The 113,239-nt window shown below is 64.4% G+C and carries 110 protein-coding genes and 1 tRNA gene (1 of these 111 only partly in view); 77 read left to right on the top strand and 34 right to left on the bottom strand.

Annotated features, from left to right (window positions below):
• The 3 genes in view from AC07M7_RS14025 to AC07M7_RS14015 are tightly spaced (at most 28 nt apart) and all read right to left on the bottom strand, a layout consistent with a single transcriptional unit that may run on beyond the window.
• Positions 1–69 carry the beginning of an SDR family NAD(P)-dependent oxidoreductase gene (locus AC07M7_RS14025; RefSeq protein WP_495207682.1) on the bottom strand. The gene continues 648 nt to the left of window position 1, outside the view, so only the first 69 of its 717 coding nucleotides appear in the window; the start codon lies at positions 67–69; its stop codon lies beyond the left edge, outside the window.
• Between the two features lie 28 nt (positions 70–97).
• On the bottom strand, positions 98–826 hold the full coding sequence (locus tag AC07M7_RS14020; protein ID WP_495207681.1) for a GNAT family N-acetyltransferase: 729 nt from the start codon (positions 824–826) through the stop codon (positions 98–100).
• 14 nt (positions 827–840) lie between these two features.
• Positions 841–1,506 (bottom strand): ArsR/SmtB family transcription factor, encoded by a 666-nt coding sequence (locus AC07M7_RS14015; RefSeq protein WP_046982852.1) that lies wholly within the window; start codon positions 1,504–1,506, stop codon positions 841–843.
• A 55-nt stretch (positions 1,507–1,561) separates the two neighbouring features.
• On the opposite strand from AC07M7_RS14015, the gene AC07M7_RS14010 reads away from it, so the two are divergent.
• The 5 genes from AC07M7_RS14010 to AC07M7_RS13990 all read left to right on the top strand — a co-directional run bounded on the left by AC07M7_RS14010 (position 1,562) and on the right by AC07M7_RS13990 (position 5,735).
• Positions 1,562–2,065, top strand: coding sequence for a DUF2938 domain-containing protein (locus AC07M7_RS14010; RefSeq protein WP_495207680.1), 504 nt, complete (start codon positions 1,562–1,564; stop codon positions 2,063–2,065).
• A 71-nt stretch (positions 2,066–2,136) separates the two neighbouring features.
• Complete coding sequence (locus AC07M7_RS14005) at positions 2,137–2,910, top strand: APH(3')-II family aminoglycoside O-phosphotransferase (RefSeq protein WP_495207679.1); 774 nt, start codon at positions 2,137–2,139, stop codon at positions 2,908–2,910.
• A gap of 97 nt (positions 2,911–3,007) precedes the next feature.
• On the top strand, positions 3,008–3,598 hold the full coding sequence (locus AC07M7_RS14000; RefSeq protein ID WP_495207678.1) for a TetR/AcrR family transcriptional regulator: 591 nt from the start codon (positions 3,008–3,010) through the stop codon (positions 3,596–3,598).
• Positions 3,595–4,629 carry a DUF418 domain-containing protein gene (locus tag AC07M7_RS13995; RefSeq protein WP_495207677.1) on the top strand — a complete coding sequence of 345 codons (1,035 nt, stop codon included), beginning with the start codon at positions 3,595–3,597 and terminating at the stop codon, positions 4,627–4,629. The genes AC07M7_RS14000 and AC07M7_RS13995 overlap by 4 nt, the downstream gene beginning before the upstream one ends.
• A gap of 98 nt (positions 4,630–4,727) precedes the next feature.
• Complete coding sequence (locus AC07M7_RS13990; RefSeq protein WP_136638715.1) at positions 4,728–5,735, top strand: aminoglycoside phosphotransferase family protein; 1,008 nt, start codon at positions 4,728–4,730, stop codon at positions 5,733–5,735.
• A 130-nt stretch (positions 5,736–5,865) separates the two neighbouring features.
• Here AC07M7_RS13990 and AC07M7_RS13985 read toward each other — a convergent pair whose 3' ends face one another.
• The 8 genes from AC07M7_RS13985 to galE form a co-directional block, all read right to left on the bottom strand.
• The gene (locus tag AC07M7_RS13985; RefSeq protein WP_337303044.1) at positions 5,866–6,753 is read right to left on the bottom strand and encodes a DMT family transporter; all 888 of its coding nucleotides are present in this window, start codon (positions 6,751–6,753) and stop codon (positions 5,866–5,868) included.
• A 32-nt stretch (positions 6,754–6,785) separates the two neighbouring features.
• A complete protein-coding gene (murB, locus tag AC07M7_RS13980) occupies positions 6,786–7,847 on the bottom strand; it encodes a UDP-N-acetylmuramate dehydrogenase (protein ID WP_482998651.1) in 1,062 nt (353 codons plus the stop codon).
• A gap of 8 nt (positions 7,848–7,855) precedes the next feature.
• Positions 7,856–8,911, bottom strand: a complete 1,056-nt coding sequence (locus AC07M7_RS13975; RefSeq protein WP_495207676.1) for a quinone-dependent dihydroorotate dehydrogenase — start codon at positions 8,909–8,911, stop codon at positions 7,856–7,858.
• 8 nt (positions 8,912–8,919) lie between these two features.
• On the bottom strand, positions 8,920–9,690 hold the full coding sequence (locus AC07M7_RS13970; protein WP_495207675.1) for a class I SAM-dependent methyltransferase: 771 nt from the start codon (positions 9,688–9,690) through the stop codon (positions 8,920–8,922).
• A 5-nt stretch (positions 9,691–9,695) separates the two neighbouring features.
• Complete coding sequence (locus AC07M7_RS13965) at positions 9,696–9,980, bottom strand: DUF4190 domain-containing protein (RefSeq protein WP_136638719.1); 285 nt, start codon at positions 9,978–9,980, stop codon at positions 9,696–9,698.
• 178 nt (positions 9,981–10,158) lie between these two features.
• Complete coding sequence (locus tag AC07M7_RS13960) at positions 10,159–10,998, bottom strand: SDR family NAD(P)-dependent oxidoreductase (RefSeq protein ID WP_495207674.1); 840 nt, start codon at positions 10,996–10,998, stop codon at positions 10,159–10,161.
• The gene (gene amaB, locus AC07M7_RS13955; RefSeq protein WP_495207673.1) at positions 10,998–12,530 is read right to left on the bottom strand and encodes an L-piperidine-6-carboxylate dehydrogenase; all 1,533 of its coding nucleotides are present in this window, start codon (positions 12,528–12,530) and stop codon (positions 10,998–11,000) included. The genes AC07M7_RS13960 and amaB overlap by 1 nt, the downstream gene beginning before the upstream one ends.
• Before the next feature lie 158 nt (positions 12,531–12,688).
• The gene (galE, locus tag AC07M7_RS13950; RefSeq protein WP_495207672.1) at positions 12,689–13,726 is read right to left on the bottom strand and encodes a UDP-glucose 4-epimerase GalE; all 1,038 of its coding nucleotides are present in this window, start codon (positions 13,724–13,726) and stop codon (positions 12,689–12,691) included.
• A 431-nt stretch (positions 13,727–14,157) separates the two neighbouring features.
• On the opposite strand from galE, the gene AC07M7_RS13945 reads away from it, so the two are divergent.
• The 8 genes from AC07M7_RS13945 (at position 14,158) to AC07M7_RS13910 (ending at position 24,033) form a co-directional block, all read left to right on the top strand.
• Positions 14,158–15,525: an undecaprenyl-phosphate glucose phosphotransferase gene (locus tag AC07M7_RS13945; protein ID WP_495207671.1), complete on the top strand. Its 1,368-nt coding sequence runs from the start codon at positions 14,158–14,160 to the stop codon at positions 15,523–15,525.
• 153 nt (positions 15,526–15,678) lie between these two features.
• A complete protein-coding gene (locus tag AC07M7_RS13940) occupies positions 15,679–16,113 on the top strand; it encodes a low molecular weight protein-tyrosine-phosphatase (RefSeq protein ID WP_495207670.1) in 435 nt (144 codons plus the stop codon).
• Between the two features lie 57 nt (positions 16,114–16,170).
• Positions 16,171–18,384, top strand: a complete 2,214-nt coding sequence (locus AC07M7_RS13935) for a polysaccharide biosynthesis tyrosine autokinase (protein ID WP_495207669.1) — start codon at positions 16,171–16,173, stop codon at positions 18,382–18,384.
• A 97-nt stretch (positions 18,385–18,481) separates the two neighbouring features.
• Positions 18,482–19,231 (top strand): WecB/TagA/CpsF family glycosyltransferase, encoded by a 750-nt coding sequence (locus tag AC07M7_RS13930; protein WP_495207668.1) that lies wholly within the window; start codon positions 18,482–18,484, stop codon positions 19,229–19,231.
• 163 nt (positions 19,232–19,394) lie between these two features.
• Positions 19,395–20,477: a hypothetical protein gene (locus tag AC07M7_RS13925; RefSeq protein WP_495207667.1), complete on the top strand. Its 1,083-nt coding sequence runs from the start codon at positions 19,395–19,397 to the stop codon at positions 20,475–20,477.
• 100 nt (positions 20,478–20,577) lie between these two features.
• Positions 20,578–21,807 carry an oligosaccharide flippase family protein gene (locus AC07M7_RS13920; protein ID WP_495207666.1) on the top strand — a complete coding sequence of 410 codons (1,230 nt, stop codon included), beginning with the start codon at positions 20,578–20,580 and terminating at the stop codon, positions 21,805–21,807.
• A 13-nt stretch (positions 21,808–21,820) separates the two neighbouring features.
• Positions 21,821–23,215: an SDR family NAD(P)-dependent oxidoreductase gene (locus tag AC07M7_RS13915; protein ID WP_495207665.1), complete on the top strand. Its 1,395-nt coding sequence runs from the start codon at positions 21,821–21,823 to the stop codon at positions 23,213–23,215.
• Positions 23,212–24,033 (top strand): LicD family protein, encoded by an 822-nt coding sequence (locus tag AC07M7_RS13910; protein ID WP_442247151.1) that lies wholly within the window; start codon positions 23,212–23,214, stop codon positions 24,031–24,033. The genes AC07M7_RS13915 and AC07M7_RS13910 overlap by 4 nt, the downstream gene beginning before the upstream one ends.
• A 57-nt stretch (positions 24,034–24,090) precedes the next feature.
• Here the strand turns inward: AC07M7_RS13910 and AC07M7_RS13905 are convergent, their stop codons facing one another.
• From AC07M7_RS13905 to AC07M7_RS13880, 6 genes are all read right to left on the bottom strand, one after another.
• Positions 24,091–26,262 (bottom strand): YjbH domain-containing protein, encoded by a 2,172-nt coding sequence (locus AC07M7_RS13905; protein WP_442247152.1) that lies wholly within the window; start codon positions 26,260–26,262, stop codon positions 24,091–24,093.
• Entirely contained in the window at positions 26,259–27,032 is a 774-nt protein-coding gene (locus tag AC07M7_RS13900; protein WP_495207664.1) for a capsule biosynthesis GfcC family protein, read from the bottom strand. The genes AC07M7_RS13905 and AC07M7_RS13900 overlap by 4 nt, the downstream gene beginning before the upstream one ends.
• Before the next feature lie 2 nt (positions 27,033–27,034).
• A complete protein-coding gene (locus tag AC07M7_RS13895) occupies positions 27,035–27,715 on the bottom strand; it encodes a YjbF family lipoprotein (RefSeq protein WP_495207663.1) in 681 nt (226 codons plus the stop codon).
• A 1-nt stretch (position 27,716) separates the two neighbouring features.
• Complete coding sequence (locus tag AC07M7_RS13890; RefSeq protein WP_495207662.1) at positions 27,717–28,871, bottom strand: polysaccharide biosynthesis/export family protein; 1,155 nt, start codon at positions 28,869–28,871, stop codon at positions 27,717–27,719.
• 35 nt (positions 28,872–28,906) lie between these two features.
• Positions 28,907–29,239: a hypothetical protein gene (locus tag AC07M7_RS13885; protein ID WP_442247155.1), complete on the bottom strand. Its 333-nt coding sequence runs from the start codon at positions 29,237–29,239 to the stop codon at positions 28,907–28,909.
• Between the two features lie 108 nt (positions 29,240–29,347).
• Positions 29,348–29,938, bottom strand: a complete 591-nt coding sequence (locus tag AC07M7_RS13880; protein ID WP_495207661.1) for a phosphatase PAP2 family protein — start codon at positions 29,936–29,938, stop codon at positions 29,348–29,350.
• 109 nt (positions 29,939–30,047) lie between these two features.
• Here AC07M7_RS13880 and AC07M7_RS13875 point away from each other — a divergent pair.
• Positions 30,048–30,124 (top strand) — tRNA-Arg (locus AC07M7_RS13875).
• A gap of 93 nt (positions 30,125–30,217) precedes the next feature.
• Here the strand turns inward: AC07M7_RS13875 and AC07M7_RS13870 are convergent.
• Positions 30,218–31,114, bottom strand: coding sequence for a hypothetical protein (locus tag AC07M7_RS13870; RefSeq protein WP_495207660.1), 897 nt, complete (start codon positions 31,112–31,114; stop codon positions 30,218–30,220).
• Between the two features lie 46 nt (positions 31,115–31,160).
• Between AC07M7_RS13870 and AC07M7_RS13865 the strand changes: the two genes are divergently transcribed.
• The gene (locus AC07M7_RS13865) at positions 31,161–31,586 is read left to right on the top strand and encodes a hypothetical protein (RefSeq protein ID WP_495207659.1); all 426 of its coding nucleotides are present in this window, start codon (positions 31,161–31,163) and stop codon (positions 31,584–31,586) included.
• Positions 31,587–31,945: 359 nt separating this feature from the next.
• On the opposite strand, the gene AC07M7_RS13860 is transcribed toward AC07M7_RS13865, so the two are convergent.
• Together AC07M7_RS13860 and AC07M7_RS13855 are read right to left on the bottom strand one after the other, a co-directional pair.
• Complete coding sequence (locus AC07M7_RS13860; protein WP_495207658.1) at positions 31,946–32,701, bottom strand: hypothetical protein; 756 nt, start codon at positions 32,699–32,701, stop codon at positions 31,946–31,948.
• Positions 32,702–32,812: 111 nt separating this feature from the next.
• Positions 32,813–33,382: a S24 family peptidase gene (locus AC07M7_RS13855; RefSeq protein WP_495207657.1), complete on the bottom strand. Its 570-nt coding sequence runs from the start codon at positions 33,380–33,382 to the stop codon at positions 32,813–32,815.
• 204 nt (positions 33,383–33,586) lie between these two features.
• Here AC07M7_RS13855 and AC07M7_RS13850 point away from each other — a divergent pair, with 204 nt between their 5' ends.
• Entirely contained in the window at positions 33,587–33,829 is a 243-nt protein-coding gene (locus AC07M7_RS13850) for a transcriptional regulator (RefSeq protein WP_495207656.1), read from the top strand.
• A gap of 73 nt (positions 33,830–33,902) precedes the next feature.
• Here AC07M7_RS13850 and AC07M7_RS13845 read toward each other — a convergent pair whose 3' ends face one another.
• Positions 33,903–34,421, bottom strand: coding sequence for a hypothetical protein (locus AC07M7_RS13845; protein ID WP_495207655.1), 519 nt, complete (start codon positions 34,419–34,421; stop codon positions 33,903–33,905).
• Between the two features lie 322 nt (positions 34,422–34,743).
• Between AC07M7_RS13845 and AC07M7_RS13840 the strand changes: the two genes are divergently transcribed.
• From AC07M7_RS13840 to AC07M7_RS13735, 22 genes are all read left to right on the top strand, one after another.
• Positions 34,744–35,154, top strand: a complete 411-nt coding sequence (locus AC07M7_RS13840; protein ID WP_495207654.1) for a hypothetical protein — start codon at positions 34,744–34,746, stop codon at positions 35,152–35,154.
• A 94-nt stretch (positions 35,155–35,248) separates the two neighbouring features.
• Complete coding sequence (locus AC07M7_RS13835) at positions 35,249–36,034, top strand: endonuclease domain-containing protein (protein WP_495207653.1); 786 nt, start codon at positions 35,249–35,251, stop codon at positions 36,032–36,034.
• Positions 36,035–36,078: 44 nt separating this feature from the next.
• Positions 36,079–36,771, top strand: coding sequence for a hypothetical protein (locus tag AC07M7_RS13830; RefSeq protein ID WP_495207652.1), 693 nt, complete (start codon positions 36,079–36,081; stop codon positions 36,769–36,771).
• Positions 36,768–37,808, top strand: a complete 1,041-nt coding sequence (locus AC07M7_RS13825; protein WP_495207651.1) for a replicative DNA helicase — start codon at positions 36,768–36,770, stop codon at positions 37,806–37,808. Before AC07M7_RS13830 ends, AC07M7_RS13825 begins: the two co-directional genes overlap by 4 nt.
• Positions 37,721–38,074: a phage major capsid family protein gene (locus AC07M7_RS13820; RefSeq protein ID WP_495207698.1), complete on the top strand. Its 354-nt coding sequence runs from the start codon at positions 37,721–37,723 to the stop codon at positions 38,072–38,074. The genes AC07M7_RS13825 and AC07M7_RS13820 overlap by 88 nt, the downstream gene beginning before the upstream one ends.
• 53 nt (positions 38,075–38,127) lie before the next feature.
• Positions 38,128–38,631 carry a hypothetical protein gene (locus AC07M7_RS13815; protein WP_495207650.1) on the top strand — a complete coding sequence of 168 codons (504 nt, stop codon included), beginning with the start codon at positions 38,128–38,130 and terminating at the stop codon, positions 38,629–38,631.
• A 30-nt stretch (positions 38,632–38,661) separates the two neighbouring features.
• Positions 38,662–38,973, top strand: coding sequence for a hypothetical protein (locus AC07M7_RS13810; RefSeq protein ID WP_495207649.1), 312 nt, complete (start codon positions 38,662–38,664; stop codon positions 38,971–38,973).
• Positions 38,973–39,299, top strand: a complete 327-nt coding sequence (locus AC07M7_RS13805; RefSeq protein ID WP_495207648.1) for a head-tail joining protein — start codon at positions 38,973–38,975, stop codon at positions 39,297–39,299. The genes AC07M7_RS13810 and AC07M7_RS13805 overlap by 1 nt, the downstream gene beginning before the upstream one ends.
• Positions 39,300–39,307: 8 nt before the next feature.
• Entirely contained in the window at positions 39,308–39,853 is a 546-nt protein-coding gene (locus AC07M7_RS13800) for a hypothetical protein (RefSeq protein ID WP_495207647.1), read from the top strand.
• Positions 39,829–40,377, top strand: a complete 549-nt coding sequence (locus AC07M7_RS13795) for a hypothetical protein (RefSeq protein ID WP_495207646.1) — start codon at positions 39,829–39,831, stop codon at positions 40,375–40,377. The genes AC07M7_RS13800 and AC07M7_RS13795 overlap by 25 nt, the downstream gene beginning before the upstream one ends.
• Complete coding sequence (locus tag AC07M7_RS13790; protein WP_495207645.1) at positions 40,374–40,973, top strand: phage baseplate assembly protein V; 600 nt, start codon at positions 40,374–40,376, stop codon at positions 40,971–40,973. The genes AC07M7_RS13795 and AC07M7_RS13790 overlap by 4 nt, the downstream gene beginning before the upstream one ends.
• Before the next feature lie 18 nt (positions 40,974–40,991).
• Positions 40,992–41,366: a GPW/gp25 family protein gene (locus tag AC07M7_RS13785; RefSeq protein ID WP_495207644.1), complete on the top strand. Its 375-nt coding sequence runs from the start codon at positions 40,992–40,994 to the stop codon at positions 41,364–41,366.
• Positions 41,367–42,281 (top strand): baseplate assembly protein, encoded by a 915-nt coding sequence (locus AC07M7_RS13780; protein ID WP_495207643.1) that lies wholly within the window; start codon positions 41,367–41,369, stop codon positions 42,279–42,281. It begins immediately after the preceding gene.
• Complete coding sequence (locus tag AC07M7_RS13775; protein ID WP_495207642.1) at positions 42,274–42,807, top strand: phage tail protein I; 534 nt, start codon at positions 42,274–42,276, stop codon at positions 42,805–42,807. Before AC07M7_RS13780 ends, AC07M7_RS13775 begins: the two co-directional genes overlap by 8 nt.
• 11 nt (positions 42,808–42,818) lie before the next feature.
• Complete coding sequence (locus AC07M7_RS13770) at positions 42,819–44,504, top strand: phage tail-collar fiber domain-containing protein (protein ID WP_495207641.1); 1,686 nt, start codon at positions 42,819–42,821, stop codon at positions 44,502–44,504.
• A 429-nt stretch (positions 44,505–44,933) separates the two neighbouring features.
• The gene (locus tag AC07M7_RS13765; protein ID WP_495207640.1) at positions 44,934–46,379 is read left to right on the top strand and encodes a phage tail sheath C-terminal domain-containing protein; all 1,446 of its coding nucleotides are present in this window, start codon (positions 44,934–44,936) and stop codon (positions 46,377–46,379) included.
• 1 nt (position 46,380) lies between these two features.
• Positions 46,381–46,890 carry a phage major tail tube protein gene (locus tag AC07M7_RS13760; RefSeq protein ID WP_495207639.1) on the top strand — a complete coding sequence of 170 codons (510 nt, stop codon included), beginning with the start codon at positions 46,381–46,383 and terminating at the stop codon, positions 46,888–46,890.
• A gap of 79 nt (positions 46,891–46,969) precedes the next feature.
• Positions 46,970–47,245, top strand: a complete 276-nt coding sequence (locus AC07M7_RS13755) for a phage tail assembly protein (protein ID WP_495207638.1) — start codon at positions 46,970–46,972, stop codon at positions 47,243–47,245.
• A 130-nt stretch (positions 47,246–47,375) separates the two neighbouring features.
• Positions 47,376–49,799, top strand: coding sequence for a phage tail tape measure protein (locus AC07M7_RS13750; RefSeq protein ID WP_495207637.1), 2,424 nt, complete (start codon positions 47,376–47,378; stop codon positions 49,797–49,799).
• Complete coding sequence (locus tag AC07M7_RS13745) at positions 49,799–50,251, top strand: phage tail protein (RefSeq protein ID WP_495207636.1); 453 nt, start codon at positions 49,799–49,801, stop codon at positions 50,249–50,251. Before AC07M7_RS13750 ends, AC07M7_RS13745 begins: the two co-directional genes overlap by 1 nt.
• The gene (locus tag AC07M7_RS13740) at positions 50,251–50,460 is read left to right on the top strand and encodes a tail protein X (RefSeq protein WP_495207635.1); all 210 of its coding nucleotides are present in this window, start codon (positions 50,251–50,253) and stop codon (positions 50,458–50,460) included. The genes AC07M7_RS13745 and AC07M7_RS13740 overlap by 1 nt, the downstream gene beginning before the upstream one ends.
• Positions 50,457–51,536 (top strand): contractile injection system protein, VgrG/Pvc8 family, encoded by a 1,080-nt coding sequence (locus tag AC07M7_RS13735; protein WP_495207634.1) that lies wholly within the window; start codon positions 50,457–50,459, stop codon positions 51,534–51,536. Before AC07M7_RS13740 ends, AC07M7_RS13735 begins: the two co-directional genes overlap by 4 nt.
• Positions 51,537–51,721: 185 nt before the next feature.
• Here the strand turns inward: AC07M7_RS13735 and AC07M7_RS13730 are convergent, their stop codons facing one another.
• The gene (locus AC07M7_RS13730) at positions 51,722–52,123 is read right to left on the bottom strand and encodes a DMP19 family protein (protein ID WP_495207633.1); all 402 of its coding nucleotides are present in this window, start codon (positions 52,121–52,123) and stop codon (positions 51,722–51,724) included.
• A 230-nt stretch (positions 52,124–52,353) separates the two neighbouring features.
• Entirely contained in the window at positions 52,354–53,940 is a 1,587-nt protein-coding gene (locus AC07M7_RS13725) for an N-acetylmuramoyl-L-alanine amidase family protein (RefSeq protein ID WP_495207632.1), read from the bottom strand.
• Between the two features lie 416 nt (positions 53,941–54,356).
• Here AC07M7_RS13725 and AC07M7_RS13720 point away from each other — a divergent pair, with 416 nt between their 5' ends.
• Positions 54,357–54,740, top strand: a complete 384-nt coding sequence (locus AC07M7_RS13720) for a hypothetical protein (RefSeq protein WP_495207631.1) — start codon at positions 54,357–54,359, stop codon at positions 54,738–54,740.
• A gap of 148 nt (positions 54,741–54,888) precedes the next feature.
• On the top strand, positions 54,889–55,395 hold the full coding sequence (locus AC07M7_RS13715) for a hypothetical protein (protein ID WP_495207697.1): 507 nt from the start codon (positions 54,889–54,891) through the stop codon (positions 55,393–55,395).
• A 148-nt stretch (positions 55,396–55,543) separates the two neighbouring features.
• Here the strand turns inward: AC07M7_RS13715 and AC07M7_RS13710 are convergent, their stop codons facing one another.
• The gene (locus AC07M7_RS13710) at positions 55,544–56,434 is read right to left on the bottom strand and encodes a dihydrodipicolinate synthase family protein (RefSeq protein ID WP_495207630.1); all 891 of its coding nucleotides are present in this window, start codon (positions 56,432–56,434) and stop codon (positions 55,544–55,546) included.
• 117 nt (positions 56,435–56,551) lie between these two features.
• Between AC07M7_RS13710 and AC07M7_RS13705 the strand changes: the two genes are divergently transcribed.
• A complete protein-coding gene (locus AC07M7_RS13705; protein WP_495207629.1) occupies positions 56,552–57,016 on the top strand; it encodes a GNAT family N-acetyltransferase in 465 nt (154 codons plus the stop codon).
• Positions 57,017–57,023: 7 nt separating this feature from the next.
• Here the strand turns inward: AC07M7_RS13705 and AC07M7_RS13700 are convergent, their stop codons facing one another.
• A complete protein-coding gene (locus AC07M7_RS13700; protein WP_049421336.1) occupies positions 57,024–57,581 on the bottom strand; it encodes a GNAT family N-acetyltransferase in 558 nt (185 codons plus the stop codon).
• A 146-nt stretch (positions 57,582–57,727) separates the two neighbouring features.
• On the opposite strand from AC07M7_RS13700, the gene AC07M7_RS13695 reads away from it, so the two are divergent.
• Positions 57,728–58,621 (top strand): helix-turn-helix domain-containing protein, encoded by an 894-nt coding sequence (locus AC07M7_RS13695; protein ID WP_495207628.1) that lies wholly within the window; start codon positions 57,728–57,730, stop codon positions 58,619–58,621.
• On the opposite strand, the gene AC07M7_RS13690 is transcribed toward AC07M7_RS13695, so the two are convergent.
• Positions 58,569–59,399 (bottom strand): universal stress protein, encoded by an 831-nt coding sequence (locus tag AC07M7_RS13690; RefSeq protein WP_495207627.1) that lies wholly within the window; start codon positions 59,397–59,399, stop codon positions 58,569–58,571. The genes AC07M7_RS13695 and AC07M7_RS13690 overlap by 53 nt on opposite strands.
• 170 nt (positions 59,400–59,569) lie before the next feature.
• Between AC07M7_RS13690 and AC07M7_RS13685 the strand changes: the two genes are divergently transcribed.
• From AC07M7_RS13685 to AC07M7_RS13675, 3 genes are all read left to right on the top strand, one after another.
• Positions 59,570–60,136 carry a TetR/AcrR family transcriptional regulator gene (locus tag AC07M7_RS13685; protein WP_495207626.1) on the top strand — a complete coding sequence of 189 codons (567 nt, stop codon included), beginning with the start codon at positions 59,570–59,572 and terminating at the stop codon, positions 60,134–60,136.
• Positions 60,137–60,509: 373 nt separating this feature from the next.
• Positions 60,510–66,251 (top strand): CshA/CshB family fibrillar adhesin-related protein, encoded by a 5,742-nt coding sequence (locus tag AC07M7_RS13680; protein ID WP_495207625.1) that lies wholly within the window; start codon positions 60,510–60,512, stop codon positions 66,249–66,251.
• Entirely contained in the window at positions 66,136–69,060 is a 2,925-nt protein-coding gene (locus tag AC07M7_RS13675; RefSeq protein ID WP_495207624.1) for a TonB-dependent receptor, read from the top strand. The genes AC07M7_RS13680 and AC07M7_RS13675 overlap by 116 nt, the downstream gene beginning before the upstream one ends.
• 65 nt (positions 69,061–69,125) lie before the next feature.
• Here the strand turns inward: AC07M7_RS13675 and AC07M7_RS13670 are convergent, their stop codons facing one another.
• Together AC07M7_RS13670 and AC07M7_RS13665 are read right to left on the bottom strand one after the other, a co-directional pair.
• Positions 69,126–69,485 carry a response regulator gene (locus AC07M7_RS13670; protein ID WP_006362973.1) on the bottom strand — a complete coding sequence of 120 codons (360 nt, stop codon included), beginning with the start codon at positions 69,483–69,485 and terminating at the stop codon, positions 69,126–69,128.
• Complete coding sequence (locus tag AC07M7_RS13665) at positions 69,475–70,638, bottom strand: two-component system sensor histidine kinase NtrB (RefSeq protein WP_495207623.1); 1,164 nt, start codon at positions 70,636–70,638, stop codon at positions 69,475–69,477. The genes AC07M7_RS13670 and AC07M7_RS13665 overlap by 11 nt, the downstream gene beginning before the upstream one ends.
• A gap of 152 nt (positions 70,639–70,790) precedes the next feature.
• Between AC07M7_RS13665 and AC07M7_RS13660 the strand changes: the two genes are divergently transcribed.
• From AC07M7_RS13660 to AC07M7_RS13640, 5 genes are all read left to right on the top strand, one after another.
• Positions 70,791–73,916 (top strand): response regulator, encoded by a 3,126-nt coding sequence (locus AC07M7_RS13660; RefSeq protein ID WP_495207622.1) that lies wholly within the window; start codon positions 70,791–70,793, stop codon positions 73,914–73,916.
• Positions 73,913–74,737 carry a CheR family methyltransferase gene (locus tag AC07M7_RS13655; RefSeq protein WP_046984717.1) on the top strand — a complete coding sequence of 275 codons (825 nt, stop codon included), beginning with the start codon at positions 73,913–73,915 and terminating at the stop codon, positions 74,735–74,737. Before AC07M7_RS13660 ends, AC07M7_RS13655 begins: the two co-directional genes overlap by 4 nt.
• Positions 74,737–75,312: a chemotaxis protein CheB gene (locus tag AC07M7_RS13650; RefSeq protein WP_046984718.1), complete on the top strand. Its 576-nt coding sequence runs from the start codon at positions 74,737–74,739 to the stop codon at positions 75,310–75,312. Before AC07M7_RS13655 ends, AC07M7_RS13650 begins: the two co-directional genes overlap by 1 nt.
• Complete coding sequence (locus AC07M7_RS13645) at positions 75,309–76,442, top strand: hybrid sensor histidine kinase/response regulator (RefSeq protein ID WP_136638735.1); 1,134 nt, start codon at positions 75,309–75,311, stop codon at positions 76,440–76,442. Before AC07M7_RS13650 ends, AC07M7_RS13645 begins: the two co-directional genes overlap by 4 nt.
• Before the next feature lie 83 nt (positions 76,443–76,525).
• Positions 76,526–76,954, top strand: a complete 429-nt coding sequence (locus AC07M7_RS13640; protein ID WP_046984720.1) for a BLUF domain-containing protein — start codon at positions 76,526–76,528, stop codon at positions 76,952–76,954.
• A gap of 14 nt (positions 76,955–76,968) precedes the next feature.
• On the opposite strand, the gene AC07M7_RS13635 is transcribed toward AC07M7_RS13640, so the two are convergent.
• Positions 76,969–77,289, bottom strand: a complete 321-nt coding sequence (locus AC07M7_RS13635) for an ArsR/SmtB family transcription factor (RefSeq protein ID WP_495207621.1) — start codon at positions 77,287–77,289, stop codon at positions 76,969–76,971.
• Between the two features lie 86 nt (positions 77,290–77,375).
• On the opposite strand from AC07M7_RS13635, the gene AC07M7_RS13630 reads away from it, so the two are divergent.
• The 3 genes from AC07M7_RS13630 (at position 77,376) to AC07M7_RS13620 (ending at position 79,343) form a co-directional block, all read left to right on the top strand.
• Positions 77,376–77,813 (top strand): YeeE/YedE family protein, encoded by a 438-nt coding sequence (locus AC07M7_RS13630; RefSeq protein WP_253079291.1) that lies wholly within the window; start codon positions 77,376–77,378, stop codon positions 77,811–77,813.
• Positions 77,810–78,223, top strand: a complete 414-nt coding sequence (locus AC07M7_RS13625) for a DUF6691 family protein (RefSeq protein ID WP_426353622.1) — start codon at positions 77,810–77,812, stop codon at positions 78,221–78,223. The genes AC07M7_RS13630 and AC07M7_RS13625 overlap by 4 nt, the downstream gene beginning before the upstream one ends.
• Positions 78,224–78,290: 67 nt before the next feature.
• The gene (locus AC07M7_RS13620) at positions 78,291–79,343 is read left to right on the top strand and encodes a linear amide C-N hydrolase (protein ID WP_426353621.1); all 1,053 of its coding nucleotides are present in this window, start codon (positions 78,291–78,293) and stop codon (positions 79,341–79,343) included.
• On the opposite strand, the gene AC07M7_RS13615 is transcribed toward AC07M7_RS13620, so the two are convergent.
• On the bottom strand, positions 79,340–80,119 hold the full coding sequence (locus AC07M7_RS13615) for a DUF6491 family protein (protein WP_495207620.1): 780 nt from the start codon (positions 80,117–80,119) through the stop codon (positions 79,340–79,342). The genes AC07M7_RS13620 and AC07M7_RS13615 overlap by 4 nt on opposite strands.
• An 81-nt stretch (positions 80,120–80,200) precedes the next feature.
• On the opposite strand from AC07M7_RS13615, the gene AC07M7_RS13610 reads away from it, so the two are divergent.
• Both AC07M7_RS13610 and AC07M7_RS13605 read left to right on the top strand, forming a co-directional pair.
• Complete coding sequence (locus AC07M7_RS13610; RefSeq protein WP_253079309.1) at positions 80,201–80,896, top strand: helix-turn-helix transcriptional regulator; 696 nt, start codon at positions 80,201–80,203, stop codon at positions 80,894–80,896.
• 166 nt (positions 80,897–81,062) lie between these two features.
• Positions 81,063–82,013 (top strand): DMT family transporter, encoded by a 951-nt coding sequence (locus AC07M7_RS13605; protein ID WP_046984727.1) that lies wholly within the window; start codon positions 81,063–81,065, stop codon positions 82,011–82,013.
• Between the two features lie 33 nt (positions 82,014–82,046).
• Here AC07M7_RS13605 and AC07M7_RS13600 read toward each other — a convergent pair whose 3' ends face one another.
• Complete coding sequence (locus AC07M7_RS13600; RefSeq protein WP_495207619.1) at positions 82,047–82,340, bottom strand: hypothetical protein; 294 nt, start codon at positions 82,338–82,340, stop codon at positions 82,047–82,049.
• Between the two features lie 27 nt (positions 82,341–82,367).
• Between AC07M7_RS13600 and thrA the strand changes: the two genes are divergently transcribed.
• From thrA to thrC, 3 genes are read left to right on the top strand one after another with little or no spacing between them, the layout of a single operon-like run.
• Entirely contained in the window at positions 82,368–84,872 is a 2,505-nt protein-coding gene (gene thrA / locus AC07M7_RS13595; RefSeq protein WP_495207618.1) for a bifunctional aspartate kinase/homoserine dehydrogenase I, read from the top strand.
• Entirely contained in the window at positions 84,869–85,783 is a 915-nt protein-coding gene (locus tag AC07M7_RS13590; protein ID WP_253079286.1) for a homoserine kinase, read from the top strand. The genes thrA and AC07M7_RS13590 overlap by 4 nt, the downstream gene beginning before the upstream one ends.
• A gap of 29 nt (positions 85,784–85,812) precedes the next feature.
• Positions 85,813–87,099 carry a threonine synthase gene (thrC, locus tag AC07M7_RS13585; RefSeq protein WP_495207617.1) on the top strand — a complete coding sequence of 429 codons (1,287 nt, stop codon included), beginning with the start codon at positions 85,813–85,815 and terminating at the stop codon, positions 87,097–87,099.
• An 87-nt stretch (positions 87,100–87,186) separates the two neighbouring features.
• On the opposite strand, the gene AC07M7_RS13580 is transcribed toward thrC, so the two are convergent.
• Positions 87,187–87,939, bottom strand: coding sequence for a Crp/Fnr family transcriptional regulator (locus AC07M7_RS13580; protein WP_046984731.1), 753 nt, complete (start codon positions 87,937–87,939; stop codon positions 87,187–87,189).
• A gap of 126 nt (positions 87,940–88,065) precedes the next feature.
• Here AC07M7_RS13580 and hisS point away from each other — a divergent pair, with 126 nt between their 5' ends.
• The 19 genes from hisS to cueR all read left to right on the top strand — a co-directional run bounded on the left by hisS (position 88,066) and on the right by cueR (position 109,118).
• A complete protein-coding gene (gene hisS, locus AC07M7_RS13575; RefSeq protein WP_426353617.1) occupies positions 88,066–89,463 on the top strand; it encodes a histidine--tRNA ligase in 1,398 nt (465 codons plus the stop codon).
• 26 nt (positions 89,464–89,489) lie between these two features.
• On the top strand, positions 89,490–89,756 hold the full coding sequence (locus AC07M7_RS13570; protein WP_495207616.1) for a hypothetical protein: 267 nt from the start codon (positions 89,490–89,492) through the stop codon (positions 89,754–89,756).
• 491 nt (positions 89,757–90,247) lie between these two features.
• Complete coding sequence (locus AC07M7_RS13565) at positions 90,248–90,556, top strand: YerC/YecD family TrpR-related protein (RefSeq protein WP_025874839.1); 309 nt, start codon at positions 90,248–90,250, stop codon at positions 90,554–90,556.
• Between the two features lie 34 nt (positions 90,557–90,590).
• Positions 90,591–91,502, top strand: a complete 912-nt coding sequence (hisG, locus tag AC07M7_RS13560) for an ATP phosphoribosyltransferase (protein ID WP_136639901.1) — start codon at positions 90,591–90,593, stop codon at positions 91,500–91,502.
• Positions 91,499–92,794 (top strand): histidinol dehydrogenase, encoded by a 1,296-nt coding sequence (hisD, locus tag AC07M7_RS13555; protein WP_495207615.1) that lies wholly within the window; start codon positions 91,499–91,501, stop codon positions 92,792–92,794. Before hisG ends, hisD begins: the two co-directional genes overlap by 4 nt.
• On the top strand, positions 92,791–93,885 hold the full coding sequence (gene hisC / locus AC07M7_RS13550; RefSeq protein WP_495207614.1) for a histidinol-phosphate transaminase: 1,095 nt from the start codon (positions 92,791–92,793) through the stop codon (positions 93,883–93,885). The genes hisD and hisC overlap by 4 nt, the downstream gene beginning before the upstream one ends.
• Positions 93,882–94,955, top strand: a complete 1,074-nt coding sequence (gene hisB / locus AC07M7_RS13545) for a bifunctional histidinol-phosphatase/imidazoleglycerol-phosphate dehydratase HisB (RefSeq protein WP_495207613.1) — start codon at positions 93,882–93,884, stop codon at positions 94,953–94,955. Before hisC ends, hisB begins: the two co-directional genes overlap by 4 nt.
• Positions 94,952–95,554: an imidazole glycerol phosphate synthase subunit HisH gene (gene hisH, locus AC07M7_RS13540; protein ID WP_046985959.1), complete on the top strand. Its 603-nt coding sequence runs from the start codon at positions 94,952–94,954 to the stop codon at positions 95,552–95,554. Before hisB ends, hisH begins: the two co-directional genes overlap by 4 nt.
• The gene (hisA, locus tag AC07M7_RS13535; protein WP_046985960.1) at positions 95,551–96,285 is read left to right on the top strand and encodes a 1-(5-phosphoribosyl)-5-[(5-phosphoribosylamino)methylideneamino]imidazole-4-carboxamide isomerase; all 735 of its coding nucleotides are present in this window, start codon (positions 95,551–95,553) and stop codon (positions 96,283–96,285) included. The genes hisH and hisA overlap by 4 nt, the downstream gene beginning before the upstream one ends.
• Positions 96,279–97,055, top strand: a complete 777-nt coding sequence (hisF, locus tag AC07M7_RS13530; protein WP_046985961.1) for an imidazole glycerol phosphate synthase subunit HisF — start codon at positions 96,279–96,281, stop codon at positions 97,053–97,055. The genes hisA and hisF overlap by 7 nt, the downstream gene beginning before the upstream one ends.
• On the top strand, positions 97,045–97,665 hold the full coding sequence (hisIE, locus tag AC07M7_RS13525) for a bifunctional phosphoribosyl-AMP cyclohydrolase/phosphoribosyl-ATP diphosphatase HisIE (RefSeq protein WP_046985962.1): 621 nt from the start codon (positions 97,045–97,047) through the stop codon (positions 97,663–97,665). Before hisF ends, hisIE begins: the two co-directional genes overlap by 11 nt.
• Before the next feature lie 156 nt (positions 97,666–97,821).
• The gene (locus AC07M7_RS13520) at positions 97,822–99,411 is read left to right on the top strand and encodes a calcineurin-like phosphoesterase C-terminal domain-containing protein (RefSeq protein ID WP_136639907.1); all 1,590 of its coding nucleotides are present in this window, start codon (positions 97,822–97,824) and stop codon (positions 99,409–99,411) included.
• A 36-nt stretch (positions 99,412–99,447) separates the two neighbouring features.
• Positions 99,448–99,732 (top strand): hypothetical protein, encoded by a 285-nt coding sequence (locus AC07M7_RS13515; protein WP_005409434.1) that lies wholly within the window; start codon positions 99,448–99,450, stop codon positions 99,730–99,732.
• An 84-nt stretch (positions 99,733–99,816) separates the two neighbouring features.
• On the top strand, positions 99,817–100,839 hold the full coding sequence (locus AC07M7_RS13510; RefSeq protein ID WP_046985964.1) for a glucokinase: 1,023 nt from the start codon (positions 99,817–99,819) through the stop codon (positions 100,837–100,839).
• Positions 100,840–100,890: 51 nt separating this feature from the next.
• Positions 100,891–101,889 carry a glycosylasparaginase gene (locus AC07M7_RS13505; protein WP_136639909.1) on the top strand — a complete coding sequence of 333 codons (999 nt, stop codon included), beginning with the start codon at positions 100,891–100,893 and terminating at the stop codon, positions 101,887–101,889.
• Positions 101,886–102,623, top strand: coding sequence for a copper homeostasis protein CutC (locus AC07M7_RS13500; protein WP_136639910.1), 738 nt, complete (start codon positions 101,886–101,888; stop codon positions 102,621–102,623). Before AC07M7_RS13505 ends, AC07M7_RS13500 begins: the two co-directional genes overlap by 4 nt.
• A 395-nt stretch (positions 102,624–103,018) precedes the next feature.
• The gene (locus tag AC07M7_RS13495; RefSeq protein ID WP_046985967.1) at positions 103,019–105,976 is read left to right on the top strand and encodes a TonB-dependent receptor plug domain-containing protein; all 2,958 of its coding nucleotides are present in this window, start codon (positions 103,019–103,021) and stop codon (positions 105,974–105,976) included.
• A 173-nt stretch (positions 105,977–106,149) separates the two neighbouring features.
• Complete coding sequence (locus tag AC07M7_RS13490) at positions 106,150–108,651, top strand: heavy metal translocating P-type ATPase (RefSeq protein WP_495207612.1); 2,502 nt, start codon at positions 106,150–106,152, stop codon at positions 108,649–108,651.
• Positions 108,652–108,662: 11 nt separating this feature from the next.
• Positions 108,663–109,118: a Cu(I)-responsive transcriptional regulator gene (gene cueR / locus AC07M7_RS13485; protein WP_197619559.1), complete on the top strand. Its 456-nt coding sequence runs from the start codon at positions 108,663–108,665 to the stop codon at positions 109,116–109,118.
• Between the two features lie 80 nt (positions 109,119–109,198).
• On the opposite strand, the gene AC07M7_RS13480 is transcribed toward cueR, so the two are convergent.
• Together AC07M7_RS13480 and AC07M7_RS13475 are read right to left on the bottom strand one after the other, a co-directional pair.
• A complete protein-coding gene (locus tag AC07M7_RS13480; protein WP_012510895.1) occupies positions 109,199–109,393 on the bottom strand; it encodes a heavy-metal-associated domain-containing protein in 195 nt (64 codons plus the stop codon).
• 199 nt (positions 109,394–109,592) lie between these two features.
• Entirely contained in the window at positions 109,593–112,670 is a 3,078-nt protein-coding gene (locus AC07M7_RS13475; protein WP_495207611.1) for a TonB-dependent receptor, read from the bottom strand.
• Positions 112,671–113,239 lie beyond the last annotated feature (569 nt).

Here is a 113,239-nt window from a genome sequence, read left to right as displayed (position 1 = left end):
CGGGCCGCACAAGCCTTCCACGAACGCGCGCCCCAGGCCCCTGCTGGCGCCGATGACCATCAATTTCATGTTGCTTCCTTGTTGTACTGCGGCGGCCTCAGTCGGCCGCCAGAAGGGTGTCCCAATCGGCGAACGCACGCAGGCCGCTGCGCTCGGCGGTAATGATCGAGGCGGTGTTGTCGAGCTGGCAACGGTACTGAGGCTGCAGCCCGGCCGCCTGCGCGGACACGGCCATGGCGTGTACCAGCTGGCGCGCGTGCCCGCGGCCGCGGGCCTCGGGCAGGGTCAGCACGCCCATGTCGGCCAGGGCTGGATCCAGGCTCCAGGGGTACATGCTTCCCGCAGCAACCAGCCGCTCGCCAGCGAAGGCGCCGAATACCTGCCAGTGATCGAGTTCGACCCAGGACGCATCGAGATCCTCCTCGCTGGCGCTGGCCTGGAACACGTCGAACGCGGCTGCGTCGGCCGGGCCGAGACGGCGGATGTGGGGTGGAGCAGGGTGTTCGGCCAATGCCGCCAGGGATGCGGCAGGGAAATAGAAAATGCGGTCTGCGCCATGCGTGCCCTGGCCGATGTCGATCAGGCGCTGTTGCAGATGTTCCAGGGTCCAGTGTGCGCGTGCCTGCAGTTGCAGGCGTTCAGCCAGCGCAGGGCGCAGCAGTGCGCGCGCAGGGCCGGAAACTGGCTGCAGCAGCATGCCGTCCTCGCCCTCATCGAGCTCGTCGCTGCAGGCAATGTGCAGCGGTGGGTCATCCTGCAGGATGCGTTCGCCCGCGAACAGGCGCCGCCAGCAGCTGTCGATCAACGGGGAGAACACATCATCCATGACACGCAACTCACTCAGTGCTGGGGCAGATCGACCTGCAGGCCCGCGGCTTTCCATTCGGGGTAGCCGGCGGCGAGCCGCTGCGCGGTCAGTCCGGCCTCGCGCAGCATCGCCACCGCATCGTTGGAAAGCACGCAGTAGGGCCCGCGGCAATAGGCCACAATGTGGACGGCACGCGGCAGTTCATCCATCCGTGCACGCAATTCCGTAACGGGAATGTTCAGCGCGCCGGGCAGGTGCCCCAGCGAGAATTCTTCCTGTGGCCGCACATCCAGCAACACCACACTGTCTCGTTGCTGCAGCAGCTGTTCCACCGTCAGCCCATCCAATGCATCGCGGCGCAGCACGCTGTCGGCAATCACATCGTGCATTTCGCTGCGCTGGTGGTCGGCGTAGTCGCGCAGCGCGGCCATCAGGTTGCCCAGCGGGCCATCACCACTGCGGTAGAGGATGCGCTTGCCGTCGCGACGGGTCTGTACCAGGCCAGCGCGGCGCAGCTGCTGCAGATGCTGGGAGGTATTGGCTACCGACAGCCCCGTCAGTTCGGCCAGCCGTTCCACCGCGCGTTCACCCTGGGCGATGTGTTCCAGCAGGGCCAGGCGGTGAGCATGGCCGAGGGTGCGGGCGATCTCGGCCAGTGCTTCCAGCGGCGACGGTGGCGGATCGGTTGCGGCGTTCATGCGGCTCACGCTAGCATCGCTCTATCATTCAAGCAAATAATTGAAGGTGTGCGATATGAGCGGGCTGGCGACATGGGCAGTGGATGCGGTATTGATCGGTGTGGGAGCGACCGCAGTGATGGATCTGTGGGCGCTGCTGCAACGGCGCCTGCTTGACATTCCCTCGTTGGATTTCGCGATGGTGGGGCGCTGGCTGGGCCACCTGCCGCGCGGGCGCTTCCGTCACGATGGCATCGGCCGCTCGGCGGTGGTCGACGGTGAACGCGCGCTGGGCTGGACCGCGCATTACCTGATCGGGGTGATCTTCGCCGGGCTGCTGCTGGCGGTGGTCGGTGCCGATTGGCTGCGTGCCCCCACCGTGCTGCCAGCACTGCTGTTCGGCATTCTCAGTGTGGCCGCGCCCTTCTTCATCCTGCAGCCGTGCATGGGCGCGGGCATCGCGGCATCGAAGACGCCGGCGCCGGGCAAGGCCCGCCTGCGCAGCCTGGTCGCACACAGTGTGTTCGGTCTGGGCCTGTATCTTGCAGCTGCGCTGCTGGCTGCAGTTGCCACCGAATGAGCGAGAATCCATGGGGTCACCGGCAACTGGAGCACCCCGGGATGCAGGCAACACCCGCAAGCAGCGACGGCATGCCGTTGCCATCGACGTGGCGCGAAGCGCTGGCCGGCGGGCGCATCGAGCGGCAGTCGATCGGGGTTTCGCGTGCGGACGTCGCTCGCGTGCATCGACCGGGGCAGGCCGATGCCTTCCTGAAATCGGAAGTGATCGATGCCTTCAGTGAGCTGGGTCATGAGATCGCCCGCCTGCGTTGGCTGCAGGCGCAGGGCCAGCCGGCGCCGACGGTGATCGCCACCGCCGAGGACGCGGGCCGGCGCTGGTTGCTGATGAGCGCGTTGCCGGGCCGTGATCTGGCGTCCTCGCCGGAACTCGCCCCGCAACGGCTGGTGGAGGTGCTGGCCGACGCGCTGCGCGGGCTGCATGCCTTGCCGGTGGCGGCCTGCCCGTTCGACCAGCGGCTGGCGACGCGCGTGCAGGCCGCAGTGGCGCGCGTCGAAGCGGGCCTGGTCGATGCCGATGATTTCGATGATGAGCGCCTGGGGCAGAGCCCGCAGCAGGTCCTTGCCGAGCTGCTCGCCAGCCAACCCGCGCATGAAGATCTGGTGGTCAGCCACGGTGATGCCTGCCTGCCCAACCTGATGGTGGCCGAGGGCCGCTTCAGTGGTTTCATCGATTGTGGCCGGCTGGGTGTGGCCGACCGCTATCAGGACCTTGCGCTGGCCGCGCGCAGCCTTGTCCACAATTTCGGTGACACGCGCTGGGTAGCCCCGCTGTTCCAGCGCTATGGCGCGGTGGCTGATGAGCGTCGGTTGGCGTTCTATCGGCTGCTCGACGAGTTTTTCTGAAGCTGCGCAGGGTCGGGTAGGGCGGCGCTGAACGGTGCCCTGCCGATGGATTTTGCCCCCTTTAAAAATGTACGAACGTTCGTTCACAATTGATGCCATGAACCGAACAGACCGCAACGAGCAACGTGTCACGCAAATCCTGCAGGCCGCCCTGCAGTGCTTCCTCGCCAAGGGATTCCACCAGACCAGCATGCGCGACATCGCGCAGGCTGCCGGGGTCAGCCTGGGCAATCTCTACAACCATTTCCCGGGCAAGGAGGCGATCATCCTTGCGGTAGCGGTGGCCGAGAGCGAAGAGCTGGCTCCGATGCTGCAGCGACTGGCCGCGTCCGATGGCGAGCGCGCACAGGTGCTGGTTTTCCTTCAGGACTTCCACGCACTGTGCCGGCAGCCGGAATGGGCAACGCTTGCGGTCGAGGTGCTGGCCGAGAGTGCACGCAACCCTGCCGTGGCCGAGGCCTTTGCGACCAACCGCAGGCAGCTGCAGCAGGCGCTGGGCGATGCCCTGCAGCGTGTTGCGCAGCGCGAGCGGCGGCGACCCGCGCTGGCCCCGGCGCTGCAGGCGCAGGTGCTGTTGGATGCGATCGAAAGCGATGCACTGCGTCGGGGGCTGGGCGAAGCCAATGGCACCGACGATGCATCGCTGGATCTTGGCCTGCTCGCGCTGCTGCTGGGGGCGCGTGCATGAGCGCCGTGGACCGGCGACTGCACGGGCTGGACCTGGCGCGTTACCTCGCACTGGCCGGCATGGTGCTGGTCAACTTCCGCCTGGCGATGGCCGTGCCTGCAGAGGGTACGAGCTGGTTGGCCGGCGTCTTCCATCTGCTGGAAGGCAAGGCCTCGGCGACGTTCGTCACCCTGGCCGGTCTTGGCCTGGTGCTGGCAACGCAGCGGCAGCCCTGGTGGCAGGCCAGCATGCAGACCTGGCGGCGTGCTGCGTTCCTGCTGGCGCTGGGCCTGCTCGACCTGACCCTGTTCCCGGCCGATATCCTGCACTACTACGCGGTGTATTTCGCGTTGGCCGTGGTGTGGCTGCGCGCCTCGCCGCGGGTGTTGCTGGGCAGCATCGTGGGTCTGGCGGCCTGTTCGTTCTGGGCGTTGCTGCACTGGGATTACAGTCAGGGATGGAACTGGCAGACGCTGGAATACGCCGGTCTGTGGCAATGGCCGGGCGCGGTCCGCAACCTGCTGTTCAATGGCTTCCATCCGCTGCTGCCGTGGCTGTGCTTCTTCTTGCTGGGGATGCTGCTGGCACGCCTGCAACTGTCGCAGCCGAGGGTCCAGCACGCGCTGCTGGTGCTGGGCCTGCTGCTGATCGGCGCCGGCCATGGTGTGCAGCATCTGGCCCAGGGAACGCCGTGGCAGGCTTGGTTGGGAACGCAGCCGATGCCGCCGGGTCCTGCCTATGTGCTGACCGGGGCGGGCGCGGCCTGCAGTGTGATTGCCGCCTGCCTGTGGCTCACGCGGGTGCACCCGGGTGACTGGCTGGAGCCTTTCACGGCGGCCGGACGCATGACCTTGACCCTGTATGTCGGCCACATCCTGCTGGGCATGGGCACGCTGGAAAGCCTGGGCCTCCTGGGCGGCAGCGCGTCGTTGGCCTCGGTACTGCTGTGGGCACTGCTGTTCCTGATGCTCGCGACTGCTGCGGCGTGGCTGTGGTCATGGCAGTTCGCGCGCGGTCCGCTGGAGGCGGTGATGCGCCGTATTGCGGGCTAGTTCTTTGGTTGCGCCGCACGATGTTGTGACGGACATGTCTGTGTCGCAGCGAAGTCATCTGCGATAGTGGCGGCAGGTAATACTTTCCGCTTGCATCCATGTCATTCGCTTCGGCGCAGCATCTCGGCGAAGTCCTTCAACAATCCTATGGCATCACGGCCACTGCGGTGGTGCCGCGCCCGGTGGGTGCCGACGCCAATGCCAGCGTGTATCGCATCGATGCGCGGCACGGGCAATGGTGGCTGAAATGCCGGAACTACCAGGTTGATCCCTCGGTCTGGGACAGCCTGCATTGGCTGCGCGGCACCCTCGGCATAGACGAAATCGTCGCGCCATGGCCGGCGCTGACCGGTGGCGCGTCGGTGCAGCGCTGGGGCCTGCAGTTCACCCTGTTCCCCTATATCGAAGGCCAGTCCGGCTTCGAGGCGGCGCTGAGCCGCACGCAGTGGCGGCGGCTGGGGGAGGTGTTGCGACGCCTGCACGGTGCGCGGCTGCCTCCGGAGTTGCAGCAGGCATTGCCGATCGTACGGCTGGAAACCGCGGCGCTGGAGACGGTGGGGCAATGGTTGGCCGGTGAAGGGCTGGCGGTGGCGAAGGATGGGCTGGGGCGCGCATTCGCTTCGGTCTGGGATCAACAGCATGCGCGCATCGCGGCACTGCATGCGCATGCGCTGGAGCTGCGCGCTGCATTGAAGGAGGCGCCGGTCGACCTGCATCTGTGCCACACCGACCTGCATGCCGGCAATCTGCTGATGGGCAACGATGGCGGTCTGCATCTGATCGACTGGGATGGCCTGTCACTGGCGCCGCGCGAGCGCGACCTGATGTTCATCGGTGGCGCCGTGGGCGGTCGCTGGGGTCGCGAGAATCCGCTCGATTTCGCGGAGGGTTATGGCGGCGACCTTGGGGATCCGCGCTGGATCGCGTGGTACCGGCACTGGCGCATCCTGCAGGACCTGATCGAGTTCCAGCAGGTGCTGCTGGGCAGCGACGGTGAGGAGCGCTCGCCGCAGCTGCGCCGGCAGTCGCTGCACTACCTGGGTGAGCAGTTCGCGCCGGGCAATGTGTTCGATGCTGCGGAGCGGGTATATCGCGCGTTAGATTAGGTTCTGGGCCGTTGCCAGGATCGCCCGGGTAGAGTCGACTATCGCGCGCAGCGCGGGTTTTGCAAGCTCCGAACGGAAAGCAGTCGACTAACCGTCGACTCTACCAAAGGCTTGTCCATCGAGGCGGTTTTCATTCTGCGGGCTTGGCTGCTGCCGAGGCCGCTGCGCTTGCGGCGCGGCGCGACAGCACGGCTTCGCGGTGGGCGATGTAGGCGTTGGCGGCGAGGATGATGCCGGCGCCGATGATCGTCCAGCGGTCCACGGTTTCGTTGAACAGCAACCAGCCGCACAGCGTCACCAGCGGCAGCTGCAGGAAGCTGATCGGCGTCAGCGCCGAGACTTCGCCCAGGCGCAGTGCGCGCGTCCACAGCAGCTGGCCGATGGTGCCGAGCACGCCGGTGGCCAGCAGCCACAGCCAGGCGAAGCCGGTCGGCCAGACCCAGACGAACACTGCCGGGATCAGCGACAGCGGCACCCAGAACACGTAGGTATAGAGCACCACGGTGTCGGCGCTGTCGACGCGGGTCAGCTGCTTGATCTGGATCGCCACCAGCGAACTGAGCACGGCCGCACCCACCGCCACCAGGCTGCCCGCAGTGAAGCCCGCCGTACCGGGGCGGACGATCACCAGCACACCGATGAAGCCGACCACCACCGCGGCCCAGCGGCGCACACGCACGGTCTCGCCCAGCCACAGCACGGCGGCGATGGTGACGAACAACGGTGTGGAGTAGGAGAGCGAGACCGCCTGCGCCAACGGCAGATGGCCCAGGGCCCAGAATGCGCACAGCATCGAACCCAAGCCGATCGCACTGCGCACGAAATAGCGCGGCAGCTGCTGGGTCTTCAGCGGTGCGTGACCCGGCCGCAGCAGCATCGGCAGCAGCGCCAGCAGGCCGAAGGCATTGCGGAAGAACGCCACTTCCTGGGTTGGCACGTAACGGGTGGCATAGCGGATTGCCACCGCCATCAGGCCGAATGCCATCGTGCTGCCGAGCATCAGCAGCGCCGCCCGCATCGGGGTGGCGCTGGGGGAGAGGGCGGGGCTGTTCACCACTGTGCGCCGAGCAGGCGGGGCTCCGGTTCGATCGGCACGCCGAACTTCTCCAGCACCGAGGCCGAGATGCGACGCGCCAGCGCCAGCAGCTCAGCGCCGGTGGCGTTGCCGTGGTTGACCAGCACCAGCGCGTGGCTCGGCGCCACGCCGGCATCGCCTTCGCGGAAGCCCTTCCAGCCGCAGGACTCGATCATCCATGCCGCCGAGACCTTGCGCTTGCCGTCCTGATCGGACGGGAACACCGGCAGCTCGGGGAAGTGCTGCAGTAGCACGTCGACCTGTTCCAGCGGCAGCACCGGGTTCTTGAAGAAGCTGCCGGCATTGCCGAGCACATCCGGGTCGGGCAGCTTGCGGCGGCGGATCGCGATCACCGCATTGGCCACGTCCACCGCGCTCGGCAATTCCACGCCCTGCGCCTGCAGTTCCTCGCGGATGCCGGCGTAGTCCATGCGCAGATCGTGCAGCAGCGGCAGCTTAAGTTCGATGGCGGTGATCAGGTAGCGATCCGGTTGCTGCTTGAACACGCTGTCGCGGTAGGCGAAAGCGCATTGTTCATTGTCCAGCCGCACCCAGGCCTGCTCCTCGCAATCCCAGGCTTCGACCGCCTGGATGAACTCGCCAACCTGCGCGCCGTAGGCGCCGATGTTCTGGATCGGCGCGGCACCAGCCGTACCGGGAATCAGGGCCAGGTTTTCCAGCCCGGACAGGCCTTCCTGCAGCGACCACATCACCAGGCCATGCCAGGGCACGCCGGCGCCGGCGCGGATCACCGCATGATCGGCGCGGTGTTCGAGGAAGCTGATGTCGCGGTTGCCGAACACCAGTACGGTGCCGGGGAGGTCTTCGGCGATCAGCACGTTGCTGCCGGCACCCAGCACCAGCAGCGGGCCGCTGGCCACGTCGGGCAGCGCCAGCACTTCCGGCAGCAGTGCGGCATCGTGCAGTTCCAGCAGTTGGGCTGCGCTGGCCTGCACATGGAAGGTGTTCAGTGCCTGCAGCGGCGCGTTGCGGGTGAGCGTCCAGCGCAGCGGGGCATTGCCGTCGACGGTATCCATGGGCGCGCTCACAGCGGGGCCACCGCGCCGCGGCTCGGCGCTTCGCGGCGGCGACGGATCGCCTCCACGCACTCCGATACCAGCGACGGGCCGCGGAAGATCAAGCCGCTGTAACACTGCACCAGCGCCGCACCAGCAGCCATCTTGGCCACCGCATCGGCACCGGACAGGATGCCGCCGACGCCGATCAGCGGCACCGATTCGGGCAGGCGCGCGCGCAGGCGGCGCAGCACCAGCGTAGACTGCTCCAGCACCGGCGCACCGGACAGGCCACCGGCTTCGTTGGCCAGCGGGTCGCCGGCCACCTTGCTGTGGTCGACGGTGGTGTTGGTGGCGATCACGCCGTCCACCTGCAGTTCGCCCAGCACGCGTGCGGCGGCGTCGATGTCGCGCTCGCTGAGGTCCGGTGCAACCTTCACCAGCATCGGCACGCGGCGGCCATGCCGGGCGGCCAGGCTTTCCTGGCGCTCACGCAGCTGGCTGACCAGCTGGCGCAGCGAGGTTTCTTCCTGCAGTTCGCGCAGGCCGGCGGTGTTCGGCGAGGAAATGTTGACGGTGATGTAGTCGGCCAGCGGGTACACCTTGTCCAGGCAGGCGATGTAGTCATCTGCGGCCTGTTCGTTGGGGGTGTCCTTGTTCTTGCCGATGTTGATGCCGAGCATGCCGCGACGGTTGCGCACGCGCTCGACGTTGCGCACCAGCGCATCCACGCCCGCATTGTTGAAGCCCATGCGGTTGATGATCGCGTTGTGCGCCGGCAGGCGGAACAGCCGTGGCTGCGGGTTGCCCGCCTGCGGGCGCGGGGTGATGGTGCCGATCTCGACGAAGCCGAAGCCCAATGCGAACAGTGCGTCGATGTGGTCGCCGTTCTTGTCCAGGCCGGCGGCCAGGCCGACCGGATTGGGGAAGGTCAGCCCGAACACCGTGCTGGGCATCGGCGCGATGCGTGCGGCCAGCAGCGGCGTGGTGCCGGTGCGATAGGCCAGGTCCAATGCGGACAGGCCGAGGCCGTGGGCGCGCTCGGCGTCGAGCGAGAACAGGAAGGGGCGGGCAAGCGAATACATGCGTCGGTTCAGTCCAGCGTGCCGAGGAAGGCTCGGGTTCGATATTCAAAAGCAACCTGCCCGTCGACCGCATGGGCGGCGAACAGGTCCTGCAAAGCGTCGATCATCGGCGCGTGGCGCGGATGACCGGATTGGGGGGCATAGGAGGAGGACAGCAGGCGCCCGCGCAGAGCGTCGAAGTCCAGGTGCTGCACGTTGGGCAACTCCACCATGCCGCGCAGGCCTGCGCCGAACCAGGCCAGCATGGTGGCGTCATCCTGGTAGCGCTCGGCCACGGCGGAGTAGTCGGTGCCGTAGTCCAGCAGCAGCTGTTCGTAGCCGACCAGGAACGGGCTGGCATCGAGCAGGCGCGAGTTCCAGTAGATCAGTGCCAGGCCACCGGGGCGCAGGATTCGCTGCCATTCGGCGCGCACCGCCACGGTATCGAACCAATGGAAGGCCTGTGCGACGCTGACCAGATCAATGCTGGCGTCGGCCAGTCCGGTGGCTTCTGCGCGGCCGTCGACTGCGGAAAAGTCCGGATACTGCGGCGCCAGCCATTCCTCGGCCGCGCCACGCATGGCGGCGTTGGGCTCAACCGCAACAACGGGATGACCGCTGGCCAGAAACTGACGGCTGGAGATGCCGGTGCCGGCGCCGATATCGGCGACCAGAGCCTCGTGGCTGACGCCCATCGGACCGTGCAGCCAGTCCAGCAGGGCCGGCGGGTAATCGGGTCGATAGCGGACGTAATCTGCGACGCGGCTGCTGAAGCGTTCAGTGCTGTCGGAGGCGGTCATGGCAGTCAGTTCGACATTGCAGCGAGCCAGGCCAGGCCGCCGAAGAACAGGATGAAGACCAGGATGGCGGCGATCACGGCGCCGACCATCACCCAGCCCAGCACCAGCCCGGTGACGGCCAAGCCATCGCCTTCCAGTTCATGCGGGCGGCGGCGGATTTCGGCGCGGGCCATGTGGCCGGTGATGATGGCCACGACGCTGGCCACGAAGGGCAGGACGGTCCAGCTGGCGATGCCCATGACCAGGCTGACCACGGCCAGGGCGCTTGTCTGTCGGGGTGCCACGCTCATCGGGGTCCTCCTTGGCAGTACGCACATGATAGTGCCTCTGCCCTGGCAATCCCATGCCCGGCGGATGCGATGGCAGGCGTCGACCTTGGTCGACGAAAGGCATTTCAGCCAGGGTAGGCGTCGACCTTGGTCGACGAAAGGCATTTCAGCCAGGTAGGCAGCTACCGGAGTGCCGGTGTCAGCCCATCAACACCTGGCCGCCATCCACGTTGAGCACGCTGCCGGTGACCCAGCGCGCTAGCGGCGAGCACAGGAACAGGGCGGCATCGGCGATCTCGCGCGGGTGGCCGAAGCGACCGAACGGAATCTTCGTCAGCGTACCGTGGTACAGGGCGGGATCTTCGGTGCGGCGGCGGTCCCAGAGGCCGTCATCGAACTCGATCGAGCCCGGTGCGATGGCATTGACCCGGATCCGATCCTTGGCCAGCGCCAGTGCCTGCGAAGTGGTGTAGTGCGAAAGCGCGGCCTTGGCGGCGGCGTAGGGCGCACCACCGGGGCGCGGCTGCTGCGCGGCGATCGAAGAGAGATTGAGAATGCAGGCGTCACTGGACGCGCGCAGCCAGGGCAGGGCCAGACGCGAGGCCCGAACGGCCGCCATCAGGTCGATCTGCAGGCTGGCGGCCCAGCCGTCCTCATCGTCGGCCATGCCGTAGCCAGTGGCGTTGTTGACCAGCACGTCGATGCCACCGAGTGCATCGGCGGTGGCCTGCAGCCAGGCCTGGATCTGGCCGGGATCGGCCAGATCGGCGGAGAATGTGTGCAGTTCGAAGCCCTGCGCCCGTGCATCGGCACGCAGGGCATCCAGACCGGCCTGGCCGCGCGCGCAGACCGAGACCTGCGCACCGGCGCCGGCAAACGCCAGCGCCATTTCACGGCCAATGCCCTTGCTGCCGCCGGCAATCAACACGCGGCGGCCGGTGAAATCGAGGGTCGGGGCCCCTGCGGGGGTCCGACCCTTCGCTGGGGTCAGATCCCCGGAGGGGCTCTGACCCACAGACGTGTCCGCGTCGTTTGCCATCACAGATCGAACTTGATGCCCTGCGCCAGCGGCAGCGAATCCGAATAGTTGATGGTGTTGGTCTGGCGACGCATATAGACCTTCCACGCATCCGAGCCGGACTCGCGGCCACCGCCGGTGTCCTTCTCGCCACCGAAGGCGCCGCCGATCTCCGCACCGGACGTGCCGATGTTGATGTTGGCGATGCCGCAGTCGCTGCCGGCCGCCGACAGGAACTTCTCGGCGGTCTTCAGGTTCTGGGTGAAAATCGAGGACGACAGGCCCTGCGGCACGCCGTTCTGCATATCGATGGCTTCGTCGATGCTGTCGTATGGCATCACATACAGGATCGGCGCGAAGGTCTCGTGCTGGACCACGGCGTCGCTGTTCTTCAGGCCGGAGACAATCGCCGGCAGCACGAAGTTGCCTGCGCGGTCGATGCGGGTACCACCGGTTTCGATGGTGCCGCCGGCGGACTTGGCCTGGGCGATGGCATCGAGGAACTGCTGCACGGCGCCATCGCTGTTCAGCGGGCCCATCAGGTTGGCGGCATCGGTCGGGTCACCGATCTTGCCTTCCACCTGCTTGTAGGCTTTGACCAGGGTGGCCAGCACGTCGGCGTAGATCGAGCGGTGCACGATCAGGCGGCGAGTGGTGGTGCAGCGCTGGCCGGCGGTACCGACCGCGCCGAACACGATGCCCGGCACGGCCAGCTTCAGGTCGGCGGTTTCGTCCAGGATGATGGCGTTGTTGCCACCCAGCTCCAGCAGGCAGCGGCCCAGGCGGCGCGCAACCTTTTCGTTGACGGTGCGGCCGACCTGGGTCGAGCCGGTGAAGCTGATCAGCGGCACGCGACGGTCACCGACCATTTTCTCCGACAGCGCGGTGCCGGCATCGTTGATCAGGAAGAAGATGTCCGGGAAGCCGGCTTCGCGCAGGGCGTCGTTGCAGATCTTCAGCGAGGCGATGGCGGTCAGCGGCGTCTTGTTGGACGGCTTCCAGATGCACACGTCGCCGCAGATGGCGGCCAGGAACGAATTCCAGCTCCACACCGCGACCGGGAAGTTGAAGGCCGAGATGATGCCGACCAGGCCCAGCGGGTGGTACTGCTCGTACATGCGGTGGCCGGGGCGCTCGGAATGCATGGTGTAGCCGTACAGCATGCGGCTCTGGCCCACGGCGAAATCGGCGATGTCGATCATCTCCTGCACTTCGCCATCGCCTTCCGGCTTGCTCTTGCCCATTTCCAGGGCGACCAGCGAACCTAGGGCGTCCTTGTGCTTGCGCAGCGCCTCGCCGCACAGGCGCACGGCTTCACCGCGGCGCGGGGCCGGCGTGGTGCGCCAGATCTTGAAGGCTTCCTGGGCGCGGGCGACGACGGTCTCGTACTCGGCCTCGGTGGTCGCGCGGACCTGCGCGATCGGCTCGCCGGTGGTCGGATTGACCGGGGTGATCAGCTCACCGCTGGTCGCGCTCGACCACTCCCCGTTGCCCAGGTACGTGCCAGCGTTGATCGCGTCCAGGCCAAGGGACTTGAGCAGCTCGGAAGACATGCAGACTCCTGTGTTTCGTTACGTTGTTTGGCGCCATCGCGGGCAGGTGGGGGACGCGATGAACAGAACCGCCGATGGTAGCAGAGGGAGGTTGCCGGGCTTTGGTGCGGTGCGGGGTGGAACCGCACCGATAGGCCATCCTTATGCGGGGTGCCTGTTCAGGCAGGCAGGACTTCGTCCATCGCGCGCGCGGGTCCAGGGATGGCTGGTTGTGGCGACCATGCGGGAGGATTGCGATGCCACTGCCAGGCACTGGCGATGATTGGTGCCAACTCGGTCCAGCGCGGCTGCCAACCCAGGATCTCGCGAGCGCGGGCAGAAGACGCCACCAGGCTGGCCGGATCGCCCGGGCGGCGTCCCGCCATCTCAAACGGAACTTCGCGTCCGCTGACTGCTGCCGCGGCTGCAATCACCTCATGGACGGAGAAACCCTGCCCATTGCCCAGATTGAAGGCGTGCGCACCGGGCGTGTGCTCCATGTACTCAAGTGCCAGCGCGTGGGCCTGCGCCAGGTCCTGCACGTGTACATAGTCACGCACGCAGGTGCCATCGGGCGTTGGGTAGTCATCGCCGAACACCTTCATGGCGTTGCCGATGCCCAATGCGGCACGCAGGACATTGGGGATCAGGTGGGTTTCGCAGGCATGGGCCTCGCCGATGCCGTGGTCAGGCAGGGCGCCTGCGGCATTGAAGTAGCGCAGGCAGGTCGAACGCAGGCCGTAGGCAGTGGCTGCGTCAGCGAGGATCCGCTCTGCCATCAGCTTGCTGGCGCCGTAGGGGTTGATGGGCGCCTTGGGGTGGTCCTCATCGATCGCGTCCGACTGTGGATTGCCGAATACCGCAGCGGTGGAGGAGAACACGATGCGATCGATGTTGTGGCGGCGCATGGCGGCCAGCAGGTTCAGTGTGCCAGTGACGTTGTTGGCGTAGTAGGCATAAGGATCAGCAACGGACTCACCGACCAGCGAGCGGGCAGCGAAGTGCATCACGGCATCGAACTGGCGACCATCGAGAGCGCGTTCGAGCGCTTCGGGATCCAGCAGGTCGGCTTCCAGCAGTTCGCCCCAGCAGACCGCGTCGCGATGGCCGGTGGACAGGTTGTCGAGCACGGTTACCGAGTGGCCGGCCTCGGCCAGGTACTGGGCCATGTGGCTGCCGATGTAGCCGGCGCCGCCGCAGATGAGGATGTCCGACACGCAGCTTCCTTGTTGCGAAAAAATCCTTGGAATTCTAACAGTGCTGATGAAGTCGAGGTGCTCAGTATGCGTCGATCAGTAACCATTCCGACCTAAAGCGAAGAATTTTGATGCACTTTGATACATGTTGAATTCGTAATAGTTCTAGGCACTTAGGTGATTGTCCGCTGGTGCGGTGGGGGTTCTCCTGACTTGAGGTTCCTATCTTTTGCTGTCGACATCGTTCACAATTCAGTTACATCTGATTGACAAACCTTTGACAATCACGTGCTGGCTGGGGAGTCCATGCGCGTGAAGACGAACAATTCAGCGTTCGGTCGACTCGTGAATGGAGAAGTGCTTTGCTACATGGATCAGTAGAAGACCTCCCCGCAGCGCGGTCCCGGGCAGGCCGCCGCCGCGTCGAAGCCCGGGCGGCCCTTGAGTTGGGGTTGCGCCTGGGCGATCTGTTGCTGCTGCCGGGCATGGCGGTGCTCTCCCACATCCTGATGTCTGGGGCAGGGGCCCCGGATTCCTCCCAGCGCATCGTGTTTGGTGCATTGATCCTCAGCGCCGTCATCTGCTTCTCGGTGGCGCCGGTTTATCGCAACTGGCGGATGCGCGGACTTCTCGCTGATCTCTGGTTGTTGCTGCTGGCGTGGTCTGCCACGTTTGCGTTGTTCTCGCTCTACGTCGTCCTGGTCGGACTTGCCGATGCGGTCCCCTCTACCTGGCTGATTGGCTGGTATGCCTTTGGCCTGGGCTCCATGGCTGCATTGCGCGTATTGCTGAGGGTGCAGTTGCATCGCTTGCGTTCACGCGGGATGGACCATGAGCGGATCCTGCTGGTCGGACTGCGGGCCCCTGCTTTGAGGTTGCATCGCCTGCTGCGTGGAAAGCCAGAGCTTGGCAAGGACGTCATCGGCTATTTTGCCAGTGCGGGCGATATCGCCACCCGTCGCGGTGGGGACGCGCCGTGCCGGCTGGGGCGACTGGAAGACGTCCCGCAGTACATGGATCAGCACCGCGGCGAATTCGATCAGGTCTGGGTGTCGATGCCGATGGGGCACTCGGCCGCGATCAAGGACATGCTCAAGCAGATCGAGCGATTTCCGGTGCCGGTGCGCCTAATCCCGGACACCACGGGGCTGGGCGCGTTGAATCCCGGCGTGCACCAAGTGGGTGACGTGCCGATGATCGGTGTGCGCCAGGGTCTGGTGGATCATCGCTTCCGCCTGTTTAAGCGGGTTGAGGACATCGTCGTGGCAGGCATTGCGGTAATCCTTCTGGCGCCGCTGTTTGCCGTGCTGGCCATCGGTGTGAAGCTGAGCTCACCGGGGCCGGTGCTTTTCCGGCAGAAACGTCATGGCCTTGGCGGTAAAGAGTTCTGGATGCTCAAGTTCCGCTCCATGCGTGTGCACGCGGAGGGGGAGGGGCAGATCACCCAGGCAACGCGCGGTGATCCGCGCGTCACCCGGTTTGGCGCCTTCCTGCGCCGTAGCAGCCTGGACGAGCTGCCGCAGTTCTTCAACGTATTGGGCGGGAACATGTCAGTGGTGGGGCCGCGACCGCATGCGATCCAGCACAACGACCACTATGAGCGGGTGATCGAACGCTACATGCACCGTCACTACGTCAAACCGGGCATCACGGGTTGGGCGCAGGTGCACGGGTTGCGTGGTGAGACGCCGGAGCTTCGCTCGATGAAGAAGCGTGTCCAGTACGACATCGACTACATCCGACGATGGAGTCCGACGCTGGATGTGCGGATCATTGTGCTGACGGCGCTGAAGGTGTTGGGTCAGAGATCAGCTTACTAGCGATGGCTGAATTCCGGAACTGCGACGTAATTCCATGAATCTGTTGGCGATTTCATCGCCTGTAGTGCACTTGTAAGGTATGCTGTGCGGCTGCCGCCGGCCTCAGGTGTTCTGGTCGCGTGCGCCGCAAGGAATGCCACAGGATCCAGGTCAGTGTTCAAGAACGTTCTTTTTGTATGTGTCGGCAACATCTGCCGCAGTCCCTCCGCAGAGGTGATGCTGCGCCAGGCGGTCGAGGGTAGGGGCATCCAGGTGTCCTCCGCTGGTCTCGGTGCGCTGATTGGGCATGGCATTGATGCCACGGCGCAGGAGCTGCTGGTGGAGCAGGGCATGAATGGCCTGGCTCATCGCGCGCGCCAGATCGATGACGCGATCCTGGGAGCTGCCGATCTGGTGCTGACCATGGAGCGCAAGCACGTGCGCCGTATTGCCGAGATTGCGCCGCAGGCGTCCGGCAAGACCTTCCTGCTGGGCAAGTGGCAGCAGGATCGGGAGATTCCCGATCCCTATCGCCAGCAGCGTCCGGCGTTCGAGCATGTCTACAGGTTGATGGCCGAGGGTGTGTCCGGCTGGGCGCGTCACCTCTGACTGCCCGCTGCGTGATCGCGTCCTGCAACCCTTTTCTGCATTGAAGATTCCCAATCCATGACCACTGAAGCCCGTACCTCCGCACCGGAAGACAGCGACGAGATCGATCTGCGCCAGCTGCTTGGGACCCTGATCGACTACAAGTGGTGGATCGTCGGCATTACCGGCCTTTTCTTCGTGGTCTCGGTTGCATACGCGCTGCTGGCTACCCCCGTCTATCGTGCAGATGCGATCATTCAGGTGGAGCCCAAGACGCCAAGCCTGCCTGGACTTGCCGATATCAGCCAATCGCTTGGCATGAGCACCGGTGCCGTCGAGGCAAGCACGGAGATTGCCCTGATCAAATCCCGTGCGGTGGTAGGGCACGCTGTCGACCAGCTGAGGATGCATATCGAGGTCGTGCCCAACCGCTTCCCGGTCCTGGGTGGCTACATGGCGCGCCGCGCAGAAGCTGTCGATCCCGATGTGTTGGCAGCCCCGCTGCTGGGTATGTCGCGTTTTGGTTGGGGCGGAGAGGCGCTTGAGATATTCCAGCTCGACGTCCCGCGCCATCTCCTCTCCAAGGAGCTGACTCTTGTTGCCGGTGAACACGGCACCTACGAGTTGCTGGATGGGCACGGTGACCTGCTCGTGTCCGGCGTCGTTGGAAAGCCGGCCAGTGGGCGGGGAGTAACCCTGCAGGTGGCGAAGCTGCGGGCCAACCCGGGCATGAGGTTCGAGGTGGTCCGCGAGAGGCTGCTTACCGTAGTGGGTGATCTGCAGAAGGAAATTGGTGCGGGCGAGTCCGGCAAGGAGTCGGGTATTCTCGCGCTCACTTATGAGAACACCAATCCGGATCTGGCGAAGAATTTTCTCCAGAAGGTCGCGGAGGCGTACGTGCGTCAGAACGTTGACCGCAACTCCGCTGAAGCGTCCGCGCAGCTGGCCTTCGTCAAGGAGGCGCTGCCCAACATCCGCAATCAGGTTGATACTGCACAGAAGACGCTGAGTGCCTATCAAACCCGTGCCAACTCGGTTGATCTGACCCTTCAGACGAAGGGCCTGCTGGACCAGGAGGTCGCGGTTGAGACGAGCATTCAGCAGTTGCGATTGCAGCAGGCTGAGATGGATCGCAAGTTCACCCGTGATCATCCTGCGTATCAGGCGCTGATGCGCCAGATTGGCGAGCTGGAAGGGCGCAAGAGCGGCTTCCAGGGGCAAGTAAAGCAGCTTCCCGAAGCGCAGCAGGAATTGTTGCGTCTGACCCGGGATCTGCAGGTCAGCAATGAAATGTACACCGCAATGCTCAATCAGGCGCAACAGCTTGACGTTGCCCGCGCTGGCACTGTCGGAAACGTGCGCGTCGTGGATACGGCCGAGGTGGACTCGACAACGCCTGTACGTCCGCGCAAGGCGCTCGTTGTGCTTGTCGGAACGGTCCTGGGTGCATTTCTTTCGATTGCACTGGTGCTGCTGAAGCAGCTGCTCAATCGCGGCGTGGAAGATCCATCGCAGATTGAGGAGCTGGGTCTTCCCGTGTACGCATCGATCCCGGTGAGTGTGCAGCAGCAGGGTGATTCCGTGCGCGGCAAGTTCCGGGCAGATGGAAAGCTGCATCTGCTGGCGGTGAAGGATCCGGCTGACCTGGCCATTGAGGCGGTGCGTAGCCTGCGTACAAGCCTGCACTTCGCACGGCTGGAGGCCAAGAACAATATCGTGCTGATCTCGGGCGCCAGCCCGAATGCGGGCAAGACCTTTGTATCGTCGAATCTGGCCGCTGTGATCGCTCAGGCCGGCCAGAAGGTTCTGATTGTTGACGCTGATATGCGCAAGGGCACACTTCACAAAGCGCTGGGCGCAACCCAGATGCCGGGCCTGTCGGATCTGCTGGTCGGCAAGGCGGATTGTTCGGACGTAGTGCGCACGCTGCCGGGTCTCGAGAACTTGAGCTTCATCTCTCGTGGTGACGTTCCGCCGAACCCCTCCGAGCTGCTGATGCATGCCAACTTCACGCGGCTTCTCGAGGATCTGGCACCGCAGTACGACCTGATCATCGTCGATACGCCCCCGATTCTTGCCGTTACCGACGCCGCGATCATTGCCCATCACGCCGGCACCTGCCTGATGGTTGCCCGTTTTGGCCTGAATCAGGCAAAGGAACTGGCGCTGGCCAAGCGTCGATTCGAGCAGAACAACGTGCGCATAAAGGGCGCCATCTTCAACGCAGTCCAGCGCCGTGCAACTGGCTACTACAGTTACGGCTACTACGAGTACAAATCGACTGCCGCATAGGGTTCTTCAAGCTGGGGTGCGAGGTACATTGCCCTGTAGAGCAACTGCTGGCACCCGCCCTGTGGGTGATCAGGCTGATACTGGTGTGGTGCGCGTGATGAAAAGTAGTGATTCGCTCCGTCTGTTGCGTGAGCTCCTCCTGCACAGAAACAAGGACTGGCGACAACACGATCCGGATCGCGATGGTTGCGTGCTGGCCACGTTTGTGAATCCCTTGACCGTGCATGTCCTAAATCAAGCGCCGGAGTACGCAGAAGTCCTCGGAAAGTTTGATCTCATCCAGCCAGATGGCGGACTGCTCGCACGGCACGCAACGCGCGTCCTGGGTTTTCCGGTAGCGCGTCGGTCATTTGATGGAAATTCGCTGGCGCCGGAGGTTTTCGCACATTGCGTAACCAATGGGCTGCGTGTTGGCTTCATAGGTGGTGTGGATGGCGTTGCCTCTGCGGCGTCGGGGCGCATCCAGGATGCGTTCGGCATGGACGTGAAGTACACAAGGTCCGGCTTTTTCTCAGCAGCAGCAGAGCTTTCAACGTGCTACGACGAGATCATCTCCAACGGAGTTGATGTCGTAGTCTGCGGAATGGGGGCGCCATATCAGGATCGTTTTCTTATCGGTCTGAAGGAAGCTGGCTGGCGGGGCCTGGGCTTCACCTGCGGCGGCTATCTTGATCAGGTTGTGGATTCCGGCATTGAGTACTACCCGGCGCTGGTCAACAGGCTGAACCTTCGCGCGCCCTACCGGCTGATCCGTGAGCCTCGACGGCTGTGGCGACGATACCTCCTGGAGTACCTGCCTTTCATGTGGGCGGATCTGATCGTTCGCCTGTCCAGAACGCAACAATAGGCATGCATAGAAGAATGAAGTTGGAGCGATTGATTCCCGTTGCAGCTCAAGCGGAGTGCGGGGAACAATGAGGGTTTCGAGTGCGGGCTCGGGCGTGAGCAGGGCAGTGCTTGCCTCGAGGATGTCGTCCTGGTCGCTGATTGCACTTGCAATCGCTGGTCTGATGAGTCCGTTCTCCTACAACATGCTGCCCGCCGGCGGCATGCTTGAGATCGTGTTCTTCCTGACGGCTCTCGTGGTGGCTCGTCTGCCGCGAAAGAACATGATCTGGCTCTTCCTGCTGGCGGGTCTCTACGTGGTGGTCTCATTCGCTCTCATGCGGGTGTCACGCCCAGCGAACGTACTGGACTTCATCCAGGCCTACAAGGCATTCATCTACATCGTTCCGCTTTGCATGTTCGTCCGGTCGGGGGTCTTCTCTGCGGCGGCATCTGCACGCCTGCTGAAGCTCCTGATCGTTCTGTTCCTGATCAAGTACGGCTACTCGCTTGCATTGGATTTCAATGCTCGCATGGGGAGTCGACCGGGTATTTATGTAGAGAACAATTACGAACTGATATTCCTGATCTTGGTCTTCTATGTGCTTCGCAACGCGCTCGGTCCGCGTCGAATGCTATGGCTCGCATTGCTGTCCGTGCTGGTTGCAATATCCGGATCGCGGAGCTCGGTGCTGGCGCTGGTCGTGATGTTCTTCGGCATCTACATGACGCGGCTCAGCCTGAAGACCTTCTTCTACGCATTGGGGTTCATTGTCCTTCTCGCCGGAGCGGCCCTGGTCTTTGTCGAAAGGTCTGCGGGTGGCGGCGTCGAAGATATTGACAGGTACAGGTTTCTGATGGTTTTCCTTTCTGAGACCAGCTCCTGGTCAATCTGGAACTATGCATTCGGGACAATGCCGCTGACGCCTCTCTCGACCCATGCGTGCAATGCACTTTCCTACTATGAAACGCTATTCAGCTTCTCCGGTGACGGCAGTTGCTACTCGGTGATTCTGCATTCGTACTTGCTTCGAGCACTCTTTGATCATGGCGTGCTTGGTCTGCTTTTCCTGCTCTTCTTCATCGCCAGGTCGCTTCGTGTGAGCGGGTACAGCAAAGTCGATGTCCTGGTTGTGCTGGGGGTAGTTCTGAGTTCTGCCGTTTCAGTATCGGCAATGAACAGCATCTTCGTAAGTCTTGGGCTGATGCTTGCGTTGGGAATGCGTAGTGAGCCTGCGCCCACGTCTCCTGAGGCGAGTGGGAATTGATGACGGTTCTCTGCGTTGTCCGTAAGGTGGCGTTGGTGGGAGAGGCACCATTGAATCGCTGGTGGCTCCCGCTCACTGAGCTCAAGCTGGCTTGCCGCTGATGGATGCATCTACCCTCAAGCGTCTGTCTGGAAACGCCGGCGCACTGCTGGCCATCCAGTTGGCTAATGCGCTGTTGCCCCTTGTGCTGGCTCCGTACCTGACGAGGGTGTTGGGGCGAGACGGCTATGGCGCATTCGCGTTCGGTGCCGCATTGATTCAGTTTGCAGCGATCATCACGGACTATGGCTTCGGAATTTCGGCTGTCTATCAGATTTCAAGAGCACGCGGCCATCGGGAGCGAATTCGCCGGATCGCCGGAGCGGTACTGCTGGTAAAGCTGGCGCTCTTTGCCCTGGTGAGCGTGGCGGTGATTGGCTACGTGATGACCGCAGATCACGTTCCGGGCGGCAGTGTCTACATCATACTTCTGCTGATATCGATCCTGGGCCTGACACTGCAGCCGGTATGGCTGTTCCAGGCGCTTGAGAAGATGGCCAGCGTGACGATCTACATCGTGGCGTCCCGCTTGGCCTTCGTTCTACTCGTCCTGCTCTTCTGCCGAAGCGCCGACGATCTTCCTCTGGTGGCGGTCCTCAATGGGACGGGATACCTGTTTGCAGCTCTCGCTGGCTTGTATGTCATGCGGGGGCGTGGCCTCGCTCCCCGCTGGCCGGGCCTGAAACGTACAAGAGTGATTGCGGGCGCTTCAACGGAGTACTTCTGGTCACGGATTGCGGTTGTCAGCTATGGCGCGGGCGCGACCATTTTTCTGGGTGTCTTCGGCACCGCAAGCCAGGTTGCGATCTTTTCTGTGGCGGAGCAGTTCTACAGGGGTGCTATTGCCATCTACTCGCCAGTAACCCAGGCGATTTACCCGTATATGGCCAGGTCCCGCGACATCGCCTTGTTCAGGAAGATATTCGTCGGTGCATTCTTTGTGGCGGTGCTGGGTGTCGCATTTGGAATCATCTGCGGGCCGATGCTGATATCGATGATATTTGGAGAAGGCTATCAGGAGAGCTACCCGGTGCTGGTGGTGTTTCTGCTTGCGCTGCTTGCCGCCATCCCCTCAATCCTTCTCGGTTACCCCTTCCTGGGTGCGCTGGGACAGGCGAAGGTCGCCAATCGCAGTGTCTTCCTGGCCGGCTTCGTTCAAGTGCTGGCGCTGGGCGCAATTTATTTCCTGGGCGTTGGCTCTGCGTTGACAGTAGTTATCGCGGTGCTTCTGGCCGAGTCAAGCGCTCTTATCTGGCGCGCACGTGCTGCTTACCCTTACCTAAAAGCTTGAGGATGTTGGACATATGAAGGACGTCAAAAACATAGCGGTCGTTCTCGCGGGGGGGAAGGGCTCAAGGAGCGGCTTTAGCAAACCCAAGCAGATGATGAAGCTTGCTGGAAAGACGGTCCTTGAGCATGTGATCCAGGCCTTCCAGTCACATGAGGCCATCCACGAGATACTGATCGTTTCTAACATGGACTGCATCGAGGAAGTCGAGTCCGTTGTCACCAACGGTCGGTTCGGAAAAGTGAAGGCAATCATCGGAGGGGGGAGTGAGCGCTACCAGTCCTCGCTGGCAGCCATCGATGCGACGCGGCATTACTGCAAGGATCACAGGGTTCAGCTGATCTTCCACGATGCGGTGCGCCCGCTTATCAGTCGTCGGATCATTGGCGATGTCATCGAAGCGTTGCGGAGCTACAACGCAGTGGATGTGGTGATCAAGACGACGGACACGATCATCGTCGCAGACCCTAGGACCAACACGATCTCAGGGATACCCGATCGTAGCCTGCTGAGGAATGGTCAGACCCCGCAGGCATTCTCGCATCGGACGATCGAGCGCGCTTATGGTATTGCCATGAAAGATCCATCCTTTGTAACCACCGATGATTGTGGCGTCGTCCTGAAGTACCTTCCCGAAGAGAAGATCTTCCTGGTGGATGGCGATACGGGCAACATGAAGCTGACTTACGAAGAGGATCTGCATATCCTCGACAAGCTCTGCCAGCTACGTTCGACGCTCCTGGATGTAAAGGAACGAGTTCAATTCTCGCTTTCGGCGCTGAGGGGCAAGGTCCTGGTGGTCTTCGGCGGAACGAGTGGGATCGGCAAGGAAATCGCCGATATCGCGACTGCTTATCAAGCCAAGGTTGTTGTGGCCGGTCGTTCGACTGGCATCGACATATCCAGTCTTGAGGACGTCACAAACTTGCTTGCGGACGTCGCGCGCGAGCATGGCAGGATTGATTTCGTTGTGAACTCGGCGGCAGTGCTGGTTCGTCAACCTCTGGTTGATATGGATCAGCTGGATGTGGCCGAGGCAATCAACGTGAACTATGTCGGTGCAGTGAATGTCGCGCTCGCATCTTTCGACTATCTCCGCGACTCGCAGGGGCAGTTGCTCAATTTCACCTCCAGCTCGTATACCTACGGAAGATCGATGTACAGTCTGTACAGTTCGTCGAAGGCCGCAGTGGTCAACCTGACGCAAGCGCTCGCTGATGAATGGCACGCGCAAGGCGTGCGGGTGAATTGCGTGAATCCAGAACGAACCGCGACTCCCATGCGCACGAAGGCCTTTGGAATCGAGCCGGAAGGCTCCCTGTTGAGTGCGGAAGAGGTTGCAGAAAAGTCCCTGCTGGTGCTGCTGTCTGACTACACGGGCCAGATCTTCGATGTGAAGAAGACGAAATGACTGCGCATTCGATCGAAGATGTTCAGCAGGTGATGCTCAATGCGCTTCAGGAGTTTCACGAATTCTGCCTGCGGAATCAGCTTCGCTATTACCTGATTGGCGGCAGTTTGATTGGTGCGGTTCGGCACCAGGGGCCGATCCCCTGGGACGATGATATCGATATTGGAATGCCCAGGCCCGACTATCTCCGATTCCAGGAGCTGTCCTCGGAGTTCTCGCCCAGTTATCGTGTGTCGTATGTTGGGGGAGATGCTGGATACATCTATCCTTTCAGCAAGGTCTACGATGTCAGGACGTCGGTTACGGAAGTGCTGTGTTTCGAGTTTACCCGGGGGGTCTGGCTCGATGTGTTTCCATTGGATGGGACATTCCAGGGGCGGGCGATGCGGACTTTCCATCTCTGGCTTGCCCGCCTGATGAAGGGCGGCTTTGCCACGGTAACCGGTGCCTATGTTCCGAAGGACTGTTCCCGGGCCGTTCGAAGCGTGCGCGCGTGCATCAGGTGGGTTGCGAAGCCGGTTCCTGTGGGCTGGATTCATTCAGCCCTGCATTCCTTCCTGGCGCTGAAGTCGTTTGACGCTTCTACCCACGTGGCGAATCTGCTGGGCCGTTGGGGCGCGAGAGAGGTGTCCCGGCGCGAAGTCTTTGAAGCGGCCGTACCGATGCAGTTCGCCAATCATGAATTCCTGGCGCCGGTTGGTTACGATGAGTATCTTCGTGGCGTCTATGGCGATTACATGAGGCTGCCGCCGGAGGCCGCGAGGGTTCCGGCGCATTCCACGGGTCACATCTCACTTGTGAAATCGTTTATCGACTGAGTCGCATGCGCGCCGTAGGTTCATTCCTGCGGCGGCATGTCTGCCAGTTGGAGGCTATCAGTCGACGACATCCTGAAGATTTTCGTAGAAGGAGCGCCTGTCGCGTTCGCCGGTGAGCGTGTAGAGAGTGTACTTGCGTCCAAGCATGGCGCCACCATCGCGAATCAGCGGAGCCCACGTAATGGCTGCCTGGCCGCGCGTCGACCTGGGAAGAACTGAATCGAACGGTATGCTGAAGTAGATTCCCTTGTCGAAGCTTCCTTCGCCGAAATCCTTTGCAGACATGTCCGTCTTTGTGACGTAGGCACCCATGCTCATGCCATTGTCGAACACCCGCGCGACGTTCAGCGTGGCGCCGTAGTCGCCAGCAAGGTAACGCCCCAGGGAAAGCGTGCCTACAACGCGATTCTGGCTGTCGAATGAGTAGTAGAGCGTTGCATGGCCTGTCGTGATTCCGTAGTCGCGCAGTCCGAAGTGCTGGTCAAAGTCACGCTGGCGAACATGGTTGAGATTGGCGCCAATTGCCCAGGATTCACCCATCGGGCGATACAACAACTCCCCGCCGATGCCTGCGTACATCCACTCAAGATAGCCGGCATAGGCAATACCGTACGTGTCCCTTCCAAGCCTGCCGGCCACGTTGGCTTGAAGGTTGGGAAGTGTGAGTTCAGAGGTGTTCAGGTATTTGCGGATGTCCGTGCGAACCCGGGGCACTCTGCTTGGCGCGTCGTAACGGAACTTGTCATAGTTGTTGATGACGTTGGCACTTGCGGTTCCAGTCACCCACGTGTTCGGGTTGAGGAACGCGCTACCGCTCGCATTGGCTGAGATCTGGTACAGGATGAAGCCATCTGGCCCACCCAGATTCTGGCGGTACCCAAGGCTGAAGCCGCCGCCCCATGGCCGGTTGCTGGCTGCATAGAGCTGCTCGACCTGTCTTTCGGCCGGCGCGGCTATCTCGACGCTGCGGCGCAGATCATCCTCGGTTGCACGGCCATCGAGATACGCCTCAAGCGTTTCGCGCTTGAACGACATGTCGACAACGGGCATGCCCATACGCGTGGTCCGGAAGGTGTACCAGTCGTATCGGCCATCAATGGAGTTCGCCAGGATCCGTCCCGCTCTTCCCGCTCCCTTGGCGCTGCTGGCGTAGCGGTTCTGATAGCCCTCAATGATCAGCTCGCTACCATCGTGCGAGATGCTGTCGACGCGTAGTCCTGCGTTGTTGTCCAGTTCGTTCGCGATCCCGGCCCAGGCCGGTTCGCGTGCGGGGCTTGAGGGCGCGGTGCCTTGGCGCTGTGATGGGTGTTGAACGATTCGCTGCGGAGGCGGGTCAAAGGGCTTCGGGGCCGAAGATGCGTGCCCCGGGTTTCCCCGTAGAGTCAGCGAGAACATTGCTGCTTCGCCACGCTCCCACGCGGCGGTCAGTTCAACGTTGCGATTTGGCGTGTAGACCAGGCCAAGGTTGATGGGTGAGCTCTGCGCAAGGTTGTTGCGGCGGGGTTCGCGCCTGTAGTCATTGCCGTCATATTCGACCTTGAGAAGAAGGGAGTTCAACGGCGTCTGATAGGTGACGCCACCGAATACCCCGACAGGCCCCTTGAACATGTTGCTGATGCCGAACTTGCCAGCGTCCTGGATGTTGCTGGACGCGATGGGTCTGCGATCCTTGAAGCGATCACTGACGAGCCCAAGGGGATTGGAAAAGTCGCCGCGATTTCCAAGGTAGCCCGTTGCGAGTCCCAGTGAGGCATCGATGGGTCCAAAGCGCTTGCTTGCGACAAGGTACTCGCTCGAGAAGAAGCCGGTGCCGCCAAGGTCGCGCACGCCGAAGGCAAGGTCGGGTGTCCAGGGTGTCTCGCTCCACAGGCGGAGCTTGAAGTCGATGGACTTGTCCTTGTAGTTCTGGTCGCCGCTTACCTTGTTTGCGCCATAGCGGATATTGGACACGTTGATGTAACGGAACGAGCCTTCCAGCCATGGAAATGGCTGCAGCGTCAGGTTGTAGCGACTGTAGGGCGAGTTGTGGGAGGCGGTGAACGCGATGTCGCCATCCTCCGCCATCCGCGCGGTCGGCGTCTGCAGCAGACCGACGCCGCCCCATTCGCTGGCGGTGGCAGGCGGAGCCTGCTGCGCGTGCAGTTCGGTCGCCAGGGAAAGCGCCAGCAGCGACAGGGCGAAAGCAGCAGGACGAGCAGCGCAGGTGGGCTTCTGGGTGGAGCGGATCACGGGTGCGGGGCCTGGGTAGCGATGAATGCCGCGAACTCGGCATTGAAGGCGCTGTCGACTGCATCGATGGCATGCTGGCGAAGCGGTACGAAGATGACGCCGCCAGGTGCAACGGCCTGCGGGTCAGCCCGGTTCCATTGCGCGACGCCGACTTTCTGCACAGTCATGTCTGGCTGTACGACATAGAGATCATTGCGATCGGCGGCGCTGGTCACGGTGCAGTCGCGCAGATAGTCATGCACGTCGCGCAACGGCTGGTGGGGGAGTTCGCAGGCTGATTCGACTGCGCCAAGCACGGTGATCGTGTTGGGCCGACGTGGCACGCGCAGTGCATCGCCTTGCTCAAGGATCGGATCGCTACCCCATTGAACCTGCATCAGGCGCATGTCGTTGATGGGGAGCGGCATGCGGCCGGATGCGGGATGGTCCTGCAGCCAGCGCGACAACGCTGTCGCGGCCGTTGCGATCTGCGGATCCTGGCCCTCTTCGAGCAGGTCCAGACTGTACTGCAGGCCGGCCCGCAACCGAACCTGCTGCGGGCGCGCACCCTTCCGGTACAGCGCGATTCCGGGCAGATAGGCGTCTGAAGCGGGGTGCGTGGTGGCCATAAGCTGCGACAGGCGAGTGCCTGCAGCCACGGTGTAGCTTCCTGGTGCCAGCAACGCACCTTCGGCGACAACCTCGAGATTGCGGGATGCGGCAGATCCATTCGCGAGGGCAGCGCCCGATGCCAGCAGCACGGCCAGCAGAAGCAGGAATCGCAATGCCATGGTCAATCCTTTGCGGGGCGGTATGGCTTGAGCTGCACCAGCTCCACGGTGTAGGACGGGCCCAGTTGCTGCCTGCTCTTCCAGATGAAGCCTGTAACCGGATCTGCCCAGTAGATGTTGTGTGCCCGGAAGCCGCCCTCGATGCGCTCGTCAAAGCGCACCAGGGATCGCTCCTTGCCCAGGATGCTAATTGACTCGATCTCGCCGCGGGTCAGCGTGCCGGTGGCCTGGACGCCCATGCGATAGCTGGGGATCCAGTCGTATTCCCGCTGCACGGTGGTGCTGGCGTTGAGCTCCCGCAGCCTGACAAACGGCGAAGCGCCGATGATGCGGGCCTGGAGTTGCCGACCCGGGCTCGAAACGCCTGTCACCAGTCCCGTGCTGTCGAGCTGGAACACGGCATTGCTGCCGGCATACCAGCTCTGGCGACCTGCATCGACGTAGCCCAGCACCATCACCGCTGACAGATCGGGGGCCTTCAACTGCGCCTGGGGAAAGCGGTTTGCCGCGACCTGTTCAGGCGTAGCCGCCACCTGTCGCTTGAACAGCAGGCGGAAGGAGTCGCTGGTTGCACGGCTGGCCGTGGTGCAGCCTGCCAGCGTCGCCAGAACGGAAAGGGCCATCATCCATTGGAGGGTGCGCCGCAGATTGCTGCGCGCCCGAAGCACATCCATGCACATCATGTCACTTGTTCCCGACTTCGTTCTCCGTGCGGGCGGCGGTATACAGGATGTTGGTGAACGGCAGCAACTGGTTCACGAAGCGGTTCCAGCGGGTGACGCCGGCCGCGCCGACGAAGACCACATCGCCCGGCTGCAGCATGAACTGACTGCCGACCGCGAATGCGGTGGGAGAGCGGGCTTCCAGCTGATAAATCGTGGAGGGAACGGTTTCCAGATCCTTGCTGCCACGGATCACGTAGACCGCATTGCCGGCGGAGGTTTCCTGTGTCAGGCCGCGGGCACGGCCAAGTGCCTGGTTCAGCGATACATCGCCGGTACGGAAGCTGTAGGCACCGGGAAGGTTGACTTCGCCCACCACGAAGATTTCCTTGCGATCCAGGTAGGGAATGAAGATCGAGTCCCCGTCCTTCAGGAATAGTTGGCGACCGCCATGCTGGGTAGCCAGTGTTTCCAGATTGATCGTATAGGTGGCGCCAGCGCGGCTGAGGCGCACGCCGGACAGGTCCGCCTGATTGACGTTCAGGCCGGCTTGGCTGATGGCGTCGGCCAGGGTCAACGGCGAGGTGCCCAGCGCGATCGGCGCCGAGCGCTCGGCAGCGCCAGTGACCCACACGCGTTGACTGCCGTAGGTGAGAATGGAGACATCGACCTGGGGGGATTCGATGTACTGGGCCAGGCGCCGGCTGATTTCCTCGCGAAGCGCGACGGGCGTCTTGCCCTTTGCCTGGACCTTGCCGATGTACGGGTAGAACAGGGAGCCATCGCTCTGCACAAGGCGCCCGGCAAGGTTGCCCTGTTGTTGAGGGCCTGCCGGTACCGTCAGTTCCGGGTGATCCCATACGGTGACGTAGAGAATGTCGCCGATGCCGACGGTGTACTCCGGCGGCTGGTAGTCGAACAGTTCGGAGGGAAGGACCTGCTCGCCCTGCGTGGCTCGATCCATCGCAACGAGCTTCGGCGTGATGCTGATGAGCTCAAGATGGCGATCGTCGCTTTGACGTCCAAGCGAGACATCGCTGTGGCGCAGGTGCTGGCCGGGCGCGAGCAGGCAGCCGGAAAGTGTGGTGGCTGTCAGCAGGGCAGCCGCGAGGCAGGTCAACTTCTTGGTCATTTGATTACGTAGATTCGACGGGCATAAAAAACCCTCGCCAAGCATTGCCCGGCGAGGGCCTAAAGCGTGCTGCAGCGGTATTAGCCGCCGGTGCCGCCGGTCCCACCCGTGCCGCCGGTACCGCCGGTACCGCCGGTACCGCCGGTACCCGGGGTGCCCGGATTGCCCGGGTTGCCACCCGGATCGCTCGGACCGCTGGTGCTGTCACCGGCAACGCTGTACAGCACGGCGCCGGCAGCAACTGCGATGACGCTGGTGCCGACAATGGCGGCGGTGGACAGGCCGGCTGCTTCGGCGCCTGCAGCAGTTGCGGCTGCTTCTTCCGGAGCGGCAGCGGCTGCGACAGGAGCTTCCTGAGCGAACACCGGCGAGGACAGGCCCAGCAGGGCCAGGGCGGCAATCATCTTCTTCATCTACGGGGTCTCCTACTCCGTGAGGGAAATTTTCCACCGCTATGTTGGCTGCTATTCATTTGCCCTGTCAAGGAACGTGAAGGAAATGTGGAGTCGCCTTGGCGATTCTCAGAAGTTTTGGAAGATCTCAGCCCTGCCGGAGATGAGTTTTGCTAGTGCAATGACGAGTTGGTGCGTGTGGACGTCCGGCAAGGCGAGGGGTAGGACCATTCCCGCGAGTACGGCAGCGACAACAGCCATCGTACGGGCACGACCGACGGGTGATGCGGCGTGCAGTGCCCATGTGCTGCAGCTCAGTCCAAGTGCCAGCCCGGCAATTACTTCCGAGAGGCTGTGCGCATGCAGCGGGATTCGTGACCAGGCAATAGCGGTGGCCAACAGCACGCCGATTACCAGGCCGATCGCCCGTGCGCGCTTGCCGGGGCCGGCAAGCAGTACACCAATGACTGGATAGACGACACTGGACATCGCGGCATGCCCGGAGAAACCGGTGAAGTGCACGCTCTTGATGCCAATCCCCCAGCCCATGAAGGCCAGCTTTGAGGCAAGCGTGATGCCGGCGGTGACGGCGATGGCCAGCAGCCATTGCCATTTCAGGCGTGCGTCTGCGCCGGGCAGGGTGATCAGCAGTATCAAGGCCATGGGCAGCAGCCAGCGGCTGTCGCCAAGAGCGGAGAGGATTCGCCAGACGTCGGACATCCAGTTCACAACGGGTCGCGGCGGGCCAGCATATCTACTCCGAGGGCCCTGCAGAACGCCCTGCGCTTGGTCCATTCAGCCAGACGAGGTATCCTTTCCCGCTGCCAATGGCCCCGTAGCTCAGCTGGATAGAGCGTCCCCCTCCTAAGGGGAAGGTCGCCCGTTCGAATCGGGCCGGGGTCACCATAATCAACAACTTAGGCAGGCTCAGTGGTGCTCACTTCCCACTGTTTCCCACATATCCACAGGATTTGGTCCCAGTGGTCCCAGCGGCGCGGATCAGTACCGCAGCTTCGCTACTGCGCCGTCGTCGCCCTCTGGCGTCAGGTGGGCATAGTACTTTTCGGTCGTGGCGTAATCGGCGTGCCCGGCCAGGATCTGCACGGCCGGGACCTTGCCCTGCACGATGGCGGTGATGACGGCGGCGGCGGTTTCGTCTTCGATGCCAAGGCTGACGAGCGCGGCCACGGCGGCGCGGTTGATCGAACGGCGGTGTTCGACGTCAGCGGCGCGTGCTTCGTCCTCCTGGCGCTGCGCATCGGCCTTGGCCTGGCGCTCGCGCTCGGCGCGGTCGGCTTCTTCCTGTGCGCGGCGCTCAGCAGCAGCGACGGCCTCGGCCTTTTCGCGCTCGGCCTTTTCGGCGACATCCTTGGCGCGCTGCTCGGCTTCAGCTGCCTCACGGGTCGCGCGCTCAGTAGCTTCGCGGGCCTCGCGTTCGGCGCGTTCCACTGCAGCAGCTGCCTCGCGCTTCGCGTTCTCTGCGGCCTCGGCCTGCAGGCGGGCCTCGCGCTCGACGCGCTCACGCTCGGCCTGCTCGGCGGCAACGCGCTGGCGTTCGGCTTCTTCAGCAGCACGCACCGCTTCCTCGCGGGCGCGGATCTCTTCTTCTTTCCGGGCGATCTCGGCCAGGCGTGCTGCTTCGGCCTCAGCACGGGCGCGTTCCTCGGCTTCAGCGCGCTCGCGCTCGATACGCTCCTGCTCCGCCTCCCAATCGGTCATGGCCCAGAACGACGGGCCACGGAAGCCAAGGGTCTCTTCCAGCATCGCCGGCATCGCCCGAAGGGCTTCCAGCGCGGTGTCATCAACCGACGCCTGGGCGGTGATGCGCGGATCTTCCTGGTTGTCCCAGTTGCGCTGGGTGCTACGTGCCCGGTCGTTTGCGGTGTGCAGACTCATTTCGGTCTCCAAGCCCTTCAAAGGTGCGCAGGGGTATGCTTCGTCCATGAACTGGACGAACTGGCTGACGTTAGGGATTGCGGTGCTGGGCGCTACGCTCGGCGTGTTCAACGCCGTGTGGCTCATCCGAAAGGACACCGTGCGATTGAAGGTGCGATTCGTGATGCTCTACGTGCCGGGCTATGACCTGTGGACCGGTGCCGTTGAGGTGATCAACACCGGTTACCTGCCGGTGACGATCACCGAAGTGGCATTTCATTCCGGAAGGTGTTCCAAGGAGCGAGCCGCAGTGATTACAGATCTTTTGGAGCGCACCGAGCTTCCACACCGACTCGAACCCAGGACGGCTATCAGCATTGCCGCTCGCCCCGATATCGTTGGGGACATCGACAGCGGGCGCTTCACTTGGTGCAGTGCCAGCACTGCGTGCGGCATGCGGGTCTACGCCAAAATCAAACGGAAGAAGTCCTGACGCCTGCAGGCTGTCGCCGGGGCGCAGAGGGGCGACGCAGATATCAACCTGCAGTTGATTGACCCGCACCAGGACCCAGGCGTTGATCGCCACACTCAAGATGGCGAGGCCAAGGGTAAGGTGCTGCAAGGTCTCAGGTGCCACGGCTCGTCTCCTAGCCCTGCCCGGGATGGGTGGGGTATTGGAGATAAATTAGGGCAGACCTAATATCAGGTCAACAGGTTGGGCCTAATTTATTTATGAATGAGCCTTGTCTTGTTCAGGATTGCATGACGCTCAAAGAAAAGCCCCGCTATAGCAGGGCTGGGATTCGCATATGCATGCAGCGCCTAGGCTATGCGTGTCTTTGTACCATCGTATCAATCTGCTTTCATCTGCTGGATAAGTCTATTTGACGCCGCGCGCTCTTCTTTGTCTCTAGTCTGCTTGGCAGCGTGCATCAGTAGAGTGTCCTCTACATTCTGGAGAAGATCTTTTGAAATCTTCAATGAGTCATCTTTACTGTGGCGTGAAGATGAAATTGTTGCCGACACTCCAGATTTCATCCATGTACGATTCCCCCTCCTGTCTGAAACCAATATCCAGCCGTCTGCCTCAATTGCCGCAACGACGGCTTCAACGGTTCCAGGTAACGCACATTCCACAGGGTGCTGCCAGCTCTCCTTGCGCGAGCGCTCCATGCAATCCTCATCATAACTTTGTGGCAAAAATACAAGTTCAACTGAATCGTATGACAGGTCATCAAGAGTGGCGCCCTTGATGTTCTCTTTAGGCCCCCGGGGCTCCTTCTCAAGGCCAGCATGATTTCCGCGGTCCATATATACACTGGCGCTTACAACGGGCACGGCGAAAAATGCGGGCGGTTGCGGATGGCTACACACAAGCGCGTAGTGGGTGTCGGTGCATTCCGTAAACCCCTCTAGACGAGCCAGGTGCGCGATGCCAGGGACGGTGTAATTGCTAATTTTGGTGAACGTTAGTGCATGCCCTTTCGATGAGCCTGCCCTGCCTCTATCTTCATCCGGACGTGCTGGCTGACCCTCGCCACTAGAACATCCTGAAGTAAGCGCAGCGGAAACTGCCACGGTTACACATAGGTGCGCCAATGCGTTCATGATCTATTTTCCTTCGCCATCATTTGGATGTTTAATCAAAGCGTTGAATCGACTACTCCTCCACAGCTCCGCATCTGCCGCAGTGACTCAGAAGCGTTCTTTGACGCCACATCAATCGGTCCATCCGCCAACCCAATGGACACGGCCAATAACCGTGATTGGATTCCTCTTTGATTCCATTGGTTTCGGGTCTTTCCAGTTGTGATCGCCTCGGGGATTGTCGCTATGGAAGTAGATTCCGGCGTCCAACACCATGGCTCGTTTGACGTAGAATTCGGGGTTTCCCACACCGACCAACTGGATGACGTACAGCACTCCGTTGATCACCTTGGTATCTGAGGTGTCGAACAGGATCGCGTCGCCGTCCTCGATGATCGGCTCCATGGAGTCGCCCTTGCCGTAGTAGACGGCAAGGTTGCGGCCATAGATGCCCCGGCGGCGCAGACTGGTCTTCTTGAACTTCAGGCTGTGGGTCTCGGCGTATTCATCCGCTTCGGCACCCGTGCCTAGACCCGCAGCCTGGGAGTAGCCGAGCACGTCCTCGTATTCGGAGTAATCAGGGCTTTCATTTGATGTGCCGAAGTACAGTTCATCGAAATTTGCCCCATGATCGACGGCAATCTGGCGCGCAGTTTCGATTTCCGGACGAAACTTCCCATTCAGCCAATCGTTGGCTGTCACGTTAGATACCCGATAGGTGCGCTGCAGGTAGGCTCCTGCGCCCCGACGTGGTATCCCACGTTTGGCCAGAAGCTCTACCAAGCGGCGGCCAAATTCAGGCGCGTAGTTGTCAGGTGGTCTCTTAGGCATAGCCTAAATGATGCCGTGTAAAAAATTAGGTTTGCCCTGTTGACTGAAGATTAGGCATGGCCTAATGTTCGCGGCATGGACATGAAAGCCAGCTTGCAAAAAGTCATTGAGGTTGCAGGAAGTCAGCAGCGATTGGCTGAGCACCTGGGCATCCGTTCGGCGTCTATCAGCGAATGGAAGGCGCGTGGTCGTGTTCCAGTCGAACGCTGCCTCGCCATCGAAGAGGCTACCGGCGTCTCCCGCCACGACCTTCGCCCGGACGTCTTCGGCCCGGCTCCAGCCCCCGAGGACACCCCGGCAGCCGGGGAGGTGGGCTGAGATGGGCATGCCCAACGACCTCCTGCGGGCTTTTGCTGAGCGGTTGGTCCGTGAGCTTCTCGAGCGTGCTGGGTCACCAGCGATGGACGTAGGGGCCGCGGGGATCATTCGAGATCCTCCTGCCGCTGCCAACATTCCCGGTCGGCACCACAGTCTTGCAGGAAGGGCATTCGAGCCTGGACCGTCCTCTGGGAATGAGGATGGAGATCGCGCTTCGATTGTCGAGGCAGCCTTGGCAGACGTAGTGGCTCGGCTCCACGGGATCCATGCCGAGTTCGCTCAGCTCTGCGGGAGTTTTCAGGCGGTAAACCACAGCTTCGGTGGGGAGCGCGAATGGCGCGTACTTCTCGCGCTGCAGTTTCAGGCGCTTCACCTCGGCCAATTCCTCCTTCACCTGCAGCAGCTCCGTTCGCAGGCTGTCGGCATCGGCAATCAATCCGCCGATCTTTTGCTGTGCATCGAGAAGCTTTGTGAAGGCCTCGGAAATTGCGCTTGCACTGGCGATGTAGTCCCGAACATCCATCGCGGTCCTCGCGGCGTTCAGGGCGTTGAGGGCAGGTCCGATGGCTGATGTCAGGAGTCCTAAATCCATGTCCGTCTCCGGTGGTAGTTGGGTTGGGTCGCACCCCCAACTCTACCGGCAGACGGACACCCCTATGGCCGGCCATGGTTCAGGTCTCCCGAACAGGGAAGGGCACCACTTGGCCTTGCCCTGCGATCTGCCGCTGCGGCCGCTGCGGCACCAAGCGCACGACCACTCGATCACCCCGTCGGCTCACGACGTAGAGCCGGCTGCACATCAGCACGAGCGTTACGACGTTCTTCGGCTGCTTCCTCACTGAATCCATGTGGCTCGGTCCTACGGGATTGGGCCTCTATTTCGCCTTCTGGGCGTTGATCAAAGCGAATCAATCATGACAACCCAGCTTGATCTACCCATGCGTGGACACCCGACCAGCGTTGACCTGGCCGACGTGGCACGGCAACAGAGTTGGGGCGCGGTGCTGACGTACTGCGCCAGCAAGAGCGGCCTGCAGGACAAGGCTATTGCCGCTGAGATAGGCATGCAGGACGCGGTGTGGTCACGCTGCAAGACCGGTACCAACTCGCCCAGTGGCGAGCAGCTGATACGCCTGATGCAGCGCTGTGGGAACTCCGCGCCGCTCTTCTGGTTGCTTATTCAGATGGGCCTGGACCCTGCCAGCGTCCGTCCATTGGAATCGGAGAGCGAGCGCAAGGTGCGGGAGCTGACCGAGAAGCTGGAAGCGGAACGCACCCGCAGTCGGATCTTGTCTGAGGCATTGGCAGGGAGGGCGGCAGCATGAATCGCCATACCGATCCGATCGCCTACGCCATGTGGGTCGTCCAACAGCGCTGGCACATCGCCGGCTGCTTGCTGCTGCTGCGGGTCAAACCGTAATGGAATTCCGCGCCCCCTCACTTCCCGGTAGCTCCGGAAAGGACAGCCCGAGCCTGACGGGTTGGGGGACTGCGGTTATTCAGGCCAATCAGGAGTGCTTTCAAGTGCAGCCATTTCAGATTCTTCGCCGTACCACTGATCCTGTTTCCGCAGGAGTAGAAGACGTTCCCGACGAAGCCAAGAACGCCTTCTTCCTGGCCATGGGGGCATACATCGAAACCGGGATTCACGGGCTGTGGTTTGAGCCGACAACGCCGATGGACGGGCACTGTCCTAACGATCTCGCCGTAACCATCGGGCAGAGGTTCCACGAGCTCAACATGCTCTACAACGCCGCTGCAGATACCGGCAGCCCCATTGAGGACCGACTGGCTGGGGCCATGCTCTGGATCGACGCAGACTGGGCCGGAATGCCCAAGGTGGATTTTCTTGGCGGCCCCAAGGACTGGCGCGAGCAAGGAATGCTTGGTGACGACCTCATCTTCGTCATGACGCCGCAAGCTGAAGTCGCGGGCTATCGAGTTGACTTCCTCCTGTGGTTTGCCAGGGGGCGAGAGCTGCGTGGGATCGCCATTGAGTGCGACGGGCACGATTTTCACGAGAAAACAAAGGAGCAGGCCGCCAGGGACAAGAAGCGAGATCGCGAGATCAACGTAGCCGGCTTCCCGGTCATCCGCTTCACAGGGTCGGAGATCTTCCGCGATCCGGTTGGCTGTGCTGAGCAGGTCAAGCGTGCGCTTGATGATCCTCTTCACATCGTGTCCAAGAACTCGGGGCTGTTCTGATGCCATCCCGAATCGTCCGCGAGGGAATCTTGACCAGCGAGAGGGTGAATACCCTCTCGCCCAATGCCGAGTTGTTCTACCGCCGGCTGATGTCAGTGGTGGACGATTTCGGGCGTTTTTCCGCAAACCTGACGCTGCTTAGGGCGTCCTGCTACCCGCTGAAGCTGGATAGCGTGAAAGAAGACTCGATCTCCAAACACCTGGCCGAGTGCGTTGGTGCAAGGCTGATCGTTCTCTACACGGTCGCAGACAAGGCGTTCCTAGAATTGCAGGACTTCCGACAGCAGGTGAGGGCAAAGGATAGCAAGTACCCAGCACCTGATGATCAGATGCAAAGCACATGCGTAGCAGATGCTTTGCATCCGATAACGGATGTTCACCTAGGCGGAGACGTAGTCGGAGACGAAGACGGAGGCGATAAAGGGGCTGCGTTTGCTTTGCAATCTTCGCCAGTCGAGGCTCCCTTCATCGAGATCGCCATCAACACTGGGGCTGGGTTCCCGGTGTCGCTGGCTGCGGTGGACGAGTTCTCCAAGCTGTATCCCGCTGTCGATGTGAAGCAGGAGCTCAGGTCAATGAAGGCCTGGGCAATGTCAAACCCCGCGAAGAGGAAGACTCAGAGTGGGATGATGCGCTTCATCAACTCGTGGCTGTCCAAGGCGCAGAACCAGGCGCCGACCCGGCAGGGAGCGACCCCGACGCCGCAGAAGGGCGCGTTGCCGAGGCTAAGCGCATGACGACCCTCGAAGCCAACCACCGCGCCGCGATCCACCAGGTCGAACGGCAGGTGCTGCACACGGCGATGTGCCGCCCGTCCAGCATCGCCGACATGCAGCTGCAGCCGGGCCACTTCGGCAACGAAGCGCACGGCCAGTTGTGGGAGCTGATCCGCAGCATGGACGCCGGCGGCAAGCCTGTGGATGCTGTGACGATCTCCGACGTGGCTGACCGCATGGGCAGCCCGCGACTGAGCGAGCTGGCGATGCTGATCGGTGTCGACCGCGATCTGTACCCCAGCAGCCAGCCGGCCTATCAGGCGTCGATCTTGCTCGCCGCGTGGCGTGACCGTGAGGCCCTGGCGATCGCGCGCGAGCTGCAAGAGGGCGCACAGGCTCGGCAGGAGGACGCGGTAGACGCCGCGATCCAGCGGCTTATGACCCTGCACACCGCAGACCGCAGCTACGAACACACGTCGCAGTCGGCGCTCGATGCGGCTGTGGCTCAGGCCATGGAAGCGCAGCGCAATGGCGGGAAGCTGATCGGCGTCTCCACCGGCATCTTCGACCTGGACGAGGCGCTGGGCGGCTTCCACGACAGCGACCTGATCATCGTCGGCGCGCGCCCTGCGATGGGCAAGACCGGCTTCCTTCTGGGCGCCACCGCCGCCGGCGCGAAAGGTGGGGCGGTGGGGCTGATCTCTGGCGAGCAGCCCGCCGACCAGGTGGGCCTGCGCTGGTTGGCGGCCGGGTCGGGCGTCAACGTCGGCCGCCTGCGCGCCGGCAAGTTCCGTCACGACGATGTCGGCTCGCTGCTGCACGCCGCCGAGCAGTACGGCGCGCTTCCGGTGCGCATCCACGATCGGCCATCGCCGGACATCACTGAGGTGGTGCGCGAGGCCCGCCGTTGGAAGCACCAGCTGGGCATCCGCGCACTCTACGTCGACTACCTGCAGCGCATCGAGATCGCATCGATGTCGCGCGCGCCGAAGCACCAGCAGGTGGGCAGCATTACCCGCAGCCTGAAGAACCTCGCGCGTGGGCGAAGAAGACCCTGAAGTTCGCTTCGGCCGGTTCGGCGACCCTGTGGGAAGGTGGCGGCAGCATCAACGGCTACGGCGTGGACATCACCAACCAGGTGAATGCCGGCGACACCTTCTTCGGCAACTGGAACGACCTGGTGGTCGGCATGTGGGGCGGCCTGGAACTGACCGTGGACACCGCGGCCCTGGCGAAGTCCGGCGGCGTCCGTCTGATCGTCTTCCAGGACGTGGATTTCGTTCTGCGCCGCGTCGAGTCGTTCTGCATCGGCCGCAAGGCGTAACCACTGGACGGGGCTGCTTCGGCGACCCCATCCCGTACACTGGAGAATTCAGCGTGCTCACCGTATTCATGAAGTTGACCGGCGCCATTACCGTTGGCGGTGACGTCGTCAAGCCGCCGGCAATCATCGAATGTTCGCATGCGGAAGCGGCGAACTACATGCGACGCGGCAAGGCTGTTCCGGCGCCGGCCGAAGCCGCCCCGACCGCCGTCACCCCGAGCGCTGAAAACGCGAAGGGCGAAGGTCAAGGCACTGGCGACCAGGCCGGCGTGAACTCGCTGGAAGCTGCGAGCGATGCGAACCACGTCGATGCAACTGTCCAGATCGGCGAACAGCAGGTGCCGGTCCAGATCGTCGGCCAGGACGCGGACGGCACCGTCGTGGTGACCGAAGCCAGCGGCGAAGCCATCGACAACGCCACCGCCGCCAAGCCGGCCGCCGTCACCACCGAAGCCGCACCGGCCACCGAGCCTAAGGCCGAGGAAGCGGAAAAGCCGCTGACCCCGAGGCAGAAGCGCGAAGCGGCCAAGGCTGCGACCGCAGCTGCTGGCAAGTAACCAACCCACCACACAGAGGCACGCACAGACATGTTGCGCGGACTGAAAACCCTTACCCTGGGCACCACTGCCGTCGATGCACGTTCGTTCAAGGGCCACGCCCTGGCCCAGGTGACCCGTGGCGCAGCCACCGGAAACCTGTCGCTGGTGATCGAACACAGCGACAATGGCACCAGCGGCTGGACCAACGCAGGCGCCATCGCGTTCAAGGTCGGCACCGACCCGGCCGGCGCCGAAGCCGCCGCCGAAATCGACATGGACAAGTTCAAGCGGTACATCCGCAAGGGCGCGGCCACCGTCGGCGACTTCGTGGCCCTGGTGCCACAGGTGGACGGCTACTAATGCCGTCCCCGGCCTGGGAAAACCTAGACGACTTTCTGAACGTGGATGATTTCGCCACCACGGCGACGTTCACCAACAGTGACGGCCAGGTTTCCCAGCCGGTGACCTGCATCTTCGACGATCCGTACTTCGACAAGCAGCTGGGTGAATACGTCGCCACCGATAGCGACCCGCGCATCACCTGTAAGGAAGTCGATGTCTCCAGCGTAAAGAAGCACAATGAATGCGTCATTGCGAGCATGCCGGGTCGGAAATACACCGTCATCCATGATCCCAAGTTCGACGGCACGGGAACGTGCGTGGTGTACCTGGGGCGCGTCGAGTAGAGATCGCCATGGGACCGCTGACGATCGACATCGACGGCCGGGGCATTGATGCCCTAGCCGATACGTTTGGGGCGACCGAGAAGCAGATGAAAGCCGCCATGCGCTCTACCTACGCGAAGATGGGGCGGTGGATGCGCACGCAGTCGGTGCGCGGCCTTTCATCGAAGCTGAAGATTCAACAGAAGATCCTTCGCTCGCGCGTGCGTACCTATCGGATGCAGCACGGCATGGACGATGGCCAGGGCGCAAAGGTGTGGTATGGCATCAAGGACATCGCCTTCGCCAGGCTGAACCCGAGGCAGAACGGCAAGGGTGTGAAGGCACAGGGCGGACGGTTCGAACAAGGCGCATTCATCGCCAAGCTGTATGGACGCAATGCAGTGCTGAAGCGAATCGGAAAAGAGCGCGTGCCGCTTCGGATCGTCTATGCCGGGATTGCGGATGAAGCTATCACCTACATCGAAGATTTCGTCATCGGCACCCCTCAATTTGACGCGCAATTCTATCGCTTCCTGGAGCACGAGCTGAAATGGCGGACATCGATCCTGAAGTAGATTTCGATGAACTGCATGACGCGATCAAAGCGAGGATCGTGGAGGCATTCCCGGATTTAAAAACCGTCGAGTTCTACCGTGACGACGAAGACACCCTGTTGCCGACGCCTGCGTGCCTGCTGGCGATGACCGAGGCTGAGCCGAACCCGGATGCAGACGCCGGCACCGGACAGTTCCCCGTGATGCTGCGGTTCGAAGCGAGCATCATCATGGCGCACCGTTCGCCGGCCACGCACACCGCGGTGCGCAAAGCGGCGCTGGCCTTGGCGACCTGGCTGTATCAGCGACGGCGGTTTCCGCCGTGCGACCCCGTGCAGGTGATCGCGGTCGAGCCGGACGAATTTGCACCGAATGCCGACAAGTTCGTCGTGTGGCGCGTCGAATTCGTGATGAACGCGTTCCTGGGCGAAACGGCATGGAAGAACGATGGTACGGTCCCGACCGATGTCATGTTCAGCTGGTCGCCGGAGATCGGAAGCGGCAACGAAGACAAGTACACCGACGTTGCGCAGCCGCTGCCATGAGCGCAGAACAATCTCGCCTGCTGGGCAATCTGGTGATGCTCGGAGTTGTCGCTGAGCTGGATGAGGCCAATGCGCTGGTGCGTGTTGATGCCGACGGACTGCTGACCGACTGGCTTCCGTTCACGGTCAACCGCGCCGGCCCTGGTGTGCGCGAGTGGTCCGCGCCTGAAGTCGGTGAACAGGTGGTCATCGTGTCGCCCTACGGCGACCCGTCACAGGCGGTGGTGCTGGGCAGTGTGTATCAGGACGCCCACGGCGCCCCGGCGAACCTGAAGACGATCCGGCGAACCGAGTTCGCGGACGGCGCGTTCATTCAGTACGACCGCGAAGGCCATCGCTACGAAATCAACGTGCCGACTGGCGGCATAATCACCCTGACGGTCGGGAAGACGGTACTGAAGCTGGAAGACGGTCAGGTCATGTTGACCACGCCGAAGCTTGTCGTTGATGCGCCGGAGAGCCAGTTCACCGGAAACGTGACCATCGACGGCGACACTTCCGTGAAGGCGATCACCTCGAACGGCGTCAACATCAGCAGTACGCACAAGCACGGCGGCGTGCAGTCTGGCGGTGGGACGACCAGCGCCCCGCAATAGTCAACGGAAATCGCGGCAGTGGATGCCGCACGTGTGCGCGGCCATGATCGCTCCATGCTTGGAACCAATGCCACCACCGGTAAAGCGCTGTCGGGAATCGACCACCTGCGGCAGTCCATCACCGATATCCTGACCACGCCCATTGGGACGCGCGTGATGCGTCGTGAGTACGGCAGTCAGCTGTTTCAGCTGCTCGACGCGCCGATGAACCGCTCTACGGCGATGGACCTGATGGCCGCCACCGTCGATGCGCTGGAGCGCTGGGAACCTCGCATTCGGGTGACGAAGGTAACACCGAGAGTGGCAGCCGCTGGGCGTGTCGAAATTGACCTGGAGGGCGAGTACCTGCCTGATGGGCGTCCCATTGTCATTGATGGAATTGTGGTGAAGTAAATGGCCGGCGCATTCACCAACGTCAACCTTTCGCAGCTGCCGGTTCCCGATGTCGTCGAACAGATCGAGTTCGAAGCGATCCTGGCCGACATCCTTGCCGACTTCATCAAACGCATGGCCGCTGCCGGAGTGACCTACACCGGCCTGGTGGAGTCCGACCCGCTGTATAAGTTGGCCGAAGCCTCCGCCTATCGCGAAGTGCTGGTGCGCCAACGCGCGAACGAATCGGCGAAGGCCGTCATGTTGGCGCTGGCTGTCGGCGCAGACCTTGACCAGCTGGGTGCGAACGTCAACGTGCAGCGCCTGCTGATCGACGCAGGCGACCCGAACGCGGTCCCGCCGGTCCCGCCGACCTTTGAGAGCGATGAAGATCTCCGCGCGCGTATCCAGCTGTCGTTTGAAGGCTATACGACTGCCGGCAGTGAAGGCAGTTACGTGTTCCATGCGCTGACCGCCGATGGCGACGTGAAGGACATTTCCGCCACCAGCCCGACGCCTGGCGTCGTGAACGTGTACGTACTTTCCCGCAGTGGCGACGGCACTGCGGTGCCGGCCCTGGTTGCGAAGGTCGATGCTGCGCTGAACGCCGAAGACATCCGCCCGATGACCGATCACGTTATCGTCGCGTCGGCCGAGATCGTGCCGTTCTCCGTCAATGCCGTGCTGACCATGTACCCCGGCCCCGACCCGGAGGTGGTTCGCCAAGCAGCATTGGACAAGCTGGCCGAATACATTTCCAAGGTGCAGCGCATAGGCTACGACGTGACCCGCGCCGGCATCATCGGCGCGCTGGTGCAGCCCGGCGTGCAGAACGTCATGTTGACATCGCCGGCCGCCGATGTCGTCATCACCGACAGCAAAGCGCCGTATTGCAGCAGTATCGTCGTGGCCAACGCGGGTGCGACCGATGTCTGAAACGCTACTGCCATCAAGCGCAAGCGTCATCGAACGCGCGATGGAGTTGGCCGCCGCCCGTATTGAGGCGGTGCCGACTCCGGCGCGCACCATGTGGAGTCCGCAGAATGCCCCGGCGCAGCTGCTGCCGTGGCTGGCGTGGGCGTTCAGCGTTGACACCTGGGATACGACGTGGACCGAGGCGCAAAAGCGGGACACCATCGCCGCAGCGTATGCCGTGCAGCGGCAGAAGGGCACCGTTGGTGCTGTGCGCCGTGCGTTGGCTGCGCTGGGCCTGGGCATCACCATCGTGGAGTGGTGGCAGGAAACGCCGAAGGGCGAGCCGTACACCTTCCGCATTTCGGTGGACGTGGATCAAAACGGCGCTGAGCCTGACGCGATTGCGAAGGTTCTGGAAGTACTGAACACATCGAAGAACCTGCGTTCGCACCTGAATTCGGTGGACTTGAACATCGTCAGCTATTCATCCGTGCACTTCGCTGCGGCCACCGCTGTCGGACACGAATTGACTATTCTGCCTTCCTGAGACTCGATTCAATGGCGACTTATAAAACCATCCTGACCAACAAGGGGCTTCAGCTGGTCGCCGCCGCTTCGGTCGCCGGCACGCAGATCGTGCTGACCGACATGGCTGTCGGTGATGGCAACGGCAACCCGGTGACGCCTAACCCGGTACAGAACACGCTGGCCCGCGAGCGCTACCGGCACGCGGTGAATCGCCTGGTGGTTATGCCGGACGATCCGACCGCGTTCCTTGCTGAACTGATTATCCCGGCGGATATTGGCGGCTTCACCATCCGCGAAGTCGGCCTCTATACGAACAACGGCGACCTGTTCGCCGTGGCTAACGTGCCGAACGCGTACAAGCCGACCGCCGACGAAGGTTCGTTCGGCGATACCGTCGTCAGGATGGCATTCAAGGTCGCGAACGCCAGTGTCGTGACCATCGTTTTCGACCCGAACGTGACTGTCGCCACGCAAGCGTGGGTGGCGAACAGCGTCAGTGCAGCGACGATCATTCCTGGCGGTCTTGCAGGGCAACTGCTGTCCAAGCAGTCCAATGCAGACGGTGACATCCAATGGATCGATGTCACCGAAGGCATCACTGTGATCGTGTTCTCTCGTGAAGAAACGCAGACACTGGCGGCGGGCCAAACGGTGATCGACTTGGCGCAGATCACTGCCGAAGGGGCCGCGGTCTACATCGACGGGACGCGTCTTCGCAGTGACCAGTTCAGCCAGACCGGGCCAACGAAGATCGCTTTGGTCTCATCGTATCCGGCGGGTACGAAGGTGACGGTGGTGCAGAACGAGGAGCTTGGAAAGACCGATGTTCTACAGCGTCCTCAGAATCTGGCCGATGTGCCGGACAAGTCCCTGGCGCGGCTTAACCTGGGCCTGCCGAACTGGCTGGCGACCTCCAGCATCAACTGGTCGCAGCTGCTGAATGTGCCAGATTACGCCAAGCGCTGGTCAGCGTGGAGCGAAGTCACCGGGAAGCCGACAAGCTTCCCGCCGAGCGCGCATCAACACTCATGGAGTGACATCAACGGCGCGCCGGAAACAGCGACCCGGTGGCCGAACTGGACCGAAGTCAACAACAGGCCGTCACTGTTTCCGCCGTCCGCGCACTTGCACGTGGTTGGCGACGTTAGTGGACTTCAGACGGAGCTGGATAACCGTCCGATCACTGGCTCATCCCCGCGATTCACTGGTTTTGCTCCGTCCGCTTCCACGCAGGGTTTTCAGTTCGCGTGGAACATCGCCCCGGTAGGTGGCGGGCAGAACGAATACATTAACAACCGTGGCGGTGGCTCTGGCGGGCATTATTTCTACAGCCGCGCGGTTATTACGGACCTGCTGAACGCTGTCGCCTGGATCACCGCCGCCGGCGCTATCGGTTCGATCAGCGGCTATGATTTTGGTTCGTCGCGAAAGCTGAAGGACATTGACGGCCCGGTGCCGTATGGCCTGGCGGCTGTCGAGCGTATGGAGCTTGCCGCCGGCCACTACAAGCCGGAGTACAACGGCGACGGCCGCCGCCGCCTGTTCTTTGTCGCCGAACAGCTGGCCGAACTGGTGCCGGAAGCTGTGGACCTGGAGGGCGTGGAGTTCAACGGCGAGCGCGTGCCGTCGATCAAGCTGGACCAGCTGCTGCCGGTGATGGCAAAGGCCATCCAGGAACTTGCGGCCGAGGTTCGAAAACTGAAGGCGGGTCGCTGATATGCCAGGCGGATACCGTAGCGGTAGCATCGATTTCGACGACCTGTTCGACGCGTATGTGGAAGGGCCTTATTCGCAGGACACCGGTCGGCGTGTTGGTGGCGCGGACCTGAGTCGTCGTTATGCGCATATCCAGTTCGGAAGCAAACGCGCCGATGTAGGGTATCGCGTCGGCGGTGTGGACGTGTCGAATCTATGGGCGGCGAAGGGCACGGCTTCCTATGATTCAGGTGGTGCTCTTTCATCGGAGCTGCCGTCATGAAGCCCCTGGTCTGCTGACGCTGTATTGATGTTGAGGGAAGCGTCAATTGGCGGCCGCACTCAGGCGAAGCACAGAAAGACCTCGGCGGAAATCGCGGAAGTGGAACGACCGCATAGTGGCGGCCATCATTCGCAGTAGAACCGTATCACCCACCGGACACCCATCACATGGCAACCGATTTCCTGCACGGCGTCGAGGTAATCACCATCGACGATGGTGCGCGCCCGATCCAGACCGCCAGTTCCAGCGTGATCGGCATTGTCGGCACTGCGCCGCGCGCCGATGAAAACGAGTTTCCGCTGAATAAGCCCGTCATGGTTGCCGGTTCGCGCGCGAAGGCCGCGAAGCTGCTGGCTCTGCCGGCTGACGAAGGCCACAGCGACGGCACCCTGCCGGACGCGCTGGACAGCATCTTCGACCAAACCGGCGCGGCCGTGATCGTGGTCCGTGTCGAGGGAGGCGCTTCCGACGCCGAAACCCTCGCAAACGTCCTGGGCGGCGCCAACGCCATGACCGGTGCGTATGAAGGCGTGCAGGCGCTGCTGGCCGCGAAGTCCGTCACCGGATACAAACCGCGCATCCTGATTGCGCCGGGCTTCACCCATCAGCGCACGCAGGGTGGCATCACCGTTGTCACCCTGTCCAACCAGGGCGCGGGCTACGCGGCTGCGCCGTCCGTTTCGTTCACTGGCGGCGGTGGCACTGGCGCGATGGCCGAAGCCGTGCTTGGCAGTGGCGCGAACGCTGGCAAGGTGGTGGAAGTCAAGGTGACCAACCCTGGTAGCGGCTACACCAGCGCGCCCACCGTTGTGTTCACTGGCGGAACCCCTGCCACGGCCGCTGTTGCGACCGCCGCGTTCGGCAACACCGCGAACGCCGTCGTCGCCGAACTGGTTGGCATTGCCGAGCGCCTGCGCGCGACCATCGTCGCAGACGGCCCCAGCACCAACGACGACGACGCCATACAGACCGCAGGCGACTTCGGTTCCAAGCGCGTTTACCTGGTGGACCCGCGGGTGCTGAAGACCGGCGACGACGGCCTGACCACCACGGTCTATTCGTCTGCGGTGGTTGCTGGCGTCATCGCCAAGACCGACAACGACGTCGGCTGGTGGGCCTCACCCTCGAACAAGGAAATCAACGGCATCACCGGCACCGAACGCGCCATCGACTTCACCATGGGCGACGTGAACAGCCGTGCGAACCTGCTGAATGGGAAGAACGTCACTACGATCATCCGCGAATCCGGCTTTCGCCTGTGGGGCAATCGCACGCTGTCGAGCGACCCGAAGTGGCAGTTCCTGTGCGTGGTCCGCACCGCTGACATCATCGCCGACAGCCTTCAGGCCGCCCATCTGTGGGCCGTGGATCGCGGCATCACGAAGAACTATGTCGAGGACGTGCGCGAGGGCGTGAACGCCTTCCTGCGCGGCCTGAAGGCGCAGGGCGCGATCCTGGGCGGTCAATGCTGGCTGGATCCGGAGCTGAACAGTGCTGCGGCCATCCAGAACGGCCAGGTGTATTGGGACTTCGATTTCACCCCCGTCTATCCGGCTGAACGCCTGACGTTCCGTTCGCACCTGGTGGACAACTACATCACCGAGATCTTCTGACATGTCCGCAGCCCGAAACGTTCGCAAGAACATCAATCTGTTCGTCGATGGCTGGGGCCAGGCCGGGCAGATCGTCGAGTACAACGCCCCGAAGCTGACGCTGAAGACCGAGGAATTCCGCGCCGGCGGCATGCACGGTCCGCTGGAGCTGACCCTGGGCCACGAAAAGCTGGAATGCGATTTCACCCTGTCCGGCTATGACCCCGATGTGCTGGCGTTGTTTGGCGTCACCGAGGGAGGTCAGGTGCAGTTCACCGCACGCCAGGCGATGGAGTCCTTTGACGGCACCGTGGCCGCCGTCGTCCACAACATGCGCGGCAAGATCAGGGAAATAGACCCCGGCACCATCAAACCCGGCGAAATGCCGTCGCTGAAGATCACTGTGGCGCTGTCCTACTACAAGGAAATGCATGGCGCACGCCTGATTCACGAGGTGGACGTTGAAAACATGGTCTTCGTGAAGAACGGCGTGGATGTGCTGGGCGCAATCCGTAACGCGCTAGGCATCTGAAGCGGCGATGCATACATAGGATCGTCGGCGAGGGTTGAGCCGTTGCCGGCCTCATTCACCATCACGGGAAAGTCCGTTCATGAGCAAAGACTACCTGAAGGAATACGACGGTGGCGTGGAGATCACGCTGGCCAATCCGGCTGACATCGGTGGCGCGAAGGTATCGGTGCTGAGGTTGCGCGAGCCAGCCGTGCGCGACCTGGAAGCTGCACAGAAGGCCAGCGGCGGCGACGACGCCTCCAATGAGGTCCACCTGTTTGCCAACCTGATGGAGATCAGTGCCGAGGATGTGCGCAACCTGAAGTTTCGCAACTACAAGCGCGTGCAGGCCGGCTTCGGGCTTTTTACCGCCTGACGCGCGAGTACATCCGGGGCGGTGTGCTGGCATTGGCCTCGCATACCGGTTGGGCTGAGGCTGAAATCATGGCCTTCCCCGCGTCCAGGTTCATTTGGTATCTGGAAGGTCTGCAGAAGGATAGATAGGTGTGGCTTCCAAGACCTTGAAGGCATCGGTTCTGATCGGAGGTTCGATTTCGTCGAGCCTCCGATCTGCATTGGGTTCCACCAAAGATGGGCTGACGAAGATCGGCCAAGCCATCGTTGATGTAGAGCGCCGCCAGCGGCTACTGGGCAATTCCATCCAGACCTTCGGCCGCATGGGCAAGAATGTGGACGGCCTGCGCCGTGATTACGAGCAGTTGACCCTGGCATCGGACCGGCTTCGCTTGGCGCAGACCCGCCTGGCCACTGCGCAGCGAGCGGTCGATGCGAACATGGCGCGCCGCTCGGCACTGGGCGGCCAGATGATGGGAGCGGTGGGGGCCGCGGTCGGGACCGGCTTTGCCATCGGTAAGCCGGTGATGAACGCTGCGAACTTCGCACGCGAAAACCAGCTGATCGGCAACACCGCCAACATGACCGGCGACGAAGTGGCCAAGCTGGGGCAGACGATCCTGGCCGCGTCGAAGGATACCAACCAGGGCGCCGATGAACTGCAGAAGGCTATCGGCTTCCTGGTGGCCGCTGGCCTGGATGCAACGACTGCCGAAGCCAGCATTCGGACCATCGGCCGCACCACCACGGCTGCCGGCGCTGACATCGAAGACCTGTCCAAGGCATCGTTCACGCTTATCGACGCACTGAAGATCAAGCCTGAAGGCCTGCAGGGTGCGCTGGATATGCTGGCCGTGGCCGGCAAGGAAGGTAATGTCGAACTGAAGGACATGGCCAAGGTGCTGCCGGTCCTGGGCTCATCGTTCGTGGCATTGAAGATGGGCGGCAGTGAGGCGGTGGCCACGATGGGCGCTGCGCTGGAGATCGCACGCAAGGGTGCTGCCAGTGCCGATGAAGCTGCGAACAACATGCAGAATTTCATGGTGAAGATGATGTCACCTGAAACGCTGAAGAAGGCGCAGAAGAACTTCGGGCTTGACCTTTACAAGATCATAACCGATGCGCAGACGACCGGTGCGAACCCGTTCGAAGCCGCCATGCAGTCCATCATGAAGGCCACCGGCGGTGACCAGAAGAAGATCGGTGATTTGTTCCAGGACATGCAGGTGCAGTCGTTCCTGCGCCCGATGATCCAGAATTGGGAAGAGTACAAGCGCATCAAGGATCAGGCGCTGACCGGGTCTGCCGGCACCACCGATCGCGACTTCGCGCTGATGATGGGACAGCAAGCCGAGCAGATGAAGGCGGCGAGGATTTCCGCCGACAACCTGGCCAAGGCGTTTGGCACGGCGTTGCTGCCGACCATTGGTGAGGCGGCCGGCAAGCTCGGCGTGTTCATGGACAAGGCCACGGCCTTTGTGCAGGCGAACCCACAGTTGGTGGTGGGGGCAACGAAGCTGGTCGCCGGGTTCGTCGGTTTGCGCGTCGCCGCGCTGGGTCTGGGGTACGCCTGGACGTTCGTCAAGGGACCGTTCCTTCAGGTCGCCGCAGCGGTGGCCCGCTTCCGAGCCGGTGGCTTGGCAGCTTCTCTTGGGCGCGTGGCCCCGATCGCCTTGCGTGTGGCTGGTGCATTCCGCTGGATTGCGGCGGCAGCTGCCGCCATCGGTGGCGGGCCTGTAACCCTGGCAATTGGAGTGCTGGTTGCTGGTGCACTGTTGGTCCGCAAGTACTGGGAGCCGATCAAAGACTTTCTTGGCGGGGTATGGGAGGGTTTCAGCGCAGCACTAGGCCCGGTACTCGGCGGGCTGTTCAACGCTTTGCAGGGGCTGAAGCCGGCGTGGGAAATGCTGTCGAGCGCCATTGGCCAGGCGTGGGAGTGGCTGGTGAAGCTGATAGACCCGGTGACCGCGAGCCAGGAAGAACTATCGACGGCCGCGCAGATCGGCCGTGTGTTCGGCCAGCTGCTGGCCACGAACCTGAAAGTCGCCATTACCGTCCTTGGCGGCGTCGTGAAAGCCGTCGTGTGGGTCGGCGAGGCCATCGGCACGACCGTGGGCCTGATCGTCGTCATCTGGGCGAACACCTGGGACAAGGTGAAGGACGTTGTCAGCAGCGCCATCGACTGGATCATGGTCCGCCTGAAGCCCGTCACCGATGGCATCAGCTGGATTACTGACAGGGCTGCCAGCGTCGGCGATGCCGCCAGGGGGGTGTGGAACGGCGCAAAGTCGGCTGTTGGCGTGGGCGATGCCGCGAAGGCACCTGCCCTTGCCGTTGGCGCATCTTCCGCGTCGGCGGCCGATCCGCGTCGTGTTCCGCAGCCGCAACGGAACCTGCCGCAGCCGGCCATGGCAGGTTCGCGCAGCGGTGCTGTCGGTCCGACCGCCGTACAGCAGACGAACACGTTCCACATCACCCAGCAACCGGGCGAGTCGAACCGCGATCTGGCCCGCCGAATAACCGAAGAACAACGCCGCGCCGAGCAGGTCAAGCAGCGCGGCTCACTGGCTGACTGATGAGCATCCTGGACAACATTCGCCGCGACGCGACCAATCGGATTGGGAAATTCCTGTCGAGCCAGACGGGCAACGCGCCGGTCATGTTCATGCTGGGCGGGTTCAAGTTCAGCGTGAAGACTGCAGCTGCGCAGGAGTGGTCGCGCAGCACCAGTTATCGCTGGGCGGGGCAGGAGCGTTTCGGGCAAGTGGATGCATTGCAGTTTACCGGCTACGGCCCGGAGCGATGGACACTGCCGTGTGTGGTCTTCCCGGATTGGCAGGGGATCCGATCGACCAGTCAGATCGTCGCCGTTGCACCGGAAAACAAGCCCTTGAAGCTTATCTCTGCGAAGGGCAATGTGATCGGGAAGTATGTGATCGAGGGCATTGAAGAATCGCATTCGTTCTTCAATTCCAACGGCGATGCGCGACGCCTGGAGTTCACGATGACCATTCGGGCATTCGACTAATGCAGTACATCACCAAACAAGGCGACGTGTTGGACGACATCGTTTGGCGCCAGTACAACACCAGCGCGTGGGCTGTCGTGCAGCAGGTGCTGGATGCAAACCACGGCCTGGCCGATCATGGCGCCGTGATTCCGGCAGGTCTGATTATTGAACTGCCGGAGATCCAGAATCCGGCAAGCGAACGCAAGGTGGTGTCGTTGTGGGATTGAGCGATGAATATCTGCCGCAGTTCCGCATTACCGCCAACAGCGACGACATCACGAAGGCCATCGCCGACCGCCTGAAAAGTCTTCGCCTGACCGACGAAGCTGGAACCACGTCGGACATGCTGGAAATCGCGCTGGCCGACAACATTCCTGACGAGCCCATTGCAATCCCTCCCAAGGGCGGCGAACTTGAATTGTTTCTGGGCTACAACGGTGGGCTGGTCCGCATGGGCCTGTTCGTGTTCGATGAAGTCGAGTTGAGCGGCTACCCGGGCGAAATGATCATCCGGGCGCGTGCGGCTCCGTACGAGGCCAGCAAGGGTGGTAAGACCGACCTTCAGACGCAGAAGACGCGCAGCTGGAAGAAGGACACCATCATCGGTGCGTTGGTGAAGAAGATCGCGGGCGAACACGGCATGGAATCGGCCGTATCGCCTGAACTGGCCTCGATCAAGCTGCCGCATACGGATCAGGCCAGCGAGAGCGACATGAACTTGCTAAACCGCTTGGCCAAGCGTTACGACGCCATTGCCAAGCCGGCTGGCGGCAAGCTGTTGTTCGTTAAGCGGGGAGATGCGAAGACTGCTGGTGGCGAGGCAATGCCGACGCTCACTCTGACGCCGGACATCACGGCGAACTTCCGCGTTACCTTGGCCAGCCGCGACAGCGCCGGCACGGTTGTTGCGTACTACCGCGACAACAAGATGGCCAAGCGGAAAGAAGTGACGGTAGGTAGTGGCGACCCTGTTCGCCGCTTGAACCTTGGCTACAAGGACCAGGCGAGCGCCCTGGAGGCGGCGAAGGCTGAACAGCGCAAGCGGGCGCGCGGCGAAGCGACGATCACCGTTGACACGCCAGGGAATCCCGACATTCGCGCCGAAGCCGTGATGACCATGAAGGGCTATCGCGAAGGCGTCGATGGGGAATGGCTGGTGACGCGGGTCGAGCACTACTTTGGACCGGATGCAGGTTATCGCTGCAGCATCGAAGGTGAGTTACCGAACATGAACAAGAGTGTGTCGGCTTCCGACAGCAAGATCGCTGAGAGTGACCAGATCGGTGTCGAAGTAGGGGGGTGATGGAGTGGCTCGCCTGCATCGAGACGTGGGACCAGGTGCGTGCGCTGCTGCCGCAGCCTGAGGAGTTCGACTGGCCGGAGGAGGCATCTGGAAGCGGGGCAGCCGACGGTCGCGCTGTGACAGGGGTGCCGCTGTGGTTCCGGTGCACAAAGTCGCTGCACCTAGGCGTCTACATTTGTGCTGCTTCACCGGGATTCGAGGAACGCTTCCAGAAGTGCTGAAAGATCCTCAGGATAGGCATAGAACTGGTCGTCAAGATCGTCCCACAGCCCATCTCGCATTGCGAGCAATGCCTCTTGACGCTCTTCCCGACAAGGTGGCGGTCCGCCTGGACCGAACCTCGAATTGGCCTTCTCCACGATGCCAGCCATGATCGGTGCCCCAATCGTCCGGAGTGCTAAAGGAGCATAGTAGGCCGAGTCTCCTGAGCTGTTGAAGTAATACTGGTCGAAGCCCCCATTATTAACATCAGCCTCCAACCACCAAATGGATGTGAGCACTCGATCTACTTCTGGTAGATCTTCGAACGCCGCGTCGCCGTACCTGAAGCGTGAGGATTCGAGCGCTTCAAACAGATCTATAGGCATAGCTCAATCTTCCGATTCATAGATTGAAATTCAACTGGAACGACTGAGTAGCGCCGCGCCGGCACGACCGCTGTCGCGGCCAGATGGCGCCCATGTACTGTGCCGTCCAGATTCGCGAGGCTTAGTGGAATCAGCATTGGGGAGACATTGAACTAGTAATGCAAAAAAGCGGCCTTGGGCAAGGCCGCTGAATTGATTCGAAGGAGTCAATTTTCAGAAGCGACCGCGCGTTATGTGCAAGTGATAGAGCTACGAACCAAGGGGCTTCTCACTCCGTCGCTATCTTCCAAGTAACGATCAACCACGATTACGCTTCCCGCGACGGGGCGTGTAGCGGCGCACGTGGCTGTCGCACCCAACGTATCGGGTGTATCGCCTGGAAAGATGTACTGCTCGGAATCCTGGCCGCATCGGTAGCCCTCCGGGCAGGTGACAATTTTGGTGCGCAGATAGAGCGGGTAAGTGGGGGATCCGGAAATCTGAACGGTGTAAGGGATTTCGGTGCGATGCGGACCGGTGACCGGTGGTGCGTCTTTGATTGTCAGCGGACGGCAATCCGTTTCGCCCTTCTTGTACGTTCGATATCCCTTCTCAACGCCGCGTGCGGCCAAGGATTGAAATTCGTTGTCCTGAAGTGCCACTGCATCTTCGGTGTTGGTATGGAAGCCGAATTCAATCAGTGCGGTCGGCATATCTGCGTCGCGAACTTCGGCCTTACTGGTTCCGTCTAAGAGGTCTGGGCGAATAGCAAAGTCTGCATACGTCTCACTCGATTGGATCAGCTCCTTCATGTAGCAGAGGATGTTGTTAGAGAGCTGTACCGAGGCGGGGTCATTCAATTTTGTAATGATCAGGGCTCCGCGTGCGGATGGTGTGGCTGCATTCGTGTGGAACGAAAGGTAGGTCTCGGCGTTGATATGGTTAGCGTACTCGGGACGAGCGACCAGGTCTTCATCGTAATCACGCAGAGCGGGGCCTGACGGATTGCCGTTCGGGAAACGATTCCAGATGGTGGCGCCTTGGTCTGGAAGGATCCGCTTCAGGTAGTAACGGGCTGCAAGTTCCGACCATTGCAAGTTGCTTGCAGGGTCAATGCCCGCCTCATTCATTGCCCTTGTATAGCGGATATCAGTGGAGTATTCGTAACTTCTTTGATCAAGAAAGGCGCCTACCTGGGCAGCATAGTTGGGAGTGATGAAGTCCTCGTGGATGTTGGTAGTGCCGGCGTAGGGATCAGGACGCTGGTACTCCCATGAATTCTTACCGTAGTGGAAGTACTTTCCATGGCCAGGGTTCAGTACGACTAGACCTGGTACAGGGGCGGCTGCGGCTGCTCGTGTACTCAACCCCTGCTTTCTCCTCTTCATATACTCAGGAGGGAAAATTTCGTCCAGGGTTCTCCCGCCGATTCGGGTTCGTACAAACTTGAAATCAACAAATCCGTTCAGGAGTTCTGAAAGCTCAAAGTTGATTTCATGCACTTTGTCACCGAGCGATTGGCTGAACCCCATTTGGCCCTTGGGGAGGTAGCCTGAATCCAAGTCAATCCAAATGGTGCCAGTGGATGGCTCTGGATTGATTCTGACCAGGACGCGCCGCTCTTGGCCTGTCAGGCGCTCTTGCTTATCAACAAACCGCTGCAGCTCGGGCTCAAGTTGATGGAAGATTGTCGCGCTCTGAGCCACTGTAGGTAGTGGCTGTTTGTTTTGCGGTTGCGCCGGTTGCGCCGGTTGGGCATCGACGTTCGTTGCAAATGCCATGGCCAGAAGCAATCCTCCGACCAATCCGGTTGTTGCTTTAGTCTGAGTAGTGAACATCACGCACCTCCTATGCAGATGGATTCCCCGAGGTGGAACCTATCAGCAATGACTGCATGAAATGTAAGTGTGGAGCATTACGTTTGTTGCAATCAGTTGCAAACTGGCGAATGTGAAGGCCTGAACAGGCACAAGCTGGCGGTGTAGGGAAAAGCCGACGCATCGGCACAAGATTGCCCGATGGCGCCGGCCGGACACGGGGGGCATCCTGACCTTGCCGGATCCGGGGCCGCAGGCAGCTCAACCCGGATGCGCGTGAGCAGCGCCGCGCCGGCTTCTTGTGGGCGAGGGTGCCCCGCCCTAGCGTTTGGTGATGGCAGCCCTCTAACAGGTGGCGCCGAATCGAGGTTGCTGCCGGCTTGTGCCGGCGCTACAGTCATTTCGCTGCCGCATAGTCGCGGCTAGGAAGATGCGTGATGCATAACTTTCGTCTTCGTTCATTCACAGAGGGGTGCGTGCTGGCTGCTGCAATGGCGTTCTTGCCAATCACGCCAGTGTCTGCGAGTTCTGACCTCTTCCACTTCGGCGTAGAGGAAGTAGGTTTCAGTTTTCATCTTTTCTTGATCGGCAGCGAAGACCCGGGGGCAGTACAGGTCCAATGGTCTGGCGCACCTAGTCCAATGCCCCGTCGGCAGTATTACGTTGAGTTCAGTCGTGCGAAGAAGCAGTTGTACGTACGCCCTGCGACCGCCGATGGGTTGCCTTGGTTCGAGGTTGATGTGACCGGCAATCGTGGCGACCTGCTGTTTGGCAATCGCCGTTTTAGCGGGACGGTGACGTGGACCCCGGGTATTTATTAGGGACGAAATGGACCGCTAGAAGTGAACCTGATGTATCGTTGGTTCTGAAGCATCATTTTCTGGGTAGCCACCGGGCAAAGCCAAGCAACGTAGCGGTGTCTATGGGGGATTGAGGCCAAACCCTATAAGGCGGCCAAGATACCTGGCCATACTTCCCTCGCACGGCTACCAAGGCTTCCGCACCGCTCCTGTTCCCTCTGGCTGGGTCCAGATGGGGGAGAGCTGGGTGTTGTGGTGGAGCGGTCGACAGATCGCCCAGGTTTCCCCAGCCAAGGACCGTGGGGTGCGTGTGCACCTCGATGCCCGGAAGATGTGGCAGACCAAGGACGAATGGGCAGCCAGTCTCGCCCAGGGCAAGCGCTATGCCGAGCGCTGGTGCGCGGTCAGGCTGTACCCAGAGCTGCGCCTGCGCGCAGCCGTGGCCCGGCTGCTGGACACGACGCCGAGAGAACCGCTCGAACCGCTGCCCGGCCTGCCACCGACCCGCGAGCAGCAGCAACAAGCCCGGCGCCTGGCTGAGGCCACGGCTACCGCTACGGCGCGGATCAAGGAAGCGCTGGAGCCGGCCAAGCCGCCGGCGACAAAGCCCCGTCCGAAGGACGCGCGCAAGGCGTGGGTGAGGGCAGGGCTGCAGCAGCTACGGCGGGGTGTTTGAACGAAAATGGACCCACGCCGGTCCCATGCACTTCGTAAGTCGTTGATTGATCGGGCGACGAAATCCCCCTCCTAAGGGGAAGGTCGCCCGTTCGAATCGGGCCGGGGTCACCACCCGCCATAGCGCCTGGCCACCGCACTCCGGGGTTCTACAACAACCCCAGCCCACCCAGCACCGCCTCCACCTCCTCGCGCTCACCGTCCCGCAGCCCCTGCAACGGTAACGGCAGGCAGTTCTCGCTGCACAGTCCCAGCAGGGCCGCCGCGCAGGCCATGACGCGAATCCCGCCGAACCGGTCGTACAGGGACCACAGCGGCGCCAGCCGCGCAGACAGGGCAATAGCACCCTCTTCATCGCCACTACCCACGGCCCGCATGATCTGCAGCGCTACCTCGGGGAACAGCCCGGCGGTTACCGAATACCAGCCGTCACACCCCGCCAGCAGCCCTCGCACCGCCGAGGCGTCACCACTGACGCCCAACGTCACATGTGCGGGAACGCACGCACGCAGTGCAGCAACGCGCGCGTCAGCCTCGACGGGATCATCAGCAAGGCGCGGAATCTTGATCGAAGCGATGTTCGGCAGCGCCGCAATCCGGCCGTGCAGTGCATCGGTAAAGCGGAAATGCGTGGTGCCCGGATTGTCGTAGACGCAGATCGGCGTGCGCACCGCTGCGCATACTGTTTCGAACAGCGCTTGCACCTCGTGATCCTTCAGGGGCTGGTAGGACACGGGGGCGAGCAGCAGGCCTGCAGCACCTGCATCCTCGGCGTCCAGGGCCAGTTCCAGCACATCGCGGGTACGCAATGCACCGATGCCGGCGATCACCGGAACACCCCCGGCGTGCGCGAGTGCTTCGCGCAGCACGCGCTTGCGCTCGTGCTTCTCCAGATAGGCGTAGCTGCCAGTGGAGCCAAGCACGCCCATCGAATCAACACCGGAATCGGCCAGGCGCTCGACCAGTCCGGCAAACGCACGAAAGTTGATGCCGGCTTCAGAGAGCGGGGTCAGTGGAAACGCGCTGAGGCCTTTGAACATGGGATCTCCCGAAGGGGGAATGGGCTGGACATCTGGAATTGTTTATTGTCCTATGACAAAACTCAAGTGTCGCCATGCAGCGTGTCTAACCGCCACGAATGACGCACCATGCGGGTCATGAAACCAAGCCTCTGCGCCGTCCAGCCTTCCCACTACGCCACCATTGCCGATTGGCTTGATTCCGCCGAGGCCACCCAGCGCTGGGCGGGCCCCGGCGTGCCGTTTCCCTTGCCGCAGGAACGGTTCGCGCAGGTGCTCGAACTCGGGCTGCGGCCGGGCTGGGCGCTGCTTGACGAGCAGGGCCAGTGCCTGGGCTTTGGCCAGTACTGGATGACCGACGCCGGTACCGCGCACCTGGGCCGCATCATTGTTTCCCCGCTGGCACGCGGGCGCGGCCTTGGCCGGCTGCTCATGCAGGCCTTGAGTGCACAGGCCATGCGCGAAGCCGGTGTGCAGCGCCTCACGTTGCGCGTCTATCGTGACAACACCGCCGCCGTGATCCTGTATCGCGACCTCGGTTTCCAGCAGGTTGATGCGTCCTCGACGCCGGAACTTCTGTTCATGCAGCGCACGTCGGCCTGAACTTCGCTCATGCTGGCAAGGTGGCCTGCAGGGCAAACCATTGCTCGCGGGTGATGCGGCTGATGTGCTCGGTGCGGTAGTCGCCGAGGAAGCTGTTGAACTTGTTCACTTCGGTATGGTGATGCTGGAAGCCGCATTTGCTCTGCGCGCTGAGCGATTGCAGGTTGTCAGCGAAGTAGCCGCACCACAGTGCGTCCAGTTCCAGTTGCATGAAGGCGTGCCGCATCACTTCGCGCACCGCTTCGGGCACCAGTCCGTGGCCCCAGTACGGAACGCCGATCCAGTAGGCGATCTCACCCTCTCGATCGCTGATCTCGAAGTTGCTGTCGGTGCCGATCAGGATGCCGACACAGCCGATCGCGTGGCCGTCCTCGCGGCTCTGCAGCGCGTAGACCTCTGGCCGGTTGAAGACGGTGCGGATGATTTCGGTACTTTCCTCAACGCTGGTGTGCACCGGCCAGCCGGCGATGGGGCCCACGCGCGGGTCGCGGGCGTACTCGTACAGATCGGCAGCGTCGGTGTCGCGCCAGGGGCGAAGGATCAAGCGTTCGGTGTGCAGCTGCATGTCAATTCCACGGGAACAAAGAGAGTGCACAGGCTAGGTCGCCAGGCGCGATCGGCCCAGGGCGGGACCTTGATGGTTTCGGTACTTTTCACAACGGGTGGCCGAGCCCGGGTATGCTGGGGCCCGGAATACAGCCGGATCGGCCGATGGATCGCGTACCCCAGCTCCTGGACCAGGACGAATCCATGCGCCTGGAGGTCAGTACGCTGGCCGAAGGGCAAGGCGTCCCGTTGTCGTTCGGCCACGCTTATCTGGCGGTGCTGGTATGCGTATCGGGGCGCGCACGCTTTGCACTGAACTTCCGCGAGGTAGCGGTGCAGCGGCACGATGTGCTGGTGCTGGCAGAGGACACGCTGGCGCTGCTGCGGCAGCGCTCTCGCGGCTTTCTGGCGGTGGTCTGCCTGATGCCCAAGGCGCTGGCATCGGAGGTGGCCTATGTGCTGCCCAATGCACTGTTCAAGTTCCTGCACGATCAGCCCCACTGCGTGCCGTCGCCGCTGGACGTGCCGCTGCTGCAGGGCTGGCTGCAGCAGTTGATGGATGCGCAGCACAATGGCGGCCGCTATCGTCACGTGATGCTGCGCAACCTGCTGCAGACGTTTTTCCTCAAATTCGCAACGCTGTTGCCGGCGCGCAGTGTGGCCGTGGCGCAGGTCAGCCGACGCGAGCGCTTTGCCTGGAATTTCTGGGAACTGGTCGGTGAGCGCAGCACGCGCCAGCGCGACGTGCAGTCCTATGCCGACGCGCTGTGCATCACCCCGTTCTATCTTTCGCAGCTGACCCGCGAGTGCTTCGATGAAACGCCGAAGGCGTTGATCGACCGCCAGGTGGTGCTGGAGATCAAGGCGCTGCTCACGTACAGCGAGTTGCCGATCGGACGCATTGCCGATCGCCTGTGTTTCGAGGATGCGTCGTACCTGTGCCGGTATTTCCGGCGGCATACCGGTCAATCGCTGACCGGCTACCGCCGAGCGGGGCAGGGTGGGACTAGTGCGATACGAACAGTGGCGCCGGCACTTCGGCAAGCAGGTCCTCGGTGACCCCGCCAAGCACGCGCTCCACCACCCGGCTGCGGCTGTAGGGGCCCAGAACCAGCAGATCGGCTTCGGCGTCCAGCACGTGTTGGCGGATGGTCGCGGCGATGCCGCCCTGGCTCGAGTTGATCGCCTGTATTTCCACTTCAACGCCGTGCCGCGCCAGATGCTGGGCCATCTCGGTACCGGGTGCGCCTTCGGTCTTGGGCGTGTCGACCATCAGCAGGTGCACGGCCTGCGCACGGGCGAGCAGCGGCAGCGCATCGGCCACTGCGCGACGCGCCTGTTTGCTGGCATTCCAGGCCACCACGATGCGGCGGCCGACCTGATCGCCTTGCCAGTGCGGCGGCACCAGCAGCATCGGCACGCCGGTCTGGCGCAGTGTGCCCAGGGGCCGCCAGCCGCTGGGGGCCCCGGGTGTATGCGGATAGCCGGCGATGATCAGGTCGCAGTACAGCGATTGCAGGGCCAGGTCGGCTCCGCCCAGATAATCCGAAACGATGCGTAGCTCGGTGCTGATCTGCAGTGGTTCGGACAGTGCGCGCAGGTTCTGCATCAACTGTGCGGTACAGGCCGCGTCGGCGCGCGCTTGATGATCGAGCGCGGCGGCGATGCCGGCGCCACGCGCGAAGCCGTTGGCGATGTCGGTGGGATGCTGGGCAGTGGACGCTGCGACCAGATGTGCCTGCTGTGCCTGTGCCAGGTGGGAGGCGATGTTCAGTACGCGTTGTCCGGTGTCGCTGGCATCGAACAGCACAGCGATATCGCGCAGTGGATGCAGCATGGCCTTTCTCCTTCGATGCCTGTGACGCGTTCCCTGCCATGCACCGACCCGGGTGCACCGGACGCAGCTCCGTTGTAGCGCATCTGTGATTCGGGTGAATCACTTTTGATTCAGTTTATTAATTGATGATTCATGCTAGCGTGTTCGTACCCCCGGTTTCCGACCCTTTCATGCGACCCGCCACCGCCCGCCCACGCCGCGACCTGCACCACGCCCTGGCGGGCACCCTGGTCAGCCATCCGCGCTGCACGCTCAGTGAGCTGGCGCGGGGTGCCGGCATCAGTCGCGCCACCCTGTACCGGTTCGCGCCGACCCGCGAGGCGATCGACGAGGCGTTGTTCGCCGCAGGCTTCGAGCGCTTGGAGGCAGCGGCCAGTTGGTTCGACGATGGCGCGGATGCACAGCATGTGCTGGAGCAGGTCACCACCACGCTGCTCGCCGATTGGGAGCTGGTGACCCTGGTGTTCGCGCGGATGATGGAAGAGCAGCAGCGGCAGGGTGACCTGCATCTGCTGCCAGAACGCTGGGCACCGATAGGCGATCGATTCGAAGCCTTTTTCCTGGGTGGTCAGAAGACAGGCGAGTTCAACGTCGAATTCAGCGCGGTGTGGCTGGCGGACTTCTACTGGACCTGCTTCTACGGCATTACCTGGTCGCTTGCGCGTGGCCGCATGGCACCGGCATCTGCAGCTTCCACGCTGCTCGCATCGTTCCGTCATGGTGCTGGGACGGCCTGATAGGGGTGTCCGCGGCGCGCAATGCGCCGCGATGTGCTGCGGCGTACAACTCGCGCCGAATTCGCGTGACGTCTTGCCGGAAAGGGCGTTCGCACTGCCGGAATCGTGCACGGTGTCGCACTTCCGGGTTGCTACAACTGTGGTCGTCGAATAACGCCGGAAGCGGCAAATTTAAATGAGACATTCATCACACTTTTGCTGCAGTGCGGTATCGTAGTTGCAGAACTTCATACCTGACCAACGGGGTCCAGGGACGGTTGTAGTGGCCATGGAGCCGGCAGAACGTGCGTCCGCGCGTGTGGCCAGGCCCATGAGCTCGTCCCACGCGACCCACTGAACAGCGGCTCCACGCGAGCCGACCGGGGAAATCACCATGTGGCAGTCGACGACGTCGCGCATTCGCGCGGGCGGTGGATGCGTTCATCCCAAGAAAACCCAGCAGTGCTCAAAACCCGGGCGCTGGATCACCCGCGGCCTGCTGTTGCTGCTGTCGATGGCAGTGCCGTCGTTGGGGTGGGCGGCCGCGTATGCGACCGGCGGCAGCAGCCCGTATCGCAACACGGTGTTGTGGTTGACCTGGGGCGGCGGTGCCAACGGAGTGAACAACGTCGTACTCAACGATGGTGCGACGTCATCGATCGACCTGCCCATCGCATCGGGCATCAACCTGCGCGTCGACTGCCGGTTGAACACGGCCGAGACCAACGTGCTGCGCAGCTATCGTCCCGGCAACTTTGGCGGTGACAGCCTCGACGATCTGTACAACATCGGCGGTACCGGCAGCAGCAACCAGCTGATTGCCGGCATTGCGCGTGCCGGTGGTACATCCAGCTTCAGCATCACCTGCACCTCGACCGTGGGGGGGGCGCCTTATCGCCTGCGTGGCGTGGTGATGGCCGACGCCGAGTCGATCAACAACAGTGGCGAGTTCGTTGAAGCCAGCGCGCAGGGCACCTGGAACGTGGTCGAGGTCCGCAAGAACCTGGCCAACAGCACGCCGTATCTGGTCAACAAGTCGACCAGCGGCGCCAACCAGGTGATCCGCTTCGGCCCCGGCAACGACGACAACACGGCGGCGGTCACCTTCCTCAGCTTCGACAACGCTGCGCATGCGCCTGGCAACCTGGCCGTGAACATGGGTTTCTCGATGCGTGGCAGCGGGACCACCGCCATCGCCATCGGCCTGCTGGTGCCCTACGCCGACTTCGGCGATGCGCCGCAGAGCTACGGCGATGCGATGCACGTGGTGGATGACCTGCAGTTCCGCTCCGATGGCATTCCGCAGGGCAGCAGCAACTTCAATATCAACACCGCGGCGTACACACCGGGCGGCCTGGCGCCGCCGTTGACCGACTTTCTTGGCAGCCTCGGCCCGGATACCGAACAGCAGAGCAGCTACAGCCTGGATGCGCTGGGTGACGATAACTCGCCCGTTGCTGGCAGCCGCGAAGAAGATGCATGGCCGAGCAGCTACCGCTTGACCGTGATGCAGGCCGGCACGCAGATCAACCAACCGGTGGCTTGCGTGGGCAGTGGCAGTGTGGCCGGCTGGATCGACTTCAACCGCAATGGCAGCTTCGATGCCAATGAGCGCAGCACTATCGCGGCGTGCAGCGGCGGGCAGGCCAACCTCAGCTGGAGTGTCCCGAACACAGTGAGTGCCGGCACCAGCTATGTGCGCCTGCGCTATGCCACCAACGCGGCACAGATCCAGAACCCGACCGGCGTGGCCGATGACGGCGAGGTGGAAGATCACCGGATCACCATCACCGCGCCATCGCTGAAGGTGGTGAAGAGCAACAACGCTACCGGTGGCATCTGGAACTACGGCCAGGCCGGAACCCAGTACACGCTGACGGTGAGCAACACCAGTGATGTGCCGACCGGCAACCCGCCGAACGTGCCTGCGGGTGTGATCACCGTGCGCGACCAGCTGCCTGCCGGCATCGTCGCGAACTGGGCGGGCGTGCATGTGAGCGGCAACTGGAGCTGCACCGCCAGCGGCCAGGATGTCTCCTGCACCAGCAACCAGGTCCTGGCCGCAGCGGGCAGTGCGGGATCCACGTCGGCGTTTACCCTGCCGGTGACGGTCACCGCAGCAGCGACCGGTGTACTGACCAACCACGCCAGCGTGGGCGGTGGCCACGATCCGTTCAACAACGGTACGCCGCCAACGCCGGGCAGCAGCTGCAACGACGCCGACCACTGCACGCGCAGCGATGTGACCGTGCCGGTGACGCGCGTCAGCTATGCCAAGCTTTCCAACACGGCCGGCCCGGTCGCGGTGGGTGCGACGGTGAGCTACACCGTCGACGTCACCGTGGCCGATGGCAATACCCGCGATGTGTTGACCCTGACCGACACGCTGGGCACCGGCCTGGATTTCGGCAGTGTCAGCAATGCCGGCTCGTTCACCTGCAATGCGGCCAATCCGTTGGTGTGCACGCTGCCGGCCGGCACGGTACCGGGCACCTACAGCCTGAGCTACACCGCCACCGTCAACGCGCAGGCCAGCGGCCAGGTGGTCAACACCGTGGTCGGCACCGGCACAGATACGCCGACCTGCAGCAGCAACTGCACCACCACCACCCCGGTGGCGGCACCGAAGATCTCAGTCTCCAAGGCCAGTAGTACGACCGGTCCGGTCGCGGTGGGCGACAGCGTCGCCTACACCGTCACCGTGGTGGTGGCTGATGCGCGTACCACGGCGGTGGCCACGCTGACCGATACGCTGGGTACCGGCCTGGACTTCGGCAGTCTGACCAATGCCGGCGGTTTCAGCTGCGTGCCGGGCAACCCACTGGTGTGCACGCTGCCGGCTGGCACAGTGCCGGGCAGCTACGCGTTCTCCTATACCGGCATCGTCAACGCGCAGGCCAGCGGCCAGGTGCGCAATGCGGTGGTGCCGAGCGGCACCGACAACCCGTCCTGCGTGGGCAGCTGCGATACCACCACGCCGATGGCCAGTCCGCAGGTGGTGTACGCCAAGCAGGCATCCACCGGCGGCCCGGTGCGCGTCGGTGACCGCATCGACTACACGCTGAGCGTGACCGTGACTCGTGCACGCACGACGGGTGTGCTCACCCTCACCGATACCCTCGGCAACGGCCTCGACTTCGCAGGCGTGAGCAGTGCGGGAGCCTTCACCTGCAATGCCGCCAATCCGCTGGTCTGCACACTGCCGGCGGGCATCGTGCCTGGCACCTACAGCCTTACGTACGGCGCGACAGTCAACGCACAGGCCAGCGGCAGCGTGCGCAATGCCGTGCTCGGCAGCGGCACCGACACGCCGTCGTGCAGCGTGAACTGCGACACCACCACGCCGGTGGCAACGCCGGGCGTGAGCTACGCCAAGTCGGTGAACAGCACCGGTCCGGTGTCGGTGGGCGATCGCCTGACCTACACACTGACCACGGTGGTGACCAACTCTCGTACCACCGCTGTGGTGACCCTGACCGACACCCTGGGCACCGGTCTGGACTTCGGTTCCGTGACCAGCACAGGCGCCTACGGCTGCAATGCCGCCAATCCGCTGGTGTGCACGCTGCCGGCCGGTACCGTGCCGGGCAGCTACAGCCTGTCCTACACCGCCGTAGTGAATGCGCAGGCCAGCGGCCAGGTCACCAACGCGGTGCTGGGTAGTGGTGGCGACAATCCGTCGTGCACGGCCAACTGCGATACCACCACGCCCGTGGCAGGCAGCGAGATCGATTACCGCAAGACCTCGGCCGCTGCAGGTGCGGTGAAAGTGGGCGACAGCATCGCCTACACGCTCACCGCCGTGGTCAGCCGTTCGCGTACCACGTCCTTGTTCACCCTGACCGACACCATGGGCCCGGGTCTCGATTTCGGCGCGGTCACCGCCAGCCAGGGCTTCAGCTGCAACGCCAGCAATCCGCTGGTGTGCACGCTGCCGGCCGGTACCGCACCGGGCACCTATGCGGTGGATTACACCGCAAAGGTGAACGCGCAGGCCAAGGGCAGCGTCAGCAATGCGGTGCTGGGCAGTGGCACCGGCACCAATACCTGTACCAGCAACTGCGGCACCACCACGCCGGTGCTGTCGGCGGTGGTGACCTACCGCAAGCAATCGAGCACGGTGGCGCCGATCGATATCGGCGACGCGGTGGACTACAGCGTCGAGGTGACGGTCGCCAATTCGCAGACGCTGGATGTGGTGACCCTGACCGATACGCTGGGCCGCGGCCTCGACCTGCAGTCGGTCACCCAGCCCGGTCCGTTCACCTGCAACAGCAGCAACCCACTGGTGTGCACGCTGCCGGCCGGGACCGCGCCGGGCACCTACACACTGGGCTATCGCGCGCGAGTCAATGCGCAGGCCACCGGCAGTGTACGCAATGCGGTGCTCGGCGGTGGCGGTGATACGCCCACCTGCAGCGGCGACTGCAGTACCGAACATGCGTTGGCCGACCCGCGTGTGGTACTGGAGAAGCAGTCCGGCCCGGCCAGCGGCACTGATGTTCGCCCAGGTGACCGCCTGAGCTACACCCTGGTTGCCACCGTTGAGCGCGCTGCCCTGCGCCAGCCGCTGCAGCTGGTCGATACACCTGATGCAGGGTTGAGCATCGAAAGCCTGCCCGCTGGATGTGCGCAGCAGGGCGCGGACATCGTCTGCACGGTGCCGAGCGGTACACCGGTTGGTCGCCACGAATACGTCTACCAGGCGATCGTCAACCAGGAAGCGCGGACCCAGGTGCTGAATCGTCTGCGCGGGCAGTACCCGGATGGCTCGCCGCCCCCGGAGTGCACGACCTGCGAGACGCATCACAAGGTGATCTCTGATTTCTCGCTGCGCATCACCAAGACCGCCAACCCGCGTCGGGTGAAAGTGGGCGACCTGGTGCGCTACCAGCTGGTGGTGGAGAACGTGGGAGGCAGCCACTGGCGCGATGGCGTGGTGGTCGATACACCACCGCCGGGCTTCAGCTACGTGGATGGCTCGATGCGCGTGGCCGACGATGACGGTGCATTCGCGCTGGCCAGCAGCCAGTCGCCGCTGCGCATCGGTGCGGTGGACATCGCGGTGGGTCGCAGTGCCACCATCACCTATCTGCTGCGGGTGGGCGCCGGTGTGCGCAGCGGTACCCACGTGAATCAGGCGGTAGCGACTGCCGATGACGGCAGTCCGTTGTCGAACGTGGCCACTGCTGAAGTGGCGATGGATGCGGACCCGCTGCTGGAAGACAGCCTGGTGTTCGGCACCGTGTTCGACGATCGCGACGGCGACGGTTGGCAGGACAGTGCCGAGCTGAGCGGCGTGCGAGTGCAAGGCGGGTTCGCTGCTGCGGCCTATGTGCCGGGCTCGACCACGCTGGACCGTGGTGAAGGCCCGCAACCGCTGGCTGATGCCAGTGCGCCGCTGCTGCATGGCGTGCAGATCGGTGTGGTGCACGGACGCGCGTCGACCTCCGACACCGTCGAGGTGCATCAGGTGGTGCTGCGCCAGCGCCTGCGCGAGTTGGCCTTCAGCGATGACTTCGTGCTGGAGAGCGAACAGGGGCATCGCTTGCGGATGGATGCGCAGGGGGGCACGAGCGTGCAGCTCAGTGGCGATGCCGGCAAGGGCCTGACCGCCGCCGCGCCGACCGTCCGCCGTGAGATCGCACGCGTGGCCGACGGCTACGAAGTGGCCTATGTGATCGGCAACGAGGGCATCCAGGAGCAGGGCATTCCGGGCGTGCGCCTGGCCACGGTGGAAGGCCTGTTGGTGGAGACCGATCCGTTCGGGCGCTACCACCTGGCCGATGTCCACGGCGGTGATGCACGCCTGGGACGCAACTTCATCATCAAGCTGGACCCGGCCACGATACCGGCCGGAGCGGAGCTGACCACCGAGAATCCGCTGCTGCGACGGGTCACCCAAGGCGTGCCGACGCGCTTCAGCTTCGGCGTGCGCCTGCCACCGTCGCCGCAGGCTGGGACCGAACGCATGGAGCTCGCCCTCGGCGAAGTTCTGTTCGCTCCGCCGCGGGACTGCGGTGGATGCCAACCAGGCAGCGTCGTTGTCGCTGCTGCAGCAGGTGTTCGACAGCAACGGCCTGCGCCAGCAGAACATCCCGGTGTACGGCTCGCGGGTCCGCCTGCGTGGCCGTGACCTGCCGCTCGGCGCCGCGCTGAAGATCAACGGCGACAGCTATCCGCTGGACCAGGACCGCAAGTTCGCTGCCGAGTACCTGATGCCGATCGGCCACCACGCCTTCGACGTGCGCGTCGAACGGCCGGATGCGCCGGCCATCGCACGCACGCTGGAGGTCGATGTCAGTGGCCGGTACCTGTTCGGTGTCGGCCTGGCCGACATCACCGTGTACCAGAACAAGGCCAGCGGGGCAGGGCAGGACCTTGCCCGCGGCGAGCGTAACGATGACGTGCTCAGCGATGGTCGTCTGGCCTTCTACCTGAAGGCCAAGACCCGTGGCCGCTACCTTCTGACTGCGCAGGCCGACACCCAGAACCGTCCGCTGGACGAGCTGTTCACCGGCTTCACCACCGCCGATCCGCGCGACCTGTTCCGCCGCCTCGACCCCGACCTGTACTACCCGACCTACGGCGATGATTCGCTGACCCAGCGCGATGTGGACAGCATGGGGCGCTTCTACCTGCGCCTGGACTGGGACAAGAACCAGGCGTTGTGGGGCAACTACAACACCGGGCTGACCGGCACCGAGTACGCGCAGTATGTGCGCTCTCTGTACGGTGCGGCGTTGTCGTGGCGATCCCGGGGTGCCAATGCCTGGGGCGATGCGCGCAGCGAACTGCGCCTGTTCGGGTCGCAGGCCGAAACCGCGCCCGGCCACAGCGAGTTCATCGGTACCGGCGGCAGCCTGTACTACCTGCGCCATGCCAGCATCCTCAGTGGCTCGGACCAGGTGGTGCTGGAGATCCGCGACCGTACCACCGGCCGTGTCGAGCAACGCGTGCCGATGGTGCGCGGCGCCGACTACGAGATCGATGCCCTGCAGGGCCGCATCCTGCTGACCCGGCCGCTGGCCCAGGTCAGCCGCGAGAACCTGCGCCGGATCAGTCGCGACGTACCGCTGGACGGCTACGAACAGCGCCTGATTGTCGACTACGAATGGGTGCCGACCGGCTTTGACAGTGATGACATCACCGCCGGCGTTCGTGGCAAACACTGGTTCGGCGATCACGTGGCGGTGGGCGCCACCTATGTGGACGAACAGCGCGCCGGTCAGGACTACTCGCTGAAGGGTGCGGACCTGACTCTGCAGGCGGGCCGCGGTACCTACCTGAAGGTGGAGCACAGCCGCAGCGAGGCGACCAGTGCGCCGGTGTTCTTCTCCGACAACGGCGGACTCAGCTTCAGCCGGCTCAATCCAGAGGGGCCGCGCGAAGGTGAGGCGACGGCGGTTGAGGCCCGCATCAACCTGCGCGAGCTGGGTTGGACCCAGCGCGACTGGAGCGCCGGTGCCTGGTGGCGGCAGGTGGACGGAGGTTACTCGGTTGGGCGCTTCGACACCGGCCAGCGCGTGCGCGAGCAGGGCGCTGAGCTGCTCGGCTATGTGACCGACGACTTCAGCCTGTACGCGCGCTACAGCGAGGCACGTCGTGGCGCGCAGTCGCTGATCCAGGCGCAGGCAACCGCCGAATGGCGGATCGGCGACAACGATCGACTGTCGGCCGAGCTGCGCCGGGTGCAGGAGGATCGCGGCAGTGGCGGCAACGTGGCCGGCGTGCTGGCGGCCGCACGCTACACCCATCGCATCGGCACCTCGCTGGATGTGTATGGCGGTGGCCAGTTGACCGTGGACGACGACCACGGCCGTTATGCCGACAACGATGCGGTGGTGGCTGGCGGCACCTGGACCTTTGCCAACCTGTCCACCGTCGGCGCTGAAGTCAGCGATGGCGATCGCGGAACCGCGGCGCAGATCAACTCCGAGTACCGGCTGACCCCGCAGCACAGCTTCTACGGTGCGTTTACCCAGTCGACCGACCGCAGCGAGTACGACCCGTTGTTCAGCCCCAATGCGCAGGATGGATGGACCCTGGGCCAGCGCTGGCGGCTGTCCGACCAGGTCAACGTGTTCAACGAAAGCCAGTTCTTGAAATCCGGGCAGGAGTCCGGGCTGGCGCACACCTTCGGCATGGATTTCTATCCAGCGGTGGGCTGGAATGCGGGCTTCACGCTGAGCAACGGCAAGCTCGACGCCAGCACCGGCCAGGTCGACCGCAAGGCGGTGAGCCTGTCCGGCGGGCGTACCTCGCCGGGCACCGAGTGGCAGAGCAAGCTGGAGTGGCACCGCGATACCGGCGCGGAGCGGCGCACGCAGTGGGTCAGCACCAACCGGCTGAGCCATCGCCTCAACGACAGCTGGCGCATTGCGGCGCGCTTCAACTACGCCGATACCGATGATGCGATCAATCCGGTCGCGGGCGCGCGCTTCATCGAAGGAAACCTCGGCTTCGCCTACCGTCCGTGGGACAACGACCGTTGGGCGTTGTTCGGTCGCTACAGCTACCTGTATGACCTGTCGACGATGGGCCAGGTCAACGGCGTGGACTACGACCAGCGCACCCAGGTGCTGTCGCTGGAAGGGGTCTACCGCATCGATCAGCGCTGGGAAGTGGCGGCGAAGGCCGCCCGCCGCGAAGGCGAGGTGCGCTACGGGCGTGGCACCGGCCCGTGGTTCGATTCAGCCACCAGCTTTGCCTCGGGACAGCTGCGCTACGACCTGTACTACCAATGGCATGGCCTGCTGGAATACCGCCTGCTGGATGTGCGTGACGGCGGCCGCCGTCAGGGGTGGTTGGCCGGTGTCGATCGCGATATCGGCCGCAACTTCCGCGTCGGCGTCGGCTACAACTTCACCGACTTCAGCGATGACCTGACGAAGTTCGACTACACCCACCGCGGCTGGTATCTGAACCTGGTAGGACGCTATTGAGGAAGGCAGCCGAGCGTGGGCTCGGCTCTACGGCACGGACGTCCCGGGCATTGCCCGGGCAGGCCTCACGCCTGCTTCAACAGCTCCACCAGCTGGCGCAGGCGATAGGGCTTGGGCAGGAACTCGACCTGCTCGGGCAGCGGCGGCAGCTGCGAGCGGGCGTAGCCGGATGACAGGATCATCCGCGCCTGCGGCTGATCGCGCGCCACATGTTCGCTGAGTTCGATGCCGGACATGCCGTTGGGCATGCTGATGTCGCTGAACACCACGTCGAAGCGTGCTTCACCCTTCAACAGGGCGGCCGCTTCGTGTGCATCGGCGGTCGTCGCCACGTCGATGCCGAAATCGCGCAGGGCCAGGCCGATCATCTCGCGAAGATCGGTCTGGTCCTCCACCATCAATACACGGATCGGGTCATCGGTCATGGGCAGGTTCCTCCATTGCGGGAAGCAGCAGGCTGACCGTGGTGCCGACACCGGGCGTGGTGGACACGTCGACGAAGCCGCCGCTCTGGGTAGTGAATCCGAACACCTGGCTCAGGCCCAGGCCGCTGCCTTTGCCGATGTCCTTGGTGGTGAAGAACGGTTCGGTTGCCCGTTCGGCGATTTCAGCGGCCATGCCATGGCCCTCGTCGCAGACACTGAGGGTGACGTAGCCACGTTGCAACGTGGTGTCCGCATCCGGGTCGAGGCGATGTTCCAGGGTGGTACCGACCAGGATGCGACCACCGTCGAGGGTCGCCTCCACGGCATTGGCCACCAGGTTGGCCAGTGCGGTCTGCAGCTGCATCGCATCGGTGCTGACCGGTGGCAGATCCGGCGTGAAGCGAGCATCGAGCACGACCGAAGGAGGGCAGGCACGCTGCAGGTCGGGCAGCCACTGCTGCACCAGCGCATTGATGTCCACTGCCTCCCGGATCAGCGTCTGGCCGGTGCTGAAGGCCAGCAGCTGGCGGGTCAGCAGGGCGCCGCGGTCGGTGGCGGTCTGCGCAGCATCCAGTAGTTCGGCGGCGCGTACGTCGTCACCGCTGACGCGCAGGGACAGCAGGTCCAGCGCGTTGCCGATGGTGGTCAGCAGATTGTTGAACTCATGCGACAGCCCGCGGCTGAGTCGGCCGACGGTCTCGAACTGCTGGGTATGGCGCAGTGCCCGCTGGGCATCGCGCAGCAGCCGCTGTGCCTGCCATTGCTCGGTGATATCACGGGTGATCTTGACGAAGCCGAGCAGTTCGCCGGCTTCGGAGACCGGCTCGATCACGATGCTGGCGCGGAATGAAGAGCCGTCACGGCGGACCCGCCAGCCCTCGCTTGCATGATGGCCGTGCTGCGCTGCAAGACGGAGCAGGCGCTGCGGTTCACCCGCCTCGCGATCGGCAGGCAGATAGAAACGACCGAAATGGGTGCCGATGACCTCGTCGGCTGAATAGCCCTTGATGCGCTCGGCACCCGGGTTCCAGCTGCATACCCTGCCATCGGGATCAAGCAGATACAGCGCATGGTCGCGAACGCTGTCGATCAGCAATCGCAGTTGTCGGGAAGGGTCCGTCAGCACGGACGCCGTAGAAGCTGCTGCGTCCACGTTGAAATGAGCATTACCCCTGTGAGGGACGAAAAGCTAGGCATTGAAGTGTGAAGGATGCGTGCAGGCGAGGCGCGTGCCAATGGTCCTGTGCGGCTGAATGCGACACGGAGTACCATCACCCACCTTTTTGTCTACTGGAGCCGACCTGCATGCGTCCTGGTGCGACCACGCGTGACCGCTGGATCTGGATGACCTCCGCTGTGCTGCTGGCCGCAACCATCGCGCTGGAGCTGGTGGTGCCGCTGGGCTATGCGGTATGGCTGGCTTACTTCCTTGCCGTGGGCGTGACGGTGTTCCAGCGCAGCGCACGGGCACCGTTCATTGTGGCGGTGCTTGCCTGCATCCTGCTGATCGTCGGCTACAACATCGCACCGGCCAGCTCGAACTCGGCATTCTCGTTCGTCAATCGCAGCATCGGCGGCGGCGCATTCCTGATGATCGCGCTGATTGTTTCCCGTGCGATCCAGGCCCGGCGCCAGGCGATGCGCACGTTGTGGCTGCAGGAGGCGGAGAACGCGGTGGCGATGAGCCTGCGCGGCGACCTGGGGCCGGAGCAGATCGCCGATGCGGCAGTGACCCGTCTGGCGGAGCAGCTTCGCGCCGACGTGGGGGCGGTCTATCGGCTGGAGGGCGGACGGCTGCAGTTGACCGGTGGCATGGCGCTGCCCTCAGGCACACCCGCCTCGTTGTCGTTGCAGGAAGGACTGGCCGGGCAGGTCGCGCGTGATGAACGCATCCGTCACCTGCACGGCGACGAGGCAGCCGTGCTCGAACTGCAGACCAGCCTGGGCCGGTTGCCGGTGCGCGAACGCATCCTTGCGCCGATCAACAGCGATGGCAGCGTGGTGGGTGTCATTGAGCTGGGCCGGGCGCGCGTCGGTGACCAGCAGGGCCTGGACGACGAACTGCTGGAGCGCTGCGCCGAGACCATCGGCATGGCCCTTCGTGCCTCATTGCTTAGGGCGCAGCTGGTGGTCCTGCTGGAAGAATCGCAGCGTCAGGGCGAAGAACTGCAGGCCCAGCAGGAAGAGCTGCGTGTGGCCAACGAGGAGCTGGAAGAGCAGAGCCGCAGCCTGTTGCAGTCACAGAGCCATCTGGAAGAGCAGCAGGCCGAGCTGGAGCAGAGCAATGTCCAGCTGGAAGAGCGCACCCATGAACTGGAGGCGCAGAAGCAAGCGCTGCTGGTTGCGCAGGGGCAGTTGGTCCGCAACAGCAATGAGCTGGCTGCCACCTCGCGTTACAAGTCCGAGTTCCTCGCCAACATGTCGCACGAACTGCGCACGCCACTGAACAGCTCGCTGATCCTGGCCAAGCTGCTGGCCGACAACAAGGACGGCACGCTGACCGAGGAGCAGGTGAAGTATGCCCGTGCGATCCTGTCGTCCAACAATGACCTGCTGGCGTTGATCAACGACATCCTCGATCTGTCCCGCATCGAGGCCGGCCACGTTGAGCTGGCCGATGAAGTGGTGGTGGTCGACAGTGTGCTGCAACGCCTGCGCGAGACCTTCGAGCCGATGGCGCGGCAGAAGGGCCTGGCGCTGGAGATCGAGGCCGATGCGCTGGCACCGACCCAGCTGATGGCCGACAACCAGCGCCTGCAGCAGATCCTGAAGAACCTGTTGGCCAATGCCCTGAAGTTCACCGAGCACGGCAAGGTCAGCCTGCACGTGCGCGCTGGCGGCAGTGGACGCGTGCGTTTCGATGTCTGCGATACCGGCATCGGCATCGCCCGCGAGCAGCTGCCGGTCATCTTCGAGGCGTTCCGCCAGGCCGATGGCAGCACGCGTCGCCGCTACGGCGGCACCGGCCTGGGCCTGTCGATCTCGCGCGACCTGGCCGAGCGCATGGGCGGCAGCATCCAGGTCGACAGCGAGCCGGGACGCGGCAGTTGCTTCATCCTTGAGCTGCCGCTGCAGGGTGCGCCGGCGCCCGAAGCTCTCCCGGCGACGGCGACGGAAGCTGTCCTGTTGTCAGCGGCGGCGCCGGCACCGGCACCGGCAGCCGCTCGTGTTGTGGCTGCGCCTGCGGCTGTGCTCCCGGCCGCTGTGTCGATGGCAACTGCGAGCGTGGCGGATGACCGGGGCCGGCGCCAGCGCGCCGGTCGGCTGATCCTGGCGGTGGAGGATGACACCACCTTCGCCGAGGCGCTTGTGGCATTGGCCCATGAGCTGGACTTCGACTGCGTGGTAGCCAGCACGGCCGAAGAGGCGCTGGCGCTGGCTGCCGAGTTGCGCCCGAACGGCATCCTGCTCGATATCGGCCTGCCCGACGTTTCCGGTCTGAGCGTGCTGGAGCGGCTGAAGCGCAATCCGGATACGCGCCACATCCCGGTGCATGTGGTTTCGGCGATGGACCGCAGCCAGGTGGCGCGCGAGTTGGGCGCGATCGGCTTCGCGATCAAACCGACCACACGTGAGCGTCTGGCAGCGGCCATCGAGCAGCTGGAACAGACCAGCCGGCGCGATGTAAGGCGCCTGCTGATCGTCGAGGACGACAGCGAGCTGCGCCGCAACCTGGAGCTGCTGCTGGGCCGCGAGCAACTGCAGATTGTCGCCGTCGGTACTCTTGCCGGCGCGCTGGAACAGCTCAGCACGGTTACCTTCGATTGCATGGTGATGGACCTGTCGTTGCCGGATGGCAGCGGTTACGACCTGCTCGAGCACATGGCCAACAACGATGACGTCGGCTTCCCGCCGGTGATCGTCTACACCGGCCGGGCGCTCAGCCGCGAAGAAGAGCAGCGCCTGCGCCGTTACTCGAAGAGCATCATCATCAAGGGCGCGCGTTCGCCGGAGCGCCTGCTGGACGAAGTGACCCTGTTCCTGCACAGCGTCGAGGCCAGTCTGCCCAGCGACCAGCAGCGTCTGCTGCGGGAGGCGCGCCGCCGTGACACCGTGCTCGACGGCCGCACCGTATTGCTGGCCGAGGACGACGTGCGCAACATCTTCGCGCTGTCCAGCGTGCTCGAACCGCTTGGCGTGACCCTGGAGATCGCGCGCAACGGCCAGGAGGCGGTTGACCGCCTGGCCGAGCGTGAGGTCGACCTGGTGCTGATGGACATCATGATGCCGGAGAAGGATGGCCTGGCCGCGATGCGCGAGATCCGCGCGCAGCGCCACCTGCAGGACCTGCCGATCATCGCATTGACCGCCAAGGCCATGCCGGACGACCGCGAACGTTGCCTGCAGGCCGGTGCCAATGACTACATCGCCAAGCCGATCGATGTCGACAAGCTGGTCTCGCTGTGCCGGGTCTGGTGCTCGCGGCAATGAACGAGCAGGCGCTGTTCGATCTGGAACTGAAGGTGTTGCTGGAGGCGTTGTACCAGCGCTACCACTATGACTTTCGCAGCTATGCGGTGTCGTCGCTGCGCCGGCGTATCCGCCAGGCCATGCAGCGTTATGAGTGCGAGCGCCTGGCGGACCTGCAGCATCGCCTGCTGCACGAGCCGGAGCTGTTCGCCCAGGCCATGCAGTTCTTCACCGTGCAGGTCTCGGAGATGTTCCGGGACCCCGCCTATTTCCGTGAGCTGCGCGAACAGGTGGTGCCGGTGCTGCGCACCTATCCGTCGGTGAAGCTGTGGGTGGCCGGTTGCAGCACCGGGGAGGAAGTGTGGTCGCTGGCGATCCTGCTGCATGAAGAAGGGCTGCTCGAGCGCAGCATCGTCTATGCCACCGATATCAATCCGGCCGCGCTGGCCACGGCCGAGGCGGGCGCCTATGGCATCGACCGGATGGCCCAGTTCAGCCGTAACTACCTGGCCGCCGGTGGCACCGCGTCGCTGTCCAACTATTACGCCACGGCCTACGATGGCGCCGTGTTCGACCGCCAGCTGCGTCGCAACGTGGTGTTCGCCGACCACAGCCTGGCCACCGATACAGTGTTCTCTGAAGTGCATCTGGTGTCGTGCCGCAACGTATTGATCTATTTCAACCGTGATCTCCAGGACCGGGCCGTGGGACTGTTCCGCGAGGCGCTGGTGCACCGGGGATTCCTCGGCCTGGGCAGCAAGGAGTCGCTGCAGTTCGGGCGCCACCACGATGCCTTCGAGGTCTGTTCGCGCGAGCATCGCCTGTACCGGAAGGTTGCCTGATGGCGGTGCAGGTTCGCCCAGCGGTGCTGGTGGTCGGTGCCTCCGCAGGAGGCGTCGCGGCGCTGCAGGCTGTGCTGGGTGCGCTTCCGGCCAGGCTGCCGGCGCCGGTGCTGGCCGTGTTGCACCTCCCGCGCGACCGCTCCAGCCGCATTGCCGAAGTGCTGGCGCCGTACTGCGCGCTGCAGGTGCGCGAGGCGGAGGACAAGCAGCCGCTGCAGCCCGGAACGGTGACGTTCGCCCCGCCGGACTACCACCTGCTGGTGGAGGATGCCGGCGCGGTCGCTTTGTCGGTGGACGCGCCAGTGTTGTTCTCGCGCCCGGCCATCGACCCGCTGTTTGAATCGGCCGCTGCGGTGTTTGGTCCGCAGGTGCTGGCGCTGCTGCTGACCGGTGCCAGCAGCGATGGCAGCGAAGGCGTAGCCGCTGTACGCGCCGCCGGAGGCCGCGCCTGGCTGCAATGCCCCGAGGAGGCCGAGGCATCGATGATGCCGGCTTCCGCCCTGCAGCATGCCGGCGCCGATGCCGTGCTGCCCCTTGAACTGATGTGTCGTCGCCTGAAGGAGTTGTTTGCATGAACCTGCTGCCACCGGACCCTGCGCAGTCGCAGTCCCCGGTCAACCTGCTGATCGTCGATGACGTGCCGCAGAACCTGGTGGCCATGCAGGCGCTGCTGCAGCGCGAGGGCGTCAATCTGTTGCTGGCCAGCTCCGGTGCGCAGGCGCTGGAGCTGCTGCTGGAGCATGAGGTCGCGCTTGCCCTGCTGGACGTGCACATGCCGGAAATCGATGGCTTCACCCTGGCTGAGCTGATGCGCGGTTCGCATCGCAGCCGCACGGTACCGATCATTTTCCTGACCGCCTCGCCGGATGATCCGGTGCGCGCGTTCAAGGGCTACGAAACCGGCGCGGTGGATTTCCTGCACAAGCCGGTGGCGCCGCAGGTGATCCTGAGCAAGGTCAACGTCTTCATCGAGCTGTACCAGCAACGGCAGTTGCTGAAGGCGCGCAACGAAGCGCTGGAGCGTGCGCTCAAGCTCAACGAGACGATGGCTGCGGTACTGACCCACGACCTGCGTACGCCGCTGTCGGCGATCCTGCTGTGTGCCGACAAGCTGGCGCTGGACATTCCGCAAGGCAACGCGGGTGCGCAGCAGACGCTGCAGTACCTGGAGGCCAGCACCCTGCGCATGGCGCGGATGGTGGAGCAGCTGCTGGACTTCTCGCGGATCCGCAGCGGCGGCCTGCGCCTGCAGGCCAGTACCTGCGATCTGGCCGAGGTCACCCGGGCGGTGGTGGCGGAGGTGGGGAGTGCGCATGGTGCAGGCCGGATCCGACTGGATACACACGGCGACACGCAGCTTCAGGGCGACCTGGATCGACTGGGACAGGTTGCAGCAAACCTGATCGGCAATGCGCTGACGCATGGCAACGAGGCACAGGTCGAGGTGGATGGCCGTGACCCGCGCAACGTGCTGTTGCGGGTGCGCAATGCCGGGGAGATCGATGCGGCGCTGCTGCCGCGCCTGTTCGAACCGTTCAAGGCCAGCTTCCACCAGAGCAACGGACTTGGCCTCGGCCTGTACATCGTCGATCAGTTCGTGCGGGCGCATGGCGGTCGTATCGGTGCCCGCAACGAAGCAGGGCAGGTGGTATTCGAGGCGTTGTTGCCGAGGCGCAGTGACGGAGCGCTGGCGGCCGCAAGCTGAATTCTTCAGCAAACGTTTCCCGATACTGAGACGGGCTCGTCCGCAACTGCTACCGTGGCGACTCACGTTGCCAAGGAAGCTCCATGCCATTGCGTGCCATCGCCTACGTCAGCAAGGTGCTGCCGGATCTTTCCGCCGAACGCCTGCATGTATTGGTCGAGGACGCGGCACGCTTCAACAAGCTGGCCGGGGTGACCGGCGTGCTGCTGCATGACGGCGACCGTTTCCTGCAGTACATCGAGGGCCCACCGGACGGCATCGATTCGGTGTATGAGCGCATCCTGCAGGCTGGCAGCCATATCGACATCGTCGAGCTGGCACGCGGCCGGCTGGGCCAGCGCCAGTTCCCGTACTGGTCGATGCGCGCGCTGCCGGTGGATGCTGCGCTGCTGCGCCAGCTGTCTTCCAGTGACTGGTCGGGATTCACCCGCGCACTGCAGGGCGACCGTTCCGCGCCGACGCCGGTGGATCTGCTCGACAGGGTGGTGCAGCCGGTCCTGCACGTCGGCTGAGCCCGCATCCCCGCTCAGCGCGGGTCGCCACCACAGTAGGCGGCATGCAACGCTTTCAGCACACCCAGCGCCGGGCCATCGACCACGCGGTAGTGGATGGCCTGCGCCTGGCGCCGGGTCGCAACGATATCCAGTTCGCGCAGCACCGCCAGGTGCTGCGACAGCGCCGATGCACTGAGCCCGGTCAGCGCCTGCAGCTCCGGCACCGGCGCTTCGCCTTCCACCAGCCGGCACAACACGCGCAACCGCGCAGGATGAGCCAGGCGCTTGAGCAGAGCGGCGGCCTGCGTGGTGTGCTCGGCCATTGCTGCGCTGTCGAGCTCGATGTGGGCCATGGTTGACCTTTTTGTTTAGAAGAAGCTAATTTAGAAAAAGCTAAATAAGAAGGCAAGCCGATGAACGGAATCGACAGGGGCAGGGCGTGAACCTGCCATGGAGTGCGGTGGCTGGCGGGGCGCTGATCGGCGCCGCCGCGGTGCTGTTGCTCGCCACCCTCGGGCGTGTGGCCGGCATCAGCGGAATCGCTGCGGGCAGCCTGCGCGCAGCAAAAGGGGAGCGCGGCTGGCGTTGGGCGTTCTTGCTCGGACTGCTCACTGCGGCGGGGTTGGTGTTGCTGTGGCAATCGGTGCCGGAGGCATCGCCGCAGGTGCCGCTACGTGATGCGTTGCCGGCCTGGCAGCTGGTCGGCGCCGGCCTGCTGGTGGGCTTTGGTACCCGGTTGGGTAGCGGCTGCACCAGTGGCCACGGCGTCTGTGGCATGGCCCGCGGCTCGAAGCGTTCGCTGCTGGCAGTGCTGGTGTTCATGGCCTGCGCAATGCTGACCACCTTCCTGATCCGGCACGGCGGAGGTCTGGCATGAGTCGCGCATTATGGGCCGCCGCTGTGGCCGGTGCGCTGTTTGGCGCTGGGCTGGCGCTTTCCGGGATGACCGACGCGCGTCGTGTGCTCGGCTTCCTTGATGTGGCCGGTGATTTTGATCCCACGTTGATGTGGGTGCTGGCCTCGGCGATGCTGGTCAGTGCGGTCGGGCAGCGCTGGGTGCTGCGACGCACGCGCCCCTGGTGTGCGGCCCGCTTCCAGCTGCCCACCGTACGTGATATCGATGCGCGCCTGCTGCTGGGCGCCGCACTGTTCGGCATAGGCTGGGGCTGGGCAGGCTATTGTCCCGGTCCGGCCATTGCCGGCCTGGCGGTGGCATCTCGCGAAGCGCTGTGGTTCGTACCCGCGATGCTGCTGGGCTTCTGGCTGCACGACCGCTTCGTACGCTGAGGTTTCACCGCTGTGTCACGATGGATCGGGTCAGATCCACGGACCACGGGGAAAGGAGCGTACTGATATGGCACGGATGAAGTGGAAGGGTAGGGCGATGCTGGCCGTGGCGCTGGCCGCCGCGATCACACCGGCACTGGCTTGTACGCGCGCGGTGTACCTGGGTGACAACGGTGATGTGATCACCGCACGTTCGATGGACTGGAAGGTCGACGTAGCGACCAATCTGTACGTCCTGCCGCGTGGCATTGCACGTACCGGCCAGGCGGGCCCGAAGTCGCTGGCCTGGACCGCGCGCTACGGCAGCGTGGTGGCCACCGGCTACGACGTGTCGACCACCGACGGCATGAACGAGAAGGGCCTGGTCGCCAACCTGCTGTGGCTGGTGGAGTCGGAGTACCCGCAGCAGCGCGGCAACAAGCCGGGACTGGCCATCTCGCTGTGGGCGCAGTACGTGCTCGACAATTTCGCAACGGTGGAAGAGGCGGTGGCGGCGCTGAAGCGCGAGCCGTACTCGATCGTCACCGACAAGGTTCCCGGCGAAGACCGCCAGGCGACGCTGCACCTGTCACTGTCCGATGCCAGCGGCGACAGTGCCATTGTCGAATACATCGGCGGCCGCCAGGTGATCCATCACGACCGCCGCTACCAGGTGATGACCAACTCGCCGATCTTCGAGCAGCAGCTGGCACTCAACAGCTACTGGCAGCAGATCGGTGGCACGGTGATGCTGCCGGGTACCAACCGCTCATCCGACCGCTTCGCGCGGGCTTCGTTCTACATCAATGCGATTCCCAAGGCCGAGGATCCGGTGGAGGCCCTGGCCAGTGTGTTCAGCGTGATCCGCAACGCGTCGGTGCCGTACGGCATCACCACGCCGGGCGAGCCGAACATCTCGTCCACGCGCTGGCGCACCGTGGCCGACCACAAGCGGCGGCTGTACTTCTTCGAATCGGCGTTGACCCCGAATACCTTCTGGGTCGATCTGAACAAGGTCGATTTCGGCGGCCAGGTGCTCAAGCTCGAGCTGGGCAAGGACCAGCGCAACACGTTCGCCGGCGACGCACTGGGCCACTTCGTGCCCAGCGCGCCGTTCACCTTCCTCGGCGTCGAAAGTTAGTTCGACGCCTGGCTGGATGCCGGGTAGACGGCCTGGATCGTGCAGCTGCCGCGGGTGTACTGCGGCAGCGGCGCCAGGGCATCGTTGCGCAGGTCGCCATTCTCGAAATCGGCGGTGAGGATGCGATCGCCGGCATTGCCACAGATCAGCCCGTTCTGCATGCCGGAGCGGAAGCTGAGCTGCGGCGCGCGGTCGAGCTGACGGCAGTGGCCGCCGAGTTCGACGCGGTAGTAGCGGTGACCACCATTGCGACGCGGGTTGGTCTCCACCAGCATGCCCTGCGGGTCGGATGACCAGGCACGGACGTTGCGGGTGGCGAAGCAGTAGGACGGTGAGCCGCCGAAGCTGCGGCGGATTTCCTTGCGCTCGCGGATGGTCACGGCGGGCAGGGTGGCCGTGCGCAGGCGATCGCTGTCACGGGCGACGCTGGCGTAGTCGCGATCCTGTACCGGGGTAACCGCGCTGACGGCGCAGCTGCGGTCGTCGACCACGACGCGTTCGCTGGGACGACCACAGGCCCAGCCGGCCGGTGCTTCCAGTTTCAGCGTGGTGGCACCGCGGACACCGGGGCAGTCTTCGTTGAAATCGATGCGATAGGCCTGGCCGGAGGCGGCGCGCAATGCAATCGAGCGCGGTGATGCCTGCTCCACTTCCTGCACGCCGACCGCATCCATGCAGTGCGGAGCGGGCGGGGTGCGTTCCTGTGCCGATGCCGAGCTGGCGACTGCCAGGCTGAGACTTGCGGCCAGCACCACAAACACGTGTTGATGGGTCATGACCTGCACTCCCTGCGTTGGATGACGGCCCGACTATAGCAGCGGTTTGCACGGCCGTTGCTACACGCGCACACTGTCAGGATGGGCGCCATCTTCCATCTGCGGCACTACGGACAGGCCACCGGCCTGGACCGTCATGACTATGCGCAATGGGTGCTGCCACTGCAGGGCGAACTGCAGTTCGAGATGGAAGGCCGCGGCGGTCGCCTGGACTTGCTGCAGGGCGCTTTCGTGGCTGCTGGTGAAGCACATGACCAGATGGCCGATGGCCCCAATGGTTTCGTGATTGTCGATTGCCCCCCGGGCGTGCTCGATGACGGCACGCAGGAGCACCTGTGCCGGCAGCGCTGGCTGCACCTGCCGCTGGCGCTCCGACACCGCCTGGCGGGTGTGCAGGGCGGCCAGCCGATGCCGGCGCTGCTCCCACAACTGCTGCAGGTGTTCGCACCAGCGGGCAGTGGTGCGCGCATGCAGGGGCTGTGCGCGGCGGTGCAGGTCGATCCGGGGCAATCGTGGCCGGTGGCACGTATGTCGGCCTTCGTGGGCGTCAGCGAGAGCCGTCTGCATGCCTTGTTCCAGCGTGAATTCGGGCTCAGCCCGCAGGCCTGGCTCAGTGCGTGCCGGCTGCGCTGGGCCAAGCACCAGCTGCGTACGAGCGCCGCGCCGATCAGCGATATCGCGCTGGCCGCAGGCTATTCCGAGCAGAGCGCACTGACCCGCGCGCTGCGGCGTGAGTGTGGGCAGACCCCGGCCGCCTGGCGCAGGGGTGCCATCTGATCTTTAGAGCCGAGCCCACGCTCGACTGCTTTTGCTCCGACCACCCCGCGAACGGCAGTCGAGCATGGCTCGGCTCTACAACGGCGGCAGGGCAGTAGCCTCGGTCAAGAGCTCGCGCTGGCCACCGCTTACACTGCGCAGCCTGTTCTCCCCCCAAGAACCCGAAATGCGCAACAACCCGATGGCCCTGGGCATCGTCAATGGCGTTGCCGCCGGCGCGCTGTGGGGCGTGGTCTTCCTCGCGCCCGCCGTGCTGCAGTCGTTCAATGCCCTGCAGCTCTCTGCCGGCCGCTACCTGGTCTACGGTCTGATCGCTGTGGTACTGCTGCTGCCGCGCTGGAAGCGATTGGCCCCGCGGCTTGGTCGTGCCGAGTGGATCGGTCTGCTGTGGCTGAGCCTGGCTGGCAACCTGGTGTACTTCCTGCTGCTGGCCACGGCCGTGCAGTGGGCCGGAGGTGCGGCGGCGTCGTTGATCGTCGGCCTGATTCCGGTGGTTGTGACGTTGGTTGGTGTGCGCGAGCAGGGCGCGGTGCCGTTGAAGCAGCTGTTGCCGGCACTGGGCCTGTGCGTGCTCGGCGTGGCGCTGGTTGGCTGGGAAGCACTGATGTCCGAGCATCTGGCAACGCCCTGGCGGCAGCGCCTGATCGGCCTGCTGTGCGCGTTTGGTGCGCTGTTCTCGTGGGCGCTGTACTCGATCGGCAACAGCCGCTGGCTGGCGCGCCGTTCCGACTTGTCCAGCCACGACTGGTCACTGCTGACCGGCGTCACCACCGGCGGGCTGGCCCTGCTGCTGGTGCCGATGGCGTTCATCGGCCACACCGGCAGCCACACGTCAGCGCAGTGGAGTGGCTTCTGGGCGATCAGTGCCGGCGTGGCGGTGGTGGCCTCGATCCTCGGCAATGCGTTCTGGAACCGCGCCAGCCGCCTGCTGCCGTTGACCCTGACCGGGCAGATGATCGTGTTCGAAACCCTGTTCGCGCTGCTCTACGCATTCGCCTGGCAGCAGCGCTGGCCCTCGCTGCTCGAAGCCCTGGCGATCGTGTTCCTGGTGGCGGGCGTGATGCTGTGCGCGCACGCCCACCGTACGCCACGGGCGATCGCCGAACATGCCGGCTGAATGCCGTCGTCAAGCGCGCTGATGCCGGTTTTGTCACAGATGCAACCAAATGGCGGCACGATGACCGATGATCGTCGCAGCGATTTTTTGCATCGCAGCACTTGACAGCACCCCGGCGGCCGGTGTTTTCTGTGCGTCATGGTCCTTGATGCCGCCCACGCCAGCCTGACCGCCCCCGCCACCGCGGGCCGTTCGACTGCGCCGGTCGCCACCACCACCATTACCACCACCGTCACCACTGCCCTGGTGCGGCCCGTCGTCTTCGTGTAACTCCCGAAAACCACGGCCCCGCACCATACAGGTGGCGGGGAAACTCGACACCTGCATGCGACGGGGCCTCCTACCGAGGTCTGCATGTCTTCCCACGCCCCCGCCCAACCCGTTGCACCGGCCGATCTGGCTGCGCCGTCCACCGTCGTGCACAAGTTCGGTGGCACCTCGGTGGCCGACGCCGAGCGCTACCGCCATGTCGCCGGCCTGCTGCTGGCCCGCCCCGAATCGCTGCAGGTCACCGTTGTATCGGCGATGAAGGGCGTCACCGACGCGCTGATCGAACTGGCCCAGATGGCAGCAAAGGGTGACGAAGGCTGGCGCGAGGTCTGGCATGCACTGCGCGCCCGCCACCGCGGCGCGGCGGTGGCCCTGCTCGGCGAGCAGGTGGGCGAGACCGTGGAATGGATTGACGTGCGTTTCGATCAGCTGGCCGAAGTGCTGGCGGCACTGGCGGTGATCGGCGAACTGCCGCGAGAGGTGCTCGATCGCGTGCAGGGTCTGGGCGAAGTGTTCTCCGCGCAGCTGCTCGGTACCCACCTGCGCGCGCTGGGTGAGGACTGCGCCGTGCTCGATGCGCGCGACGTGCTGGTGGTCGCGCACGGCGAGTTGGGTGTGGACGTGGACTGGGAAGCCAGCGCCGACCGCCTGGCCAGGTGGCGCCTGCAGCATCCGCAGTCGCGCCTGGTCGCCACCGGTTTCGTTGCCCGCGACCGCCACGATCGCATCACCACGCTCGGTCGCAATGGCAGCGACTACTCCGGCGCGATCTTCGCGGCACTGTTCAACGCCGACCAACTGCACATCTGGACCGACGTCGACGGCGTGCTGTCGGCGGACCCGAGGCTGGTCCCGGAAGCGGTGCAGCTGGAATCACTGAGCTACGACGAAGCCTGCGAGCTGGCCTATTTCGGCGCCAAAGTGGTGCATCCGCAGACGATGTCGCCGGCGATCCGCCTTGGCCTGCCGATCTTCATCCGCAACACCTTCCACCCGGCGCATCCGGGTACGCGCATCAGTGCCGAGCGCTCGCCGCGCGGGCCGGTGAAAGGCCTGACCCTGAGTCCCGGACTGGCCCTGCTCAATCTGGAGGGTACTGGACTGATCGGCGTACCCGGCACCGCTGAACGCGTGTTCGCGGCATTGCGCCACGCGCAGGTTTCGGTGGTGATGATCTCGCAGGGGTCGTCGGAGCATTCGATCTGCTGCGTGGTGCGTGCGGCCGAGGCCGCGCGTGGCCGCGAGGCGCTGCTGCAGGCATTTGCGCATGAACTGTCGGTAGGCCACGTGCAGCGCGTGCAGGTCGGCGACGGTGTCAGCGTGCTGGCGGCGGTCGGCGACGGCATGGCGGGCCAGCCCGGCGTCGCCGCGCGCCTGTTCGAGGCCCTCGGCCGGGCGCAGGTGAACATCCTGGCGATCGCGCAGGGCTCGTCGGAACGCAACATCTCGGTGGCGGTGGACAGTGCCGATGCCACCCGTGCGCTGCGCGCCGCACATGCCGGCTTCTGGCTGTCGCCGCAGACCTTTGCGGTAGGTGTAATCGGGCCGGGCAATGTCGGCGCCGCACTGCTGGACCAGTTGCTGGCGGCGCGCCCGCAGCTGCTGGCCAAGGCCAATGTCGACCTGCGCCTGCGCGCGCTGGCCTCGCGTTCGCGCATGCGGCTGGAGGCTGATGGCCTGCATGCCGATTGGCGGCAGGCGCTGCAGCAGGCGGGTGAGGCCAGTGACCTGGACCGTTTCACCGAGCACCTGCTTGCCGCGCACCTGCCCCACGCGGTGGTGATCGATTGCAGTGGCAGTGCCGAGGTGGCCGAGCGCTACGAGGGGTGGCTGGCCGCCGGCATCCACGTGGTCACTCCGAACAAACAGGCCGGTGCCGGTCCGTTGGCGCGCTATCAGCGCATCCGCGCTGCTGCCGCTGCCAGCGGCGCGCGTTTCCGCTATGAAGCCACGGTGGGTGCTGGGCTGCCGGTGATCACCACGCTGCGCGACATGGTCGATACCGGCGACGAGGTGCTGGCCATCGAAGGCATCTTCTCCGGCACGCTGGCCTGGCTGTTCAACCGTTACGACGGCAGCCAGCCATTCTCGGCACTGGTCGCGCAGGCGCGCTCGATGGGTTACACCGAGCCGGATCCGCGTGACGATCTGTCCGGCATCGATGTCGCGCGCAAGCTGGTGATCCTGGCCCGCGAAGCCGGTCATCCGCTCAGCCTGGAGCAGGTCCAGGTGGAAAGCCTGGTGCCAGCGTTGCTGCGCGAGGGTGGCGTGGACGATTTCATGGCGCGCCTGGGCGAGAGCGATGCCAGCCTGTTGCAGCGCCTGCAGGACGCACGGCAGCGCGGTGCGGTGTTGCGCTACGTGGCGCGGCTGGGTTCCGACGGTGCCTCGGTCGGCCTGCAGGAACTACCCATCGAGCATGCGTTCGCCAATCTGCGGCTGACCGACAACGTGGTCCAGTTCCGTACCCGCCGTTACTGCGACAACCCGCTGGTGGTGCAGGGACCAGGCGCCGGCCCGGAAGTCACGGCCGCAGGCGTGTTCGCCGACCTGCTGCGGGTGGCCGCCGGCGAAGGAGCGCGGCTGTGATCGCACGTGCGTTCGCACCGGCCTCGGTGGCCAACGTGGCGGTGGGCTTCGATATTCTCGGCCATGCCATTGCCGGTGTCGGCGACACCGTGAGCGTGCGTCGCATCGATGAACCGGTGGTGCGGATCGAGGCAATCCGTGGCAGTGCGGTCGAGCTGCCGCTGGACGCTGCCGGCAATACCGCAGGGGCCGCGCTGATGTCGTTGCGCGAGGGGCTGGGTCTGGACTTCGGCTTCGCGATCGAGATCGACAAGGGCATTCCGTTCGGCTCCGGCATGGGCGGTTCGGCGGCGTCGAGCGTTGCAGCCCTGGTCGCCGCCAATGCACTGCTGGGCGCACCGCTGCCGCGCGAGGCGTTGTACCCGTTTGCGCTGGATGGCGAGGCGGTGGCCAGTGGCGGCCGCCACGGTGACAACGTCGGGCCGCTGCTGCTGGGCGGCTTGGCGTTGTGCACCGCTGATCGCCTGCTGCCGATTCCGGTTCCGGCCAGCTGGCACAGCCTGTTGGTGCATCCGCATGCGGTGCTGGAAACACGCCGTGCACGCCAGGCGCTGCAGGGCAGCTACGCGCTGGGTGAATTCGTCGCACAGAGTGCCAATCTTGCGCTGGTCCTGAGTGGCTGCCATCGCAGCGATGCCTCGCTGGTGCGCGCTGGCCTGCGCGACGTGCTGGTGGAGCCGCGCCGCGCCGGACTGATTATCGGTTTCGAAGCAGCACGCGACGCGGCGCTGTCGGCCCATGCGATGGGCGCGGGCATCTCAGGTGCAGGACCCAGCGTGTTCGCCTGGTTCGAGGATGCCGACCAGGCCCATGCCGCAGCGGCACCGGTGCGCGCAGCATTTGCAGCGGCCGGCTTTGACAGCGATGCCTGGGTGTCGCCGCTGGACGCGCCGGGAGCGCGGCTGTGCTGAATCCTTCCCCTCTACTGGAAACCTTGCCCATGCATTTCGTTTCGACCCGTGGCCAGTCGCCTGCTGTCGGCCTCAGTGCGGCAATCGCCGCAGGATTGGCGCCCGATGGCGGGCTGTATGTGCCCGAGGTTCTGCCTGCACCTCGTGAATTGCAGGCCGGTGCAACCCTGGCCGATACCGCCGCCGATCTGCTGGCACCGTTCTTTGCCGGCGATGCGCTGGAAGGCGCGCTGCCGTCGATCTGCCGCGAGGCCTTCGACTTCCCGGTCCCGCTGCGCTCTCTCGGCGATGGTGACCACGTGCTGGAACTGTTCCATGGGCCGACCGCGGCGTTCAAGGACATCGGCGCGCGCTTCCTGGCCGGTACGCTGTCGCGGCTGCAGGCGGACAAGGAGCGCGATCTGACGATTGTCGTCGCCACCTCCGGCGATACCGGTGCCGCCGTTGCCGCGGCCTTCCATCGCCAACCCGGCGTGCGCGTGGTGGTGCTGTATCCGGATGGGCGTGTGTCGCCGCGTCAGGCACATCAGCTCGGTTGCTTCGGTGGCAACATCCGGGCGCTGCGCGTGGCCGGTTCGTTCGATGACTGCCAGACCATGGTCAAACAGGCGCTGGCCGACCGCGAGCTGCAGGCACAGGTGCCGCTGAGTTCGGCCAACAGCATCAGCCTGGGCCGCCTGCTGCCGCAGATGAGCTACTACGCGCATGCGGCGTTGAGCCATCATGCCGCACATCGACGCCGGCTCAACCTGGTGGTGCCCACCGGCAACCTCGGCAACGCAATGGCGGCAGTGCTGGCGCGCGCGCTGGGCGTGCCGATCGGGCAGATCGTGCTGGCCACCAATGCCAATGCCGTACTGCCGGCCTACTTCAATGGCGACGACTATCAGCCGCAGGCCAGTGTTGCCACCGTTGCCAACGCGATGGACGTGGGGGCGCCCAGCAACTTCGAGCGCCTGCGCTGGCTCTACCACGGCGATGACGCGGAACTGCGAGCCGCCTTCCGTGCATTCGCGGTGGATGACGTGACCATCCGCGCGACGATTGCTGCTGAGCATGCCAGCCATGGTGAGCTGTTCTGCCCACATACGGCCACCGCAGTGAAGGTGCTGCAGGATCTGCGCAGTGGCGGTGCCAAGGGGGACTGGGCGGTGGTGGCCACCGCGCATCCGGCCAAGTTCGAAGCCGTGGTCGAGCCGCTCATCGGCGAAGCAGTAGCGGTGCCGCCGGCGCTGGAGGCGTTGCTGCAGCGACCGGCGCATGCCGACCCGTTGGCCGCCGACTATGCGGCGTTGCGCGAGGTGTTGCTGCGCTGATCGGAGATGGGCGCGGTTGCCGGCCAGCGGCCGGCACTACCGGGTGGATGCAACACGGAGCCGGCAACCCCATGAACCGCGATGCGGTCAGATCAACCCTTCACCGGCCAGCGTGCGCAGCCCATCCTCGTCGAGGATCTCCACCACGTTCAGGTGGGGCAGGGCGATCAGCTCCTGCTGGCGCAGCTTGGTGAAGGTGCGGCTGACTGTTTCCATGGTCAGGCCCAGATGGTCGGCGATGTCGCCGCGGCCCATTGGCAGCGACACGCGCAGGCCATCGCCACCGAGCTTGGCCTCGCGTGCGGCCAGGCGCAGCAGGAAATCGGCCAGCTTCTCGGCCGGCTGCAGCCGCGCCAGTGCCAACGCGGCGTCCTGCGCGGCGTCCAGCTCCTGGCAGGCGCGTTGCAGCAGCTTGCGTTCCAGGTGCGGGAAGCGGCTGCGCAGCGCCTTCATCTGCGGCAGCGCGACGCGGCACACGCGGCTGTCGGCGATGGCTTCGATATCGTAGCGGTGGTGGTCGCTGCCGCTCAGGCCCAGGTAATCGCCGGGCAGCACGAAACCGTTGATCTGGCGGCGGCCATCGGCCAGGGTGCGTACCAGGCGCAGCGCGCCGCCGGTCAATGTATAGACATGGTCGCGCTCTTCGCCGGTGCGGGCCAGGGTACTGCCCATGCTGACCTGCTGGGAAACGGTGACCTGTTCCAGTGCCTGCACTTCATCGGGCGACAGCGCCGAGCACACCGCAAGGTGGCGAACCGAGCAGTGCAGGCAGTCCTGCGTGACGCAGGACGGCGAGGCGGAGTCATTGGTGGCGGGCGGAGCGCCGGAAGGCCGTGACATGTTGCGGGGGCGTATCGCGGGCGGGGAGGGCCTTATGATACTTCAAGCGGCCGTTCGACCCTGCCCGAGGCGGGGGCGCTAGAATGTCGCCCCCTCCCACGTCCCGTTCCAGCAGGAGTTCCGCCCGTGATCAAGCCCCGTACCCCGCCCGGCACCCTTGAACTGCTGCCGCGCGAGCAGATCGCATTCCAGCGCATGCTGGACGTGATCCGCCGCAATTACGAGCGCTTCGGGTTCCTGCCGGTGGAGACGCCGGTGTTCGAGCTGTCCGATGTGCTGCTGACCAAGTCCGGCGGCGAGACCGAGCGGCAGGTGTATTTCGTGCAGTCCACCGGCGCGCTGGCCAATGCCGCCGAATCGGGCGACCGTTCACTGCCGGAAATGGCGCTGCGCTTCGACCTGACCGTGCCGCTGGCGCGCTACGTGGCCGAGCACGAGCATGAACTGACCTTCCCGTTCCGCCGCTACCAGATGCAGCGCGTCTACCGCGGCGAGCGTGCGCAGCGCGGCCGTTTCCGCGAGTTCTACCAGTGCGACATCGACGTGATCGGCAAGGACAGCCTGAGCGTTCGCTATGACGCCGAAGTGCTGGCGGTCATCCACGCAGTGTTCTCGGAACTGCGCATCGGCGACTTCAGCATCCAGTTGAACAACCGCAAGCTGCTGCGCGGCTTCTTCGAAAGCCTGGGCGTGGCCGAGGGTGAACGCCAGCTGGCAGTGCTGCGCGAAGTGGACAAGCTGGACAAGCGTGGCCCCGACTACGTGCGCGAGACGCTGGTGGGCGAGGGCTTTGCCATTCCGGCCGAACAGGTCGAGAAGATCCTGGCCTTCGTCGCCGTGCGTTCGCAGGGTCATGCCGATGCGCTGGCACAGCTGGCAGCGCTGGAAGACGGCGCGGGTTCCTCGGAGATCCTGCGTGCCGGCGTGGCCGAGCTGCGCGAAGTACTGCAGCTGGTGCAGGCACTGGGCGTGCCGGAAAGCGCCTACTGCCTGAACTTCTCCATTGCACGTGGCCTGGATTACTACACCGGCACGGTGTACGAGACCACGCTGACCGACCACCCGCAGATCGGGTCGATCTGTTCCGGTGGCCGTTATGAAGACCTGGCCAGCCACTACAGCAAGTCCAAGCTGCCGGGCGTGGGCATTTCCATCGGCCTGTCGCGCCTGTTCTGGCAGCTGCGCGAGGCTGGCCTGATCGACGGCATCGAAGCCAGCAGCGTACAGGCGCTGGTGGCGCTGATGGACGAGCAGGGCATGCCGCAGTCGCTGGACATTGCCCGCCGCCTGCGCGCCGGTGGCATCAACACTGAAGTACAGATGGAGCCGAAGAAGATCGGCAAGCAGTTCCAGTACGCGGCCAAGGCCGGTATCCGCTTCGTGGTGCTGGCGGGTGAGGATGAGCTGGCGCGCGGCGTGGTGGCGGTGAAGGACCTGCTGCGCGAGCAGCAGTTCGAAGTGTCGCGCGACGAACTGGCCAGCACCCTTCTGGTGGAGCTGGAGCAGTCCAGGGCGATGGTGTGATGCGTGCCGCCGCAGGAGTGCTGAGCGTGCTCCTGCTGGCGGGCTGCCAGAGCGATCGGTCGTTGCACAGCACGCGGATCGGGCCGGCGCAGTACCGGCTGGTGGTTGATCGCTGCCATGCGATCGACCGCGCACAGCTGGAGGACGACCTGCAGGCCCTGGCCTCACGGACGTGCCGGGCGGGAGCGGGGGCGTTGGAGAACATCCAGTCCCTGCCGAGCCGACAGGGCAGCCTGTTCGGCGAATGCCTGCGGCGCGGCGCGCTGCAGGCCGAGGTGCGTTGCCTGCCCTGAGTCGGGTCAGGTTGTTGATTTGAAAGCATAACGCCCGCCCTTTGGTGGGCGTTTTGCGTTTCAGGACAACAGCAGTCGAGCATGGCTCGACTCTACAAAAGCCGGTTCCGATCAGTTTCCTGACGAGATCCAGCAGGCCGCAGCCAACTGTCGAAGGTGGGGAGGGTCCGGTGGCAGGGGTGTGAGCCGCATGGGCCCGAGGCATGCCTCGGGCGGGTTGGACAGGACGCCCAACCCGGGTCTTGCCGTGTGCGCAGGACTGCGCACACGAGCAAGCCGCGACCAAGCCCCCATGGACGGGTTTACGGCGTCCCCTGCCACCGGACCCTCCCCGCCAACGCTCAGGAAACCAGCTTTTGCTTTTGCTCTGGCTCTTAGCGGGTGCAGGGCAGCAGCCCTGCCTTACCCCAACCCAATCCACGATTTGACGCACTGCGCAAGAATGCGTTAATGTACTAACACGCTATTACATTGATGCAAGAACCACGCCCGTGAAAGCCCGCCCCGACATCGCCGCCAAAGACCCGCAAGCCGATCTGGACGCCCTGGCCCAGGCCTTTGCCGCGCTGCGCGAGCCGGAGCAGGTGGTCGCCTTCCTGCGTGACCTGTGCACGCCGGCCGAGCTGGAAGCCATGGCCGACCGCTGGAAGGTGGTGCCGCTGCTGCAGCAGGGCGTGCCCTACCGCGAGATCCACGAGCGCACCGGCGTCAGCGTGACCACCACCGGACGGGTGGCACGCACGCTCGAGCATGGCCATCGAGGCTATGCCGCCGCTGTCGACCGCCTTGCTTCGCGCTGATCCGCGCCCCGTTCCAGACTTCGAGACCTCCCCCATGAGTGCAACCCAGGCAGCGCCGGCGCGAGACCGGCTGCGTATCGCCATCCAGAAGAGTGGCCGGCTGGCCGAGCCCGCCCGCAACCTGCTCAGTGCCTGTGGCCTGAGCTGGCGAGAGAGCCGCGACAAGCTGTTCTGCTACGGCGAATCGCTGCCGGTGGACCTGCTGCTGGTGCGCGACGACGACATTCCCGGTCTGATCGCCGATGGCGTCTGCGACCTCGGCATCGTCGGCCGCAATGAGCTGGACGAACAGGCCGCCGCGCGTCGCCAGATCGGCCTGGCCGATACCTATCAGGCATTGCGCGGGCTGGGCTTCGGCCAGTGCCGGCTGATGCTGGCGGTGCCAGAAGAATGGCAGTGGCAGGGCCCGGCCCAGCTGGCCGGCACCCGCATCGCCACCAGCTACCCGGCCATCCTCAAGCAGTGGCTGATGGAGCAGGGCGTGGACGCGCAGGTAGTCGAACTGTCTGGCTCGGTCGAGATCGCACCGCGTCTGGGCACCGCCGACCTGATCTGCGACCTGGTCTCCAGCGGTGCCACGCTGCGCGCCAACCAGCTTACCCCGGTGCACAACCTGCTCGACAGCGAAGCCGTGCTGGCCGGTGCGGTACGCGTTCCCGATGATGCGCGCGGCGCCCTGCGCAGCATGCTGCTGCGCCGCCTGGACGGTGTGGTGCAGCGGCAGGACCGCAAGCTGCTGATGTTCCGCGCCAGCGAGGACCGCGTCGATGCGTTGTCGCAGCTGCTGGCCGATGCCGAACCGCTGGTGCGGTTGCCGGCTGATGGCGGTGCACTGCGCCTGCAGACCATGTGCCCCGGTCCGTTGAGCTGGCAGCGCATGGAGGAACTCGAGCGCGCCGGTGCGCAGGGCCTGATGGTACTGAGCGTGGAGCGATCGCTGGCATGAACCGTCTGATCTGGTCCCGACTTGATGAGGCCGCGCGCAGCGCGGCACTGACCCGCCCGGTGCAGACCGTGGCGCAGCAGACCCGTGATGCGGTGGCCGCGCTGATCGCGCAGGTACGCACGCAGGGTGACGACGCGCTGCGCGCGATCACCGCGCGCTTCGATGGCGTGGATCTGCAGGATTTCGAAGTTTCCGCAGCCGAGTTCGCAGCTGCCGATGCCGCAGTGCCGGCCGAGCTGCGCCAGGCCATGGTGGAAGCGGCCGAACGCATCACCCGCTTCCATGCGGCCGGCATGGGCCAGGGCTATACGGTGGAAACCACGCCGGGCGTGGTCTGCGAACGCATGCTGCGCCCGATCGGCCGGGTGGGCCTGTATGTGCCGGCTGGCAGCGCGCCGCTGCCGTCCACCGCGTTGATGCTGGGCGTTCCGGCGCAGCTGGCCGGTTGCCCGCAGGTGGTGCTGTGCACGCCGCCGCGCGCCGACGGTAGCGCCGATCCGGCGGTGCTGGTGGCCGCGCGGCTGACCGGCGTGCAACGCGTGTTCAAGCTGGGTGGTGCGCAGGCGATCGCGGCGATGGCCTATGGCACCGAAAGCATCCCGGCCAGCGACAAGCTGTTCGGGCCGGGCAACAGTTTCGTCACCGAGGCCAAGCAGCAAGTGGCACAGGACGGTGCCGCCGCCATCGACATGCCGGCCGGTCCCTCCGAAGTGTTGGTGATCGCCGATGCCGGCGCCAATCCGGCGTTCGTTGCCGCCGACCTGCTGTCGCAGGCCGAGCACGGCCCGGATTCACAGGTGCTGCTGCTGACCGATGACGCGGCGATGCTGGCCGCGGTCGAGGCCGAAGTTGAACGCCAGGTGGCCTTGCTGCCGCGGCAGGACATCGCCCGCCAGGCGCTGTCGGCATCGCAGTTGATCCAGGTGGAATCGCTGGCCGATGCGTTTGCGATCAGCAACCGCTACGCCCCCGAACACCTGATCCTGGCCCTGCGCGAACCGCGCGCGTGGCTGGACCAGGTGCAGGCGGCCGGTTCGGTGTTCCTCGGCGACTACACGCCGGAAGCACTGGGTGACTACTGCAGCGGCACCAACCACGTGCTGCCCACCGCCGGTGCCGCGCGCGCCTACAGTGGCGTCAGCGTGGCCAGCTTCCAGAACCTGATCAGCGTACAGAGCGCGACCGCCGCTGGCCTGGCCGCGATCGGTGGCTGCGCGCGCATCATCGCCAGCGCCGAAGGCCTGGATGCGCACGAACGTGCGGTGGCACTGCGCATGGAGGTGGCCGCATGAGCGCGGACATCGACGGCGTGCTGGCCCTGGTACGGCCGGACCTGCAGGCCTTTGCCGGCTACAGTTCGGCGCGCAGCAGCGCTGTGCAGGGCGAGGTGTGGCTGAACGCGAACGAATCAGCGTGGGCCAATCCGGCAGACGCCACCGGGGGCAGCCGCCGCTACCCGGAGCCGCAGCCGGCTGCGCTGCGTGATGCGCTGGCGTCGCTGTACGGCGTGCAGGCGCAACAGCTGCTGGTAGGCCGTGGCAGCGACGAGGCGATCGATCTGCTGGTCCGCGCCCTATGCGTGCCCGGCCGCGATGGCGTGCTGGTGACGCCACCGGTATTCGGCATGTACGCAGTCTGTGCACGCTTGCAGGGTGCGCCGTTGATCGAGGTGCCGCTGATTGACGATGGTGAGGGCCTGCGCACGGACCTGGATGCGGTGATTGCCGCTGCGAAGGAGCAGGGCGCCAAGCTCGTTTTCCTGTGCGCGCCGTCCAATCCTGCCGGCAGCGATATCCCGCTGCCCGAGATCGAACGGGTGGCTCGTGCCCTGCGTGGGCAGGCGCTGGTGGTGGTGGACGAGGCCTATGTCGAGTACGCACAGCGCGCTTCGGCGACCACGTTGCTTGCCGCGCACGCCAACCTGGCGGTGCTGCGCACGTTGTCCAAGGCGCACGCACTGGCCGCCGCGCGTATCGGTACCTTGATCGCCGCGCCGGAACTGATTGCCGTGCTGCGCCGCTGCCAGGCGCCGTACCCGGTGCCGACGCCGTGCTCCGAGCTGGCCGTGCAGGCGCTGCAGCCGGCCGCGCTCGCGCGCACCGCTGAGCGGGTAGCCACGGTCATCACCGAGCGCGAGCGCCTGTACCGCGCCCTGCAGGGCCTGCCCGGCATTGGCCGGGTATACGCTTCGGGCGGCAATTACCTGCTGGTCCGCTTCGCCGATGCACAGGCCGCGTTCGATACGCTGTTGGAAGCCGGCGTGGTGGTGCGCGATCAGCGCGCTGCACCGCAGCTGGACGATGCACTGCGCATCAGTATCGGCAGCCCCGAAGAGAATGACCGCGTGCTTGCGGCCCTGTCGGCGCGGAGGGCCGCAGCATGACCCCGATCCTGTTCATCGACCGCGACGGCACCCTCATCGAGGAGCCGTCCGATTTCCAGATCGACGCCTACGAGAAGCTGCGCTTCGTGCCGCAGGTGATCCCGGCGCTGCTGAAGCTGCGTGATGCCGGCTACCAGTTCGTGATCGTCAGCAACCAGGATGGCCTCGGCAGCGACAGCTACCCGCGCGCCAGCTTCGATGGCCCCAACGACCTGATGCTGCATATCTTCGAAAGTCAGGGCATCACCTTCCGTGACGTGCTGATCGACAGCAGCTGGCCGCAGGACAATGCGCCCACCCGCAAGCCGGGCATCGGCCTGATGACTGCCTACCTGCAGGACCGCAGCATCGACTGGGCGCGTTCGGGCATGGTCGGCGACCGCATCACCGACCTGCAGTTCGCCGACAACCTCAACATCCGTGGCTTCCAGCTGCGCACCGAACAGTTCGGCGGCGAGTGGGACTGGCCGGGCATCGCCCACGCACTGGCCGATGCACCACGCACGGCGGTGGTCCAGCGCAACACGAAAGAGACGAAGATCCGCGTCGAGCTCGACCTGGACCGTGCCGGCGATGCGCGCATCGACACCGGGCTGCCGTTCTTCGACCACATGCTGGAACAGATCGGCAAGCACGGTGGCTTCGCGCTGGACATCCAGGCCGAGGGTGACCTGCACATCGACGAGCACCACACCATCGAAGACACCGGTCTCGCATTGGGCCAGGCGCTGCGCGAGGCGCTGGGCGACAAGCGCGGCATCGGCCGCTACGGCTTCACCCTGCCGATGGATGAAACCCTGGCCAGCGCTGCGCTGGATTTCAGTGGCCGCCCGTATTTCGTGTTTGAAGGCGAGTTCAAGCGCGAGCGGGTGGGCGACATGCCGACCGAGCTGGTCCCGCACTTCTTCCGTTCGCTGTGCGATGCCAGCGGGCTGAACCTCAACCTGCAGGTGCGTGGCGACAACGACCACCACAAGGTCGAGGCCTGCTTCAAGGCACTGGCGCGGGCATTGCGCCCGGCGTTGGCCCGCCAGGGCACGGCGCTGCCCACCACCAAGGGGGCGCTGTGAGCGACGTTGCGCTGATCGATGCCGGCGGCGCCAACCTGGGTTCGGTGCGCTACGCATTGGAGCGCCTGGGTGCAACGGTGCGGTTGGTGCGCGATGCCGATGGCCTGGTCGGCGCACAGCGGGTGATCCTGCCCGGCGTCGGCGCCGCTGGTCCCGGCATGCAGCGCCTGCATGCGCAGGGTCTGGTGGAACCATTGCAGCGGCTGGAAGTGCCGTTGATGGGCATCTGCCTGGGCATGCAGCTTCTGTTCGAGCGCTCCGAAGAGGCCGGCGTAGAAGCGCTGGGACTGATTCCCGGCGTGGTGCGCAAGCTGGTGCCGGCCTGTGGCATTCGCGTACCGCACATGGGCTGGAACCGCCTGCTGCCGCTGCGCGAATCGCTGTTGCTGCAGGGCGTGCCGGAGCGCGCCAGCGCCTATTTCGTGCACAGCTATGCAGCACCGCTCAACGCCCACACGGTAGCCGCCTGCGATCACGGCGGCCTGTTCACCGCGGTGGTGGAGCAGGGGCGCTACTTCGGCGCACAGTTCCATCCCGAGCGCTCCGGCGATACCGGTTCGTTGATGCTGCGCAATTTCCTCGAGGGCACTGCTGCATGAGTTTCATCGTCTACCCCGCGCTGGATATCCGAGATGGCCGCGTGGTGCGGCTGCGCCAGGGCGACTACATGCAGGAAACCTCCTATGGTGACGATCCGCTGCCGCGCGCACAGGCCTTTGCCGCGCAGGGCGCGCAGTGGATGCACCTGGTCGACCTGGACGCCGCACGCGCCGGTGGCTACACGCTGGCACCGCTGCTGTCGTCGATCCGCGCGCAGACCACGCTGCAGGTGCAGACCGGTGGTGGCGTGCGTGGCCGTGACGATGTGGCGCGCATCCTCGATGCCGGCGCTGGCCGCGTGGTGGTCGGCTCACTGGCGGTGCGTCGCCCCGATGAAGTGGTTGGCTGGCTGGAGGAGTTCGGCGCCGAGCGCATCACCATCGCGCTGGATGCCCGTCAGGACGCACAGGGCCAATGGCAATTGCCGGTGCATGGCTGGACCGAGAACGCCGGAGTGACCCTGGATGCCCTGGCCCAGCGTTTTGCGCGCGCCGGCATGCGCCACCTGCTGTGTACCGACATCGCCCGCGACGGCATGCTGGCCGGCCCCAACATCAGCCTCTACCAGCACCTGTCGGCGCTGCTGCCGGGCGTGGCGGTGCAGGCCTCCGGTGGTATCCGTGACGTGGCCGATGTGGCCGAAGCCCGCGCCGCCGGTTGCGGCGGTGCGATTCTCGGCAAGGCGCTGCTGGAGCAGCGTATGGACCTGGCGGAGGCGCTGGCATGTTGAGCCGCCGCATCATTCCCTGCCTGGACGTGCGCGATGGCCGCGTGGTCAAGGGCGTACGCTTCCGCGACCACGTCGATATGGGCGACATCGCCGAACTGGCACAGCGCTACCGCGACCAGGGCGCCGACGAGCTGGTGTTCTATGACATCGGCGCCAGTCCCGAGGCACGTTCGGTGGATGTGGCCTGGATCGAGCGCATCGCGCGCCTGATCGACATTCCGTTCTGCGTGGCCGGTGGCATCGACAGCGTGGAAACTGCACGTCGCGTGCTGTTCGCCGGTGCCGACAAGGTGTCGATCAACTCGCCGGCGCTGGGCCGCCCGGAGCTGATCACCGAGCTGGCAGACGAGTTCGGCGTGCAGTGCGTGGTGGTGGGGGTCGATTCGGTACGCGAGGCCGATGGCCAGTGGCGGGTGCGTCGATTCAGCGGTGACCCTGACAAGACCCAGGCGGTGCCACTGCGCACACTGGACTGGATCGTCGAAGCACAACGGCGTGGCGCAGGCGAGATCGTGCTGAACTGCATGGACAGCGATGGTGTGCGCCGTGGCTACGATGTCGCGCAGCTGCAGCAGGCGCGGGCACTGTGCCAGGTGCCGCTGATCGCCTCCGGCGGTGCCGGTGCGATGGAGCACTTCGCCGAAGCCTTCGACCAGGCCGACGTCGACGGCGCGCTGGCGGCCAGTGTGTTCCACAGTGGCGCCATCGCCATTCCAGAATTGAAGCGCTACCTGCGCGGACAGCAGATCGAGGTGCGGGATGTCTATTGAAGTGAAACCATCACTGGATGCGCTGCAGGCGCTGGACTGGGGCAAGGGCGACGGCCTGCTGCCGGCGGTGGTGCAGGATGCCGACACCCTGCAGGCGCTGATGCTGGGCTATGTCAGCGCCGAATCGCTGGCGGCCACGCTGGCCATCGGCCACATGACCTTCTTCAGCCGCAGCAAGCAGCGGTTGTGGACCAAGGGCGAGCAGTCCGGCAACGTGCTGGTGGTGCAGTCGATCAGTGTCGACTGTGATGCCGACACGCTGCTGGTGATGGCGCGCCCGGCCGGGCCGACCTGCCACACCGGCGCCGAGAGTTGTTTCGACGGGGCACCGAAGGACTTCCTGGGTGGGCTGGGCCAGCTGGTGGCGATGCGCGAGGCGCAGCGGCCGCCAGGCAGCTACACCACCAGCCTGTTCGAGGGCGGCATCCGCCGCATCGCACAGAAGGTGGGCGAGGAGGGCGTGGAGACGGCTCTGGCGGCGGTGGCACAGGACGACGAGGCGCTGCTGGGCGAGGCCTCGGACCTGCTGTATCACCTGCTTGTGCTGCTGCGCGCGCGCGGCTTGTCGCTGGATGATGCGCGGGCAGTACTGGAAAAACGCCATCGTTGAGCTGCGGTAGTGCCGGCCGCTGGCCGGCAACCACCAGATGCCCGACGATCATGAGGTTGCCGGCCAGCGGCCGGCACTACCGGCAATGCGCCACCGCGTGCGCGATGTCATCAACGGAATCTACAATAGGCGGTCTTCTTTTTCCCCGGACCGCCCATGAAACTGCCTGCCACCTGGCTGTGCTGCCTGTTGCTGACCTCGCCGGCCTGGGCCGCGGACACCGTGGTCAGCGGCAAGGTCTATCTGGAGCGCGATGGCCGGCCGGGTCGCGGTGCGACCGATCCGGGCCTGGCCGGGGTGCAGGTCTCCAACGGCGAAGCCATCGTCAAGACTGCCGCCGATGGCAGCTACAGCCTGCCGGTGCGCGACGGCCAGACCGTGTTCGTGATCAAGCCCGATGCCTACGCTTTCCCGAAGGCCACCGACGGCCTGCCGTCGTTCTGGCGCCACTACCGCCCGAACGGTTCACCGGCACTGAAGTACGGTGGTATCGCCGCCACCAGCGATGTCACCCGCAACTGGGATTTCGCGCTGCAGTCGGACCGCCACGACAGCCGCCGTGGTTTCCAGATGCTGGTGTTCACCGATTCGCAGACCGCCAGCCTGAAGGACATCGGCTACTACCAGCAGTCGATCGTGGCACCGCTGGTCGGCCAGACCAGGGCGCGCATGGGCACCACCCTGGGTGACATCGTCAACGATGACCTGACTCTGTATCCGGCGATCAACAAGGTCACCACCGAACTTGGCGTGCCGTGGTTCCATGTGCCGGGCAACCACGACCTCGACTTCGATGCGGGCAGCGACGAACATTCGCTGGACAGCTGGCGCAACATCTATGGCCCGGACACCTACGCGGTGGAAGAGGGCGGCGCCAGCTTCGTGTTCCTGGACGACGTGGTCTACGACCCCAAGGCCAAGCCGAAGTACGTCGGCGGCCTGCGCGAAGACCAGTTCGCCTTCCTTGCCAGTTACCTGAAGGGCCTGCACAAGGACCGCCTGCTGGTGCTGGGCATGCACATCCCGTTGTTCGACGCCGCGCCGGGGCGCGAGACCTTCCGCCACGCCGACCGCCAGCGCCTGTTCGACCTGCTGAAGGATTTCCGCAACGTGCTGGTGCTCAGCGGCCACAGCCACACCCAGCAGCACGTCTACCACGGCAAGGCCGAGGGCTGGAACGGCGACAAGCCGCTGCACGAGTACAACGTCGGTGCCAACTGCGGTGCGTTCTGGTCGGGGGTGAAGGACGTCGCCGGCGTGCCGGACAGCACCATGAGCGATGGCACGCCGAAGGGTTATGCGCTGCTCGACGTGGCTGGCAATGGCAGCTACAAGCTGCAGTATCGCGTGGCCGGCCAACCGGCCAGCGAGCAGATCGGCCTGCATGCCCCCAAGGTGCTGCGCCAGGGCGCCTACCCGGCGTGGGGTGTCTACGCCAATGTCTACATGGGTGAGGATGCCAGCGTGGTCGAGTACCGCGTGGATGGCGGCGCCTGGCAGCCGATGAAGCAGGTCAGCCAGCCCGATCCGCGCCTGATGGTGGAGAACGTGGCCGACGATCTTGCAAACAACCTGCGTGGCTACGATCGCTCGCCGGAGGCCACCGCATCGCCGCACCTGTGGCGCGGCGCGTTGCCGACCGATCTGGCGGTGGGCAGCCACAAGGTTGAAGTGCGTTCGACCCAGCCCGATGGCGCGGTTTTCACCGCCACCACCAGCTACAGCCTGCAGACTGCCCAGCCCTGATCCAGGGCGCCGCTGCCCAACGCGAAAGGACCCCGCATGGATATCCGCTTCATGGCCGGCACCACGCCGGTGACGCTGAGCCGCCACTGGTTCACCGGTGCGATGCTGCTGCAGAGCGCTACCGAAAAGGTCTGGGTGCAGCATCCGCTGCACCCGGGCACCCACTTCTCGTTCTCGCTGGTACAGTCGTGGTTGCGCCACATCGCCGGCCACGAAGTGCTGGTCGAGCGCACCCGGCCATTGTTGTTTGCCGGCTTCCGCCCGCAGCGCCTGCGCGTGCTGGTGGACGGCGTGCAGGTGGCCGAACAGGAAGGCATGTAGGCCAACCTGAACCATCGGCGTGCTAGGCAAAGCCGCCCCGATGCCTGAGAATCGGGGCGATTCAATCGATCCAAGCAGGCCAGCGTGACCATCGCAGCAGCGTCCCCGGTTTCCACCGACTCCGCCCGCGGCGGTCTTCCGCGCAGTCTCGTTGTCGCCGATGTCGGCGGCACTTTCGCCCGTCTGGCCTTGGCTGCGACCCAACCCGGCCAGGCGCCGCTGCTGGGCAGCCATCGCACCTATGCCTGCGCCGAGCACCCCAGCCTGGCTGCGATCCTGGCCGATTTCACCGCTGGTCTCGGCCAGCCAGTGCAGACCGCAGTGGTGGCCATCGCCGGTCTGCTCGATGGCGATGTGCTGATCAATGCCAACCTGCCGTGGACGGTCTCGCTGTCGACCACGCGCGAACAGTCTGGCCTGCGCGAACTGCAGCTCATCAATGATTTCGAAGCGGTGGCGCTGGCGATCCCGTACCTGCAGCCGGAAACCCTGGTGCCTCTGAACGGCGACGCCGATCCGGCGCAGGCCTTCCCGGCGCTGGTGCTGGGCGCGGGTACCGGCCTGGGCGCGGCACTGCGTTTTGCCGATGGCGAGCGCCCGGTGCTGGCCAGCGAGATCGGCCATGCCGCGCTCGGTGCCGGCAACACACTGGAGCTGCAGGTGCTGGGCAAGCTGCTGCAGCGCTGGCCGCACGTGGACAACGAACGCGTGCTGTCCGGCAGCGGCCTGATGAACCTGTATCCGTGCCTGTGCGAACTGCGCGGCGTCACCCCTGTGTGGACCAGTACCGAGGCGCTGATCGGTGCCGCGCGCAGCGGCGAGGATGCACTGGCGGTGGAAACGCTGCAGGTGTTCTGTGCCTGGCTGGGCAGCCTGGCGGGCGACGCGGCGATCGCCGTCGGCGCGCGCTCGGTGTACCTGGCCGGGGGCATTTCCGCGCATGTGCAGGATTTCCTGGCCGATGGCCGCTTCCGTGAGCGCTTCCTCAACAAGGGCGTGCTGACCGAGGTGCTGCGCCAGGTACCGGTTTGGCGGGTGGAGCACGGCCAGCTGGGTGTGCTCGGTGCAGCGGTCTGGCACGCCGCGCGGCAGCCCATGCACGACTGATCAGCAGGGCCGGCATCGGGCCGGCCGTGCATTGCAGACTGGGAGGGGAAGATGGTGGATCGCAGGCAGTTCCTGCAGGCCGGTGCACTGGCCGCAGGCATGGCGGCATTGCCGGGCGTGCAGGCGCGCACGCAGGGTGGGGCCCGGGTGGTCTCCACCTGGGACTTCGGCGTACCGGCCAACCAGGCCGCATGGAAGGTGCTGGCGCAGGGTGGCAGCGCGCTGGATGCGGTGGAAGCAGGCGCACGCTGGGCCGAGAGCGAGCTGTGCAACCCCACTGTTGGCCATTGCGGCAATCCGGATCGCGACGGCGTGCTGAGCCTGGACGCGAGCATCATGGACGGCGATGGTCGCTGTGGTGCGGTGGCAGCGCTGGTCGACATCCTGCATCCGGTGTCGGTCGCCCGCAAAGTGATGGAAAACAGCCCGCATGTGTTGCTGGTGGGCGAGGGCGCGCAGCAGTTCGCGATGCAGCAGGGCTTCGAACGCAAGCGCCTGCTGACGCCGCAGGCCGAAGCCGCCTGGCGCGAGTGGTTGAAAACCGAGAAGTACCAGCCGCAGATCAACGCCGAGCGCCGCGGCATTCCCGGCAGCAGCGACAACCACGACACCATCGGCATGCTGGCACTGGATGCCAAGGGCCACCTGGCCGGTGCGTGCACCACCAGCGGCATGGCCTGGAAACTGCACGGCCGCGTCGGCGACAGCCCGATCATCGGTGCCGGCCTGTACGTCGACAACGACGTGGGTGCGGCCACCGCCTCGGGCGTGGGTGAGGAGATGATCCGCAATGCCGCTTCGTTCCTGGTGGTCGAGCTGATGCGCCAGGGACGTTCTCCCGCGCAGGCCTGCCGCGAAGCGATCGACCGCGTGGTGCGCAAGCGCCCGGAAGCGAGCAAGACACTGCAGGTGTGCTTCCTGGCCATGAACAAGCAGGGTGAGGTGGGCGCTTACGCGCTGCATCGTGGTTTCGTCTATGCAGTGTGCGATGCGCAGCGCCAGGACGATCTGCGTGATTCGCCGTCGATCTACACGAGCACCCAGGCGTGAGCACGCGGCTGACCCTGGAGATCGCCAGCAACTCGCTGGCATCGGCGCTGGCCGCGCAGGCCGGCGGCGCCGACCGCATCGAGCTGTTCGACAACCTGGCCGAGGGCGGTACCACGCCGTCGTTCGCCAGTATCGCGATCGCCCGCGAACGCCTGTCGATTCCGTTCTTCGTGCTGGTGCGGCCACGCCCGGGCGACTTCCACTACGACGGGTTGGAAACCGAGCTGATGCTGCGTGACATCGCGCAGTGCCGCGCGCTGGGCTGCGATGGCGTGGTGATCGGTGCGCTGGATGCGCAGGGCGGCATCGACGTGCCGTTGTGCCGTGAACTGGTGCAGGCTGCCGGGCCGCTGCAGGTGACCTTCCACCGCGCCTTTGATGCTGCCCGGGACCTGCCCGCCGCGCTGGAGCAGGTGATCGGGTTGGGTTGCCAGCGCGTGCTGACCTCGGGCGGTCAGGTCAGTGCCGAGGCCGGTGCCGATGTGCTGGCAGGCCTCGTTACCCAGGCAGCGGGCCGCATCACGGTGATGGCCGGCGCCGGACTGGCCCCGGGCAACATCGCAGCCGTTGCACGGCAGACCGGTTGTACCGAACTGCACGCCTCGGCCAAGGGCCTGCGGCGCTCGGCCATGCAGTTCCAGAACCCGGCTTTGCGAGGGTTGGATCCGGACTGGAGCCAGACCGCCACTGCCACTGTGGCCGCGCTGCGGCAGGCGCTGGACGGCGCGCAGTAACCCGCTTCTTGTGTAGAGCCGAGCCTACGCTCGGCTGCTCTTCGCGACGAACAACAGCAGCCGAGCGCAGGCTCGGCTCTACAACGACCCGCTGCCGTACGCGGACAAATCCGTTCCGCGCACGATTGTCGCGATCGTGTCATTGACGTGTGCGCCGTTTTCTCAGCGATGTTTAGCAACCCTTTGATTGTCTTGGATACCTGCAGCCGATAACGGCATTGCGCCGCGTCTTGCTGCGTCGCCGCATGCCCGGCGTGGTTCAGCTGTGCTTTAGTTTGGATCGATCCACAGGGGAGGGCGCCGTATCGGTCTTGAACCGATCCAGGTGCCCGGATCAGCCGTAGAGCCGCGCCACCAACCGTCCGTGCGTCCACACTTTCGAAGAGCAACCACCCATGGCTCAGTCCGTACGCAAGCGTCGTCACCTGCTGTCCCAGGCGTTGATCCTGGCCCTGTTGCCCCTGGCGGCCAGCGCGCAGGAGGCCGCCAGTTCGTCCACCAAGGATCTCGACGCGGTCACCGTCACCGGTTCGCGCATCAAGCGCGCCAGCGTTGAGGGCCCGGCACCGGTCAATGTGATCACCGCCGCACAGATCCAGAAGGAAGGCTTCGTCAGCGTGTACGACGCGCTGAAGACGCTCACTGAAGCCACCGGCACCGTTGAAGCCGCCTCGCAGTGGGGATCGCATACGCCCAATGCCAGCGGCCTGAACCTGCGCGGGATGGGCCCGAACCGCTCGCTGCTGCTGGTCAACGGTCGCCGCGTGGCCGACTACCCGTTGCCCTACGGTGGCGAAACCAACTTCTCCAACTACGGCAACATTCCCGCTGCTGCGGTGGAGCGCATTGAAGTGCTGACCGGTGGTGCCTCGGCCATCTACGGTTCGGATGCGATCGCCGGTGTGGTCAACGTCATCCTGAAGACCAACTACGACGGCGACGAAGTGCGCGTGCGCGGTGGTACCTCCACCGAAGGCGGCCGCGATACCTGGGACCTGTCCTGGGCCGGTGGCAGGACCGGCGACAACTGGAGCGTGACCTACGCACTGCAGTACACCAAGCGCGATCCGCTGTTCGGGCGTGACCGCCCGCAGATGGACGATGCCGACGATGCGCCGTATCCGTCCTGGAACATGGAACAGCGCAAGGTCGGCTTCCGTCCCACCGCAGGGCTGGCGCTGATCGATCCCACGACCGGCCAGCGCCTGGCGCCGCCCACCGGCACCTGCGAGAAATTCGACGGCGAGTACTACACCGCCGATCGATTGGTCTACAACTACGCCGCCAACACCATCACCAACACCGGCCGCCTGTGCGGCATGAGCGCCGACTACGCCAACTGGCTGCTCACCGGTGGTGCCGAGAACGTGTCCGGCAACCTGTATGCCACCTTCGATTTCAGCAACGACCTGCAGGCCTGGACCAACCTGGCGGTATACCGCTCCGAAGCGATATGGGGCACCAATCCGCCCAGCGTGTCGCTGATCGACGATGACAACGGCTACTACTGGGATGCCAACCGCAACCGCCCGATCCTCGGCGTGCGCCAGTTCACTCCGAACGAGGTGGGCGGCCTGGACACGCTGCGTAACACCAACCGCGAACTGTCCTGGGACTGGAGTGCGGGCCTGCGTGGTCGCCTGGCCGATCGCTTCGACTGGAGCGCCACGGTGGGCCGTTCCTACTACCGCGTTGAAGAGCGGCAGAACGTGGTCGACAAGCAGAAGTCGTACGACTATTTCCTCGGCCCGAAGCTGGGCACCACCGCCGACGGCGAGGCGATCTACGCACTGAACGAATCGCGCTGGTGGAACCCGCTGACGCCGGAGCAGTACTGGCAGATGGGCACGGTCGCGAAGAACCGTGCGTCCTCATGGGTCAACCAGGCTTCGGCGGATATCACCGGCGAACTGTTCCAGGGTTGGGCCGGCCCGATCTCGTTCGCGGCGGTGGCCGAAGTCGCGCAGCAGGGCTACCACCTCAGTCCGGACCCGCGCGCCGGCATCGACTTCGACCTGCAGAACGTCGATCGCGGTGGCGGCGAGCGCACCCGCTATTCGGCCGGCGTCGAGTTCAAGATTCCGCTGCTGGAAAGCGTGACCGCCACTGCGGCCGCGCGCTATGACCGCTATGGCAGCTACAAGGCTGACAACAGCGGTGAAGCGCTGGACATCGGCAGCCAGAAGGAGACCACCTGGAATGTCGGCCTGGAATGGCGCCCGGTGGAGTCGTTGCTGGTGCGTGGCTCCTACGCCACCAGCTTCCATGCGCCGGACATGCACTACCTGCTCGGCCAGCCGAGCAGCTCCGAGGTGCAGACCTATGACCGCCTGCGCTGCATCCAGAGTGGCGCGTACCTGGTCAACAACTGTGGCGTGGGCAATACCGATGTCTGGTACACGTTCGACGTGAACCGGCGTGGCACGCCGCTGCTGCGTTCGGAGACCGGTGATTCGTGGACGGTCGGTTTCGTCTGGGATGTGCTGCCGAATCTGTCGGTCAGTGCCGATTACTGGGCAATCAAGCTGGAAGACATGATCGTCGACGTGGGCGCCGACGAGGTGCTGGCCAGCGAGGCGGGCTGCCTGACCGGCAAGAACATGGACGGTACGCCGTGGGCCAATCCGGCCGGTGGTGAATACTGCGCCGGCATCCTGGCCCGGGTGAACCGTGACAGCAATGGTCGCCTGGTATCGATTGAACGTGGCCCGTTCAACCTGGCCAGCCGCGAAGTGCGCGGCATCGACCTGACCGCGCGCTATCGCCTGGAAACCGCGCAGTGGGGCAGCTTCCAGCTCGGCCTGAACTACACCAACCAGATCTCAACCAAGGAACAGCGTTACGCCAACGATCCGAACCCGGAGCGTCGTGACCGTGACCTGCGCAGCAAGCTGCGCGCGAGCCTGGCCTGGCAGCGTGGCAACTGGAATGCCAACGTCTATGCCGATCGCATCGGTTCGGTGCCGGGCGTTCGCTATCACTGGGGCACCGATCGCCTGAACAATCCTGGTGGTTGCCTGCCGTTCGCCGACGGTTACGTGCCCAGCGACAGCCCGTCGTTGAACTGCCTGGAGCCGGCGACGCGTCCGGATGGCTCGCCCAATCCGAACCCGAACGCCGGCCAGCAGACCACGCGCTACTACGGGCGGGTCGGCCCGTTCATCACCTGGAACTTCAACATGGGCTACCAGGTGACCGAACGCGCTAAGGTCAATGTCTACGTCAACAACGTGTTCAATTCGGCCAGCTGGAACCATAAGGATCCGTACAAGCTGGACTATGACTTCGCCCCGACCCGCCTGCTCGGCGCGGTTGGCCGCGAGTTCGCGCTGGAGTACGTGTTCACCTTCTGAGGCGGACAGCGGGGGCGTCGGGCCTTGATCCGCAAGGCGTCCCCGTCCGCTCGGTAGATCCACGTCATGCGTGGATGAACCCCTTCATGAACCCCGGGGTGGCTGGATTTGACCTTCCCACGATGGCAAGGTTTAGCCTGTCCGCATCCAGAAGGAATCCCGGGAATCCGATCATGACCACGCCCCGCGCCACTGCAGTCCCCGCCAGCTCGGCCACCATCAGCCTGCCCATCGAGGGCATGACCTGCGCCAGCTGCGTCGGCCGTGTCGAAGCGGCACTGTCCAAGGTTGAAGGCGTGGGCAGTGTCTCGGTGAACCTGGCCACCGAGCGGGCGGATATCCGCGCGTCCGGACCGGTCGATCGTGCCGCGCTGATCCAGGCGGTGGAGCGGGTGGGCTACGACGTGCCGGCCGCCACCGTCGAGCTGGCGGTGGAGGGCATGACATGTGCCTCCTGCGTCGGTCGCGTCGAGCGCGCGCTGCTGGCGGTACCGGGCGTCAGCCAGGCCAGCGTCAACCTGGCCACTGAACGCGCCACGGTGCGCGGCGTGGCAGCCGCGGACGCGCTGGTGGCGGCCATCGACAAGGTCGGCTACGCCGCACGCCTGATCGAGGCCGGCGTGCAGTCCGATGATGAGGCCGCCGAAAAGAAGGATGCCGAGCGCGCCGAACTGAAGCGCGACCTGATCGTGGCGAGCGCGCTTGCGTTGCCGGTGTTCGTGCTGGAAATGGGCTCGCACCTGATTCCCGGCATGCACGAATGGGTGATGGCCACCATCGGCATGCAGACCAGCTGGTACCTGCAGTTCGTACTGACCCTGCTGGTGCTGGCCATTCCCGGCAGCCGCTTCTACCAGAAGGGTTTCCCGGCACTGCTGCGGCTGGCACCCGACATGAACTCGCTGGTGGCGGTGGGTACCACCGCAGCGTTCGGTTACTCGGTGGTGGCGACCTTTGCACCGCGGTTGTTGCCGCCGGGCACGGTGAACGTCTACTACGAAGCAGCGGCGGTGATCGTCGCGCTGATCCTGCTCGGCCGCTTCCTTGAGGCGCGCGCGAAGGGCCGTACCTCCGAGGCGATCAAGCGCCTGGTCAACCTGCAGGCCAAGGTCGCGCATGTGATCCGTGACGGCCGCACGATCGAGATTCCGGTCAACGAGGTTCTGAGCGGCGATGTGGTGGAAGTGCGCCCGGGCGAGCGCGTGCCGGTCGATGGCGAGGTGATCGAGGGCCGTAGCTACATCGACGAGTCGATGATCAGTGGCGAACCGATTCCGGTCGAGAAGCAGCCGGGCAGCAGCGTGGTGGGCGGCACGGTCAACCAGAAAGGTGCACTGACCGTGCGTGCCACGGCGGTGGGCGCGCAGACCATGCTGGCGCAGATCATCCGCATGGTCGAACAGGCACAGGGCTCGAAGCTGCCGATCCAGGCGGTGGTCGACAAGGTCACCCTGTGGTTCGTGCCGGCGGTGATGCTGGCCGCACTGGCGACCTTCGCGGTCTGGTTGATCTTCGGCCCATCGCCGGCGCTGAGCTTCGCGCTGGTCAATGCGGTGGCGGTATTGATCATTGCCTGCCCGTGTGCAATGGGCCTGGCCACGCCGACGTCGATCATGGTCGGTACCGGCCGCGGCGCCGAGATGGGCGTGCTGTTCCGCAAGGGTGAAGCACTGCAGTTGCTGAAGGACGCGCAGGTAGTGGCGGTGGACAAGACCGGTACGCTGACCGAAGGCCGGCCGCGCCTGACCGACCTGGAGATCGCCGACGGCTTTGATCGCGCCACAGTGCTGGCCGCGGTCGCCACCGTGGAATCACGTTCGGAGCATCCGATCGCCCGCGCCATTGTCGATGCAGCCACCGAGCAGGGCCTCGCGCTGCCATCGATGGTCGATTTCGATTCGGTCACCGGCATGGGCGTGCGCGCCAGCGTAGAGGGCGCACGGGTAGAGGTCGGCGCCGATCGCTTCATGCGCGATCTTGGCGTGGATATCACTGCGTTTGCGGCGCTGGCGGCCGAACTCGGCGCGCAGGGCAAGTCGCCGTTGTACGCGGCCATCGATGGACGCCTGGCAGCGATCATCGCAGTATCCGATCCGATCAAGCCGAGCACGCCGGCCGCGATCGCGGCGCTGCATCAGCTTGGCCTGAAGGTGGCGATGATCACCGGTGACAACGCCGGTACCGCGCAGGCGATCGCGCGCCAGCTGGGTATCGATGAAGTGGTGGCCGAAGTGCTGCCGGAAGGCAAGGTCGAGGCGGTGCGCCGCTTGAAGGCCACTCATGGCCATGTTGCCTTTGTTGGTGACGGCATCAACGATGCGCCGGCGCTGGCCGAGGCCGATGTCGGCCTGGCCATCGGGACCGGCACCGATATCGCGGTGGAGTCGGCCGATGTGGTGCTGATGTCGGGCAACCTGCAGGGCGTGCCGAATGCCATCGCGCTTTCGAAGGCAACGCTGGGCAACATCCGACAGAACCTGTTCTGGGCCTTTGCCTACAACACCGCATTGATTCCGGTGGCGGCCGGCGTGCTGTACCCGGTCTGGGGTGTGCTGCTGTCGCCGGTGTTCGCCGCCGGTGCGATGGCGTTGTCCAGCGTGTTCGTGCTGGGCAATGCGCTGCGCCTGCGCCGCTTCCAGCCGCCGATGGCGGATGTACCTGCCGCGAGTCATTGAAGGAGAACCGCATGAACATCGGTGAAGCCGCCAAGGCCTCCAGCGTTTCGGCGAAGATGATCCGCTACTACGAACAGATCGGCCTGATTCCCGCGGCAGATCGCACCGAGTCCGGCTACCGGGCGTATTCGCAGGCGGACATCCACCGCCTGCGTTTCATTCGCCGCGCGCGCGATCTCGGCTTCCAGGTCGCCGAGATCACCGACCTGCTGGGCCTGTGGAACGACACCTCGCGGCACAGTGCCGACGTCAAGCATCTTGCCGAACAGCACATCGCCGACCTGGAACAGCGTATCGAAAGCATGCGGCAGATGGCCGACACGCTGAAGTCGTTGATCAGCTGCTGTGCGGGCGATGAGCGCCCGGAATGCCCGATCCTGCAGCGGCTGGGCGAGGACGAAGAGACCCTGACACCGCCGGAGACCGCGAAGACCGGTGCGGTACGGCGCCGCACGCACAAGCACTGACCTGGCGTTGCATGCATGAAAAAACCCGCCCGGTGCAGCTGCACCGGGCGGGTTTTTCGTTGCAGGCGCAGGGTAGGGAATCAGGCCGTGCGCGGCGGGAAGCCGGCATCGGTCAGTGCCGCCACGATCTGTGATTCGCTGGCCGAGGTCTGCACCTGCACGCGACGGCTGGCCGGATCTGCCTGCACGCTGGCCTGCGGATCGACCAGCTCGATCGCCTTGGTCACGCTGCGTGCGCAGCCGCCGCAGGTCATGCCTTCAACGTGGAATTCCATCTGTAGCTCCTTCGGTGCTCTTGGGGTGGAGCCAGTGTGCACCGTCCAACATTGGCAGGGTCAAGCGCAGGGCTGAACCGAAGAAAAGCGCCAACAAAAACGGCAGCCACCTGTACCAGCGCGGCTGCCGTGGAGGACCGTCCCCGCCAGGGCGGGACGTGGGTTGCACCGGGGCGGGCCCGGGCAACCCGGTGTTGCCTTAGAACTTCCAGGTGGCGCCGAAGTACAGCTGGCGGCCTGCGTAGGTGTTGGAGAAGAGACGTGCCTTGGTGTCATTGCCCAGGTGCACGCGCTGCTCGGACTTGGTGGCATTGATCACCGAGGCGGTCAGCGTCCAGTCCGGGGTCAGGTTGTAGGCAACGTTCAGGTCCAGCTGGTCATACGGCTCGGTGTAAATGGTGAGGCCGTTGTTGAGCCCACCGACCACCTGACCGCGACGGTTGAACGAGGCGCGCGCGAGGAACTTCTCGTTCTCGTAGAAGACCGTCACGTTGGCCTGGTTCTTGGCGCTGCCGACCAGCGGCGAGGAGCCGATTTCCTGCCCGTCCAACACAATGGAAGCCAGGTTGGTGTCGTTGTAGGTGTAGTTGGCCTGCACGCCGAAGCCGAAATCGAAGGTGTACTGGCCATACAGCTCGACGCCCTGCGAGACACCATCGCGGCCATTGGCCTGGGTTTCATAGCGCTGCACGTTCACCGCTTCACCGCCGATGACCATCGGCGTGTCGCGCACCACCGGCAGGGTGAAGTTGTCCACGTTCTTGCGGAACAGGCCGACGCCGGCGACCGCGCCCGGCTGGAAGTACCACTCCAGGCCCAGGTCGAACTGGGTGGCCTTGAACGGTTCCAGCTGCTTGTTGCTGCCCTTGCCGACCCAGCCTGCGGTCGATGCGCCACCGGCAACGCGGCGATCATTGACATACTCTTCGCTGTAATAGCTCAGTGCGCCCGGAGCTGCGATGTCGGTGTAGCCGGGGCGGGCGATCACCTTCGACGCGGCACCACGCAGGACCAGCGTGTCGGTGATGTCCCAGGCGATATTGAAGCTCGGCAGTACGTCGGTGTAGGTACGGTCCACGCCGATCAGGCTGTAGGTCTTGCTCTGCGCCAGGTCGTGCGGCAGGCGCACGAAGCCGCTCTCGCAGCTGTAGGTCGGGTAGGCCGCGGCGGCCGGATCGGTGCACGCCATCGGTGCGCCGGAGGCGTTGTCCAGGAAGTAGTCGTTGAACTTCTCGATCGAGTCGGAGGACTGCGCGAACTGCTTGGTGCGCACCACGCGCACGCCGACATTGCCGCGCAGGCGTTCGGTACGGAAGTTGGCCTGGAAGTAGCCCGAGTAGATCTTCTCGTTGACGTTGTAGACGAAGTCTTCCTCGGTACGGTTGTGCGAACCGCCGTAGGTCTTGTTCAAGTAGTCGATGTAGGCCGGGTAGTTGATGCCCGGGAACACGTTGGCATTGAAGCCGCCGGCAATGTTGCTGATCGGATTGGACAGGAAGAAGCCGGGCTGCGCGTCGCCGGCAGTCGGATCGCAGCCACTCTGGTAGCGGCTGTTGTCATAGTCGGCCGGGTCGCGGCCGGGGCACACCCAGTAGGTGTTGCCGGTATTGCGATGGACCTTGCCGTCACGGTATTTGGCACCGAACTGGATCGAGTCCAGCCAGCCCGACTCGAACAGCTTGGTCACGTCAGCCTGGAAGTAGTTCTGCTTGACCTCGGTGCGCTTCCACGACGAATCGGTCGAGCCGGTGTCGACTTCGGCGATGCCGTTCATCAGCTGCTGCTGCAGGTCGGGCGAGAAGGTGGCCGACGGCGTGCCGGTCAGGTCCCATGCGCTGTACAGGTTGCCCGACAGGTAATCGTTGCCGACCTTGCGCCGCGGCTTGGCCGACATGCGGAAGTTCATCGACGGACCACCTTCGGACCAGGTACGGCCGCCGGTGAACGAGGCCTTCCACAGCGGGCTGATATCCCAGTCGATGGTCAGGTCAGCGGTCTGCGACAGCGCCTTTTCCTTGCTGTAGCCACCGGTCAGCTGCGGCGTCGGAACCGTGCAGTCGTCCGGGCCCCAGCCGCCGGGCTTCAGGCCAGCGGCCTTGGCCTGGTCTTCGCTGCAGTAGTAGGTCTTTCCAGCCAGCTTTTCGAACTGGGCGCCGGTAACGGTGTTGCCGCTGGGGTCGAAATCCAGGCCGTTGAGCAGGCGGCCGCCGGCCCAGTTTCCATCGCCGTTGAAGCGGGCCATGCTCCATTCCGGAATCTTCAGCATGTTCTGGGTGTAGTCACCCTGCAGCTCGAAGCGGAAGTAGTTGGCCGTCATCGTGACGTTGTCGACCGGCTTGAACTGGAAGGTCAGCTGGCCGCCCTTGCGCTCGCGCTTCTCTTCCTTCACTGCGAAGTTGACCGAGGTCGGCATGAAGAAATCGCTGTAGTTGCCGCCGGTCTGGTTGTTGAAACCGGACTTGCCCCACCAGTAGTGGATGCCATCCTGCGCCTGCACGTTGCCATAGGCATCGCGCGCCTTGCCGGCGCCATACCACTGGTAGTCCTCGGTGCTGGCTTCCATGGTGCGGGTCGTGCGCTTCTGCTGCGTCACGCCGATCAGCACGCCGAAACGCTCGTCCTTGCTGTGCCACGAATACAGGGCTGAGGCCTGCGGGTCGATATCGTGGTGGGTATCGGAGGAGGTGCCCTCGAGCGTGACGAAGCCCGAGTTGGATTCCATGTCCAGCGGACGCCGCGTGTGCAGGATGACCGTGCCGCCGATGCCGCCTTCGTCGATGCGTGCTTCCGGCGACTTGAACAGCTCTGCGCTGGACAGCATGTTCGACGGCAGCAGGGTGTAGTTGAACGACCGGGTGGCTTCGTCGTTGGTTTCCGACGTGGCCACGTAGTTGCCGTTCAACTGGGTCAGGGTCAGGTCCGGCGCAAGGCCGCGCACGCTGACGCTCTTGCCTTCGCCACCGCTGCGGGTGATGACTACGCCGGGCACGCGCTGCAGTGCGTCGGCGACGTTCTTGTCGGGGAACTTGCCGACATCTTCCGCGGTGATCACTTCGACCACGGCATTGGCGTCGCGCTTCTGTGACAGGCTCTTCTCGATGGCGTAGCGGTAGCCGGTGACCTGGACGCTGTCCAGGTTGGTGGCCTCCTGCGAGCCGGTGGAAGCGGCCTGCTGCGCGGCGGCGCCAGCCGGAATGACGGCGGCGGCCAAGGCCAGCGCGATGGCGAACGCCAGTGCGTCCTGACCATGCGTACGTGTTGAATGCTTCATTCCCATCTCTCCCTCTCTCCTGGATTGATCCGGTGACGTGGCACGGACAACTTGAATCGATCTAATTTGAAGTGACATTGTCGCTATTGCCATGCAGTGGCAGTAGCACCGTGCGCGTGGCCTGGTACGTCCTGTTGCTGCTCCCCCAACTCCCGGCCATCGCAGTGTCGTTCTTGGATCGATCTAAGCGATGGGCGGGCGATTTTTAGCATGGGTCGCCCGCGGGCGCATGCTGCTCCGCAATATGGTACTGGCGTGGCGAAGGGATGACGGTTTGCTGAAAACAGTGAAATCGTTTTCGTGCGCAGCGGAGGGTGGGTCGGCAGGGCTGCGCCCTGCACCTGCTGTGTGCCAGGGCAACAGCCAAAGCCAAAGCCAAAGCGGCTCTGGGTTGTCTGTGTGTTGGGCGGGGCGGTGTCGGATTGCGGGGACGCCGTAAACCCGTCCATGGGGGCTTGGCCGCGGCATCCATGCCGCGGACACCCCGCAATCCGACACGGCCCCGCCTTCGACAGTTTCACGGTGGCGGTTGGATTGATCCTGGAACGACATGGGGTCGTGGGGGGGGGGGGGGG

Source organism: Stenotrophomonas sp. GW821-FHT09E08 (assembly GCF_059416125.1).
This window is presented reverse-complemented; position numbering and strand designations above follow the sequence as displayed.

Excerpts from the sequence above, each read along its gene's own strand:
- AC07M7_RS14020 (WP_495207681.1), bottom strand. The coding sequence starts at position 826 with ATGGATGATGTGTTCTCCCCGTTGATCGACAGCTGCTGGCGGCGCCTG.
- AC07M7_RS14015 (WP_046982852.1), bottom strand. The coding sequence starts at position 1,506 with ATGAACGCCGCAACCGATCCGCCACCGTCGCCGCTGGAAGCACTGGCC.
- AC07M7_RS14010 (WP_495207680.1), top strand. The coding sequence starts at position 1,562 with ATGAGCGGGCTGGCGACATGGGCAGTGGATGCGGTATTGATCGGTGTG.
- AC07M7_RS14005 (WP_495207679.1), top strand. The coding sequence starts at position 2,137 with ATGCCGTTGCCATCGACGTGGCGCGAAGCGCTGGCCGGCGGGCGCATC.
- AC07M7_RS14000 (WP_495207678.1), top strand. The coding sequence starts at position 3,008 with ATGAACCGAACAGACCGCAACGAGCAACGTGTCACGCAAATCCTGCAG.
- AC07M7_RS13995 (WP_495207677.1), top strand. The coding sequence starts at position 3,595 with ATGAGCGCCGTGGACCGGCGACTGCACGGGCTGGACCTGGCGCGTTAC.
- AC07M7_RS13990 (WP_136638715.1), top strand. The coding sequence starts at position 4,728 with ATGTCATTCGCTTCGGCGCAGCATCTCGGCGAAGTCCTTCAACAATCC.
- AC07M7_RS13985 (WP_337303044.1), bottom strand. The coding sequence starts at position 6,753 with ATGCGGGCGGCGCTGCTGATGCTCGGCAGCACGATGGCATTCGGCCTG.
- murB (WP_482998651.1), bottom strand. The coding sequence starts at position 7,847 with ATGGATACCGTCGACGGCAATGCCCCGCTGCGCTGGACGCTCACCCGC.
- AC07M7_RS13975 (WP_495207676.1), bottom strand. The coding sequence starts at position 8,911 with ATGTATTCGCTTGCCCGCCCCTTCCTGTTCTCGCTCGACGCCGAGCGC.
- AC07M7_RS13970 (WP_495207675.1), bottom strand. The coding sequence starts at position 9,690 with ATGACCGCCTCCGACAGCACTGAACGCTTCAGCAGCCGCGTCGCAGAT.
- AC07M7_RS13965 (WP_136638719.1), bottom strand. The coding sequence starts at position 9,980 with ATGAGCGTGGCACCCCGACAGACAAGCGCCCTGGCCGTGGTCAGCCTG.
- AC07M7_RS13960 (WP_495207674.1), bottom strand. The coding sequence starts at position 10,998 with ATGGCAAACGACGCGGACACGTCTGTGGGTCAGAGCCCCTCCGGGGAT.
- amaB (WP_495207673.1), bottom strand. The coding sequence starts at position 12,530 with ATGTCTTCCGAGCTGCTCAAGTCCCTTGGCCTGGACGCGATCAACGCT.
- AC07M7_RS13935 (WP_495207669.1), top strand. The coding sequence starts at position 16,171 with ATGACCACTGAAGCCCGTACCTCCGCACCGGAAGACAGCGACGAGATC.
- AC07M7_RS13930 (WP_495207668.1), top strand. The coding sequence starts at position 18,482 with ATGAAAAGTAGTGATTCGCTCCGTCTGTTGCGTGAGCTCCTCCTGCAC.
- AC07M7_RS13925 (WP_495207667.1), top strand. The coding sequence starts at position 19,395 with ATGAGTCCGTTCTCCTACAACATGCTGCCCGCCGGCGGCATGCTTGAG.
- AC07M7_RS13920 (WP_495207666.1), top strand. The coding sequence starts at position 20,578 with ATGGATGCATCTACCCTCAAGCGTCTGTCTGGAAACGCCGGCGCACTG.
- AC07M7_RS13915 (WP_495207665.1), top strand. The coding sequence starts at position 21,821 with ATGAAGGACGTCAAAAACATAGCGGTCGTTCTCGCGGGGGGGAAGGGC.
- AC07M7_RS13910 (WP_442247151.1), top strand. The coding sequence starts at position 23,212 with ATGACTGCGCATTCGATCGAAGATGTTCAGCAGGTGATGCTCAATGCG.
- AC07M7_RS13900 (WP_495207664.1), bottom strand. The coding sequence starts at position 27,032 with ATGGCATTGCGATTCCTGCTTCTGCTGGCCGTGCTGCTGGCATCGGGC.
- AC07M7_RS13895 (WP_495207663.1), bottom strand. The coding sequence starts at position 27,715 with ATGATGTGCATGGATGTGCTTCGGGCGCGCAGCAATCTGCGGCGCACC.
- AC07M7_RS13890 (WP_495207662.1), bottom strand. The coding sequence starts at position 28,871 with ATGCTTGGCGAGGGTTTTTTATGCCCGTCGAATCTACGTAATCAAATG.
- AC07M7_RS13885 (WP_442247155.1), bottom strand. The coding sequence starts at position 29,239 with ATGAAGAAGATGATTGCCGCCCTGGCCCTGCTGGGCCTGTCCTCGCCG.
- AC07M7_RS13880 (WP_495207661.1), bottom strand. The coding sequence starts at position 29,938 with ATGTCCGACGTCTGGCGAATCCTCTCCGCTCTTGGCGACAGCCGCTGG.
- AC07M7_RS13870 (WP_495207660.1), bottom strand. The coding sequence starts at position 31,114 with ATGAGTCTGCACACCGCAAACGACCGGGCACGTAGCACCCAGCGCAAC.
- AC07M7_RS13865 (WP_495207659.1), top strand. The coding sequence starts at position 31,161 with ATGAACTGGACGAACTGGCTGACGTTAGGGATTGCGGTGCTGGGCGCT.
- AC07M7_RS13860 (WP_495207658.1), bottom strand. The coding sequence starts at position 32,701 with ATGAACGCATTGGCGCACCTATGTGTAACCGTGGCAGTTTCCGCTGCG.
- AC07M7_RS13850 (WP_495207656.1), top strand. The coding sequence starts at position 33,587 with ATGGACATGAAAGCCAGCTTGCAAAAAGTCATTGAGGTTGCAGGAAGT.
- AC07M7_RS13845 (WP_495207655.1), bottom strand. The coding sequence starts at position 34,421 with ATGGATTTAGGACTCCTGACATCAGCCATCGGACCTGCCCTCAACGCC.
- AC07M7_RS13840 (WP_495207654.1), top strand. The coding sequence starts at position 34,744 with ATGACAACCCAGCTTGATCTACCCATGCGTGGACACCCGACCAGCGTT.
- AC07M7_RS13835 (WP_495207653.1), top strand. The coding sequence starts at position 35,249 with ATGGAATTCCGCGCCCCCTCACTTCCCGGTAGCTCCGGAAAGGACAGC.
- AC07M7_RS13825 (WP_495207651.1), top strand. The coding sequence starts at position 36,768 with ATGACGACCCTCGAAGCCAACCACCGCGCCGCGATCCACCAGGTCGAA.
- AC07M7_RS13810 (WP_495207649.1), top strand. The coding sequence starts at position 38,662 with ATGTTGCGCGGACTGAAAACCCTTACCCTGGGCACCACTGCCGTCGAT.
- AC07M7_RS13805 (WP_495207648.1), top strand. The coding sequence starts at position 38,973 with ATGCCGTCCCCGGCCTGGGAAAACCTAGACGACTTTCTGAACGTGGAT.
- AC07M7_RS13800 (WP_495207647.1), top strand. The coding sequence starts at position 39,308 with ATGGGACCGCTGACGATCGACATCGACGGCCGGGGCATTGATGCCCTA.
- AC07M7_RS13795 (WP_495207646.1), top strand. The coding sequence starts at position 39,829 with ATGGCGGACATCGATCCTGAAGTAGATTTCGATGAACTGCATGACGCG.
- AC07M7_RS13790 (WP_495207645.1), top strand. The coding sequence starts at position 40,374 with ATGAGCGCAGAACAATCTCGCCTGCTGGGCAATCTGGTGATGCTCGGA.
- AC07M7_RS13780 (WP_495207643.1), top strand. The coding sequence starts at position 41,367 with ATGGCCGGCGCATTCACCAACGTCAACCTTTCGCAGCTGCCGGTTCCC.
- AC07M7_RS13775 (WP_495207642.1), top strand. The coding sequence starts at position 42,274 with ATGTCTGAAACGCTACTGCCATCAAGCGCAAGCGTCATCGAACGCGCG.
- AC07M7_RS13770 (WP_495207641.1), top strand. The coding sequence starts at position 42,819 with ATGGCGACTTATAAAACCATCCTGACCAACAAGGGGCTTCAGCTGGTC.
- AC07M7_RS13765 (WP_495207640.1), top strand. The coding sequence starts at position 44,934 with ATGGCAACCGATTTCCTGCACGGCGTCGAGGTAATCACCATCGACGAT.
- AC07M7_RS13760 (WP_495207639.1), top strand. The coding sequence starts at position 46,381 with ATGTCCGCAGCCCGAAACGTTCGCAAGAACATCAATCTGTTCGTCGAT.
- AC07M7_RS13755 (WP_495207638.1), top strand. The coding sequence starts at position 46,970 with ATGAGCAAAGACTACCTGAAGGAATACGACGGTGGCGTGGAGATCACG.
- AC07M7_RS13745 (WP_495207636.1), top strand. The coding sequence starts at position 49,799 with ATGAGCATCCTGGACAACATTCGCCGCGACGCGACCAATCGGATTGGG.
- AC07M7_RS13740 (WP_495207635.1), top strand. The coding sequence starts at position 50,251 with ATGCAGTACATCACCAAACAAGGCGACGTGTTGGACGACATCGTTTGG.
- AC07M7_RS13730 (WP_495207633.1), bottom strand. The coding sequence starts at position 52,123 with ATGCCTATAGATCTGTTTGAAGCGCTCGAATCCTCACGCTTCAGGTAC.
- AC07M7_RS13725 (WP_495207632.1), bottom strand. The coding sequence starts at position 53,940 with ATGTTCACTACTCAGACTAAAGCAACAACCGGATTGGTCGGAGGATTG.
- AC07M7_RS13720 (WP_495207631.1), top strand. The coding sequence starts at position 54,357 with ATGCATAACTTTCGTCTTCGTTCATTCACAGAGGGGTGCGTGCTGGCT.
- AC07M7_RS13710 (WP_495207630.1), bottom strand. The coding sequence starts at position 56,434 with ATGTTCAAAGGCCTCAGCGCGTTTCCACTGACCCCGCTCTCTGAAGCC.
- AC07M7_RS13705 (WP_495207629.1), top strand. The coding sequence starts at position 56,552 with ATGAAACCAAGCCTCTGCGCCGTCCAGCCTTCCCACTACGCCACCATT.
- AC07M7_RS13700 (WP_049421336.1), bottom strand. The coding sequence starts at position 57,581 with ATGCAGCTGCACACCGAACGCTTGATCCTTCGCCCCTGGCGCGACACC.
- AC07M7_RS13695 (WP_495207628.1), top strand. The coding sequence starts at position 57,728 with ATGGATCGCGTACCCCAGCTCCTGGACCAGGACGAATCCATGCGCCTG.
- AC07M7_RS13690 (WP_495207627.1), bottom strand. The coding sequence starts at position 59,399 with ATGCTGCATCCACTGCGCGATATCGCTGTGCTGTTCGATGCCAGCGAC.
- AC07M7_RS13685 (WP_495207626.1), top strand. The coding sequence starts at position 59,570 with ATGCGACCCGCCACCGCCCGCCCACGCCGCGACCTGCACCACGCCCTG.
- AC07M7_RS13680 (WP_495207625.1), top strand. The coding sequence starts at position 60,510 with ATGTGGCAGTCGACGACGTCGCGCATTCGCGCGGGCGGTGGATGCGTT.
- AC07M7_RS13670 (WP_006362973.1), bottom strand. The coding sequence starts at position 69,485 with ATGACCGATGACCCGATCCGTGTATTGATGGTGGAGGACCAGACCGAT.
- AC07M7_RS13660 (WP_495207622.1), top strand. The coding sequence starts at position 70,791 with ATGCGTCCTGGTGCGACCACGCGTGACCGCTGGATCTGGATGACCTCC.
- AC07M7_RS13655 (WP_046984717.1), top strand. The coding sequence starts at position 73,913 with ATGAACGAGCAGGCGCTGTTCGATCTGGAACTGAAGGTGTTGCTGGAG.
- AC07M7_RS13650 (WP_046984718.1), top strand. The coding sequence starts at position 74,737 with ATGGCGGTGCAGGTTCGCCCAGCGGTGCTGGTGGTCGGTGCCTCCGCA.
- AC07M7_RS13645 (WP_136638735.1), top strand. The coding sequence starts at position 75,309 with ATGAACCTGCTGCCACCGGACCCTGCGCAGTCGCAGTCCCCGGTCAAC.
- AC07M7_RS13640 (WP_046984720.1), top strand. The coding sequence starts at position 76,526 with ATGCCATTGCGTGCCATCGCCTACGTCAGCAAGGTGCTGCCGGATCTT.
- AC07M7_RS13635 (WP_495207621.1), bottom strand. The coding sequence starts at position 77,289 with ATGGCCCACATCGAGCTCGACAGCGCAGCAATGGCCGAGCACACCACG.
- AC07M7_RS13625 (WP_426353622.1), top strand. The coding sequence starts at position 77,810 with ATGAGTCGCGCATTATGGGCCGCCGCTGTGGCCGGTGCGCTGTTTGGC.
- AC07M7_RS13620 (WP_426353621.1), top strand. The coding sequence starts at position 78,291 with ATGGCACGGATGAAGTGGAAGGGTAGGGCGATGCTGGCCGTGGCGCTG.
- AC07M7_RS13615 (WP_495207620.1), bottom strand. The coding sequence starts at position 80,119 with ATGACCCATCAACACGTGTTTGTGGTGCTGGCCGCAAGTCTCAGCCTG.
- AC07M7_RS13610 (WP_253079309.1), top strand. The coding sequence starts at position 80,201 with ATGGGCGCCATCTTCCATCTGCGGCACTACGGACAGGCCACCGGCCTG.
- AC07M7_RS13605 (WP_046984727.1), top strand. The coding sequence starts at position 81,063 with ATGCGCAACAACCCGATGGCCCTGGGCATCGTCAATGGCGTTGCCGCC.
- AC07M7_RS13600 (WP_495207619.1), bottom strand. The coding sequence starts at position 82,340 with ATGCAGGTGTCGAGTTTCCCCGCCACCTGTATGGTGCGGGGCCGTGGT.
- thrA (WP_495207618.1), top strand. The coding sequence starts at position 82,368 with ATGTCTTCCCACGCCCCCGCCCAACCCGTTGCACCGGCCGATCTGGCT.
- thrC (WP_495207617.1), top strand. The coding sequence starts at position 85,813 with ATGCATTTCGTTTCGACCCGTGGCCAGTCGCCTGCTGTCGGCCTCAGT.
- AC07M7_RS13580 (WP_046984731.1), bottom strand. The coding sequence starts at position 87,939 with ATGTCACGGCCTTCCGGCGCTCCGCCCGCCACCAATGACTCCGCCTCG.
- hisG (WP_136639901.1), top strand. The coding sequence starts at position 90,591 with ATGAGTGCAACCCAGGCAGCGCCGGCGCGAGACCGGCTGCGTATCGCC.
- hisD (WP_495207615.1), top strand. The coding sequence starts at position 91,499 with ATGAACCGTCTGATCTGGTCCCGACTTGATGAGGCCGCGCGCAGCGCG.
- hisC (WP_495207614.1), top strand. The coding sequence starts at position 92,791 with ATGAGCGCGGACATCGACGGCGTGCTGGCCCTGGTACGGCCGGACCTG.
- hisB (WP_495207613.1), top strand. The coding sequence starts at position 93,882 with ATGACCCCGATCCTGTTCATCGACCGCGACGGCACCCTCATCGAGGAG.
- hisA (WP_046985960.1), top strand. The coding sequence starts at position 95,551 with ATGAGTTTCATCGTCTACCCCGCGCTGGATATCCGAGATGGCCGCGTG.
- hisF (WP_046985961.1), top strand. The coding sequence starts at position 96,279 with ATGTTGAGCCGCCGCATCATTCCCTGCCTGGACGTGCGCGATGGCCGC.
- hisIE (WP_046985962.1), top strand. The coding sequence starts at position 97,045 with ATGTCTATTGAAGTGAAACCATCACTGGATGCGCTGCAGGCGCTGGAC.
- AC07M7_RS13520 (WP_136639907.1), top strand. The coding sequence starts at position 97,822 with ATGAAACTGCCTGCCACCTGGCTGTGCTGCCTGTTGCTGACCTCGCCG.
- AC07M7_RS13515 (WP_005409434.1), top strand. The coding sequence starts at position 99,448 with ATGGATATCCGCTTCATGGCCGGCACCACGCCGGTGACGCTGAGCCGC.
- AC07M7_RS13505 (WP_136639909.1), top strand. The coding sequence starts at position 100,891 with ATGGTGGATCGCAGGCAGTTCCTGCAGGCCGGTGCACTGGCCGCAGGC.
- AC07M7_RS13495 (WP_046985967.1), top strand. The coding sequence starts at position 103,019 with ATGGCTCAGTCCGTACGCAAGCGTCGTCACCTGCTGTCCCAGGCGTTG.
- AC07M7_RS13490 (WP_495207612.1), top strand. The coding sequence starts at position 106,150 with ATGACCACGCCCCGCGCCACTGCAGTCCCCGCCAGCTCGGCCACCATC.
- cueR (WP_197619559.1), top strand. The coding sequence starts at position 108,663 with ATGAACATCGGTGAAGCCGCCAAGGCCTCCAGCGTTTCGGCGAAGATG.
- AC07M7_RS13480 (WP_012510895.1), bottom strand. The coding sequence starts at position 109,393 with ATGGAATTCCACGTTGAAGGCATGACCTGCGGCGGCTGCGCACGCAGC.
- AC07M7_RS13475 (WP_495207611.1), bottom strand. The coding sequence starts at position 112,670 with ATGGGAATGAAGCATTCAACACGTACGCATGGTCAGGACGCACTGGCG.